Source organism: Microtetraspora sp. AC03309 (assembly GCF_020826795.1).
Lineage (GTDB): Bacteria > Actinomycetota > Actinomycetes > Streptosporangiales > Streptosporangiaceae > Microtetraspora > Microtetraspora glauca.
On the sequence record NZ_JADDIL010000021.1, the window covers coordinates 1 to 113,297 of the forward strand.

108 protein-coding genes, 3 tRNA genes and 1 other RNA gene are annotated in these 113,297 nt (G+C 69.5%); 54 read left to right on the forward strand and 58 right to left on the reverse strand.

Annotated elements, in window-relative coordinates; all coding sequences use genetic code 11:
• Together IMZ11_RS14580 and IMZ11_RS14585 are read left to right on the forward strand one after the other, a co-directional pair.
• A partial coding sequence (locus IMZ11_RS14580) for an alpha-lytic protease prodomain-containing protein (protein WP_228641654.1) occupies positions 1–1,238 on the forward strand: 1,238 nt, incomplete at its 5' end.
• Between the two features lie 95 nt (positions 1,239–1,333).
• Entirely contained in the window at positions 1,334–1,678 is a 345-nt protein-coding gene (locus tag IMZ11_RS14585) for a hypothetical protein (protein WP_228641656.1), read from the forward strand.
• On the opposite strand, the gene IMZ11_RS14590 is transcribed toward IMZ11_RS14585, so the two are convergent.
• Together IMZ11_RS14590 and IMZ11_RS14595 are read right to left on the reverse strand one after the other, a co-directional pair.
• Positions 1,650–1,901, reverse strand: coding sequence for a DUF6343 family protein (locus IMZ11_RS14590; RefSeq protein ID WP_228641658.1), 252 nt, complete (start codon positions 1,899–1,901; stop codon positions 1,650–1,652). The genes IMZ11_RS14585 and IMZ11_RS14590 overlap by 29 nt on opposite strands.
• Positions 1,902–1,905: 4 nt before the next feature.
• Entirely contained in the window at positions 1,906–2,262 is a 357-nt protein-coding gene (locus IMZ11_RS14595; RefSeq protein ID WP_228641660.1) for a DUF3140 domain-containing protein, read from the reverse strand.
• A 356-nt stretch (positions 2,263–2,618) separates the two neighbouring features.
• On the opposite strand from IMZ11_RS14595, the gene IMZ11_RS14600 reads away from it, so the two are divergent.
• Entirely contained in the window at positions 2,619–3,311 is a 693-nt protein-coding gene (locus tag IMZ11_RS14600) for a rhodanese-like domain-containing protein (RefSeq protein WP_061256043.1), read from the forward strand.
• Positions 3,312–3,318: 7 nt separating this feature from the next.
• On the opposite strand, the gene IMZ11_RS14605 is transcribed toward IMZ11_RS14600, so the two are convergent.
• The 3 genes from IMZ11_RS14605 to IMZ11_RS14615 form a co-directional block, all read right to left on the reverse strand.
• Positions 3,319–4,425, reverse strand: coding sequence for a serine hydrolase domain-containing protein (locus tag IMZ11_RS14605; RefSeq protein WP_228641662.1), 1,107 nt, complete (start codon positions 4,423–4,425; stop codon positions 3,319–3,321).
• Between the two features lie 67 nt (positions 4,426–4,492).
• The gene (locus IMZ11_RS14610; protein WP_228641664.1) at positions 4,493–5,467 is read right to left on the reverse strand and encodes an RNA polymerase subunit sigma-70; all 975 of its coding nucleotides are present in this window, start codon (positions 5,465–5,467) and stop codon (positions 4,493–4,495) included.
• 158 nt (positions 5,468–5,625) lie between these two features.
• Positions 5,626–6,063, reverse strand: coding sequence for a VOC family protein (locus IMZ11_RS14615; RefSeq protein ID WP_228641666.1), 438 nt, complete (start codon positions 6,061–6,063; stop codon positions 5,626–5,628).
• A gap of 156 nt (positions 6,064–6,219) precedes the next feature.
• Here IMZ11_RS14615 and IMZ11_RS14620 point away from each other — a divergent pair, with 156 nt between their 5' ends.
• Positions 6,220–7,179: a YafY family protein gene (locus tag IMZ11_RS14620; protein ID WP_228641668.1), complete on the forward strand. Its 960-nt coding sequence runs from the start codon at positions 6,220–6,222 to the stop codon at positions 7,177–7,179.
• A gap of 129 nt (positions 7,180–7,308) precedes the next feature.
• On the opposite strand, the gene IMZ11_RS14625 is transcribed toward IMZ11_RS14620, so the two are convergent.
• Positions 7,309–8,034: an alpha/beta fold hydrolase gene (locus IMZ11_RS14625; protein WP_228641670.1), complete on the reverse strand. Its 726-nt coding sequence runs from the start codon at positions 8,032–8,034 to the stop codon at positions 7,309–7,311.
• Between the two features lie 160 nt (positions 8,035–8,194).
• Here IMZ11_RS14625 and IMZ11_RS14630 point away from each other — a divergent pair, with 160 nt between their 5' ends.
• Positions 8,195–9,064: a helix-turn-helix domain-containing protein gene (locus tag IMZ11_RS14630; RefSeq protein ID WP_228641672.1), complete on the forward strand. Its 870-nt coding sequence runs from the start codon at positions 8,195–8,197 to the stop codon at positions 9,062–9,064.
• Positions 9,065–9,096: 32 nt separating this feature from the next.
• On the opposite strand, the gene IMZ11_RS14635 is transcribed toward IMZ11_RS14630, so the two are convergent.
• The 9 genes from IMZ11_RS14635 to dnaA all read right to left on the reverse strand — a co-directional run bounded on the left by IMZ11_RS14635 (position 9,097) and on the right by dnaA (position 20,980).
• Positions 9,097–9,173, reverse strand: a tRNA-Ile gene (locus tag IMZ11_RS14635).
• 142 nt (positions 9,174–9,315) lie between these two features.
• Positions 9,316–10,239 carry a DUF3566 domain-containing protein gene (locus IMZ11_RS46705; protein WP_255706461.1) on the reverse strand — a complete coding sequence of 308 codons (924 nt, stop codon included), beginning with the start codon at positions 10,237–10,239 and terminating at the stop codon, positions 9,316–9,318.
• Positions 10,236–12,737 (reverse strand): DNA gyrase subunit A, encoded by a 2,502-nt coding sequence (gene gyrA / locus IMZ11_RS14645; protein WP_228641674.1) that lies wholly within the window; start codon positions 12,735–12,737, stop codon positions 10,236–10,238. The genes IMZ11_RS46705 and gyrA overlap by 4 nt, the downstream gene beginning before the upstream one ends.
• A 13-nt stretch (positions 12,738–12,750) precedes the next feature.
• Positions 12,751–14,694, reverse strand: a complete 1,944-nt coding sequence (gene gyrB / locus IMZ11_RS14650; RefSeq protein ID WP_228641676.1) for a DNA topoisomerase (ATP-hydrolyzing) subunit B — start codon at positions 14,692–14,694, stop codon at positions 12,751–12,753.
• A 289-nt stretch (positions 14,695–14,983) separates the two neighbouring features.
• Positions 14,984–15,502 carry a DUF721 domain-containing protein gene (locus IMZ11_RS14655; protein ID WP_061256068.1) on the reverse strand — a complete coding sequence of 173 codons (519 nt, stop codon included), beginning with the start codon at positions 15,500–15,502 and terminating at the stop codon, positions 14,984–14,986.
• Positions 15,492–16,673 carry a DNA replication/repair protein RecF gene (gene recF, locus IMZ11_RS14660; RefSeq protein ID WP_228641678.1) on the reverse strand — a complete coding sequence of 394 codons (1,182 nt, stop codon included), beginning with the start codon at positions 16,671–16,673 and terminating at the stop codon, positions 15,492–15,494. Before recF ends, IMZ11_RS14655 begins: the two co-directional genes overlap by 11 nt.
• A 94-nt stretch (positions 16,674–16,767) precedes the next feature.
• The gene (gnd, locus tag IMZ11_RS14665; protein ID WP_228641680.1) at positions 16,768–17,712 is read right to left on the reverse strand and encodes a phosphogluconate dehydrogenase (NAD(+)-dependent, decarboxylating); all 945 of its coding nucleotides are present in this window, start codon (positions 17,710–17,712) and stop codon (positions 16,768–16,770) included.
• Between the two features lie 87 nt (positions 17,713–17,799).
• A complete protein-coding gene (dnaN, locus tag IMZ11_RS14670) occupies positions 17,800–18,939 on the reverse strand; it encodes a DNA polymerase III subunit beta (protein ID WP_228641683.1) in 1,140 nt (379 codons plus the stop codon).
• A gap of 517 nt (positions 18,940–19,456) precedes the next feature.
• On the reverse strand, positions 19,457–20,980 hold the full coding sequence (gene dnaA / locus IMZ11_RS14675; RefSeq protein ID WP_228641685.1) for a chromosomal replication initiator protein DnaA: 1,524 nt from the start codon (positions 20,978–20,980) through the stop codon (positions 19,457–19,459).
• 498 nt (positions 20,981–21,478) lie between these two features.
• Here dnaA and rpmH point away from each other — a divergent pair, with 498 nt between their 5' ends.
• The 8 genes from rpmH to IMZ11_RS14715 all read left to right on the forward strand — a co-directional run bounded on the left by rpmH (position 21,479) and on the right by IMZ11_RS14715 (position 26,835).
• Positions 21,479–21,616 carry a 50S ribosomal protein L34 gene (gene rpmH, locus IMZ11_RS14680; RefSeq protein ID WP_015772801.1) on the forward strand — a complete coding sequence of 46 codons (138 nt, stop codon included), beginning with the start codon at positions 21,479–21,481 and terminating at the stop codon, positions 21,614–21,616.
• 68 nt (positions 21,617–21,684) lie between these two features.
• The gene (gene rnpA, locus IMZ11_RS14685) at positions 21,685–22,062 is read left to right on the forward strand and encodes a ribonuclease P protein component (protein WP_228641687.1); all 378 of its coding nucleotides are present in this window, start codon (positions 21,685–21,687) and stop codon (positions 22,060–22,062) included.
• Positions 22,059–22,367, forward strand: a complete 309-nt coding sequence (yidD, locus tag IMZ11_RS14690; RefSeq protein ID WP_228641689.1) for a membrane protein insertion efficiency factor YidD — start codon at positions 22,059–22,061, stop codon at positions 22,365–22,367. The genes rnpA and yidD overlap by 4 nt, the downstream gene beginning before the upstream one ends.
• A gap of 4 nt (positions 22,368–22,371) precedes the next feature.
• Positions 22,372–23,328: a membrane protein insertase YidC gene (gene yidC / locus IMZ11_RS14695; protein ID WP_228641691.1), complete on the forward strand. Its 957-nt coding sequence runs from the start codon at positions 22,372–22,374 to the stop codon at positions 23,326–23,328.
• A gap of 18 nt (positions 23,329–23,346) precedes the next feature.
• The gene (locus IMZ11_RS14700; protein WP_061256080.1) at positions 23,347–23,841 is read left to right on the forward strand and encodes a R3H domain-containing nucleic acid-binding protein; all 495 of its coding nucleotides are present in this window, start codon (positions 23,347–23,349) and stop codon (positions 23,839–23,841) included.
• Between the two features lie 162 nt (positions 23,842–24,003).
• Positions 24,004–24,693 (forward strand): 16S rRNA (guanine(527)-N(7))-methyltransferase RsmG, encoded by a 690-nt coding sequence (gene rsmG, locus IMZ11_RS14705; protein WP_228641693.1) that lies wholly within the window; start codon positions 24,004–24,006, stop codon positions 24,691–24,693.
• Positions 24,694–24,998: 305 nt separating this feature from the next.
• Complete coding sequence (locus IMZ11_RS14710; protein ID WP_061256084.1) at positions 24,999–25,772, forward strand: ParA family protein; 774 nt, start codon at positions 24,999–25,001, stop codon at positions 25,770–25,772.
• A gap of 109 nt (positions 25,773–25,881) precedes the next feature.
• A complete protein-coding gene (locus tag IMZ11_RS14715) occupies positions 25,882–26,835 on the forward strand; it encodes a ParB/RepB/Spo0J family partition protein (protein ID WP_228641694.1) in 954 nt (317 codons plus the stop codon).
• A 1,234-nt stretch (positions 26,836–28,069) separates the two neighbouring features.
• Here the strand turns inward: IMZ11_RS14715 and IMZ11_RS14720 are convergent.
• On the reverse strand, positions 28,070–29,020 hold the full coding sequence (locus IMZ11_RS14720) for a D-alanine--D-alanine ligase (protein ID WP_228641696.1): 951 nt from the start codon (positions 29,018–29,020) through the stop codon (positions 28,070–28,072).
• 69 nt (positions 29,021–29,089) lie between these two features.
• Positions 29,090–30,322: a PLP-dependent aminotransferase family protein gene (locus IMZ11_RS14725; RefSeq protein WP_228641842.1), complete on the reverse strand. Its 1,233-nt coding sequence runs from the start codon at positions 30,320–30,322 to the stop codon at positions 29,090–29,092.
• Between the two features lie 363 nt (positions 30,323–30,685).
• Here IMZ11_RS14725 and IMZ11_RS14730 point away from each other — a divergent pair, with 363 nt between their 5' ends.
• Positions 30,686–31,303 (forward strand): GNAT family N-acetyltransferase, encoded by a 618-nt coding sequence (locus IMZ11_RS14730; RefSeq protein WP_308066792.1) that lies wholly within the window; start codon positions 30,686–30,688, stop codon positions 31,301–31,303.
• Positions 31,304–31,521: 218 nt separating this feature from the next.
• Here the strand turns inward: IMZ11_RS14730 and trxA are convergent, their stop codons facing one another.
• The 8 genes from trxA to IMZ11_RS14770 all read right to left on the reverse strand — a co-directional run bounded on the left by trxA (position 31,522) and on the right by IMZ11_RS14770 (position 40,733).
• The gene (trxA, locus tag IMZ11_RS14735) at positions 31,522–31,845 is read right to left on the reverse strand and encodes a thioredoxin (protein ID WP_061256094.1); all 324 of its coding nucleotides are present in this window, start codon (positions 31,843–31,845) and stop codon (positions 31,522–31,524) included.
• A 63-nt stretch (positions 31,846–31,908) separates the two neighbouring features.
• Positions 31,909–32,841, reverse strand: coding sequence for a thioredoxin-disulfide reductase (gene trxB, locus IMZ11_RS14740; RefSeq protein WP_061256096.1), 933 nt, complete (start codon positions 32,839–32,841; stop codon positions 31,909–31,911).
• A 177-nt stretch (positions 32,842–33,018) separates the two neighbouring features.
• Positions 33,019–33,906 (reverse strand): anti-sigma factor, encoded by an 888-nt coding sequence (locus IMZ11_RS14745; RefSeq protein ID WP_228641700.1) that lies wholly within the window; start codon positions 33,904–33,906, stop codon positions 33,019–33,021.
• Positions 33,896–34,540 carry an RNA polymerase sigma factor SigM gene (gene sigM / locus IMZ11_RS14750; protein ID WP_082776921.1) on the reverse strand — a complete coding sequence of 215 codons (645 nt, stop codon included), beginning with the start codon at positions 34,538–34,540 and terminating at the stop codon, positions 33,896–33,898. Before sigM ends, IMZ11_RS14745 begins: the two co-directional genes overlap by 11 nt.
• 8 nt (positions 34,541–34,548) lie before the next feature.
• The gene (locus IMZ11_RS14755) at positions 34,549–36,036 is read right to left on the reverse strand and encodes a protein kinase family protein (RefSeq protein ID WP_228641702.1); all 1,488 of its coding nucleotides are present in this window, start codon (positions 36,034–36,036) and stop codon (positions 34,549–34,551) included.
• 169 nt (positions 36,037–36,205) lie between these two features.
• A complete protein-coding gene (murJ, locus tag IMZ11_RS14760) occupies positions 36,206–37,810 on the reverse strand; it encodes a murein biosynthesis integral membrane protein MurJ (RefSeq protein WP_228641704.1) in 1,605 nt (534 codons plus the stop codon).
• A gap of 147 nt (positions 37,811–37,957) precedes the next feature.
• Positions 37,958–40,150: a DUF6049 family protein gene (locus tag IMZ11_RS14765; RefSeq protein WP_228641706.1), complete on the reverse strand. Its 2,193-nt coding sequence runs from the start codon at positions 40,148–40,150 to the stop codon at positions 37,958–37,960.
• A 46-nt stretch (positions 40,151–40,196) separates the two neighbouring features.
• Positions 40,197–40,733: an aminoacyl-tRNA deacylase gene (locus tag IMZ11_RS14770; protein ID WP_228641709.1), complete on the reverse strand. Its 537-nt coding sequence runs from the start codon at positions 40,731–40,733 to the stop codon at positions 40,197–40,199.
• 103 nt (positions 40,734–40,836) lie between these two features.
• Between IMZ11_RS14770 and IMZ11_RS14775 the strand changes: the two genes are divergently transcribed.
• Positions 40,837–42,273, forward strand: a complete 1,437-nt coding sequence (locus IMZ11_RS14775; RefSeq protein ID WP_228641711.1) for a CCA tRNA nucleotidyltransferase — start codon at positions 40,837–40,839, stop codon at positions 42,271–42,273.
• A gap of 12 nt (positions 42,274–42,285) precedes the next feature.
• Here IMZ11_RS14775 and IMZ11_RS14780 read toward each other — a convergent pair whose 3' ends face one another.
• Positions 42,286–42,447 carry a hypothetical protein gene (locus tag IMZ11_RS14780; protein ID WP_228641713.1) on the reverse strand — a complete coding sequence of 54 codons (162 nt, stop codon included), beginning with the start codon at positions 42,445–42,447 and terminating at the stop codon, positions 42,286–42,288.
• 19 nt (positions 42,448–42,466) lie between these two features.
• On the reverse strand, positions 42,467–43,768 hold the full coding sequence (locus IMZ11_RS14785; protein WP_228641715.1) for an MFS transporter: 1,302 nt from the start codon (positions 43,766–43,768) through the stop codon (positions 42,467–42,469).
• A gap of 116 nt (positions 43,769–43,884) precedes the next feature.
• Here IMZ11_RS14785 and idi point away from each other — a divergent pair, with 116 nt between their 5' ends.
• Positions 43,885–44,466, forward strand: coding sequence for an isopentenyl-diphosphate Delta-isomerase (idi, locus tag IMZ11_RS14790; protein ID WP_374462273.1), 582 nt, complete (start codon positions 43,885–43,887; stop codon positions 44,464–44,466).
• 118 nt (positions 44,467–44,584) lie between these two features.
• Here the strand turns inward: idi and IMZ11_RS14795 are convergent, their stop codons facing one another.
• Together IMZ11_RS14795 and IMZ11_RS14800 are read right to left on the reverse strand one after the other, a co-directional pair.
• Positions 44,585–45,664 carry an inositol-3-phosphate synthase gene (locus IMZ11_RS14795; RefSeq protein WP_228641719.1) on the reverse strand — a complete coding sequence of 360 codons (1,080 nt, stop codon included), beginning with the start codon at positions 45,662–45,664 and terminating at the stop codon, positions 44,585–44,587.
• Positions 45,665–45,677: 13 nt separating this feature from the next.
• The gene (locus tag IMZ11_RS14800) at positions 45,678–46,316 is read right to left on the reverse strand and encodes a PadR family transcriptional regulator (RefSeq protein ID WP_228641721.1); all 639 of its coding nucleotides are present in this window, start codon (positions 46,314–46,316) and stop codon (positions 45,678–45,680) included.
• A 536-nt stretch (positions 46,317–46,852) separates the two neighbouring features.
• On the opposite strand from IMZ11_RS14800, the gene IMZ11_RS14805 reads away from it, so the two are divergent.
• The 3 genes from IMZ11_RS14805 (at position 46,853) to IMZ11_RS14815 (ending at position 52,636) form a co-directional block, all read left to right on the forward strand.
• Positions 46,853–49,759 carry a transglycosylase domain-containing protein gene (locus IMZ11_RS14805; RefSeq protein WP_228641723.1) on the forward strand — a complete coding sequence of 969 codons (2,907 nt, stop codon included), beginning with the start codon at positions 46,853–46,855 and terminating at the stop codon, positions 49,757–49,759.
• Between the two features lie 245 nt (positions 49,760–50,004).
• Positions 50,005–51,333, forward strand: coding sequence for a glycosyltransferase family 87 protein (locus tag IMZ11_RS14810; protein ID WP_228641846.1), 1,329 nt, complete (start codon positions 50,005–50,007; stop codon positions 51,331–51,333).
• 4 nt (positions 51,334–51,337) lie between these two features.
• A complete protein-coding gene (locus IMZ11_RS14815; protein WP_228641725.1) occupies positions 51,338–52,636 on the forward strand; it encodes a glycosyltransferase family 87 protein in 1,299 nt (432 codons plus the stop codon).
• Positions 52,637–52,694: 58 nt separating this feature from the next.
• On the opposite strand, the gene IMZ11_RS14820 is transcribed toward IMZ11_RS14815, so the two are convergent.
• Positions 52,695–53,489, reverse strand: coding sequence for a deoxyribonuclease IV (locus IMZ11_RS14820; RefSeq protein ID WP_228641727.1), 795 nt, complete (start codon positions 53,487–53,489; stop codon positions 52,695–52,697).
• 265 nt (positions 53,490–53,754) lie between these two features.
• Between IMZ11_RS14820 and IMZ11_RS14825 the strand changes: the two genes are divergently transcribed.
• Positions 53,755–53,931, forward strand: a complete 177-nt coding sequence (locus IMZ11_RS14825; protein WP_228641729.1) for a hypothetical protein — start codon at positions 53,755–53,757, stop codon at positions 53,929–53,931.
• Positions 53,932–54,062: 131 nt separating this feature from the next.
• Here IMZ11_RS14825 and IMZ11_RS14830 read toward each other — a convergent pair whose 3' ends face one another.
• Positions 54,063–54,380, reverse strand: a complete 318-nt coding sequence (locus tag IMZ11_RS14830) for a hypothetical protein (RefSeq protein WP_061256295.1) — start codon at positions 54,378–54,380, stop codon at positions 54,063–54,065.
• Positions 54,381–54,562: 182 nt separating this feature from the next.
• On the opposite strand from IMZ11_RS14830, the gene rpsF reads away from it, so the two are divergent.
• From rpsF to IMZ11_RS14865, 7 genes are all read left to right on the forward strand, one after another.
• Entirely contained in the window at positions 54,563–54,853 is a 291-nt protein-coding gene (gene rpsF, locus IMZ11_RS14835; RefSeq protein ID WP_061256127.1) for a 30S ribosomal protein S6, read from the forward strand.
• A 95-nt stretch (positions 54,854–54,948) separates the two neighbouring features.
• Entirely contained in the window at positions 54,949–55,479 is a 531-nt protein-coding gene (locus tag IMZ11_RS14840; protein ID WP_228641731.1) for a single-stranded DNA-binding protein, read from the forward strand.
• An 85-nt stretch (positions 55,480–55,564) separates the two neighbouring features.
• Positions 55,565–55,801, forward strand: a complete 237-nt coding sequence (gene rpsR / locus IMZ11_RS14845; RefSeq protein WP_061256131.1) for a 30S ribosomal protein S18 — start codon at positions 55,565–55,567, stop codon at positions 55,799–55,801.
• 18 nt (positions 55,802–55,819) lie between these two features.
• Positions 55,820–56,266, forward strand: coding sequence for a 50S ribosomal protein L9 (rplI, locus tag IMZ11_RS14850; RefSeq protein ID WP_228641733.1), 447 nt, complete (start codon positions 55,820–55,822; stop codon positions 56,264–56,266).
• Positions 56,267–56,423: 157 nt separating this feature from the next.
• On the forward strand, positions 56,424–57,302 hold the full coding sequence (locus IMZ11_RS14855; protein ID WP_228641735.1) for an ABC transporter substrate-binding protein: 879 nt from the start codon (positions 56,424–56,426) through the stop codon (positions 57,300–57,302).
• Positions 57,299–58,171, forward strand: a complete 873-nt coding sequence (locus IMZ11_RS14860) for an amino acid ABC transporter permease (RefSeq protein ID WP_228641737.1) — start codon at positions 57,299–57,301, stop codon at positions 58,169–58,171. The genes IMZ11_RS14855 and IMZ11_RS14860 overlap by 4 nt, the downstream gene beginning before the upstream one ends.
• On the forward strand, positions 58,171–58,914 hold the full coding sequence (locus IMZ11_RS14865) for an amino acid ABC transporter ATP-binding protein (protein ID WP_228641739.1): 744 nt from the start codon (positions 58,171–58,173) through the stop codon (positions 58,912–58,914). Before IMZ11_RS14860 ends, IMZ11_RS14865 begins: the two co-directional genes overlap by 1 nt.
• Before the next feature lie 27 nt (positions 58,915–58,941).
• On the opposite strand, the gene IMZ11_RS14870 is transcribed toward IMZ11_RS14865, so the two are convergent.
• The gene (locus tag IMZ11_RS14870; RefSeq protein ID WP_228641741.1) at positions 58,942–60,462 is read right to left on the reverse strand and encodes an amino acid permease; all 1,521 of its coding nucleotides are present in this window, start codon (positions 60,460–60,462) and stop codon (positions 58,942–58,944) included.
• A gap of 110 nt (positions 60,463–60,572) precedes the next feature.
• On the reverse strand, positions 60,573–61,895 hold the full coding sequence (locus IMZ11_RS14875; protein ID WP_228641743.1) for an MATE family efflux transporter: 1,323 nt from the start codon (positions 61,893–61,895) through the stop codon (positions 60,573–60,575).
• Positions 61,896–62,220: 325 nt separating this feature from the next.
• On the opposite strand from IMZ11_RS14875, the gene dnaB reads away from it, so the two are divergent.
• Positions 62,221–64,833, forward strand: coding sequence for a replicative DNA helicase (gene dnaB / locus IMZ11_RS14880; RefSeq protein ID WP_228641745.1), 2,613 nt, complete (start codon positions 62,221–62,223; stop codon positions 64,831–64,833).
• A gap of 55 nt (positions 64,834–64,888) precedes the next feature.
• Here the strand turns inward: dnaB and IMZ11_RS14885 are convergent, their stop codons facing one another.
• The 4 genes from IMZ11_RS14885 to IMZ11_RS14900 form a co-directional block, all read right to left on the reverse strand.
• Entirely contained in the window at positions 64,889–65,464 is a 576-nt protein-coding gene (locus IMZ11_RS14885) for an MFS transporter (protein ID WP_255706482.1), read from the reverse strand.
• Positions 65,465–65,536: 72 nt separating this feature from the next.
• Complete coding sequence (locus IMZ11_RS14890) at positions 65,537–69,061, reverse strand: WD40 repeat domain-containing serine/threonine protein kinase (RefSeq protein ID WP_228641750.1); 3,525 nt, start codon at positions 69,059–69,061, stop codon at positions 65,537–65,539.
• A 71-nt stretch (positions 69,062–69,132) separates the two neighbouring features.
• Positions 69,133–69,759, reverse strand: coding sequence for an HNH endonuclease family protein (locus tag IMZ11_RS14895; protein ID WP_228641752.1), 627 nt, complete (start codon positions 69,757–69,759; stop codon positions 69,133–69,135).
• 207 nt (positions 69,760–69,966) lie between these two features.
• Complete coding sequence (locus tag IMZ11_RS14900; RefSeq protein WP_228641754.1) at positions 69,967–70,491, reverse strand: PadR family transcriptional regulator; 525 nt, start codon at positions 70,489–70,491, stop codon at positions 69,967–69,969.
• Positions 70,492–70,579: 88 nt separating this feature from the next.
• Between IMZ11_RS14900 and IMZ11_RS14905 the strand changes: the two genes are divergently transcribed.
• Together IMZ11_RS14905 and IMZ11_RS14910 are read left to right on the forward strand one after the other, a co-directional pair.
• Positions 70,580–71,137 (forward strand): hypothetical protein, encoded by a 558-nt coding sequence (locus tag IMZ11_RS14905; RefSeq protein ID WP_228641756.1) that lies wholly within the window; start codon positions 70,580–70,582, stop codon positions 71,135–71,137.
• A 99-nt stretch (positions 71,138–71,236) separates the two neighbouring features.
• Positions 71,237–72,529, forward strand: a complete 1,293-nt coding sequence (locus tag IMZ11_RS14910) for a carotenoid oxygenase family protein (RefSeq protein WP_228641758.1) — start codon at positions 71,237–71,239, stop codon at positions 72,527–72,529.
• A gap of 7 nt (positions 72,530–72,536) precedes the next feature.
• On the opposite strand, the gene IMZ11_RS14915 is transcribed toward IMZ11_RS14910, so the two are convergent.
• The 5 genes from IMZ11_RS14915 to IMZ11_RS14935 all read right to left on the reverse strand — a co-directional run bounded on the left by IMZ11_RS14915 (position 72,537) and on the right by IMZ11_RS14935 (position 76,760).
• Entirely contained in the window at positions 72,537–73,286 is a 750-nt protein-coding gene (locus IMZ11_RS14915) for a metallophosphoesterase (protein WP_228641760.1), read from the reverse strand.
• Between the two features lie 52 nt (positions 73,287–73,338).
• A complete protein-coding gene (locus IMZ11_RS14920; RefSeq protein ID WP_228641762.1) occupies positions 73,339–73,785 on the reverse strand; it encodes an SRPBCC family protein in 447 nt (148 codons plus the stop codon).
• Positions 73,786–73,975: 190 nt separating this feature from the next.
• A complete protein-coding gene (locus IMZ11_RS14925; RefSeq protein ID WP_228641764.1) occupies positions 73,976–74,761 on the reverse strand; it encodes a helix-turn-helix domain-containing protein in 786 nt (261 codons plus the stop codon).
• A 219-nt stretch (positions 74,762–74,980) separates the two neighbouring features.
• Positions 74,981–75,727 (reverse strand): ABC transporter permease, encoded by a 747-nt coding sequence (locus tag IMZ11_RS14930; protein WP_228641766.1) that lies wholly within the window; start codon positions 75,725–75,727, stop codon positions 74,981–74,983.
• A 160-nt stretch (positions 75,728–75,887) separates the two neighbouring features.
• Complete coding sequence (locus IMZ11_RS14935) at positions 75,888–76,760, reverse strand: ABC transporter ATP-binding protein (RefSeq protein WP_228641768.1); 873 nt, start codon at positions 76,758–76,760, stop codon at positions 75,888–75,890.
• Positions 76,761–76,916: 156 nt separating this feature from the next.
• Here IMZ11_RS14935 and IMZ11_RS14940 point away from each other — a divergent pair, with 156 nt between their 5' ends.
• A complete protein-coding gene (locus IMZ11_RS14940) occupies positions 76,917–78,416 on the forward strand; it encodes a histidine kinase (protein ID WP_228641770.1) in 1,500 nt (499 codons plus the stop codon).
• The gene (locus IMZ11_RS14945; protein WP_228641772.1) at positions 78,401–79,057 is read left to right on the forward strand and encodes a response regulator transcription factor; all 657 of its coding nucleotides are present in this window, start codon (positions 78,401–78,403) and stop codon (positions 79,055–79,057) included. Before IMZ11_RS14940 ends, IMZ11_RS14945 begins: the two co-directional genes overlap by 16 nt.
• 23 nt (positions 79,058–79,080) lie before the next feature.
• Here the strand turns inward: IMZ11_RS14945 and IMZ11_RS14950 are convergent, their stop codons facing one another.
• Positions 79,081–80,541: a S9 family peptidase gene (locus IMZ11_RS14950; RefSeq protein ID WP_228641774.1), complete on the reverse strand. Its 1,461-nt coding sequence runs from the start codon at positions 80,539–80,541 to the stop codon at positions 79,081–79,083.
• A gap of 383 nt (positions 80,542–80,924) precedes the next feature.
• Here IMZ11_RS14950 and IMZ11_RS14955 point away from each other — a divergent pair, with 383 nt between their 5' ends.
• The 3 genes from IMZ11_RS14955 (at position 80,925) to dnaN (IMZ11_RS14965) (ending at position 84,621) form a co-directional block, all read left to right on the forward strand.
• Positions 80,925–82,346, forward strand: a complete 1,422-nt coding sequence (locus tag IMZ11_RS14955) for a histidine kinase (RefSeq protein WP_228641777.1) — start codon at positions 80,925–80,927, stop codon at positions 82,344–82,346.
• Between the two features lie 279 nt (positions 82,347–82,625).
• Positions 82,626–83,285: a response regulator transcription factor gene (locus tag IMZ11_RS14960; protein ID WP_228641779.1), complete on the forward strand. Its 660-nt coding sequence runs from the start codon at positions 82,626–82,628 to the stop codon at positions 83,283–83,285.
• A 223-nt stretch (positions 83,286–83,508) separates the two neighbouring features.
• Entirely contained in the window at positions 83,509–84,621 is a 1,113-nt protein-coding gene (dnaN, locus tag IMZ11_RS14965) for a DNA polymerase III subunit beta (RefSeq protein ID WP_228641781.1), read from the forward strand.
• Positions 84,622–84,658: 37 nt separating this feature from the next.
• Here the strand turns inward: dnaN (IMZ11_RS14965) and IMZ11_RS14970 are convergent, their stop codons facing one another.
• The 6 genes from IMZ11_RS14970 to upp all read right to left on the reverse strand — a co-directional run bounded on the left by IMZ11_RS14970 (position 84,659) and on the right by upp (position 88,642).
• Complete coding sequence (locus IMZ11_RS14970; RefSeq protein ID WP_061256176.1) at positions 84,659–85,348, reverse strand: FadR/GntR family transcriptional regulator; 690 nt, start codon at positions 85,346–85,348, stop codon at positions 84,659–84,661.
• A gap of 96 nt (positions 85,349–85,444) precedes the next feature.
• A complete protein-coding gene (locus IMZ11_RS14975; RefSeq protein ID WP_228641783.1) occupies positions 85,445–86,773 on the reverse strand; it encodes a helix-turn-helix transcriptional regulator in 1,329 nt (442 codons plus the stop codon).
• Positions 86,774–86,894: 121 nt separating this feature from the next.
• Positions 86,895–87,425, reverse strand: a complete 531-nt coding sequence (locus IMZ11_RS14980; protein ID WP_228641785.1) for a PH domain-containing protein — start codon at positions 87,423–87,425, stop codon at positions 86,895–86,897.
• Complete coding sequence (locus IMZ11_RS14985) at positions 87,422–87,598, reverse strand: hypothetical protein (protein ID WP_228641787.1); 177 nt, start codon at positions 87,596–87,598, stop codon at positions 87,422–87,424. The genes IMZ11_RS14980 and IMZ11_RS14985 overlap by 4 nt, the downstream gene beginning before the upstream one ends.
• Before the next feature lie 73 nt (positions 87,599–87,671).
• On the reverse strand, positions 87,672–87,890 hold the full coding sequence (locus tag IMZ11_RS14990) for a hypothetical protein (protein ID WP_061256182.1): 219 nt from the start codon (positions 87,888–87,890) through the stop codon (positions 87,672–87,674).
• Between the two features lie 113 nt (positions 87,891–88,003).
• A complete protein-coding gene (upp, locus tag IMZ11_RS14995; protein WP_061256184.1) occupies positions 88,004–88,642 on the reverse strand; it encodes a uracil phosphoribosyltransferase in 639 nt (212 codons plus the stop codon).
• Between the two features lie 139 nt (positions 88,643–88,781).
• Between upp and IMZ11_RS15000 the strand changes: the two genes are divergently transcribed.
• From IMZ11_RS15000 to IMZ11_RS15025, 6 genes are all read left to right on the forward strand, one after another.
• Complete coding sequence (locus tag IMZ11_RS15000; RefSeq protein ID WP_374462274.1) at positions 88,782–89,270, forward strand: tRNA adenosine deaminase-associated protein; 489 nt, start codon at positions 88,782–88,784, stop codon at positions 89,268–89,270.
• 15 nt (positions 89,271–89,285) lie between these two features.
• Positions 89,286–89,765, forward strand: coding sequence for a tRNA adenosine deaminase-associated protein (locus IMZ11_RS15005; RefSeq protein ID WP_228641789.1), 480 nt, complete (start codon positions 89,286–89,288; stop codon positions 89,763–89,765).
• A 29-nt stretch (positions 89,766–89,794) separates the two neighbouring features.
• On the forward strand, positions 89,795–90,229 hold the full coding sequence (gene tadA / locus IMZ11_RS15010) for a tRNA adenosine(34) deaminase TadA (RefSeq protein WP_228641848.1): 435 nt from the start codon (positions 89,795–89,797) through the stop codon (positions 90,227–90,229).
• Between the two features lie 44 nt (positions 90,230–90,273).
• A tRNA-Ser gene (locus IMZ11_RS15015) sits at positions 90,274–90,361 on the forward strand.
• A gap of 98 nt (positions 90,362–90,459) precedes the next feature.
• Positions 90,460–90,648, forward strand: a complete 189-nt coding sequence (locus IMZ11_RS15020) for a hypothetical protein (protein WP_228641791.1) — start codon at positions 90,460–90,462, stop codon at positions 90,646–90,648.
• A gap of 208 nt (positions 90,649–90,856) precedes the next feature.
• The gene (locus IMZ11_RS15025) at positions 90,857–91,153 is read left to right on the forward strand and encodes a hypothetical protein (protein WP_228641793.1); all 297 of its coding nucleotides are present in this window, start codon (positions 90,857–90,859) and stop codon (positions 91,151–91,153) included.
• Positions 91,154–91,609: 456 nt separating this feature from the next.
• Here IMZ11_RS15025 and IMZ11_RS15030 read toward each other — a convergent pair whose 3' ends face one another.
• The 3 genes from IMZ11_RS15030 to IMZ11_RS15040 all read right to left on the reverse strand — a co-directional run bounded on the left by IMZ11_RS15030 (position 91,610) and on the right by IMZ11_RS15040 (position 93,300).
• Positions 91,610–91,906 carry a type II toxin-antitoxin system VapB family antitoxin gene (locus IMZ11_RS15030; protein ID WP_061256192.1) on the reverse strand — a complete coding sequence of 99 codons (297 nt, stop codon included), beginning with the start codon at positions 91,904–91,906 and terminating at the stop codon, positions 91,610–91,612.
• A gap of 48 nt (positions 91,907–91,954) precedes the next feature.
• The gene (locus tag IMZ11_RS15035; protein ID WP_228641795.1) at positions 91,955–92,812 is read right to left on the reverse strand and encodes a neutral zinc metallopeptidase; all 858 of its coding nucleotides are present in this window, start codon (positions 92,810–92,812) and stop codon (positions 91,955–91,957) included.
• A gap of 402 nt (positions 92,813–93,214) precedes the next feature.
• A tRNA-Ser gene (locus tag IMZ11_RS15040) sits at positions 93,215–93,300 on the reverse strand.
• 84 nt (positions 93,301–93,384) lie between these two features.
• On the opposite strand from IMZ11_RS15040, the gene ffs reads away from it, so the two are divergent.
• From ffs to IMZ11_RS15080, 8 genes are all read left to right on the forward strand, one after another.
• An RNA gene (ffs, locus tag IMZ11_RS15045) (signal recognition particle sRNA small type) lies at positions 93,385–93,480 on the forward strand.
• Positions 93,481–93,522: 42 nt separating this feature from the next.
• Entirely contained in the window at positions 93,523–95,829 is a 2,307-nt protein-coding gene (locus tag IMZ11_RS15050; protein WP_228641797.1) for a DNA polymerase III subunit gamma and tau, read from the forward strand.
• Positions 95,830–95,956: 127 nt separating this feature from the next.
• Entirely contained in the window at positions 95,957–96,304 is a 348-nt protein-coding gene (locus IMZ11_RS15055) for a YbaB/EbfC family nucleoid-associated protein (protein WP_228641799.1), read from the forward strand.
• Positions 96,305–96,310: 6 nt separating this feature from the next.
• On the forward strand, positions 96,311–96,910 hold the full coding sequence (gene recR, locus IMZ11_RS15060) for a recombination mediator RecR (RefSeq protein ID WP_228641801.1): 600 nt from the start codon (positions 96,311–96,313) through the stop codon (positions 96,908–96,910).
• Complete coding sequence (locus tag IMZ11_RS15065; protein ID WP_061256198.1) at positions 96,903–97,433, forward strand: DUF5063 domain-containing protein; 531 nt, start codon at positions 96,903–96,905, stop codon at positions 97,431–97,433. The genes recR and IMZ11_RS15065 overlap by 8 nt, the downstream gene beginning before the upstream one ends.
• Before the next feature lie 136 nt (positions 97,434–97,569).
• On the forward strand, positions 97,570–98,844 hold the full coding sequence (locus IMZ11_RS15070) for an aspartate kinase (protein WP_228641804.1): 1,275 nt from the start codon (positions 97,570–97,572) through the stop codon (positions 98,842–98,844).
• Positions 98,841–99,911 (forward strand): aspartate-semialdehyde dehydrogenase, encoded by a 1,071-nt coding sequence (locus tag IMZ11_RS15075; RefSeq protein WP_228641806.1) that lies wholly within the window; start codon positions 98,841–98,843, stop codon positions 99,909–99,911. The genes IMZ11_RS15070 and IMZ11_RS15075 overlap by 4 nt, the downstream gene beginning before the upstream one ends.
• A gap of 257 nt (positions 99,912–100,168) precedes the next feature.
• Complete coding sequence (locus IMZ11_RS15080; RefSeq protein ID WP_228641808.1) at positions 100,169–101,596, forward strand: amidase; 1,428 nt, start codon at positions 100,169–100,171, stop codon at positions 101,594–101,596.
• Here IMZ11_RS15080 and IMZ11_RS15085 read toward each other — a convergent pair.
• Positions 101,593–102,270 carry a hypothetical protein gene (locus IMZ11_RS15085; RefSeq protein ID WP_228641810.1) on the reverse strand — a complete coding sequence of 226 codons (678 nt, stop codon included), beginning with the start codon at positions 102,268–102,270 and terminating at the stop codon, positions 101,593–101,595. The two genes, IMZ11_RS15080 and IMZ11_RS15085, sit on opposite strands and share 4 nt — an antisense overlap.
• 171 nt (positions 102,271–102,441) lie before the next feature.
• On the opposite strand from IMZ11_RS15085, the gene IMZ11_RS46205 reads away from it, so the two are divergent.
• From IMZ11_RS46205 to IMZ11_RS15100, 3 genes are all read left to right on the forward strand, one after another.
• The gene (locus tag IMZ11_RS46205; RefSeq protein ID WP_228641812.1) at positions 102,442–103,089 is read left to right on the forward strand and encodes a TetR family transcriptional regulator; all 648 of its coding nucleotides are present in this window, start codon (positions 102,442–102,444) and stop codon (positions 103,087–103,089) included.
• A gap of 86 nt (positions 103,090–103,175) precedes the next feature.
• The gene (locus tag IMZ11_RS15095) at positions 103,176–104,117 is read left to right on the forward strand and encodes an LLM class F420-dependent oxidoreductase (RefSeq protein WP_228641814.1); all 942 of its coding nucleotides are present in this window, start codon (positions 103,176–103,178) and stop codon (positions 104,115–104,117) included.
• Positions 104,118–104,196: 79 nt separating this feature from the next.
• The gene (locus IMZ11_RS15100; RefSeq protein WP_228641816.1) at positions 104,197–104,547 is read left to right on the forward strand and encodes a YkvA family protein; all 351 of its coding nucleotides are present in this window, start codon (positions 104,197–104,199) and stop codon (positions 104,545–104,547) included.
• Here IMZ11_RS15100 and IMZ11_RS15105 read toward each other — a convergent pair.
• From IMZ11_RS15105 to IMZ11_RS15115, 3 genes are all read right to left on the reverse strand, one after another.
• The gene (locus IMZ11_RS15105; protein ID WP_061256211.1) at positions 104,515–105,711 is read right to left on the reverse strand and encodes an amidohydrolase family protein; all 1,197 of its coding nucleotides are present in this window, start codon (positions 105,709–105,711) and stop codon (positions 104,515–104,517) included. The genes IMZ11_RS15100 and IMZ11_RS15105 overlap by 33 nt on opposite strands.
• An 81-nt stretch (positions 105,712–105,792) precedes the next feature.
• Complete coding sequence (locus IMZ11_RS15110) at positions 105,793–106,617, reverse strand: SURF1 family protein (protein WP_228641818.1); 825 nt, start codon at positions 106,615–106,617, stop codon at positions 105,793–105,795.
• A gap of 67 nt (positions 106,618–106,684) precedes the next feature.
• Positions 106,685–107,140 (reverse strand): helix-turn-helix domain-containing protein, encoded by a 456-nt coding sequence (locus IMZ11_RS15115; RefSeq protein WP_228641820.1) that lies wholly within the window; start codon positions 107,138–107,140, stop codon positions 106,685–106,687.
• A gap of 158 nt (positions 107,141–107,298) precedes the next feature.
• Between IMZ11_RS15115 and IMZ11_RS15120 the strand changes: the two genes are divergently transcribed.
• Positions 107,299–107,889 carry a TetR/AcrR family transcriptional regulator gene (locus tag IMZ11_RS15120; protein ID WP_228641822.1) on the forward strand — a complete coding sequence of 197 codons (591 nt, stop codon included), beginning with the start codon at positions 107,299–107,301 and terminating at the stop codon, positions 107,887–107,889.
• Here IMZ11_RS15120 and IMZ11_RS15125 read toward each other — a convergent pair.
• Positions 107,876–108,193 (reverse strand): hypothetical protein, encoded by a 318-nt coding sequence (locus IMZ11_RS15125; RefSeq protein ID WP_061256217.1) that lies wholly within the window; start codon positions 108,191–108,193, stop codon positions 107,876–107,878. The genes IMZ11_RS15120 and IMZ11_RS15125 overlap by 14 nt on opposite strands.
• A 95-nt stretch (positions 108,194–108,288) precedes the next feature.
• On the opposite strand from IMZ11_RS15125, the gene IMZ11_RS15130 reads away from it, so the two are divergent.
• On the forward strand, positions 108,289–109,770 hold the full coding sequence (locus IMZ11_RS15130; RefSeq protein ID WP_061256219.1) for a methyltransferase: 1,482 nt from the start codon (positions 108,289–108,291) through the stop codon (positions 109,768–109,770).
• A 265-nt stretch (positions 109,771–110,035) separates the two neighbouring features.
• Here IMZ11_RS15130 and IMZ11_RS15135 read toward each other — a convergent pair whose 3' ends face one another.
• Complete coding sequence (locus IMZ11_RS15135) at positions 110,036–113,071, reverse strand: AfsR/SARP family transcriptional regulator (RefSeq protein WP_228641824.1); 3,036 nt, start codon at positions 113,069–113,071, stop codon at positions 110,036–110,038.
• Positions 113,072–113,297: the final 226 nt, after the last annotated feature.

The following is a 113,297-nucleotide window of genomic DNA, read 5'->3' on the forward strand; positions in this document are numbered from 1 at the left end:
CCGCCCCGCAGTCCGCCCCGCAGCCGCCCCCCGGCGTGGCCGAGGCGATGCAGCGCGACCTCGGACTCAGCGCGGAACAGGCCAGAACCCGCCTGGCCAACGAGCAGCAGGCCGGCCGTACCGAGGCGGCGCTGCGCGCGGGCCTCGCCGACCACTTCGCCGGCTCCTGGCTGAACGGCCCCACCGCCACGCTCGTGGTCGCCACCACCGACGCCGCCGCGGTGCCCTCCATCGTCGCCGCAGGCGCCGAGGCCACGGTCGTCGAGCACACGCTGGCCTCGCTCACCGCCGCCAAGGAGGCCCTCGACCGGGCCGCCGCCAAGGCGCCCGGCACGACACCCGTCTGGTACGTGGACGTACGGAGCAACAGCGTCGTCGTGCTGTCCTCCCAGCCGGCCGGGGCCGAGGCGTTCGTCGCCGCCGGCGGCGCGGACCGCGCCCTGGTCCGGATCGAGAAGTCGGCCGAGCGGCCCCGCCCCTTCTACGACCTGCGCGGCGGCGACGCCTACTACATCGGCAGCGGCACCCGCTGCTCGATCGGCTTCCCGGTGACCCGCGGCACCACGAACGGGTTCGTCACCGCCGGTCACTGCGCCGTGGCGAGCTCCACCAGCGGCTCCAACCGGGTCGCCCAGGGCACCTTCCAGGGCTCGTCCTTCCCGGGCAACGACTACGCGTGGGTAGCGGCCAACAGCAACTGGACCTCCCGCCCGTGGGTGTACAGCAACGGGAGCAACCTGCCCGTACGCGGCTCCACCGTGGCGATCGAGGGCGCCTCCGTCTGCCGATCCGGATCGACCACCGGCTGGCACTGCGGCACCGTCCAGCAGCGCAACAGCAGCGTCACGTACCAGGAGGGCACCGTCTACGAGGTGACCCGCACCAACGTCTGCGCCGAGCCCGGCGACTCCGGCGGCTCCTTCATCTCGGGCGACCAGGCCCAGGGCGTCACCTCCGGCGGAACCGGAAACTGCGGCAGCGGCGGCATCACCTACTTCCAGCCGGTCGGCGAGATCCTCTCGGCCTACGGGCTCACCCTGACGGTCGAGGGCGGCGGCAACCCCAGCCCCAGCCCGAGCCCCACCGGAGGCTCCACCTCCTGGCAGGCCGGCACGGCGTACGCGGCGGGCGCCCAGGTGACCTACGCCGGCGTCCCCTACCGGTGCCTCCAGGGACACACGGCGCAGACGGGCTGGGAGCCGCCGAACGTTCCCGCCCTCTGGCAGCGGCTCGGCTGACCCCGCGCGAGCGGCGCGCACCGGCCGTCGCGGCCCCCGTGGCGGCCGGTGCCACCCACCTTGTTCCACCAACGGTTCGAACAGCGAGGACCAACATGTGCATCGACGCCATCGGCCACCTGGAGAAGCTCGGCTCGGAACTGGAACGGCGGCGCTTCGCCGTACGCGTGCGGGCCCGTGAGGGCCATGCCACGCTGAACGTGACCAACGTCGCGGCTCCCGCACTGGCGGAGAGCGTGTTCACCGCCCCCGACGAGGAGGGCGACCTCTGGTTCTGGTTTCCCTGGCAGACCCCCATCGGCCCAGTGGCCGACATCACGGCCGCGGCCGACCGCATCGAGCGGGTCCTGGCCGAGGTCGGGCGTCCGCGTCCCCTGACCGCGGCGTCGGGCGGCCAACCGGTCGGCGAGGTCACGGATGCGGCCGTCGAGCACGCCTGATCCGGTACCAGACGACGAGCAGGTCGATCGCCGCGACAAGGGCGATGAAGGCGGCGATGCCGGCCTCCACGGCCCAGACCGTCAGCCCTGTCGCGGCGGCGGCGTACGCGAAGAAGATCGTGGCCGCGAGCGCGATGGGCAGCGCCACACTGGACAGCACCGCCCGGATGCGGAGCGCGCTGCGCGCCTCCGTCGGTTCGGTCCCTCGCCGGTTTCCCCACATGGGCTCAGCCTTCGGTCGGGGCGGGCCCGAGTGGATCGTGCCCCACGGACTTCAGGGAGTGCCGCCAGCGTTCGTTCCTGGCCGCCGTCGCGGGAGCGCCGGCCATCTTCCCTCGCACGAAGTCGACGACGTGGCGCATCACCTCGAGATCCTCGCCCGTCAGATCGCCCTTGCGCTTCCCGAGCACGTGCAGGACGCCACGCCCCAGTTCCTGGACGCCCAGGTCGGGATCGGCGGGGAAAGCGCTCTCACCGGACGCGGAGGTGAGCAGCCATGAGCGCAGCTCCGCCGACGTCATGTTGACCACCTCGTGGAACTCCTCCCAGAGGAGATCCACCTCGGGGTCGGAACTCTCGGTCATGTGTCCCCCCTTCGACGAGGATCGCCTACCCGCGAGCGCCGCCCCGATGCGGGCGACGGCCCGCGTCCGGAGGAGGTCGGACAAGACGAGACCCCGCCAGGATCGCTCCTGACGGGGTCTCGACGTGTGTGTAACCGGTGCCGGGTCGCCTCTCGGCGAAAGGCACAACGCGGCTCCAGCCGAACGGTAGTCCGCGAAGGCTAAATTAGGTGAGGCCCGGGGACACCTGCACACCGGCCACGTGTCATGTAACCACCGGTCGCCGGGCATTGTTCCCGCCCCGAGAACGTCTTTTTCCGAACCGCCCGACGTCCCCTCAGGAGTGCCGTTTCCCGGCCGGAGGGTAGGGCTGACTCATGGCGCACACGATCGACCGCGACACCGTACAGGACCTACTGGCGAACCACCGGGCCCAGCTCGTCGAGGTGCTGCCCCTGGAGGAGTACGAGTGGGCGCACCTCCCGGGCGCGGCGCACCTGCCGCTGAAGGGACTCGACGAGGAGTCGGCCACGTGGCTGGACGCATCGCGACCGGTGATCGTCTACTGCCACGACCGGATGTGCGACATGAGCCCGCGCGCCGCCCGCCGCCTCGAACGGATCGGCTTCGACCGGGTCCTCGACTACGCCGAGGGCAAGATGGACTGGATCTCCGCCGGGCTGCCCTTCGAGGGGCACGCCGTCCTGGTCGCGCAGGCCGTTCGCCGCGACCCGGTGATCGCCTACCTCGACGACCGGGCCGACGAGGTCGCCGAACGGATCATCGACGACCCGGCCGGGCTCGCCGTGGTGGTCGACCGGGACCGCGTCGTCCAGGGCGTCATCGGCCCCGACGAGCTGAAGGGCGTGCCCCCTGGCGCGACCGCGGAGCACGCCATGCGCTTCGGCGTCACCACGGTACGGCTCAGCGAGGACATGGAGCCCCTGGTCAGGCGGATGGACAGGGCCAAGATCCATCAGATGGTCGTGACCCTGCCCGACGGCAGGCTGGTCGGCCTGTTCGTCCTGGACGCCGTGAGATCCCCCGAATCCGAACCCGACCAGGGATAGCCAGTGATCAGCTCGCCTGGAGCACCATCCGGGCGATCCGTTCGACGGTGGTGAAGTCACCCGCCGAGACGCGGTTCTTCATCACGCCGACGCTGGTCCCTGTGGCGGTGTCCGCGAAGGCCGCGGTCCCGCCGCTGCCGGCCATCCCGAACAGAGTGGGCGCGTCGAACGCCTCGGTCAGCCCGATCGAGAACCCCAGCCCCCAGGTGGCCGGGGCACCGGTGACCTCGTCCATGCCCGTCACCGCCGCCGAGGACAGCTCGCGCAGCCGGTCAGGGGAGACCAGCGTCCCGCCCAGCAACGCGTCGTACATGCGGGCCACCGCGCGGGCCGTCATCGTCGCGCCCGCCGGGATGTCGGAGCTCAGCACGTCGGCGCGGTTACTGAACGCGGCATCGGGAAGCGCCGCCATCGGAGCCGCCGTGTACCCGTCGACCACCCGGAAGAACGGGATCTCGGCCAGCATCTCGGCGGGAAGCTCCATGGCGGGCCCGGCGTCCTCGATCCTGGCCAACCGGCCGAGCTCGTCCCGCGGCACACCGAAGAACAGCTCACCGGCCACGCCGAGCGGGCCCGCCACGTCCTCGCGGAGCACCTGCGAGATCGTCCTGCCGGTCACCCGGCGTACGACCTCGCCGAGGACGTAGCCGTACGTCTGGGGGTGGTACCCGAACCGGGTGCCCGGCTCCCACCACGGCACGGCGGCGGCGATCGCGGCGCACATCGCGTCCCAGTCGCACAGGTCCTCCGGAGTGGTGCCGACCGGCACTCCCGGCACGCCGGTCGCGTGCGTCAGCGCGTGCCGTACGGTCGCCTTCTCCTTGCCGTGGGCGCCGAACTCCGGCCACACGTCCGCGATGGGCGTGTCGTAGTCGAGGACCCCACGCTCGGCGAGCACGTGGACGACGGTCGCGGTCACCCCCTTCCCCGTCGAGGTGGCGTAGACCGGGGTGCCGGATGTGAAGGCGCGGCCCGTCTCCGGGTCGGCGACGCCCGCCACGGCGTCGACCAGGAGCAGGCCGCGCCGGTAGACGGCGACCTGCACCCCACGCTCGACGCCTGACTCGACGAGCTCGTCGATGACGGCCTGCACGTCCCGCTGAAGATCGGTCATGGTGGTTTCCTCTCTCGATGACTCCCTCATGAGACGAGGGGAGCGCGAAAAAGGAATCGGTCGCGCCTCAGAGCGAGGCCGGAAGGCCGAACCGTGCGGCCATCTCACCCCCGTACGTCGTGATCTGGGTCACCAGACCGCCCTCGACCCGCAGGACACCCAGCCAGGAAGGCGAAAAGACGGATTCGCCGGGCTTGCGGAGATACGCGGCGGCGGCGGGCTGCCGGTTCGCCCAGGCAGGGAGAAGCCGCCAGTCGCCCCACGCCTCCGGGCCCACCATCGCGGGCGTCCACGACGCCAGGAACGCCTCCCGTCCCAGGATCCAGATCGGCGCGGGCGGCATCGTCTGCCACACGTCGGCCCGGAGCACCGTCGCGAGCACGGACGGATCGGCCTGCTCGACCGCCTCGATGTAACGCTGCAGGACCGCGCGCTCCTCGCTGGTGGGCTCGGTGGAGGCGCCCCACTCCAGCCGCCGCTCCGGCAGGTGCTCCTTGACCGTCGGCCTGGCCCGCTGCAGCGCGCTCTTCACCGCCGCGACGGTCAGGTCCAGCGACTCGGCGGTCTCCTGCGCCGACCAGCCGAGCACATCGCGCAGGATCAGTACGGCGCGCTGCCGGGGCGGCAGATGCTGGATCGCGACCAGGAAGGCGAGCTCGATCGTCTCGCGGTCGATCACCACGTCGGCCGTGTCCAGCAGCACATCAGGGTACGGCTGGAGCCACGGCACCGCGTCCGAGGCCGGCACGTCGAGCCCGGGATCGGACACGACCGGCGCCGAACGCGGCTGCGGCTGCCGGGGATGCGCCCTGAGGTGGTCCAGGCAGGTGTTGGTGGCGATCCGGTACAGCCAGGCGCGCAGGCCGGATTCGTCCCGCAGGGTGTCCCGTCCGCGCCAGGCCCGCAGGAACGTCTCCTGCACCAGATCCTCGGCCTCGTCGAAGGAGCCGAGCATCCGATAGCAGTGCACGTGCAGCGCACGCCGATGCTCGTCGATCCGCGTGCCGAACCCGTCCACGGCCATCCCTCGATCCGTTCCCACCCGCACAACGATCCCCCGAGTCAACCAGGTTCGTACGGTTCGCGCGGGATGCGGCGGAGATCGGGCGGTGGCGGAGATCGGGCGGTGGCGGGCGGCGCGCGGCGGGCCTCCGGCACGATCATCGGGGCCGGCGGCTCGCCGGCCCACCGCGCTGCTGATCAGTCGAGGCAGAACTCGTTGCCCTCGGGGTCGGCCATGATGATGTGACCGGCGCCGAGTGGGGGAGCGGGCTCGTAGCGCCGGAGCCGGGTGGCGCCGTGGGAGACGAGCCGCTCGGCCTCCGCCTCCATGGCCGCCATCCGCGCGTCGCCCACGAGGCCGGGGGCGGCCCGCACATCGAGGTGCACGCGGTTCTTGGCCTGCTTGCCCTCCGGCACCCGCTGGAAGAACAGCCGCGGCCCGAAGCCCTCGGGGTCGACCACCGCCGAGGCGTCGTTGCGGCTCTCGGGCGGCACGCCCATCGCCTCCAGGGCCTGCTCCCACGACTCGAACCCCTCGGGCGGGTCCTGCAGCCGGTAGCCGAGGGCCTCGGCCCAGAACGCCGCCAACCCGGCCGGGTCGGCGCAGTCAAAGGTGATCTGCACGTCGCGGGCCATCTCAGCTCGCCTCCCGCCGGGTCTGCGGGTGGGTGTGCGGGTGGGTGTGCGGGTGGAGGTCGCGGAGCACGGGGCTCCAGGTCTGGTCGGTCATGGTGTCCACCCTGCCGCATATAGCGGACAGGATCGTTCCGCGATCTGTGGAACGATGAGCGCGTGACAGTCGAGGCGACGACCGAGCGGGTGCTGCGGTTACTGGCGCTGCTGCAGCACCGGCCGTCCTGGACCGCCGCCGAACTCGCCGCCGAACTGGGGGTCACCGACCGCTCGGTGCGCCGCGACGTGGAGCGGCTGCGCGCGCTCGGCTACCCCGTGCACGCGACGGCGGGCGTCGGCGGCGGCTACCAGCTCGGCGCGGGCACCCGGCTGCCGCCGCTGCTCCTCGACGACGAGGAGGCGATCGCGACGGCGGTGTCCCTGCGGCTGGCGTCGGGGGGCACGGTCGCCGGGGCGGGCGAGGCGGCATTGCGGGCGCTCGCGAAGCTCGACCAGGTGATGCCGCCCCGGCTGCGCGCCGAGGTGCGGGCGGTGTACGGCGCCACCGAGACCCTGCTCGGCCCCGGAGTCGAGATCGACGCGGAGCTGCTGGTGACACTCGCGCGGGCCTGTCGCGACGCCGTACGGGTGCGGTTCCGGTACGCCGGCCGCGACGGCGGGGAGCGCGAGCGCACGGTCGAGCCGGTACGGATGGTCGCCACCGGCCGCCGCTGGTACCTGATGGCCTGGGACGTCGACCGCGACGACTGGCGCACCTTCCGGCTGGACCGGATGCGCGAGGTGGCGGCGACGACCTGGCGCTTCCGGGCGAGGGAGCATCCGGACCCGGTCGCCTACGTGCAGCGGTCCGTGACCGAGGCGCCGTACCGGTATCTCGCCCGGGTGCGGGTGCACGCCCGGCCCGATCGGGTGCGGGAGCTGGTGCCGCCCCAGGTGGGGCGCGTCGAGGATGATCGCGACGGGTGGTGTGTGCTCGTCGTCGGCGGGGAGGACCTGGACCGGATCGCCGTGCACGTGGCCCGGCTGGGCTTTGAGGCTGAGGTGCTGGAGCCTCCGGAGTTGCGGGAGGCCGCCGCCCTGCTCGCCCGCCGCCTCGCGGCGATGGCCGGGACCGGCTGACGGACCCGGTCAGTCCGTGCTCGACACCGTGCCGGCGGGTCGAGCGTCCGCTGCGGGTACGGCGGTAGCGGGGCAGGTGCTCCAGGACCGGGGCTGCCGGAAGCGGCCCACGCGGCTCGAGTGGGCGGGTCAGCCGAGCTTGAGCAGCAGTTCGGTGAGCTCGGCCGGCATGGTGATCATGCAGTCGTGGCCCGTCTCCAGTTCCCACACCTGTGCCGGGCTGCCGTTGGGCTGTATCGCTGGGACGGGCCGCCGCTCGATGCCCTCCGGTACGCCGACGACGCAGTGAATGTGCGTCCGCGGAATCATGCGCACGGCCGGGTTGTCCAGCCGGACCGGTTGCCGGAGGCAGAGCACCGGCTGATCCGACAACATCGTCCGCAGCCACGCCACGTCCGCCGGGTCGGTGACCCCGAACAGGCCCAGGGGCGGCGGCGACTCGGGCATCGGCGGGATCCGCCAGCCGACCTCGGACTCCGCGGCGCGGTCGATGAGGGCCTGGGTCACGGGATGCACATCGACCGCGCTCTCGCCGTCCTCCGGGACCATCGCGTCGAGATAGACCAGATGGGCGATCCGATCCGGGATCCGGTTGGCGGCGGACGAGATGACCAGCCCGGCGTAGCTGTGGCCCACCAGGATCACGTCGGTGAGGTCCTCCTCGTCGATCAGCCTGACGATGTCGTCGACGTGCGTGTCCAGCCCTACCTCGGGGCCGAGCAGATGCGCCTTGTCGCCGGAGCCGGTCAGCGACGGCGCGACCACCCGATGCCCGGCCGATGCCAGCAACGGGACCACCCGCTCCCAGCATTGCCCGCTGTGCCAGGCCCCGTGTACGAGCAAAAATGTTGACATGGTGTCGCTCCTTGTTCGCGGAAGGGACCACCAGCCGATTTCGCCGGCGTTCGTCCCGGAAGTGAGGTTTCCGCTCACCCGCTGACAGAGCCAGAGCCCCCGCGATCCTGGGTGTGACAGGACCAGGCACGCACGAAAGTGCGCGAATTACAGTGGGGACATGAGGGACGAATCCAACCTTCTGGGCGATTACGTACGCGCCCGCCGGGAGCTCGTCACTCCTGAACAGGCCGGCATCCCCTCCGTGGGCGTACGGCGCGTGCCGGGCCTGCGCCGGGAGGAGGTCGCGATGCTCGCCGGCATCAGCGCCGACTACTACCTGCGCCTGGAACAGGGCCGCGACCGCAACCCCTCCGCGCAGGTCCTCGAGTCCCTCGCCCGCGTGCTGCTGCTCGACGACGACGCGACGGCCTACCTGCTACGCCTCGGGGCGGGAAAACCCCGGCGGCGACGGCGACCCCGGAAGGAAACCGTCCCTCCTGGCGTCGCCAAGCTCGTCGTCGCGCTCCCGCTCCCCGCGTACGTGGAGGGCCGCTATTTCGATGTCCTCGCCGCCAATGCGCTGGCGACCGCTCTGTCGCCGCGACTCGTGGCGGGGGGCAACCGCCTGCGGGACGTGTTCCTCGACCCCGCCGAGCAGGCCCTCTACCCGGACTGGGAGGACGCCGCGCAGGGCATGGTCGCCGGTTTCCGTGAGTCCGTCGGCACCGACACGGACGACCCCCGATTCATCGAACTCGTCGGCGAACTCTCCCTCGCCAGCCCTCGCTTCAGCAGGCTCTGGGCCCGCCACGACGTGAACACATGCGAAGGCACACCCAAGCACATCGACCACCCCCAGGTCGGTGGCCTCTGGCTGAACCGGGAGAGATTGGGCGTCAGCGGCGCGACAGGTCAGACGCTCGTCGTCCTCCACCCGGACCCCGGCACCGACAGTGCCGACAAGCTGGCGCTCCTCGATCTCTGTCACCTGGGCGGGGCCGGCCCGCTGACGAATGGCCAACAAACGACCAAAAGGCCAGGTCCCTGATCGTGGGAACTGGCCTCTGAACTGATGCTTCGTGGTGGGGCTACCAGGACTTGAACCTGGGACCTCTTCCTTATCAGGGAAGCGCTCTAACCGACTGAGCTATAGCCCCTTGCACGCGCCACGAACGTTACCGCATCCGCTGGGCGGAGGCGAATTCCGTTGCTCGAACGAGGAAAAGCTTACCGTGTTTCGAAGGCTGCTCGCGCCTCCGGTCAGTACGGCCACCGCCGGGGCGGCGGCCGTACCGCGGGCTATTCGGCCTCGCTGAAGGTGACCTCGATGCCACCGACCAGCGAAGACGACAGGTTGTAGATGACGGCGCCCAGGGTGGACAGCGCGGTGATGAGGACGACGTTGACCGCACCGAGCAGGGCCGTGTAGCCGAGGATGCGGACGGGGTCGAACCAGGCGTCGATGCTCTGGGCGAGATCACTCGTCGCCTTACCGCCGTCACCGGACGTCAACTGGGTGACGGCGTCGGTGATGGTGTCGAAGACGCCGAGCGCCGAGAGCACGCCGTACAGCACGGCCACGGCGACGAACAGCACCACGAAGCAGACCAGCGACAGGACGAAGCTGAACTTCATCGCCGACCACGGCTCCACCCGGCGCAGCACCAGGTGGGCCTTGCGCGGGGCGCGGATGCCGGGCTTGTCCGGAGCCGGGTCGGTCCGCACGACCGGCTCGGAGCCGCCGGCCGCGGTGGCCGCACCGGCTCCCGGCTTCGGCGGGGCGCCCATGGAAGGCCGGGGGTAGGCGGCGGTCGGCCCGGGGCCGGCCACCTGCCTACCTGAGGAGGAGTTACCGGGGCCGTTGACGCCGGGGCCGCCCGGTCCCGGATTGCCACCGGGACGCTGCGGGCCGCCGGCAGGGGTGCCGCCGGGCTTACCGACGGGGTTACCGCCGCCGGGATTGCCGCCGGGACGCGGAGCGCCGTCACCGGACGGCTTCCACGACGCGTCCGGCCCAGCGGGCCGGACGCGGACGGTGTCCCCGGATTTGTTGTCCTTGCCGGGAGGTGTCACATCATCAGCATCGCGCGCCACCCCAGCGACGCTACCGCTTTCGCCGACCCGCTCGGTCACCTGATCCCGCATCGGAGAAGATGCGGGACGGGCGCCTCCCGGCTTCTTCTTGGGCGCGCCGGCCGCGTTCCCGCCGCTGGAGTTGCTCATGCCTCGTCTCCTGCCCCGTTTTCCTCGGTCTCCAACGACTCGGCATTCCGAGCAAGGGCCACGACGCTGTCGCCTTCGGCGAGGTTCATCAGGCGCACACCCATGGTCTGCCGGCCGGACTGCTTGATCTCACCGGCACTGGTCCGGATCACCCCACCGGCAGAGGTGATCGCGAAAACCTCATCCTCAGGACGAACCATGACGGCTCCGACCAGCTTGCCACGAGCGCTGACGATTTTCGCCGTAAGCACGCCCTTGCCGCCACGGCCCTGAACCGGATATTGACTCGCTGGCGTGCGCTTTGCATAGCCGCCCTCGGTCGCGACCAGCACGTCGTCGCCGTCGCCGATGACGTTCATCGCGAGGAGTTCGTCACCGTCGAGGAACCGCATGCCGATCACACCGCTGGTGGCGCGGCCCATCGGGCGGAGCGCCTCGTCGGAGGCGGTGAACCGGATCGACTGCGCGTCCTTGGAGACGAGGAGCAGGTCGTCGTCCTCGGAGACGAGCCGGGCCGCGATCACCTCGTCGTCGTCGCGCAGGTTGATCGCGATGAGACCACCGGAGCGCGGCGAGTCGTACTCGGAGAGCCGGGTCTTCTTCACCAGACCGCTGCGCGTGGCCAGCACCAGGTACGGCGCCACGTCGTAGTCACGGAGGTCGAGGATCTCCATGACGTGCTCGTCGGGCTGCATGGCGAGCAGGTTCGCCAGGTGCTGCCCGCGCGCGTCCCGGCCCGAGTCCGGCAGCTCGTACGCCTTGACCCGGTAGACCCGCCCCTTGTTGGTGAAGGCGAGCAGCCAGTGGTGCGTGGTGGTCACGAAGAAGTGCTCGACGATGTCGTCCTGGCGCAGCTGCGCGCCCCTGACGCCCTTGCCGCCGCGCTTCTGCGCGCGGTAGAGGTCCATGTTGGTGCGCTTCGCGTACCCGCCACGGGTGATCGTGACGACCATGTCCTCTTCGGCGATCAGGTCCTCGATCGACATGTCGCCCTCGTAGGCGATGATCTCGGTCTTCCGCTCGTCGCCGAACTTGGCCACGATCTCACCGAGCTCCTCGGAGACGATGGACCGCTGCCGCTCGGGCGAGGCGAGGATGCTCTGGTAGTCGGCGATCTGCGCCATCAGGCCGTCGTACTCGTCCTGGATCTGCTGCCGTTCGAGAGCGGCCAGCTTGCGCAGCTGCATGTCGAGGATGGCCTGCGCCTGGACCTGGTCGATCTCCAGCAGCGTCATCAGGCCGCCCTGGGCCTCGGCCGCCGACGGGGACCGCCGGATGAGGGCGATGACCTCGTCCATCCGGTCGAGCGCCCGGAGCAGACCGCGCAGGATGTGCGCCCGCTCCTCGGCCTTGCGCAGCAGGAACCTGGTCCGCCGGACGACGACCTCGATCTGGTGCTCGACGTAGTACTTGACGAACTGGTCGAGCCGCAGCGTGCGCGGCACCCCGTCCACCAGGGCGATCATGTTCGCCCCGAACGTGGTCTGCAGCTGGGTGTGCTTGTACAGGTTGTTCAGCACGACCTTGGCCACGGCGTCGCGCTTGAGCACGATCACCAGCCGCTGGCCGGTACGCGAGGAGGTCTCGTCGCGTACGTCGGCGATGCCGGTGATCCGGCCGTCCTTGACCAGCTCCGCGATGGTGAGGGCGAGGTTGTCGGGGTTCACCTGGTACGGCAGGGCCGTCACGACCAGGCACTGCCGGCCCTTGGCGTCCTCCTCGACCTCCACGATCGCCCGCATGGTGATCGAGCCGCGACCCGTGCGGTAGGCGTCGTCGATGCCCCTGCGGCCGACGATCAGCGCGCCGGTCGGGAAGTCGGGCCCCTTCACCCGGGCGATGAGCGCCTCGAGCAGCTCCTCCTCGCTCGCCTCGGGGTTCTCCAGGCACCACTTCACCCCTGCGGCGACCTCACGGAGGTTGTGCATCGGGATGTTCGTCGCCATGCCGACCGCGATGCCGGCGGCACCGTTGACCAGCAGGTTCGGGAACCGCGACGGCAGGACGACCGGCTCCTGCGAGCGCCCGTCGTAGTTGGGCTGGAAGTCGACGGTGTCCTTGTCGATGTCCCGGAGCATCTCCATGGCGATCGGCGCGAGGCGGCACTCGGTGTACCGCATCGCGGCGGCCGGGTCGTTGCCCGGCGAGCCGAAGTTGCCCTGGCCGTCGACCAGCGGGTAACGCAGCGACCAGGGCTGCGCCAGCCGCACGACGGTGTCGTAGATCGACGTGTCGCCGTGCGGGTGGTAGGAGCCCATGACGTCACCGACGACGCGGGAGCACTTGAAATATCCGCGGTCGGGCCGGTAGCCGCCGTCGAACATGGCGTACAGGACACGGCGGTGCACCGGCTTCAGTCCGTCACGCACATCGGGCAGGGCACGCGACACGATGACCGACATCGCGTAGTCCATGTAGCTGCGCTGCATCTCGGACTGGATGTCGACCGGTTCGATGCGGTCGGCGGGCGGTCCAGGCGGAGTGTTCACTTCCGTCACGAAAAGTCAGTCCTTACACGTCGAGGAAGCGGACGTCACGGGCGTTGCGGATGATGAAGTTCCTGCGGGCTTCCACGTCCTCGCCCATCAGTACGGTGAACAGCTCGTCCGCCTGCGCGGCGTCGTCGAGCGTCACCTGGAGGAGGATCCGGGAGTGCGGGTTCATGGTGGTGTCCCACAGCTGCGCGGCGTTCATCTCGCCGAGACCCTTGAAGCGCTGGACGCCGTCGTGCATACGCGGGTCGCGCTTGCCGCGCGCGATGCCGTCCTCGATGATCGCGTCGCGCTCCCGGTCGGAGAACGCGTACGACGCGTCCTCGCCCTTGCGGTCCCACTTGATCTTGTAGAGCGGAGGCTGGGAGAGATAGACGTGCCCTGCCTCGATCAGCGGCCGCATGAAGCGGAACAGCAACGTCAGCAGCAGGGTGGTGATGTGCTGGCCGTCGACGTCGGCGTCGGCCATCAGGATGAGCTTGTGGTAGCGGAGCTTGGTGATGTCGAACTCGTCGTGCACACCGGTGCCGAGCGCGGTGATCATCGCCTGGACCTCGTTGTTCTTGAGGACCCTGTCGATGCGTGCCTTCTCGACGTTGAGGATCTTGCCGCGGAGGGGCAGGATCGCCTGGAACTTCGGATCCCGTCCGCCCTTGGCGGAGCCGCCGGCCGAGTCACCCTCGACGATGTAGAGCTCGCACTTCTCCGGCTCGGACCACTGGCAGTCGGCCAGCTTGCCCGGCAGGCCGCTCCCGCTCTCCAGCAGCGACTTGCGCCGCGTGAGGTCACGGGCCTGGCGCGCGGCGATGCGCGCGCGTGAGGCCTGGAGCGACTTGCCGATGATGTCCTTGGCCTCGCCGGGGTTGCGCTCGAACCAGTCGCGCAGGTGGTCGTTGCATGCCTTCTGCACGAACGACTTGGCCTCGGTGTTGCCGAGCTTGGTCTTGGTCTGGCCCTCGAACTGCGGGTCGGCGAGCTTCACCGAGATGATCGCGGTGAGTCCCTCACGGATGTCGTCACCGGTGAGGTTGTCGTCCTTGCCCTCCTTGAGGAACTTCTGCTCGCGCGCGTAGCGGTTGACGATGCTGGTCAGCGCCGCGCGAAAGCCCTCCTCGTGGGTGCCGCCCTCGGCCGTATTGATCGTGTTGGCGAAGGTGTAGACCGACTCGGAATAGGACGCGTTCCACTGCATGGCGATCTCGACCGAGATGCCGTCGCCGTGCTCCTCGAAGTCGATGACGGAGCCGTGGATGGGCTCCTTCTTCTTGTTGAGGTGGCCGACGAAGTCGGACAGCCCGCCCTCGTAGTGGTAGGTCGCGACGACCGGCTCGCCGTCGATGTGGTCCGGCCGCTCGTCCCTGATGGTGATCGTCAGGCCCTTGTTGAGGAAGGCCATCTCCTGGAACCGGCGCGAGAGCGTCTCGAAGTTCCAGGTGGTCGTCTCGAAGATCTCGTCGTCGGCCCAGAACGTGATCGTGGTTCCGGTGCTGTCGGTCGGCTCGCCCTTGTGCAGCGGGGCGGTCGGCTTGGACTGCTCGTATGTCTGGGTCCAGTAGTAGCCGTCCGTGCGGATCTCCACGTCGAGCCGCGTGGACAGCGCGTTCACCACGGACACGCCGACGCCGTGCAGACCGCCGGAGACGGCGTACGACTGGCTGTCGAACTTGCCACCGGCGTGCAGCGTGGTGAGGACGAGCTCGACCGCGGGCCGCTTTTCCACAGGGTGTTCACCGACGGGGATGCCACGGCCGTTGTCGACGACCCTGACCCCGTTGTCCGCGAGGAGCGTCACCTCAATGGTGTCGCAGTACCCCGCCAGGGCCTCGTCGACCGAGTTGTCCACAACCTCGTAGACCAGGTGGTGGAGACCGCGCTCGCCCGTCGAGCCGATGTACATGCCGGGGCGCTTGCGGACCGCTTCCAGACCTTCGAGAACGGTGATAGAGCTAGCGTCGTAGGACAAGTGCGAAATCCTCCTGCCGAGGACACGTGGCGAGCGAGACCCCTGCTGGCTGCCCCTGCCGTGCCCGTCACCGTCGTGAGTAAGCCCCGTGCGATCACCCAGAGGAAACCGGCCTCGAACCGGGGTGACGCGCAAGCGGACCGTGTCCTTGAGTCCGCGTCCATTCTACTGCTCTCGGAGCACTTATGTGGCAATGACGGCCGCTGTGACGCCTCCTGGCGCGACGATCATGTTTTCAGGCACCCCCCCTTTGGGAAGGGGGTCAACCGCTCAGGCGCAATTATGGAGCCTAGCCGTAGGTGTCGCCGGGCCCTTGGCCGCCGCGGACGCGCAACCCGCCCTGCCGGGGGCCCGCACCCGGGCCGCGCACCCTGACCCGCTTGACCGTGCCGTCGCCGAGCTCCTCGTTCAGCCGCCTGACCAGCGTAGCCGCGAGCAGGCGCACCTGCGTGGCCCACGCGGTGGAGTCCGCCGCCACGAACACCTCGCCGTCCTCGAAGGACTCGGGCTTCGTGTGCGCGGCCAGATCCGGCCCCACGATCTCGCGCCAGCGCCCGAACACCCCGCCGACCGCGACCGGCTGCTCCCATCCCCGGTCGGCGAGGAGATCCCTGATGGCCTTTCCGAAAAGTTGTGGATCGCCGGCGTCCCGCCGCTGCCCGGAGGACCTGCGCCGCGGCTCGGTCCGCGGCAGCTGCCCCCGCCTGGCCGCGTCCGCCTTCGCCTGGGCCAGCTTCTCTCTGGCGAGAGCGGCCCCCTTGGCCGCCGCGCCCTGGGGAGACTGACCGCCCACGGGCTCATCGGACACGGGACACGCTCCCTTCCGTGACGTCGAACCGCGCGCCGGCCAGCTCGGCGGGAACGTCGCCCGGCACCGCCGCCGTGATCAGGACCTGCTCGGCCGAGCCGACGACCTCGGCCAGCCGGGTCCGCCGGTGGGTGTCCAGTTCGGCGAAGACGTCGTCGAGGATCAGCACGGGATCGCCGCCGTCCGCGCGGAGCAGGTCGTAGGCGGCCAGTCGCAGCGCCAGCGCGAACGACCACGACTCGCCGTGGCTCGCGTATCCGCGCGCGGGCAGCTCGCCCAGTGCCAGCTGCAGGTCGTCGCGGTGCGGCCCGACCAAGGTGACGCCGCGTTCGAGCTCCCCCTGCCGTGCCTCGGCGAGGCTCGCGCGCAGTGCCTCTTCCAGAACATCACGAGATGTTCCACAGCCTGTGGACAACGTCGCGCTCGTCCGGTACTCCAGGTCCGCCGGGGCCGAGGTCGGCGCGAGCGTCGCGTACGCCTTGGCGGCCAGCGGCCGAAGCGCCTCGACCAGGTCCAGGCGGGCGGCCAGCAACTCGGCGCCGTGCCGTACGAGATGGGTGTCCCAGACGTCGAGCGTGCTCAGGACGTCGCCCGCCCCCGCCGAGGCGAACCCCGACTCGTCGTCCTGCCTGCGCGCGCTGCGCCGCCGTCCCGGCTTGGTCGCGGCCGCCGTACGCAACAGGGTGTTGCGCTGTTTGAGCACGCGGTCGTAGTCGGCGCGGACCCCGGCGAAACGGGGGGCGCGGGCGACCAGCAGATCGTCGAGGAACCGGCGCCGCTCGGAGGGATCGCCCTTCACCAGAGCGAGATCCTCCGGCGCGAACAGGACGGTGCGCAACAGGCCGAGGGCGTCACGCGGCCGCGAGACCGGCGAACGGTTCACCCGCGCCCGGTTGGACCGGCCCGGGTTGATCTCCAGCTCGACCAGTGCGCGCCGGTCGTCCCTGGCGACCATCGCGCGGACGATCGCCCGGTCGGCGCCGTGCCGTACCAGCGGAGCGTCGGTGGCGACCCGGTGACTCGACTGCGTCGCGACGTACCCGATGGCCTCGACCAGGTTGGTCTTGCCGTGCCCGTTGGGACCGACGAACGCCGTCACTCCCGGGTCGAGGGCGAGCTCGGCCGACGGATAGGACCGGAAGTCGGTCAGGGACAGGTGGCACACACGCACCCCGAAAGGCTAGTCCCTGCCGGCACCCGTCCGGGGGGCGAAGAACCGCGCCCCCTTCAGGCCCGGACCGCGCCGGTTGTCCACAGGCTGTGGATCAGCGCTGGGTCTCCACGGGCGGGCTCACGTCGGCGCCGGGAGCGTCCGCGCCCTTGCCGGTCTGCCCCTCCTGGGCGGTGACCGCGTGCCCGCCGAACTGGTTGCGCAGCGCCGCGACCATCTTCATCGCGGGGGAGTCGGACTGCCTGGACGCGAACCGGGCGTACAGCGCGGCCGTGATGACCGGCAGCGGAACGGCGTGATCCACCGCGGCCTGGACGGTCCACCGGCCCTCTCCCGAGTCCTGGGCGTACCCCTTGAGGTCCGACAGGCCCGGGTCCTCGTCGAGCGCGCGGACCAGCAGGTCGAGCAGCCAGGAGCGGATGACGGTGCCCTGCCGCCAGCTCTTGAACGACCCGTGGACGTCCGTGACGATGTCGGCCGCCTCGAGCAGCTCCCAGCCCTCGGCGAAGGCCTGCATCATGCCGTACTCGATGCCGTTGTGGACCATCTTCGCGAAGTGCCCCGCGCCGACCTCGCCGGCGTGGACGAAGCCGTCCTCACCCTCGGGCTTGAGCGTCTCGAAGATCGGCATGAGCCGCGCGACGTCGTCGGACGTGCCGCCGACCATCAGGGCGTAGCCGTTCTCCAGCCCCCAGACGCCGCCGCTCACACCGACGTCGACGAAGCCGACCCCCTTGGCCGCGAGGTCGGCGCCGTGCTTCTGGTCGTCCACATAGTGTGAGTTGCCGCCGTCGATCACGATGTCGCCGGGGGAGAGCATCTCGCCCAGCAGCCGGACGGTGCTGTGGGTGGGCTCCCCGGCGGGCACCATGACCCAGACGGCACGGGGGGCGTCCAGCCGGTCGACGAGCTCCTTGAGGCTGCCGACGTCGCTGATCTGCGGATCGCGGTCGTAACCGACCACCTCATGACCGCCACGGCGAAGCCGCTCGGCCATGTTGCCGCCCATCTTGCCGAGTCCGATCATGCCGATCTGCATAGAGCTACCCCCTCAGGGTCGAACATCCACAGGGACGCCGTACCCGGACATACGACCTCCACGCCCGGGAGATCGTACGCCCCCGGATCAGCTCGACAGACGGATTGGCATGATCAGGTAGCGGTAGTCCGGGGTGGTGCCTTCGTCCACAGGCTTGCCACCGGTGAGGATGGCGGGCTTCGTCGACGTGGTGAACTGAAGACGGGCGACGTCGGAGTCGATCGCGCCGAGGCCCTCCAGCAGGAACTGGTGGTTGAACGCGATGTTGATCTCGTCACCGTCGAACTCGACCGGCAGGACCTCGACCGCCTGCGCCTCATCGCCGCTGCCCGCCTCGAGGACGACCTCGTCGCCGCGGAAGGCCAGCCGTACCGGCGTGTTGCGTTCGGCGACCAGGGCGACGCGCTTGACCGCCTCGACGAACGAGGCTGTGGACAAGTCGGCCCGCGCCGAGAACTCGGTGGGCAGCAGCGAGCGGTACTTCGGGAACTCGGGGTCGAGCAGCCGCGTGGTGGTCCGCCTGCCGGCGCTGGAGAACCCGATCATGCCCTCGCCCGTGCCTCCGACCGAGCTGAGCGCGATCTCGACCTCGGCACCGGTGGCGCCCAGCGCCTTGGCGGTGTCCGCGAGGGTACGGCCGGGCACCATCGCGATCGCCCGGAAGTCCGGCTGCTCGGGGTGCCACTTCAGCTCGCGTACGGCGAGGCGGTAGCGGTCGGTGGCGGCGAGCGTCACCGTGTCGCCCTCGATCTCCATGCGGACGCCGGTGAGCATCGGGAGGGTGTCGTCCTTGCCCGCGGCCACGGCGACCTGGCCGACGGCTCCGGCGAACACGTCACTGCCGATCCGCCCGGCCGCCGGGGGCATGGCGGGCAGCGAGGGGTAGTCCTCGACGGGCATCGTCAACAGGGTGAACCGCGCGCTGCCGCACGTGACGACCGCCTTGGCTCCCTCGACCACGAAATCCACAGGCTGTGCGGGAAGCGCTCGGGTGATCTCGGCGAGGAGCTTGCCGGAGACGAGGACCACACCGGCCTCACCGGTCTGCGGCTCGAGCGTCACCTCCGCCGAGACTTCGTAGTCGAAGCCCGAGAGCTTCAATTGCTGGTCGTCGGTGACCTCTAGGCGCATGCCCGCCAGCACCGGCACGGACGGCCGCGCCGGAAGGCTGCGTGCCGTCCACGCGACGGCCTCGGCGAGTGCGTCGCGGTCGATCCGGAACATCACGTGGATCAGCCTCCTGGGTATCGCTGCTTGTGCATTGTCGCAAGTCTTCACTCTCCCGCACCTTGGGGCCTCGAGAACCCTCTATGGCTCTTGAGTTCTTAGTAGAGAGAGCTAAACGTCATCGTCATAGGGGCGGTGGATACTGTGGAAATCAGACCCCTCCGCAGGTCAGAGCCCATTATTCATCCACTGCCGGGTGTGGAGGACCGGTGGATGAACGGGGCCCGCCTGGGGATGACCGTCCTTTTCCCACAGGACGTCCCCAGGAGAGGGGGTCTCTGTCCACTGGTTATCCACGAGGTTTCCACCGGTTATCCACGGGGTAAATGACCTCCTCAGGTGGACATCTTTCCACTACGCACAGGGCGTCCCCAAGGTATCCACGGGTCATCCCCAGGTTGTCCACACACTTGTCCCCAGCATGTGGGCGCGATTTTCCCCCTGGCGACGGGGTTATTCGAAGGAGTGGACGGGCGTCAGAGCACGCCGATCCACAGAGATATCCACAGCCTGTGTATCAAGCGTTGCGTGCGCGCTGCTTGATCCGCGTGGTCAGCTCGTTGACCTGGTTGTACATCGACCGGCGCTCGGCCATGAGGGACCTGATCTTGCGTTCGGCGTGCATGACGGTCGTGTGGTCGCGGCCGCCGAACTGCTGGCCGATCTTGGGTAGCGACAGGTCGGTGAGCTCGCGGGCGAGGTACATGGCGATCTGCCGGGCCGTCACGAGGGCGCGCGAGCGCGAGCTGCCGCAGACGTCGTCAAGAGAGACGCCGAAGTACTCGGCGGTCGTCGACATGATGAGCGAGATGGTGATCTCGGGCGTGGAGTCCTCGCTGATCAGGTCCTTGAGGACGATCTCGGTCAGCTTGATGTCCACAGACTGGCGGTTGAGGCTGGCGAACGCGGTCACCCGGATGAGCGCGCCCTCCAGCTCACGGATGTTGGTCGCGATCCGGCTGGCGATGTACTCCAGCACGTCGGGCGGGGCGGCCAGACCTTCCTGGATCGCCTTCTTGCGAAGGATCGCGATCCTCGTCTCCAGTTCGGGCGGCTGGACGTCAGTGATCAGTCCCCACTCGAAGCGGTTGCGCAGCCGGTCTTCCAGGGTGACCAGCTGCTTGGGAGCGCGGTCACTGGAGATGACGATCTGTTTGCTGGCGTTGTGGAGCGTGTTGAAGGTGTGGAAGAACTCCTCCTGCGTCTGCTCCTTGCCCTCAAGGAACTGGATGTCGTCCACAAGCAGGATGTCGACCGCGCGGTAACGGGCACGGAACCCGTCCGCTTTGTGGTCGCGGATGGAGTTGATGAAGTCGTTGGTGAACTCCTCGGAGCTCACGTATCGGACTCGCGCGCCGTCGTACAGGCTCTGCGCGTAATGGCCGATCGCGTGCAGCAGGTGGGTCTTGCCCAGCCCGGAGTCGCCGTAGATGAACAGCGGGTTGTACGCCTTGGCCGGCGCCTCGGCGACCGCGACCGCGGCGGCGTGGGCGAAACGGTTGCTCGCGCCGATGACGAAGGTCTCGAAGGTGTACTTCGCGTTCAGCCGCGCGGGCTCGCCGGACGTACGGCTGCCGCGGGTCTCCCACCTGTTCTGCGCGGGCTCGGGAACGGCCTGGTCCATCGGCTCAGGAGGCAGGACGGCGTCGTGCTGCGGGTGCGCCTGTGGATAGTCACTGGGCGGCGGTGGTGCGGCGGCCGGGCGAACCTGCGGTCCCGGCCCGGCCTGGGGAAAGGACGGCCCTGGGGAGAAGGTGTCGTGTGTGCGCGTGTCCCCCGTGCTCTCGCGGGGATCGACCATCACCGCGATGCGAACGGGACGGCCGAACTCCTGGGAAAGAGCGTGCGCGATGAGGGGGCGAAGCCGTACTTCGATGACTTCCTTGGCGAAATCGTTCGGGGCGGCGAGGAGGATGGTGTCGTTGATGAGCCCGGACGGCTCGGTCATCTGGAGGAACGCCCGCTGTTGTCCTGAAACGCCCTCATCGAGAAGGGTCCCCAGAGCGCGAGCCCACACCTCGTTGAGGTCGTCGGCCTCCATGGTCCGGCACTCCTCCCTTGCGCGGCCCCCGCATATTCGCCGCGATCCGTTTTTCCACGCCGGTCCCGGCCGGGGGCTCCCCGGCGGTACCAGCCCCCGATACGTGATCCACAGAGGATCCACACGTTATGCACAACCCACGCACAGGTCCCGGGCGCATCCACGTTCGATGGAGGAGGGTCCGGAGGGTTGACAGTAGTGGTGTGCGCGACCTGGGTTCAAGACGTTGTCCACAGCCTACTGGTAGCCATGGGCGCCTCGCGTGGGCGATGTCCGCACCAGGAGAAAAACCCCTTTCATAGGGGAGGGTCATAGGAGTGGGAGCGGCCCCTGATCACGGTCTGGTTTGACCTGTGGCACCATTGCCGCCTAACGTGTGGAGGTCGGCTGGTCACGCGACGGCTATTTCGCATGTCCACGCATCTGGCGAGCCGTATCCTTGGAATGTTGCGCGTCCGCGGCCTCTCTGCGGGCGTATCTGAAGCCTGGAGTCCACTCGTGAGCAAGCGTACTTACCAGCCGAACAACCGTCGCCGCGCGAAGACCCACGGCTTCCGGCTGCGCATGCGCACGCGTGCCGGCCGCGCCATCCTGGCCGCCCGTCGCCGCAAGGGCCGCGCCGAGCTGACCGTCTGACGAGCGAAGCCGTCATCGCCCGCCGTCCACGTGTCGGCGGGCGATAGTCGTAGTTCGAGGAAGTTCCGGTGCTGCCGTCCGCGTCCCGCATGCGACGCGGTGACGAGTTCGCCGACGCGATCCGGCGTGGACAACGCGCCGGTCGCCCCACCCTGGTCGCCCATATGAACGTGGGCGAAGGTGAGGGGCCGCCGTCGGTGGGTTTCGTCGTGAGCAAGGCCATCGGTGACGCTGTGACCAGAAACCGGGTGAAGCGCAGGCTCAGACACCTGATGCGGACCCGACTCGACCGGCTTCCGCGAGGTAGCCTGCTTGTGGTACGCGCCAACCCAGCTGCCGCGTCCGCGCGAAGCGAGCACCTGGCCGCCGAACTCGACATCGCGCTCGATCGTTTACTCCGGCGGTGGGGGTCCGCCCCGCGGACCCTGACGGATGGACGGTCATGACAGTCGAGCAGTCGAGCCCCGAGAGGCCGGCCACCCCCGGTGCGCGGCCCACACTGGCCGCCCGTGTGTTGCTTGGCCCGATCAGGTTCTACCGGGCGTTCATTAGCCCGGCACTCGGGCCGCGATGCCGGTTCGAACCGTCCTGCAGCGCCTATGGACTGGAGGCCATCGCCGTACACGGAGCGGTGCGCGGTTCGTGGCTGACCATCAGGCGTATCGGGCGTTGCCACCCGTTCCACCCCGGAGGTTTCGACCCGGTGCCCCCACCCCGAGTCCGGTCTCACGACACAACGCAAGGGAGCTAGCTCGGTGGAGCTGTCATTCCTCAACTGGCTGTATACGGCAGTGGCGTGGGTCATCACCCACATCCACGCGGGCTACAGCACCTTTCTCTCCCCTGACAGCGGGCTGACCTGGGCGCTGACCATCATCACGTTGACCGTGCTGATGCGTCTGCTGATCTTCCCTCTCTTCCTCAAGCAGATGCGCTCGTCGAGGAAGATGCAGGAGCTCGCTCCCAAGGTGCAGGAGCTGCGCAAGCGCTACAAGAACGACAAGCAGCGCATGAACCAGGAGGTCATGCGCGTCTACCAGGAAGCGGGCGCCAACCCCCTCGGTGGCTGTCTGCCGATCGTGGCGCAGTTCCCGATCTTCATCTCCATGTTCACCGTGCTCCGGGCGATCGCCGAGGATCAGGCCAAGTTCGGCATGACCCAGGAGCTGGTGGACAGTGCGCGTCACGCGCACGTCATCATGGCGCCGCTTCCCGCCACGTTCTTCACCAGCAGCGCGGACATCCAGGCGCTGGGCGCCGACCCGGTCATCACGAAGATCGTCCTGGCCTGCTTCGTGGCCATCAGCTCGCTCACCACCTTCCTCACGGTCCGCCAGAGCGTGACCCGGTCGATGCAGCAGATGCCCGACAACCCGATGGCGCAGCAGCAGAAGATCCTGATGTACATCTCGCCGCTGTTCGCCGTCTTCAGCCTCAACTTCCAGCTCGGTCTGATCCTCTACTGGGTCACCACGAACATCTGGACGCTCAGCCAGCAGCACTGGTTCTACAGCCGGCACCCCATGCCGGTCGTCGACGAGAAAGGCAACGTGACGACGCCGCCGCCGTCCAACGGAGTCTTCGGGAAGCTGCTCGGCAAGCAGAAGGTCAACACCCCGGCGGAGCCTGCCGCTCCGCCGGAGCCTAAGATCGTCCGTCAGCAGCCGTCCCGGCAGTCACGTAGCAAGCGGACCGGCAGCAAGAAGTCGTAGCAGAAGGAGAGACCGGACGTGACCGAAGCCGAGGAGAGCGTCAAGCCTGCTCCCGACATCGCCGCCCTGGAACAGGAAGGCGAGATCGCGGCCGACTACGTCGAGGGCCTGTTGGACATCGCCGACATTGACGGTGATATCGACATGGACGTCGAAGGCGACCGTGCGGTGGTGTCGGTCGTCGGCATCAAGGGAAGCGATCTCGTCGGCCCCGGAGGCGAGGTGCTGGAGGCGCTCCAGGAGCTCACCCGGCTCGCGGTGCACCGCCAGACGGGGGAGCGGTCCCGGCTCATGCTCGACGTCGGCGGCTATCGGGAGCGCCGCAGGGCCGAGCTGACGAAGATCGGCTCTGCCGCCGCCGACGATGTGAAGCGGAGCGGAGAGCCCAAGGCGCTGCAAGCGATGACGCCGTTCGAGCGGAAGATTGTGCACGACGCCGTCGCCGCGGCCGGTCTGCGTAGCGAGTCCGAGGGCGAGGAGCCCCGGCGTTTCGTCGTCGTACTTCCCGCGTAGTCGCGCTTTCGCATCGAAGGCCGCCGATCCTCCGAGGGTCGGCGGCCTTTTCCGTACCCGCGGGCGAAGCGAGCCTCGCGGGAGCGCGCGGGAATGCGTCGCAGGCTCGGCCGGAGCGGGGCGGCTACCCTTACCCCGAGAGCATCCATAGATGAGTGAGTGATGACGGAAAGCAACGAGCTGCCCGAAGCGCCCGCGGTGGCGCGCGAGGTGTTCACCAGTGAGGCGTTGGGCAGGGCCGAGGCGTTCGCGGAACTGCTCGCGGGCCCCGGAGTGGTACGCGGACTGATCGGGCCACGCGAGGTTCCCCGGATCTGGGACCGCCATCTTCTCAACTGTGCGGTCGTCGAGGAGGCCATCCCAGAGGGCACCCGACTGGTGGACATCGGTTCCGGTGCCGGGCTGCCCGGTCTGGTCCTGGCGATCGTCCGCCCCGACATCACGGTGACTTTGCTCGAACCGCTGTTGCGCCGGACCACGTTCCTGGAGGAGTGCGTGATGGTGCTGGAGTTGGGCAACGTCGAGGTGCTGCGCGGCAGGGCTGAGGAACTGGCGCGCAAGCGGCTGTTCGACGTCGCGACCGCGCGTGCGGTGGCTCCACTTGACCGTCTACTCGCATGGTCCATGCCGCTGCTTGAAGAGGGTGGCGAGCTTCTCGCCATGAAGGGAGAGCGCGCGGCGGAGGAACTTGAGGCCGCCGGGCCGCAACTCAAGGCGTACGGAGCGCGTACCGCCGAGCTTGTTACGGTGGGGCACGGTAAGGTCGAGCCGCCCACCACTCTCGTTCGCGTCGTCGCGGGCCGGACTCCCCAGCAGAGTGGAAAGGGCGCGCGGCACCGACGAAAGAGGTGAAGGTCTTGCCGGGTGCGGAAGCGGGCCTGGGTTGGCCGGAGAATCACATCGCCGTACCCTTGGAGATCGCGTCGGTAGGTCGGCCGTCCGGGGTCGGCTGGCCTTTTATCTCTGTTTCGCAGAGCGAAAGGGCGACGACCGTGTCCCAGACCCCCCTTATTTCCGGCGATTCGCCGCTGGTACGAGAGGCACTGAGCTCTGTGGTTTCACGTGAAACAGCCACGGCCGCTCCTGCGGCTGCGCCTTCGATTGGATACTCGACACGGAACGAAGGGGAGTGGCCCCGCCCCCCGAAGTGCCGCGTTATGACAGTGGCGAACCAGAAGGGCGGCGTCGGAAAGACCACGACCACCGTCAATCTGGCCGCGGCACTGTCGATGCACGGGCAGCGCGTTCTTGTGGTGGACCTTGACCCGCAGGGCAACGCCTCGACGGCGTTGGCGACGGAGCACCGGTCGGGTGTTCCGTCTGTTTATCAGGTCCTGGTGGACGATCTCCCGTTGGCGTCCATCGTGAAACCGGTTCCGGAGATGCCGAACCTGTACTGCGCGCCCGCGACGCTGGATCTCGCCGGCGCGGAGATCGAGCTGGTGCCGATGGTCGGGCGGGAGACCCGGCTGAAGCGCGCCTTGAACGCCTTCGACTCCATGGAGCTGGACTACATCCTGATCGACTGCCCGCCCTCGCTCGGCCTCCTCACGGTCAACGCGATGGCGGCGGCGCAGGAAGTGCTGATCCCCATCCAGTGTGAGTACTACGCGCTGGAGGGACTCACCCAGCTGTTGCAGAACGTCGAGCTGGTGCGGGTTCACCTGAACCAGGATCTGAACGTCTCGACGATCCTGCTGACGATGTACGACGGCCGGACCCGGCTCGCGTCGCAGGTGGCGGAAGAGGTGCGGTCACACTTCGGTGACACGGTGCTGAACGCGGTCATTCCGCGAAGCGTCCGTGTCTCCGAGGCGCCCAGCTACAGCCAGTCGGTCATGACGTACGACCCCGGATCGAGTGGTGCCCTGGCGTACAAGGAAGCCGCCCGCGAGATGGCCTACCGAGGCGCGGCGGTTGCGGAGGCGTAGCGGGTTGCGGGCACTTAACGAGCCCGTACAGCGGTAACCTCTCGTGGTGGAGTGCCCGGCGACTCTGGATCGCTGGGCACTGTCTTTCGTGCGGTGTTAAGGAGCAGCGTTGTCTCAGCAGCGTCGGGGACTGGGCAAGGGCCTTGGGGCACTGATTCCCACCGGGCCGATCGTCGAGCCGACGATCGCGACCGGTCCATCGGCGGAGCCTGCGGATTCCGGGTTGCGGCCTGTCGAGGGCGCATACTTCCAGGAGATCCCCCTTGAGGCGATCGTGCCCAACCCGCGCCAGCCGCGTGACGTGTTCGACGAGGATCGCCTGGACGAGCTGGCCGACTCCATCAAGGAGGTGGGCCTGCTCCAGCCGATCGTCGTACGCGCTCTCGGCGAGGGACGTTTCGAGCTCGTGATGGGGGAGCGGCGGTGGCGGGCGTCGAAGCTCGCGGGCTTGGAGCAGATCCCCGCGATCGTGCGCAGCACTCAGGACGACGAGATGCTTCGCGAGGCACTGATCGAGAACCTTCAGCGTGAGCAGCTGAACGCGCTGGAGGAAGGCGCCGCTTACCGGCAGCTACTCGATGACTTCGGGGCCACGCACGAGGTTCTGGCGAAGAAGATCGGTCGATCTCGCTCGCACATCACGAACACGCTCCGACTGCTGAACCTGGCCCCGAACGTCCAGCTGCGCCTGGCGGCCGGGACGATCAGCGCCGGGCACGCTCGGGCATTGTTGCCGCTGGAGGATCCCGCGGCACAGGAGCGCCTGGCGAGCCGGATCGTCGCGGAGGGACTCTCGGTTCGTACGGTGGAAGAGATCGTCGCTTTGGGCGAGGCCACGGCCGGCCCCGCTCCTCGTAAGCCTCGGGCGAAGAAGCCGACCGCGCCCGCACTGACGGAATTGGCGGAACGGCTCTCCGACCATTTCGATACCAAGGTGAAAGTGGACCTGGGGAGTCGGAAGGGTCGGATCGTCGTCGAGTTTTCCACGATCGATGATCTGGAGCGGATCATCGGCACCATGGCGCCGGACGCTGTATCCGTCATGGGCGACGGCGAGGAATAGCTCCGATCTTGTGACCCGTCGTGTTTCACGTGAAACACCGCGTGAAGATCGGCGTGAGGTTCGGCGGGGTCGGCGGGGGAATCGGCGGGGAAGACCGGTTGGGAAGGTTAGCCGGACAATCAGCGGCGAAGTCGGTGGCGAAGTCGGCTGCGCCTGCGGTTGAGGACTCGACAGGGCGGTCGGTTGGGGCGGCTAGTTAGGTTGGGTGCAGCGCGGGGACTGGCGCCCGTGGGCGCTGCACTGTGGGGCGAGTCGCGGTGGTTGGTGTCCGTAGGCACGGCGACGGGGGCTTGCTCCGGCCGGCCGTGATAGCGGGCCTCTGGTGATGCCGCTCTCGCGGCCATCGCGGGCGCGGTGGTTGCTGGCACGGTCTTACGCCGGCCTCCACAAACCCCCGCCTCCGCGCCGAACTTTCCCGCCGCACCTCCGCGCCAGCCCGTAATGCGCATGCGCGCTACCTCCATCCACTCCCGGCTCAAGCCTTATGAAGCCGTCCTCCTTCAACCATGCGATTTCTCCCGCTGCACTCACGTGCCGCCTTCGTCGTGCCGCCTTCGTCGTGCCGCCTTCGTCGTGCCGCCTTCGTCGTGCCGCCTTCGTCGTGCCGCCTTCGTCGTGCCGCCTTCGTCGTGCCGCCTTCGTCGTGCCGCCTTCGTCGTGCCGCCCCTCGCTGCGCTCTTTGTCGGGTCCCGATGTCAGTGACGCCGGCTTTCCATGGCGCGCGCTTTCTTACCGTTGATCTGGACTTGACTTGCTGGCCTTCCCGCTGGCGCCTGAGTCCGATGCCAGCCGCTGTTCACCGCCCCTGTATGCCGTGAGCGGTAGGCGCTCCCACACCAACGCGGTCGGTGAGGTCGTGGGCGATGCCGCCGGGCGCATGCTGGCCGCCGGGGTGTTTTCGCGTGGCGAGTTAGAGCCGGACACTCGGCTATTGGGGAATGAGGTGAAGGGCGGCGGCGTGGGCTCGGCGACCTATCGGGCTGGTCGATGTAGGGGCGGTGCCGGAGGAACCCGGGGGCGTGATGGGGCTGGCTCGTAACCGGCGGGACACGTTGGACGGTGGGGGAGGAAGACAGATGGGGGGCTACGTGGTGGGCTCACCGAGGCAGCGATGGAGGGGCCGAGGCGACTGGATTCCAGGTGGCGGCGCGCGGATTGTGGGTCCGTTTCACGTGAAACACGTGAGGGACCGGCCGTGGTGGCCGATCCCTCATGGTGGCAACGTGTGCGGTGGTCAGCCGCGGCGGGCGGCCAGTTCGAGGAGTCCCTTGCAGAGGGCGCCGAGATCCCGGCCGGCAGCCTCGGCCGCCATCGGCAGTAGTGAGGTCTCGGTCATGCCGGGAGCGACGTTCACCTCAAGGAAGTAGGGGCGACCGCTCTCGTCGACGATGAGGTCGGTACGGGAGACGTCCCTGAGGCCGAGTGCGGCGTGGGCGGTCACCGCCATCGCGGCGCATGCTTCGGTGTCCTCCGGCGACAGGCGAGCGGGAGCGAAGAACTCGGTGTGCCCCGCCGTGTAGCGTGCGGCGTAGTCGTAGACGCCTCCGTCGGGGACGATTTCGACCGGCGGCAGGGCGACCGGCCCGTCGCCGAGGTCCACGACGGAGACGGCCACCTCCACTCCGGCGATGTACTTCTCGATCAGCACGGTGTCGCCGTAGGCGAAGCAGCCCACCATCGCGGCGGGCAGTTCCGCGGCCGAGCGAACGATGGAGGCGCCCAGAGCGGAACCTCCGCGTGAGGGCTTCACGAAGAGCGGCAGCCCGAGCCGGTCCACGATGCGCGCCAGAACTGCCGTCGCGCCCAGATCGTGGAAGGTCTCCTTGGGGAGGGAGACCGAGTCGGGCGTGTTCAGCCCCCAGGATCGGACGACGGCCTTGGCCGTCGGCTTGTCGTAGGCGACCCGACAGGCGTCGGGAGTGGCACCGACGTACGGCACGCCGAGCAGTTCCAGCACGGAACGGATCGCTCCGTCCTCACCGGCTCCGCCGTGCAGCGTCACGAAGACGGCGTCCGGCGGGTCGGCGAGCACTGCGGGGACCAGCGTGGAGTCGGTGTCGCGGGTCTCGACGACCACCCCGGCCGCGCGAAGCACCTCGCTGACCCGGCGGCCGGAGCGGATGGAGACTTCTCGCTCATAGGAAAGGCCCCCCGCCAACACCAGCACATGCGCCAAGTCACTCATAGGGAGAGGGCCTTTCTCACTTCAGGATTCCGGTACGGCCAGCCCGAACAGGCTAGCCGTACCGGAATCTCAGGCGAGGTCCGGACCCGGCGTGTCGACTCCGGGGTGCTCCGGGGCGGAGCCGGTGCCGAAGGTGTCGCGGAGCTGCAGCTCCTGCTCGATCACGCCGGCCAGCCGGCGCACGCCCTCACGGATGCGGTCGGGCTCGGGATAGCAGTAGGACAGCCGCATGTGCTGCTTGCCGCCGCCGTCGGCGTAGAAGCCGGTCCCGGGAACGAACGCGACCCGCTCGGCCACCGCGCGCGGAAGGATCGCCTTGGAGTTGAGCCCCTCGGGGAGCGTCATCCAGACGAAGAACCCGCCGGCGGGGCGGGTCCATGAGCAACCGGCGGGCATCAGCACCTCGAGCGCGCCGAGAAGGGCGTTGCGCCGCTCGCGGTACAGCTCGCGGAACGATTTGATCTGCTCGCGCCACGGCTGGGTGGCGAGGTACTGCCCCACGGCGAGCTGGGTGAAGGTCGAATGGGACAGCACCGCCGACTCCATGGCGAGCACCAGCTTCTCGCGGACCGCGTGCGGGGCGAGCGCCCATCCCACCCGGAAGCCCGGAGCGAGGGTCTTGGAGAACGAGCCGAGATAGACCACGCCATCGGGATCGTCGGCCCGCAGCGCGCGCAGCGGCTCGCCGTCGAACCCGAGCAGCCCGTACGGATTGTCCTCGACGACCAGGACACCAGCCCGCTGGCAGATCTCCAGGACCTGCCTGCGGCGGACCTCGTTGAGGGTCACACCCGCGGGGTTCTGGAAGGTCGGGATGGTGTAGAGGAACTTGACGCGCTTGCCGGCGGTGTGCAGCGCGTAGATGGTCTGCGCCAGCGACTCGGGGATGAGTCCCTGGTCGTCCATCGCGACGTGCACGACCTTGGCCTGGTAGGCGCTGAAGGTGCCGAGCGCCCCGACGTAGGAGGGCCCTTCGGCGAGCACCACGTCGCCGGGATCGATGAAGATCCGGGTGATCAGGTCGAGAGCCTGCTGGGAGCCGACGGTGACGACGACGTCGTCCGCCCCGGCCTCGATCCCCTCCATGCGCATGACCTCGCAGATCTGCTCGCGCAGATCGGGGTCGCCCTGGCCGGAGCCGTACTGGAGTGCGACCGGGCCGCGTCGGGCGACCAGATCGGCGACCAGTTCGCCGACCACGTCGAGGGGGAGAGCCGTGACGTACGGCATGCCGCCGGCGAGCGAGACCACCTCGGGCCTCGACGCGACGGCGAAGAGAGCTCGGACCTCGGAGGCGACCATCCCGGTAGCTCGTGCGGCGTACCGATCGACATAGGCGTCAATTCGCGACCCGTGGGGCGCGGTCGTCCGACCGTGATCGAGCTCGTGCGTCACGGTCCACCTCCGTTCACATAGCCGAGAAACCAGACTACGGCAGTGTGGCTGCTCGATCGTCGCCGGGCCGCTTCCCGGTGACGCGTAGCGATCCCGGACCTGGTGGCCGCCTTCGACGCGCGGACGTACCGCAAGGGGCCGACAGTACGGGGACCAGGCCGGGTCGCTGAGTTACGATGCCAGCGGGAGACGCGGTGGTCGTGTGGTTTTCCGCACATGCGACGGTGTCTTCGGGGGCTCATGTACTCCTCTCGGGGATTGGGGCAACACGTGTCGCGTCGGCTGGCCAACGTCACTCTGGACAACCTCGACGATTTGCCGCGGCGATGCAGGCGCTGTGTCTTCTGGGAACTCGACCCCATGAGCGGTGAGCGTGCCGTGCAGGCCGGTGATCCCGGGCTGGAGAAGGAAGCGTGGATCTCCGCGACCCTCCTGGAGTGGGGGAGCTGCGGGAAGATCGCGTATGTGGACGGTGTGGCCGCGGGCTTCGTGCTGTACGCGCCGCCGCTCTACGTGCCGCGCTCGGTCGCCTTCCCGACGTCGCCGGTCAGTTCGGACGCCGTGCTGCTGATGACGGCGCACATCATCCCCGAGTTCTCGGGTGGCGGGCTCGGCCGGATGCTGGTGCAGGGCGTCGCCAAGGACCTCACCCGGCGCGGGGTCCGGGCCATCGAGGCGTTCGGCGATCTGAAGTGGGAGCAGCCGGGCTGTCTGGTCCCCGCCGAGTATCTGCTGTCCGTCGGGTTCAAGACGGTGCGCCCGCACCTCCGATTCCCGAGGCTCCGGCTGGAGTTGAAGACCGCCGTCTCCTGGCGCGAGGACGTCGAGGTGGCCCTGGAGAGGTTGCTCGGGTCGATGAGTCCGGAGCGGGCGCTTCGACCGGTCTGAGGCCGTCTCAGCGCCTTCGGGCGCCACCGACCTCGTTCCGCGAGAGACGTGACGCCTTCTCAGCGCGATCGAGGTGTCGATGCCCTCCGGTCGCTCGTGGACCCGACGGATGCCGGACCATGTGGAAGCCCCCTGCGCCGCGGACGGCGAGGGGGCTTCGGTGTGGGTGGGTGCCGCCGGAAGGCGGTGGTACGGCTCGCGCCGCAGGGGGCAGATCGTCAGATGATGCCCTCGAGCTCGCGAAGCAGCATCGCCTTCGGCTTGGCGCCGATGATCTGCTTCACGACCTCTCCACCCTTGTAGACGTTCAGCGTCGGGATCTGGAGTACGCCGTAGTCCCGAGGAGTGACGGGATTCTCGTCGATGTTGAGCTTGACGATGGCGAGCCGGTCCGCGTTCTCGGTCGCGATCTCCTCAAGGATCGGCGCGACCTGGCGGCACGGACCGCACCACTCCGCCCAGAAGTCGACGAGGACGGGCTTGTCGCTCTTGAGGACGTCGGCTTCGAAGGTGGCGTCGGTCACGCTCTTGATGGCGCCCAATGTATCTCTCCCCTTGCTCGGTGTGGAGGGTTCAACCGCGGAGCCGGGCCCCGCATTCCCAGGTCAGCTGTTGTGGTGGGCGAGCCAGCGCTCCGCGTCGATGGAGGCGGCGCAGCCCGTGCCGGCGGCGGTGATCGCCTGGCGGTAGGTGTGGTCCACGACGTCGCCCGCGGCGAAGACGCCGTCGATGTTGGTGCGGGTGCTCGGCGCCTCGACCTGGATGTACCCGTCGGCGTCCAGGTTCACCTGGCCCTTGACCAGCTCGGTGCGCGGGTCGTGGCCGATCGCGACGAACAGGCCGCCGACGGCGAGTTCGGTCTCCTCGCCGGTCTTGCGGTTGCGGATCAGCACACCGGTGATCTTGTTCTCGCCGAGGACGTCCACGACCTCGCTGTCCCAGATGAAGCGGATCTTCTCGTTGGCGAACGCCCGATCCTGCATGATCTTGCTGGCGCGCAGCTCGTCGCGGCGGTGCACGACGGTCACCGACGAGGCGAACCGGGTGAGGAAGATGGCCTCCTCCATCGCGGTGTCTCCGCCGCCGACCACGACGATGTCCTGGCCGCGGAAGAAGAAGCCGTCACAGGTGGCGCACCAGGAGACGCCGTGGCCGGACAGGCGCTTCTCGTTCTCCAGGCCCAGCTCCCGGTAGCCCGATCCGGTCGCGAGGATGACGGACTTCGCGTAGAAGGTGCCGGTGTGGGTCTTGACGACCTTGGGGGTGGCGTTCAGGTCGACTTCGATCACGTCGTCGGCGACCAGCTCGGCCCCGAACCGCTCGGCCTGCTTGCGCATGTTGTCCATGAGATCGGGTCCCATGATGCCGTCGGGGAATCCGGGGAAGTTCTCCACGTCGGTGGTGTTCATGAGGGCGCCGCCCGCGGTCACCGACCCCTCGAACACCAGGGGGTTCAGTTCCGCGCGGGCCGAGTAGACGGCCGCCGTGTAGCCGGCGGGCCCCGACCCGATGATGATCACGTTACGGACGTCGCTCAACGGTCTGCCTTTCGATCCGGGTAATGCCAGTCGCGTCAACAGATCCTAGGCGTCCGGGATTCCCGCCACCCGCCACCGCCGCTCCGGTTTCACCCCATCCACCCGAGAACGGGAACAGCCCCCCGCGTGGAAGCGAGGGGCTGTCCGGAAGTTGTCAGCACGGCGGTGCCGTACGCGTCAGTTCCAGGAGGCCAGGCTCTCGGGGCGCAGGCTCTTGCAGGAGGAGTCGACGACCACCACGCGGACCGCGTTGATGTTCTTGTCCTCCCAGAAGGCCATGATCGTGGCCTCGTTGCCGTTGTAGAGCGCCTTGTCGACCCCGATGGGCTTGCGGTCGAGCTGGTTGGAGAACCGCCTGACGCATTTGTCGAGCGACTCGTCGTCGGCGGTACCCGACGCCGGGCCGGCGCCGAAGTAGCCGAGCAGTGAGCCACTCAGCTCGCGGTTGGTGTAGTTGTATCCGCTCGCGGACACGGTGTAGGCCGTCGCCTTCAGCTCGCTCGCCGTCGGGTCGCTGCTCGGATCCGCCTGGCTCGCCACGTACGGCGTCGACCCGCCGCTCTGGGCGGACAGGACGGTGGTGGCCACCCCGGTGCCTCCGATGACGACTGCTGCCGCGGCGGCGGCCACGGCCGGCATCGCCCAGAGACGCCGCCGCTTCTTGGTGACGACGGGCACGATCGTGCCGTCGTCCGCGACGACGCCGAGAGTGGCCGCGGCGGGTACCGCGGGCGCGGTCTCCTCCTGCGGAGCCGTCTCCCAAGGGGCGTCCCGCATGATCCGGCCCCAGTCGGGGGTCTCCACGACGCGGAGCCCGCCGTCGCCGAGATCACGGGACGATTCGGCGGCCAGCGCGCGATCGATGCGCATGGCGACGCCCAACGGCATCGCCGGCACCGGGACCGCTGCCAGCACCTCTCGAACCGCCGCCAGGTCGGCAAGGCTCTCCCCGCAGGGATCGCAGATCGCGAGATGCTCGCGGACCCGCCGGGCCGTGGCGTCGTCGAGGAGACCTTCGGCCAGTTCGGCCAGGATCTCCAGGTCGTAGTGCGTATCACCCGTCACGAAGTTCTGCTCCCTTCGCGGATGAGACGCGAGTTCTGTCCGATCGGTTCCGCAAATGCGAAAGAATGGGGGCAAGTTTGGCGCGTCCGCGTGCGCATCGACTCTTCACCGTCCCAGCGGGGACGCCGAGCACACCTGCCGCGTCCTCCACCGAATAGCCCATCATGTCGACCAGGACCAGGGCCGCCCGCTGGTCCGCGGGCAGCACCTTGAGCGCGGCGGAGACGTCCATCGAGACCTCGCGCTCGCCGGCCTGGTCGGGCATCGGCGTGTCACGCTCGGCGGCCTCGATCAGCTCGTCGTCGGCCACGGGCCGTACCGACTTGCGGCGCATCCTGTCGAGACAGGCGTTCACCACGATGCGGTGCAGCCAGGTCGTGACCGCGGCCTCGCCGCGGAAGCTCTCCGCCTTGCGATAGGCGGAGACGAACGCGTCCTGTACGGCGTCGGCCGCCTCGTCGGGGTCGCCGAGGGTCCGCAGGGCGACGGCCCACATGCGGTCTCGATGGCGCTTGACGATCTCGCTGAACGCGTGGGGATCGCCGCCGATATGGCGGCTCAGAAGGTCGGCATCGCTCACCGCCGACCGGGCGGCGTGCTCAGCCGGAGGGAAGTTCTCAGGTGGGGGATTCACAAGGCCTGCTATGCCGATCCAGGGGAATGCACTATTACGTCATAGATGGTGCCACGATACCTACCCTCATGTGGCGGAAGCCGGGTGAACCAGATCAAAACGTACTGACCGGTCACCGGCTTGCCGGGCGTGAGGGTCACCGTGCCGGAGGCGTCCTTGCTCTCGGCCACGGTCTTCAGCACGCTGAGATCGGCGGCGTTCCCGACCTTGAGCTGGACCGACGCGCCGGGGGTGTTGGCCAGCGAGACGACGACGTCGGAGATCTGGACCGGGCCGTTCATGTCGAGGATGAGCCCGACGCCCTCCTTCAACCGGCCGAACTCCGCGCTGTTGTAGTTCGTCGTGTGCCACTCGGTCGACGGCTTGTTGTCGATGGCGTACGGCGCGAACTGGGGGTTCTCCTCGAGATCGTCGCCGAGGGGGTCGAACCCCGCGGCGCTGACCGGCTTGATGGCCACCGGCTTGGGGATGGCCGTCGGCGACGGAGACGTCGTGGGAGTGGCGACCGGGTTGTTGCCCAGGCTCCTGCCCACCGTCCAGGCGCCGATCCCCACCGCGAGCATGATCATGAGCACCAGCACGGTGACCAGGGCCCGGCTGAGCGTTCCCGACGACGGGCGATGCGGCGGCGTGGGGTTCGGCAGCGTGGGCGGCAGGGGCGGCCGCGAAGCCATCGTGTCCGGACCCTCTGAGTGCAGCACCGCGGGAGGAACCGCGGACACCGGAACCGGGGAGGGCCGGGGCACCTCGGACAACGCGTCCGAGACCTCGGACGGGGTCGTCAGCGGCGTCAGCCCGCGCCTGCTCTCAGGCAGGAGCGTCCGGCAGGTGATGGTGTCCAGATAGCCCGGCACGCCCGCGGTGACCTGGCGCGGGGTGCACAGCCTGCCGTCGTCCGTGGGCGCGGAGGGAAGCCCGGTGTCCTCGTCACTCGGCCAGTGACCGGTCAGCGCGGCGTACAGCAAGCGGCCGAGGCCCTCGGCGTCGTCTTTCGCGGGGTCGTCGCTGGACAGGCCGACGATCGCGGCGTCCACTGCGCAGCCGAGCAGCTTGACCGTGCCGCTGGAGGTCCACACCAGGCGGGCGGGAGTGAGCTGCAGATGGGTCAGCCCGGCCTCGTGCGCGTGCGTCAGCGCCTCGGCGGCCTCGGCCACCAGGGCGGCGCCGCGCTCGGGCTCCAGCCCCCCGGTCGAGATCAGGTCGGCGAGCGAGTCGCCGCTCACCCACTCGCTGACGACGTACGCGGTGCCGTCCTCGTCGGCGGCGTCGAACACCTGGGTCAGACGGGGGTCGGTGAGACGGCTCGCCGCGCGGGCGGCGGTCACGACCTCCTCGACCCGGTCGAACTCGGGGGAGAAGGTGTGCACCGCGACCGGGCGGGCGAGGATCTCGTCGATGGCCTTCCAGAGCGTCACGCCATTGGACTCGCTGACCCGGTCCTCAAGGCGGAACCGGTCGGCCAGACGAGACCCCGGTTCTACCGTGGACATACTCATCAGGCCGCCTTACCCCGCAGCCGACCGGCACGCATCAGACGATGCCGGGTGGATCCGCCCACGCCTTCTCGCTTCCGCTCGCCGGTCGAACTCCTGGCGCACCATGCTAGTGCCGTGCCGGTCCTGCCCGCCTTCCCGTTGGGAGACGCCTCGAACGGGCAGGCGGACACTAGCGCCTTACCCGCCCCGCCACCAGTCCAATGATGGAGCTGACTTCCGGTATCCGCATCTTGTGCGCCGTGGCGAGGTAAAGCACCACGCCGAACCCGCCTCCGGCGGCCAGCATGATCGCCGAGGTGAGCGCGGTGATGTCGGCGAACTGCCGGGTGAGCCACAGCGCGAGCAACGCGATCAGCGCCGCCGGGATCGCCGCGGTGTACATCTGGGAGAGCCCCGAGAACACGTCCCGGCCGCCGAGCCCGCCGACCTTCCGGCTGGCCAGCGTCCAGGCGACACCGCTACCCAGAACATAGGCGATCATGAAGGAGAACGCCAGGCCGATCACGATGTAGCGCGGCGGGAGCATGAAGTACGCGACGAGGCTCAGGGCGGCGTTGATCAGGACGTTCACGCCGCCGAGGATCGTGGGGGTCCGGGTGTCCCCGAAGCTGTAGAACACCCGCAGCAGCAGCTGGAAGATCGAGAACGGCACCAGGGCCAGACCGAAGACCTGCAGCACGTTGCCGATGTAGAGGGCGTTGCCCCCCGTCATCCGGCCCCAGGAGAAGATCAGCGTCGTCACCGCCGGGCCCAGCACCATGAGCAGCATCCCGGCCGGCACGATCACCGACGAGATGAGCCGCACCGCCGAGCCGAACTCCTCCCGCGCCGAGCCGAACTCGCCGTCGGCCACGTACCGGCTCATCCGCGGCAGCATCGCCGTGATCACCGACACCGCGATGATCCCGTACGGGAGCTGGAAGAGCTGGAAGGCGTAGGCGTAGGCGCTGTTGCCCATGCCCGGCGCCTGCTCGCCGGCGCCGGTGGCGAGCTTGGTCGTCACCAGGAAGCCGAGCTGGGTGATGCCCACGTAGACGAACGTCCAGCTCGCCGTCTTCGCGGCCTCTCCGAGCCCGGTGTCACGAAGCCCGAAGCGCGGCCGGAACCGGAACCCGGCCCGGTGCAGGGCGATGATGAGGATGATCGCCTGGGCCACGATGCCCGCCGTGGTCCCGAGGCCGAGCAGGACCAGGTCACGGTCGGTCACCTCCTCGATGTTCGCCGAGGCGCCGCCGATGACGATGTACGCGATGCCGACCCCGATGACGACGATGTTGTTCAGCACCGGCGCCCACATCGGGGCGGCGAACCTGTCGCGGGTGTTGAGGATCGCGCCCGCCAGCGCGCCGATCCCGAAGAAGGCGATCTGCGGGAGGATCAGCATGGCCAGCGTGGTGGCGATCTCGACCTTCCGCGGCGTCCAGTTGTCCGCCGTGTACAGCTGCATGATCGGTCCGGCCAGCAGCACGCCGAGTACGGCGATCACGGAGAGAATGAGGATCGCCAGCGTCATCAGCCGCTGCTCGAACGCCTTGCCCGCGTCGGCGTCCCGCTTCTGCGCCCGCACGATCATGGGCACGATCACGCTGCTCAGCACGCCGCCGATGAGCAGGTCGAACAGGATGTACGGGATCTGGTAGGCCGCGTTGTAGGCGTCACCCAGCGCCCACGTGCCGATGGCCGCGGCGATCACCGCGGTCCGCAGGAAGCCGGTGAGCCGGGACGCCATCGTCCCGGCCATCATGACCGCGCTCGCGCGCAACATCCGACTCATGCCTGCCCCTCGCCTGACGGCTCGGGTCGGCATGCGCCGAAAGCACTGCGCTTATTGATTCGCTCGCTTCGCTCGCTCATGCCTGCCCCTCGCCTGACGGCTCGGGCCGGGATGTGCGGAAAGCTCTGTGATTGTTGGTTCGCTCGCTCATGCCTGCCCCTCGCCGTGTTCGGCGGGTACGGTGCTCTGCTCGCGGGCCGCCCCGGGCGTACCGGGAGGCGGTGACTTGCCGGACCGGCGCCGCAGGATGCGCATGACCACGGCGGCCAGCATGATCGCGAGCGCGGCGCCGACGATGACCAGCGCGATGCCCGTGTAGCCGGTGGCGCGGACGGTCACGTGGACCTCCTTGCCGTACGGCTTGCCGTCGGCGGTCAGGAGCTGCACGGCGATCGTGCTCTCTCCGCCGTTGCCGTGTACGGTCACGGGGACGTTCACCAACTGGCTGCGGTTCTTGAAGATGTCGAGCCGCTCGGTCTCGTAGACCCCTCCCGGCGCGTCGATCCCCAGCCGTGACCTGTCGTCGGACGTCACTCTGATCTTGATCGCGACGCTGTCGGGCAGCGAGTTGTCCACGCTGACCGGCACCTGGCCGTTGGTGCCCGCGAGCGCCCGGGGCGTGTCGATGACCGACACCAGGGCGACCCGCTGCTCGATGGACGCGCGCACCTGCTTGACGAAGCCGCCCGCCCGCTTCGCGTCGCCACGCCAGGAGGCGGAGGCGAGCCGGAGGATGGCGTCACCGAACAGCTTCTGCTGCTCGGCGGTCACCGTCTCGGCGATCTCCGCCTGGCGGCTGAGCTTCTTCACACCGCCCAGATAGGAGCGGGTCAGCTCGGCCGCGCGATCCTGGTCGCTGTACACCAGGTCGGAGCGCGGCACCTGCACCTTGCCGGGCCGTACCGAGTTCAGCGTGGTCAGCTGCAGCCAGGGAGCCGACGACGCCGCCTTGATCAACCCGGACACGAACTCGGGATCGGGGTTCCACAGGCGCGTGGACGGCGCGGCGATCACCGTCCTGGACTGCTGCTGCGGCTGGACGGCCTGCCCGGTCGCCCCCGCCTGCTGCGAGAGCCCGGCCTGTCCCGCCGGCTGCGGCTGCTCGAACGCGATCATCGCGGTCTCGGCGAGGAAACGCTGCCGCGCGAGCAGGGCGGCCCCGGGGACGGACGTGTCCGCGTCGAGGGCCGCGCTGAGCGTGGGGTCGGTGAGCAGCGCGGTGAGCGACCCGGAGACCGTGTCGACGGTCGTCGCCGCGTCCGGCGTCGTGGCGATCTGCGGATCCGGTGGCAGGGTCGCCCCGGACATCAGGACCGTGCGTACCCCCGCCGTCGCCAGCTCGTCGAGGCCGTCGCGATCCAGCGCGCCGCCGACCGGCCACGTCGTCGAGGTCGGGATCTCGCGGCCGAGGACGTCCCCGGCGACCTCCGCGCCCTTCTTGACCGCATCCTGGGTGGGCGCGTCCAGTCCGGCGTGCACCAGCGCCGTCACGTCCGGATCCGCGTACGGCGTGGCCACCACGGGCCTGCTCGTGAGCGCGGCGCGCAGGCCGTCGAGCCAGCGGCGGGCGGCGGGGTCGGCGGCCTTCTTCGCGCCGCCGCTCGCCGTCTTGACGGTGTACTCCCCGGTGGCCGTACGACGGGCGTCGTCGAGCAGCGCGGGATCGACGAACCAGGTGACGGTGCGCCCGCTCTTCTGCACCAGGTCGAGCAGGGAGGCGAGGCGGCCCGTGGAGACCGACGCGCGCAGGTCGTCGTCCATGAAGTCGTCGTCGCTCGCCCGGTGCGGACGGTCCACGATCGGCATCGCCATGGCGAGTTTCACCTTGGGCACCGGCTGCTCGGGCGGCACGTACGTCAGGAACGTGCGCTCGATCTCGATCGACTGCAGGCTGACGCCGTCCTGGACCTCGATGGCGAGGGGGTAGACGCCCTGGCGCGTCATGCCGATATCGCGCGGGGCCACGGTGAACTCGAAGCGCAGTTTCCCGGCCCCGTCGAGCGGCGTGGCCTGGACCTTCGTGCTGTAGGAGGGAGTGGGGTACTCCTGGCCGGTCGCGAAGCTCGCCATCTCCGCCCGCGACCGGAACGGTTGTCCCCAATGGATGCGGACCCGTACGGAGGCCGACGGTGTGCCCGTGACCACACCGGAGATCGTTATTGGGCTGGCCTGGTCCCGTAGCACTCCGGAGCTGATCTGCTCGATCACCAGCGGATCGACCGCCGTCGCCTTGGTCGTCACGGCACTCGTCGCCGCCGTGCCCGCGACAGCCGTACCGGCCATGCCCGTCGGAGCGAGCAGGGCGGTCAGCAGGATCAGCGGAGCGGCCTTACGGATCACGTGCGGGCCAGGTGTGAGGATCGGCGCACGCCCAGAATGGTATGGCCTAAGCCGTCCTCATTGGGCTTGCCAGGGTCGTCAAACCGCGTGGCCGGGGCACTGTCAGGTCCGCGGGCTTGCCCGCCACCAGCGAGAAGAGGCGCGCGGCACGGATTCGCAGTGCCGTGCGTCGTTCGCCCGTGGCGGTGTAGACGGACTCCTCAGGATGGGGGCCGTCGGCGAGTCGCTGGTCGACGAGGACCGCCAGGCCGTCGGGGAGCAGCAGCGGGCAGACGAGCCCGGCGGCGTAGTCGGTCACCGAATTCACCACGAAGGCCGACGCCGTGGAAACACGGTCGGCGCCGAGTATGGCCGCCACCGCGGACGGCGCGGGGACCGTCCCGGCCGCGCCGACCACGGCCACGGGCTCGGCCACGCCGCGCGTCACGGCCTCGAACACCGTGACGCAGACGCACCGGGAGGCCGGGGCGTCGAGGACCTCCGGCAACTCGTCGGCGCATGTCAAGGGACGCGGAAGACGTACGATCTCATGGTGGATCTGGTGGGCGAGGAGCCAGCGGTGAATGGCGAGAGCGTCCTTCATCTCAATGCTCCTTGCCTCGTCCCAGAGCCCCCGGCCCACCCGTAGAACGTGATCGCAGCGTGTCGGGGGAAACCTGTTCCGTGACCGAAGGACGTACCCAGCCTTGTCCGTTTCAAATCTGAGCGACTTTCAGAAACGCGCCGTGGACGACCTGTTCCGGCGGATCGCTCCGGTCGCCGACGAGGTCGGCGCGATGTTCGCCGCGCGCGGCCACGAGTTGGCCCTCGTCGGCGGATCGGTCCGCGACGTCTTCCTCAGCCGGATCGGGAACGACCTGGACCTGACCACGGACGCCAGGCCCGAGCAGGTGCTGGAGATCGTCAAGGACTGGGCGGACGCCATCTGGACGATCGGGATCGACTTCGGCACCGTGGGCGTGCGTAAGGGCGGCTGGTTGCTGGAGATCACCACCTACCGCGACGAGTCGTACGACCGCGCCTCCCGGAAACCCGACGTGGCGTACGGCGACACGCTGGACGGCGACCTCGCCCGCAGGGACTTCGCGGTCAACGCGATGGCGGTGCGCCTGCCGGGCCACGAGTTCGTCGATCCGCACGGCGGGCTCTCCGACCTGACGGCCAAGGTGCTGCGGACCCCGGGCACGCCGGAGCAGTCCTTCGACGACGACCCGCTGCGGATGCTGCGCGCGGCGCGGTTCGCCTCCCAGCTCGGGTTCACCGTCGATCCGAAGGCCGTCGAGGCGATGACGGCGATGGCCGGGCGCATCGAGATCGTCTCGGCCGAGCGGATCCGCGACGAGCTGGACAAGCTCGTCTGCGGCGCGCACCCCCGTGAGGGCCTGTCGCTGCTCGTGGAGACCGGGCTGGCCGCGCACGTTCTGCCCGAGCTGCCGAAGCTGCGCCTGGAGATCGACGAGCACCATCGGCACAAGGACGTCTACGAGCACACGCTGATCGTCCTTGAGCAGGCGATCGGGCTGGAGGATCCCGGGCCCGACCGCGTCCTGCGCTGGGCCGCGCTGCTGCACGACGTGGGCAAGCCCAAGACCCGCAGGAACGAGTCCGCGGGGCGGGTGTCCTTCCACCACCACGAGGTCGTCGGCGCCCAGATGGCCAAGAAGCGGCTGGCGGAGCTGAGGTTCCCCAAGGACGTCGTCGCCGACGTCTCCCGGCTGGTGGAGCTGCACCTGCGCTTCCACGGGTACGGCTCGGGCGAGTGGACCGACAGCGCCGTGCGGCGTTACGTGCGCGACGCCGGACATCTGCTCGACCGCCTGCACAAGCTCACCAGGGCCGACTGCACGACCCGCAACAAGCGCAAGGCCGCCGCGCTGTCACGGACGTACGACCAGCTCGAGGAGCGCATCGCCCGGCTCGCCGACGAGGAGGAGCTCGCCAAGATGCGTCCCGAGCTCGACGGGAACGAGATCCAGGAGATCCTCGGCGTCTCCCCGGGACCGGTCGTCGGCCTTGCGTACAAGCACATGCTGGAAGTGCGGATGGATCTGGGCGTGATCGGCAAGGACGCGGCCCGCGAGGAGCTGCTCACCTGGGCCAGGGCGCAGAACGTCCTGCCCTGACCCGGCGCGCGGTCACCCTCTGCGGTGCATGGCCTGGACGGCGACGAGATCCCGCGTCCGGACCGGGAGCACGCGTGGCAGCCCTACGCGGCGGTGCCGCCGCGCGTCCCGGTCCACGCGGTGCGCCGGACCGAGGGCGTACGCATGCACGCCGGAGGACATCGGCAGGATCACCGGAGCCATGGTCGCGGCCTCAGACGTTCTTTGACGCTCCGACCGTCGCGGCGCCGCCCGACGGGACGAGCAGGCGGTACCCCACCGCCCCCAGCGCGTACACACCCGCGATGACGCCGAGGGCGGTGTACGACTTGCCGTTCGGCGGGAGCATCGTCGCCGCGATCATCGCGCCGAGCACGGTCGTGCCGTTGAAGAGCATGTCGTAGATCGAGAACACCCGGCCGAGATAGATGTCGTCGATGTCCCGCTGCACGACCGTGTCGGCGCAGATCTTGACGCTCTGGCCGCCCACGCCGAGCACGAACCCGGCGACGAGGAAGCCCCACTGATGGAACGGCAGGCAGAGCACCAGCTCCAGAACTCCGCAGCCCGCCAGCATGGCCGGGATCCAGTTCTCGATGCCGAACCGCTCGGCGCCCCACGGCGTGATCAGCGCGGCGACGAAGAACCCCACGCCCGAAGTCGCCACCACCAGGGTGATGCCCTTGAGCGCCACCTCGGCGTCCGTCGTGAAGTAGTACCGGTACAGCATGACCACCAGCGCGATGGACATGCCGTACATCAGGCGGTGGGTGGCCATGGCGCCGAGCGCGGCCGCCGCCGAGCGGCGGGAGAGGATGTGGCGCGCGCCGTTCACGAGCCCGGCCAGGACGTCCCGGATCACCTCGCTCGCGCGCGGCCGGTCCGGGTCGTACGGCGGACCGAGCAGTTCGCGCGGCATCGTGCGCGCGATCAGCGCGCTGAACCCGAAGGCCAGACCCGAGACGACGAGCAGGGCGACGGTGCCGTCGGTGTGCGGGCCGAGCGCGAAGCGGAGCAGGAGCCCGACGCCCGCGCCGACGAACGTCAGCACGGTGCCCGAGGTCGGCGTCACCGAGTTGGCGATCATGAGCCGGTCGGACGGCACGACATGGGGGAGCGACGCTCCGAGCGCGGTGAGGAAGAAGCGGTTGACGCCGAGCACGGCGAGCGCCGCGGTGTAGAAGACGACCTCAGAGGCCCCGCCGGCCAGCAGGGCCGCGGTCAGGACCAGCAGCGTGCCCCGGACGACGGGCGCGACGACCAGGATCTGCCGGCGTGACCAGCGGTCGATGAACACCCCGACGAACGGCCCGAGCACGCTGTACGGCAGGAACAGTACGGCCATGCCGGCCGCGATCGCCGTCGCGGTGGCCTGCTTCTCCGGGCTGAAGAAGGCGAAGCCGGCGACGGCGGCCTGGAAGATTCCGTCGGAGAACTGCGACACCAGGCGGGTTCCGAAGAGCCGCCTGAAATCCCGCCCCCGCAGGACCACACGCAGATCTGAGACGTATGACACGTGCGACAGCCTACGCGGGGCCGTCGGACCGGCGTATCAGGAAGATCCCTGACCCGCCCCTGAAGATATTCATGGTTCGTGAGGATTCCCGGGACAAACCCCGTAACCTCGGTCGTGTGACCAATGACGAACATGTCGTGCTGGTCGACGGCGAGGGAAACCCCATCGGCACGGCCCCGAAGGCCGAGGTGCACGGCACCGACACGCCGTTGCATCTGGCGTTCTCCAGCTACGTCTTCGACCGCGAGGGGCGGCTGCTGCTCTCCCAGCGGGCCGGGCACAAGCTGACCTGGCCGGCGCAGTGGACGAACAGCTGCTGCGGGCATCCGCTGCCGGGTGAGGCCCTTCCCACGGCGGTGATCAGGCGGCTGCGGTACGAACTCGGGCTCGCCGTCGAGAGCGTGGATCTCCTGCTGCCCCGGTTCGCGTACCGGGCGGTCATGGACAACGGGACCGTCGAGAACGAGCTGTGCCCGGTCTACCGGGTGATCGTCTCGGAGGAGGCGGTGCCCAACCCCGAAGAGGTCGACGCGGTCCGCTGGATGCCGTGGAAGCAGTTCGCCGACATGGTGCTGAGCGGCGAGATGGACATCTCGCCCTGGGCGCGGGAGCAGGTGCCGCAGCTCGTGGCGCTCGGGCCCGACCCGCTCACCTGGCCCGTGGGCGATCCGGCGGAGCTGCCCGCCGCGGTCCGCTGACCGGAGGCCGACCGCGACAGGGCCAGAACACGACGAGCACATGATCTGACGACGACGCCCCGGCTCGAACACGAGCCGGGGCGTCCGTCGATTCCGGGCCCCTCGGAGGGGAGGGGCGTCAGCGCTCGAGCTGGCCGCGGATGAACTTCTCCACGGCCTCACGCGCGACGTCGTCGGAGTACTGCTCCGGCGGGGACTTCATGAAGTACGACGAGGGTGACAGCAGCGGGCCGCCGATGCCCCGGTCAAGCGCGATCTTGGCGGCGCGGACCGCGTCGATGATGATGCCCGCGGAGTTGGGGGAGTCCCAGACCTCCAGCTTGTACTCGAGGTTGAGCGGCGTGTCGCCGAACGACCTGCCCTCCAGGCGGACGTAGGCCCACTTGCGGTCGTCGAGCCACGGCACGTGGTCGGACGGGCCGATGTGGACGTCGGCCTTGGCCATCTCGTGCGGGATCTGTGAGGTGACCGACTGCGTCTTGGAGATCTTCTTGGACTGGAGCCGCTTGCGCTCCAGCATGTTCATGAAGTCCATGTTGCCGCCGAAGTTGAGCTGGTACGTGCGCAGCAGCTCGACACCGCGGTCCTCGAACAGCTTGGCCATCACCCGGTGCGTGATGGTGGCGCCCACCTGGGACTTGATGTCGTCGCCGACGATCGGCACGCCGGCCTCGGTGAACTTGGCCGCCCACTCGGGGTCGGACGCGATGAACACCGGCAGCGCGTTGACGAACGCCACCTTGGCGTCGATCGCGCACTGGGCGTAGAACCGGTCGGCCTCCTCGGACCCGACGGGCAGGTAGGACACCAGGACGTCGACCTCGGCGTCCTTGAGTGCCCGCACGACGTCGACCGGCTGCTCGTCGGACTCCTCGATGATCTCGCGGTAGTACTCACCGAGACCGTCGAAGGTGTGTCCACGCTGCACGGTGACGCCCAGGGGCGGCACGTCGCAGATCTTGATCGTGTTGTTCTCGGAGGCCACGATCGCCTCCGAAAGGTCGCGACCGACCTTCTTGGCGTCCACGTCGAAAGCGGCGACGAACTCGACGTCGCCGACGTGGTAGTCGCCGAACTTCACGTGCATCAGGCCCGGCACTCGGCTGGCCGGGTCGGCGTCCTTGTAGTAGTGGACGCCCTGCACCAGTGACGCGGCACAGTTCCCCACACCCACGATGGCTACGCGCACCGAACCCATCGCACTCGCTCCTTTACTCATCTGTCCCGGGCTCTTGGGCCCCGGTGGTCGTGTCCTGTACGGCAGACGGTCGTTCTGTGGTCGTGCTCGGGTCCTCGCGTGCCGCGGTGCCCCGCCGTTCTGAGTCGATCAGCTCGTTCAGCCACCGCACCTCGCGCTCGACCGATTCGAGCCCGTGGCGCTGCAGCTCCAGCGTGTAGCTGTCGAGCCGTTCCCTCGTCCGGGAGAGAGCCGTACGGACGCTGTCCAGACGCTCTTCCAGGCGGCTGCGGCGGCCTTCGAGGATGCGTAGGCGTACCTCCGCCTCCGTGTGACGGAAGAAGGCGAAGTGGATGCCGAAGCTCTCGTCCTCCCAGGCGGACGGTCCGGCCTGGGTGAGCAGCTCGTGCAGCCGTTCTTTGCCTTCGGCGGTCAGCTTGTACACGATCTTCGACCTGCGGCCGATGACGGTGTCCGCCGGCGGCTCCTCTTCGGTGATGAGACCGTCGTTGAGCAGCGCCCTGAGGCAGGGATACAGCGAGCCGTAGGAGAACGCGCGGAACATCCCGAGCAGGGTGTTGAGTCGTTTCCGCAGCTCGTACCCGTGCAGGGGGGTTTCGTGTAGCGAGCCAAGGACGGCGAGCTCCAGCATGCCACCACGTGGGCCGGTCACCGGAACACCCCCTTGTATCTCGCAGATGTATCGAAGCGATACATCCGCAGGATACGTCTGGCTGGCATACCGTGCAACGTGTCAAGCGCGGGGCACGATCCGGTAAAGAGCCGTAATCTGTGTCACATGCGGTCACACTGGACGGCCGGTTCCGCCGGTCGTACGGAACGGGCGGCGTTCTCGCCGATCCGTGGTGATCCTGTGCGCCCGCGCGCTACCCCGAACTGCGGGAGATATTCCGCTTTCCGGCGCCCCGGCCTCGATGTGACCAAGATCACGAACGTTCGGCGGGGGCGATCGGCGGCCAGGGTAAAAGCCACGTCAGACCTTCCTGAGGCCGCTCGGGAATGCGGAGAATCCAGCGTCTACGTGGTCGAGGTCTGCCATGGTTGGGGCTGGAACCACAGGCATGTCGCGTTCGTCATCGATACGGGCGACGACCCTCCGGTTCAGGGCGGTCCTCCCTTCGAGGAGATACGCTCACCTGCCCGTCGGCCGATGCCGGCGATTTTCCCTGATTGACTGGACGAGGACGCGTGACTTACAGCAACTATGGACCGGAGCCGACCGGCCGTCCCGAGGACTCCTCGGGCTCCGGTGGATCAGCCCGCCCTGGGCGCCGCCGTCGCGCGGACGAGGCGCCCGGTGACCAGTACGGCCGTGCTCCCCAGGGCCCTCCCGCTGGACGGCCCGGCGCCCCGCGCCGCAGCGAGGCCGCCTTCGAGGACACCCAGGGCATGCCGTCCGTGCAGCAGTCCCGGCCCGGACCGGATCCCCGCAGGAACGGTCCCGGTGGCCCGGGTGTGCCCGGGGGACAGGACCGGACCCAGAACCTGCCGCGGCCGAACGGCCCGGGTGGTCCCGGCGGCCCCGGTGGTCCGGGTGGTCCCGGTGGTCGTGGGCGACCTGACGGCCCCCCCGGTCAGGGAGGCCCCCAGCGCCCCGGCGGGCCCGGTGGCGACAGGACGCAGGCCATGGGCATGCCCTCCGGCGACCCGCGTCGCCGGATCAGCGGCGAGGAGACCCAGGCGATGCCCCCGGACGGCCGCCGTCGCAGGGGAGAACCGGGCTCCGGTGGCAGAGGTCCGGGTGGGCGGGGGCCCGACGGTCCCGGAGGTCGTGGCCCCGGAGGTCCGCGCGACTTCGATGACGACGACCGCAAGCCGCGCCGTACCGGCTGGAAGCGGTTCATCCCCAACTGGAAGATCGTCGTCGCCGCGTTCACCATCCTGGTGGCCGGCGTCTTCGGCATGATCGCCGTCGCGTACGCGAACACGCCGGTGCCGACCGGGAAGCAGGCGGAGGCCACGGCCCAGGGCAGCGTGATCTACTACCGCGACGGCAAGACCGCGATCGCCCGGGTGGGCCAGACGCGGGTGATCATCGACGACATCAAGAAGATCCCCCGGCATGTGCAGGACGCGGTGATCGCCGCGGAGAACCGCAGCTTCCGCGAAGACGCCGGCATCTCGTTCAGCGGTCTCATGCGGTCGGTCTGGATGACCGTCAGCGGTGAGCAGATCCAGGGCGCCTCCACGATCACCCAGCAGATGGCCAGGAACTACTACGACGGCCTGAGCAGGGACGTCAGCGCGCAGCGGAAGATCAAGGAGATCTTCGTCGCGATCAAGCTGAACAAGTCGATGTCCAAGGACGACATCCTCTTGCAGTACCTCAACACGGTCCCCTTCGGGCGCGGCGCCAACGGGATCGAGGCGGCGGCGCGGGCCTTCTTCAAGAAGCACGTCTGGGAGCTGAACGAGGGCCAGGCCGCCTACCTCGCCGGCCGTATCCAGAGCCCGAGCAGGTTCGACGTGGAGGAGCAGAAGAAGAACTTCGCCCCCACCTACGAGCGGTTCGCGTACGCCATCGACGGCATGGCCAAGCTGGACCCGGCGAAGTACGGCGGGCTCCCGGCCAAGTACGGCGTGCAGGACGCCAAGCTCGTCGACGTCAAGAAGTTCCCCAAGCTGGAGAAGGAGAGCGACAAGGACGTCTACAAGGGCATCAAGGGCTACATGATCACGCAGGTCCTGCAGGAGCTGAAGCTGCGCGGGCTGTCGCCGGACACGGTCAGGAGCGGCGGCTACAAGATCACATCGACGTTCGACAAGAAGCTGATGCTCGCGGCCAAGAAGGCCGTGAAGGACGTCACCAACGGTATGTCCAAGGAGTTCCACGCCGGGCTCGCCGCGGTCGATCCGCGCAACGGCCGGGTCGTCGCCTTCTACGGAGGTGACAACTACCTCAACGACGAGTGGAATGAGGCGTTCGACTCCAAGAAGCAGGCGGCATCGGCCTTCAAGCCCTACGTGCTGGCCGCGTGGCTGGACGCCGGTTACAGCCTCAACAGCTTCGTGCCCGGCAACGCGACCGTGCCGGAGAAGCTGCCCGGGACGACGAAGATCGGGAACAGTCACAGCGTCGGCGCGGCCATCGATCTGGTCAAGGCCACCGCCCAGTCGGTCAACACGGCCTTCGCCTCCATGGGATACGCGCTGGACGAGAAGAACGGCACGGTCGGCCAGCTCGCCGCGGTGAAGCAGATCGCCATCGACGCCGGGCTGGACAAGGGCCGGATGGATCAGGACGTCGAGGCCCACAAGTACCTGTTCACCATCGGCAGCGCCCTGGTGAGCCCCGTGGAGCAGGCGGCGGGCTACTCGATCTTCGCCAACGCCGGCAAGCACGTGGACTACCACGTCGTCAAGGAGGTCAAGCAGGGCGACATCGTCGCACTGCCCGAGATCAGCGCGGTCAAGCAGGTGATCAGCCCCGAGGCGGCGGCGGACGCCACCGTGGCGATGTCGGAGGTCCTCAAGTCCGGTACGGCCGCGGGCAAGGGCATCGGCCGCCCGGCCGCGGGCAAGACCGGCACGAACAACGACGAGAAGGAAGCCTGGTTCGTCGGCTATACCCCGCAACTCTCCACCGCGGTCGGCATGTACCGCGAGCAGTGCCGGACCAAGAGCGGGAAGATCGTCCAGCCGCAGCATGCCAACTGCCCGATCGGCGAGGCGCCCAAGTACGGACCCGACAACAAGTACACCGAGCCCAAGGAGATCTCGCTCCAGTTCGAAGGCGCCGGTCCGCCCACCAGCATCTGGCGCGCGTTCATGACGGCGGCGATGGAGGGCGAGAAGGTCGAGCAGTTCCCGGCCAGGGCGTCGTCCGGGGCGCCGGAGAACATCGTGCCGAGCCCGACGCCGACGCCGTCGCCCACGCCCGAGGACGACTTCCCCCCGGACGGCGGATTCCCGCCGGACGACACCAGCAACTGCGACCCCATGGATCTCGCCTGCAACGGCACCGAGGACGTGAATCCGGGCGGCGACGGTGAGGACCCGTTCGGTGGCGGTGACGGCTTCGGCCATAGCCCGATGATGGTCCCGGCACCCTCACCTTCCGGTAGCAGGAAGTCCACGGCCGCCACGGGTATGTAGTGATCGAGGCCCCCGCGCGCTCTGCGCCTGCGGGGGCTTCGCCATTTCCGGGCACTTCCGGGGGTACGGAGAATTCTCATGAAAGATTCAGCGAGGAATGCCGTGAATTCATCGCGTCGAACGCGTGGAAAGGCCGCTCCGCCGTTCTTGGCTTATTGTGCGTACCGTACCGATGCTGAAAAGCTGATCGTTCTTCAGCGCGGTTCCGCTGCACCGTCCCCCGTACAGTGATCGTTAGGCGCGTGATGACCCGGACCACGAACGCTCCTGGACCGCTCGGCGCGGTCACGCAGAGGGCGGTGCCGTATCTCCCGATCGGACTCCTCGCCGGTCTCGGCGCGGTGCTCGCCTTCCTGTGGAAATGGCCGTGCCGGTTCGGCGGCGCGTGGAACGGCGGCCTCGGGCAGTACACCAACTTCTGCTACACGGACATCTATCCGCTGTGGTGGGCCGAGCATCTGGTCGATGGGAAGATCCCCTACGTCGACTATCCGGTCGAATACCCCGTCGGCATCGGCGCGATCATGGAGTTCGCCCGGCGCCTCGCGGGCGGTGACGGCGTCGCGTTCTACGACATCACCGTGATCCTCATGGGCGCATCCCTGGTCGCGGGCGCGCTGCTGATGGCCGCCCTGGCCGGCCCCGCCCGCCGCTGGGACGCCCTCTGGTACGCCATCGGACCGGCGGTCATCCTCTGCGCGTACATCAACTGGGACCTGGCCGCGGGCGCGCTCGCCCTGGGCGGGCTGCTGGCGTGGTCGCGCGACCGGCACGTGCTCGCCGGGGTGTTGCTCTCGCTCTCGGTGGCGACGAAGTTCTATCCGCTGATGTTCTTCGGCGCGCTGTTCCTGCTCACGGTGCGTACCGGCAAGTGGATGCCGTTCGCCCGGATGGCGGTCGCGGCGGCGGGGACGTGGCTGGTCGCCAACGTGCCGGTCATGCTGATCAACTTCGAGGGATGGAAGCGGTTCTACTCCTTCAGCAGCGAGCGCGGCGCCGACTGGGGCGGCCTGTGGTTCTTCTTCCAGCGCAAGAACTGGGGGTTCCTCGCCGACGCCGACGCGCTGAACACGATGGCCATGGGCGCGCTGGCCGTGCTGCTGCTGGGGATCGCGGCGCTCGCCGTGATGGCCCCGCGCCGCCCGCGGCTGATGCAGCTCTGCTTCCTGGCGCTCGCGGCATTCATGATCACCAACAAGGTGTGGTCGCCGCAGTACGTGCTCTGGCTGGTGCCGTTCGCCGTCCTCGCCCGGCCGAAGTGGGGCGCGCTGGTGGCCTGGCAGATCGCCGAATGCTGGTACTTCTTCTCGATCTGGCTCTATCTCACCGCACAGTACCCCGACGGCGTGAACCTCGGCATCGGGGACACCGCGTACTTCCTGTCGGTGTGGGTGCGGGCGATCACGATCGTCGTCCTGATGGCCCTGGTCGTCCGGGACATCCTGCGGCCGGAGTCGGACGTCATCCGCCGGGACGGCGTGGACGACCCCTCCGGAGGGGTGTTCGACCGGGCCGAGGACCGGTTCGTGCTCCCGCCCCGGCCGAAGGCCGGCGTCGCGACCGTGGAAGCCTGAAAGGGTGCGACACCGCTTCCCTTGGCAGGTGCTGCCCGTCTGGGTGATCACTCGCCTGGTGCTCTTCCTCGCCGCGACGCAGATCATCCCGGTCGGGCACGAGGGATCGTTCGAGGGTGACGTCAGGCTCTACGGCAACTGGTCGCAGATCCTGCTCGGCGGAGAGTTTCCCGCCGGGGACGACAAATGGCAGTACCCGCCCTACGCGGCGCTGCCCATGCTGGCCCCGCACCTGCTGCCGTGGAGCTACCGGATCGACTTCTATGTGCTCGCGCTGGTGTGTGACCTGGCGATCCTGCTGCTGCTGTGCCGGTTCACCGCCAAGACCGGCGGGAGCCGTACCGGCGTGTGGGCGTGGACGGTGGGCGCGGCCCTGCTGGGGCCGCTGCTGATCTCCCGGTACGACCTGATGGTCACCCTGGTCGCGGTCCTGGCGCTCACCGCCTCGACGGACCCGGCGGTACGGGGAGCCTTGATCGGGTTCGGGCTCGCGATCAAGGTGTGGCCGGTCGCGCTGCTCGCCGGGCTGCGCCGCTGGCGCGAACTGCTGACGAGTACGGCCTCGGCCGTTGTCGTGGTGGCGCTCGGGTGCGGTGTGGCCATCCTGGTCCTGCCGCACGCGCTCGACTTTCTCACCGCCCAGCAGGATCGGGGTCTCCAGATCGAGTCGCTGGCGGCCACGCCGTTCGCGCTCGGCCGCGCGCTGGGCTGGTGGGACGGGTTCACCACGTACCAGCACGGCGCCATGGAGCTCGTCGGTCCCGGCGTGGAGACGGCCACCTTGGTCAGCGTCGCCGCCACGCCGGCCGCGCTCGTCCTGCTCGCGGTGTGGTGGTTCCGCGCCGCGCCGACAGATGACACGTACTACGACGCGGCGCTCACCACGATCCTCTTCCTGGTGGTGACCAGCAGGGTCCTGTCGCCGCAGTATCTGATCTGGCTGCTCGGCGCCGTGGCGGTGGTTCTCGTCGTACGGACCCGGCAGCGGCCCGCCGCCTGGCTCGTCCTGGTCGCCACCCTGCTGACGGGGATCATGTACCCGTGGGTGGAGGAGGACTACAGCTGGAGCGGCCGGCTGCCGGGCACGCTGGTCCTGGTCGCGCGCAACCTCGTGTTCCTCGCGGCGGCCGTCGTGTCGTTCGTCCAGCTCTGGCGGAGCACCCGCAGGCCCGCTCGGGTCACCCTCGACCCGCGCGGTTCGCATGATTCACGCGGGTCGGACGCCGATAACGCCGATGCCGGTGAGGGTCTCGACGATCTGGGGGACGGCGCGGGGCGCGGTCCCCGGATGCGCGTGACGTGAACCCTTACCCGTTCTGAGCCGGTCGTAATCCAGAGAAGTTATCCACAGCCTGTGGACGTCAGAGGTGCTTGCGGAGGAAGGCGATGTCGTCCGCCTGGCCCTCGAACGGCGTCTCCACGACGATCGGCGCCCCCGCCTGCCGGCAGACGGCGAGGATCCGCTCCGCGTCGATCTGCCCGGCGCCCAGGTTGGCGTGGCGGTCCGCCCCCGAGTCGAACGCGTCGCGCGAGTCGTTGCAGTGGACCAGGTCGATGCGGCCGGTGATCGCCTTCACCCGGTCGACGACGTCGGTGAGATCCTCTCCGCCCGCGTGCGCGTGGCACGTGTCCAGGCAGAAGCCGATCATCGAGGCGTCCCGCGCGCCGGAGGTCACGGCGTCCCACAGGCGGGCGATCCGGTCGAGTTTGCGCGCCATCGCGTTGCCGCCGCCCGCCGTGTTCTCGATCAGCACGGGGACGGGGCAGTCCATCCGCTCGAAGACCTTGCGCCAGTTGTCGAACCCGATCTGCGGGTCGTCGTCCTTGTTGACGTGGCCGCCGTGAACGATCAGGCCCTTGGCGCCGATGGACGCGGCCGCCTTCAGATGACCCTCCAGGAGTTTGCGGCTCGGGATGCGGATCCGGTTGTTCGCCGTCGCCACGTTGATCACGTACGGCGCGTGGACGTAGACGTCCACATCCGAGTCCCTGATCGCGTCCGCGCTCTCCGGCAGGACCGGTCCCTTCCAGCCCTGCGGGTCGCCGAGGAAGAACTGCACGACGTCGGCGTCGCGCGCCGCCGCGTGGGCGAGCGGGTCGTCCTGGTCGACGTGCGCGCCGATGCGCGGGAACCGTCCGTCCTGACCACTGCCCATCGTCGTCGTACCTCCGTTGGAGAAGTCGTGTGTGGAAGTCGTGTCTGGAAGTCGTGTGTGGGAAGCCGCGCGCCGGGGGCCGCCGTCGGCCGTGCCGTACCGGGCGGCACGCCGTACAGACACTAGACGCTCCGGGCGAAGGGCGTCTCGGCGGCGGACAGCGTGGAGAAGCACTCCATGCCACCGGTAAAGAGGGTTTTAAGCGGACTTGACCGGGAAGCGCTCTTTCGACGGCGCCGTGCGCGCCGACGCACGAGGAGGCGACATGACCCCCCGACTGTTGCGCGTCATCCTGGTGATCTACATCGTCGTCGGCGTCTATGTCGCCTGGGTGCACCACTATCTGAGCCCCGGCATCCTGCGGCAGATCGGCGAGGCGCTGCTGGCCGTCTTCCTCTGGGTCCTCGTCCTGCTGGGCGTGGACCTGCACCTGGCACGCTGAACGGCCGGCTGTCACGCTGGACGGCCGAGTCGGCAACCCGACCCGGCCGTCGCGTCCGCGAGGTCGTCGGCCGCCCAGTCGGCCGCCCGGTTGAACGCCCGGTTGAACGCCCGGTCGAGCGTCCGGCGTGGTCAGCCGGTCGGGAGGAACCCTCCGTGGGCGATTCCGAGCGCGGCTCCGACGAACGACCCGACGAGGCCGCAGATGATGAGGCTGCGCTGCGGCGTCGTCACGGAGACGTACTGCGCGTAGAGCCCGCCGCAGAAGCCGATGGCGCCCACCCATGAGGCGACCATGTGGAGGCTGACGACGAACCCGGTGACGATCGCCAGGAGACCGAGGACCAGCGTGCTGAGCGCCAGTGCGTTCTCCAGCGTGTGCGGCCTGCCATCCGTGTTCAAGGTGAGGCGGAAAGGCGGCCTTCTGACGCGGCCAAGAACGTTCGGCATGTGCGTCACCCCCTCTTGCTGCTCAGTTTCCCTCGCGGGACGGCGAACGGCCAGTGGCCTGGTAGCCTGAATCGGCTGTGTTCTGTACAGCGTGGGGTGGACTTCCCCCGCGCCGCCCACAGCGTCCTCCTGTCACGGCAAGGCGTCGTGACCGCAAGAGTCCAGAGGAGGTTGGATTCCGCATGCGTCGTTACGAGCTGATGGTCATCCTCGACCCGGCCCTCGATGAGCGCACGGTGCAGCCCTCGCTCGACCAGTTCCTGAGTGTCGTCCGCAACGACGGCGGCACCGTGGAGAAGGTCGACGTCTGGGGCCGTCGCCGGCTGTCCTACGACATCGCGAAGAAGCCCGAGGGCATCTACGCCGTGGTCGACCTGACCGCGGAGCCCGCCACGGTCAAGGAGCTGGACCGCCAGCTCAACCTGAACGAGGGCATTCTCCGTACCAAGGTCATCCGTCCCGAGCTCCACTGAGCGGGAACGGCCAAGCCCGGCTTTTTTGTCGGGCCATGGCCGTACTCTGAAGCCCTTACGGCTGAGCTGACGGGATAGGAAGGCGAAAGCGACCGATGGCAGCAGGCGACACCACGATCACCATCGTCGGCAACCTTGTCGACGACCCGGAGCTGCGCTTCACCCCGACGGGGCAGGCTGTGGCCCGATTCCGCATCGCATCCACTCCGCGGTTCCTGGACCGCCAGACCAATGAGTGGAAGGACGGCGAAGGCCTGTTCCTGACCTGCAACGTGTGGCGACAGGCGGCGGAGAACGTCGCCGAGAGCCTGCAGCGCGGCATGCGGGTCATCGTGCAGGGACGGCTGCGCCAACGGTCGTACGAGACCAAGGAAGGCGAGAAGCGCACGGTCTACGAGGTCGAGGTCGACGAGGTCGGCCCCTCGCTGCGCAACGCCACCGCCAAGGTGAACAAGACCGCCCGGCAGGGCGGCGGCGGTGGCTTCGGCGGCGGCCCGTCCAACGACCCCTGGGCTTCGGCCAGCCCCGCTCCTCAGGGTGGCGGTGGCGGCTACAACCAGGGTGGCGGCGGCGGCGGGGGCGGCGGCTTCGGCGGCGGCGACTTCAGCGACGAACCGCCTTTCTAGTCACCCCTCCGGGTGACAGCACCACACGAACACGTATCCGAGCGACCATTCCCGCATCATGCGGGGCTCTGAAAGGAGCACCACGATGGCGAAGCCGGCACTGCGCAAGCCGAAGAAGAAGGTTTGCCTGTTCTGCCATGACAAGATCTCCTACGTCGACTACAAGGACACGGCGCTGCTGCGGAAGTTCATCTCCGACCGCGGCAAGATCCGTGCCCGCCGGGTGACGGGCAACTGCACCCAGCACCAGCGCGACGTGGCCACCGCTATCAAGAACGCTCGTGAGATGGCCCTGCTGCCGTACACGAGCACCGCGCGCTAAGGAAAGGAGTCTCAGGACATGAAGCTCATTCTCACCACTGAGGTCTCCGGCCTCGGCGCTCCCGGTGACATCGTCGAGGTCAAGGACGGCTACGGCCGTAACTACCTCGTTCCGCGCGGCTTCGCGATCCGCTGGACCCGCGGCGCCGAGTCGCAGGTCGCCTCGATCAAGAAGGCGCGCGACGCCCGCGAGATCCGTGACCTGGGCACCGCCAAGGAGGTCGCCGGCCAGCTCGGCGCTCTGAAGGTGGTCCTGAAGACCCGCGCCGGCGAGGCCGGTCGTCTCTTCGGCTCGGTCACCACGGGCGACATCGCCGACGCCGTCACCGCCGCCGGTGGTCCCAAGCTGGACCGCCGCCGCATCGAGATCGGCAACGCGATCAAGAGCGTGGGCTCGCACCGGGTCAGCGTCAAGCTGCACTCCGAGGTGTCGGCCACCCTCGATGTCGAGGTCGTCGCCGGCTGATCCCGGCACGATAGCTGTTCGAAGGGCCCCTTCCCATGCCGGGAGGGGCCCTTTGACGTGCGCGTACGGTACCCGAACGGGGCTGAAATATATGGCCGATAGTATCTAGCCCGTCCCAACGCGGATTTCGCGGAAGATGTACCTCATGGAGGCTGAAATGCACCGTACCTCGCTGTTGCTGGCGCTTGGCGTCCTCACGACGGCGGCGGTCGCGTGCGCACCGGCCAACGACGCGGCGGACACGGCGGGGAGCACCGCCGCCGCCAGCCCGGCGGCCTCCGCGAGCTGCACGAAGGACCAGCTCAAGCTGATCACCCCGGGCAAGCTCACCATCGGCACGGACAAGCCGGCGTACGAGCCCTGGTTCAAGAACGACGACCCGACGACCGGCGAGGGCTTCGAGAGCGCCGTCGCCTACGCCGTGGCGCAGAAGCTGGGCTTCACCAAGGACGAGGTCGCCTGGGCCACCGTCCCCTTCGACAGCGCGTACGCTCCGGGCGACAAGAAGTTCGACTTCGACCTCAACCAGGTGTCCATCACGCCCGACCGGGCCAAGGTCGTCGACTTCAGCGACGGGTACTACACGGTCAAGCAGGGCGTCGTCACGCTGAACAACGGGAAGTACGCCTCGGCGGCCGGTCTGGCCGACCTCAAGGACGCCACGATCGGCGTGCAGGTCGGCACCACGGCGCTCGACGCGGTCAAGAGCGTGGTGCAGCCGGCCAAGGACCCGAAGGTCTACACCCAGCAGGTCGACGCCGTGAACGCCCTCAAGAACAAGCAGGTGGACGCCATCGTGGTGGACCTGCCCACGGCGTTCTACGTCACCGCGGCCCAGGTCGAGAACTCCAAGATCGTGGGACAGTTCGCCGCCACCGGTGGCACGCCGGAGGAGTTCGGCCTGGTCTTCCAGAAGGGCAACGCCCTGGTGTCCTGCGTCAACGAGGCCATCGGCGCGCTGAAGTCCTCCGGTGAGCTGGCCCAGATCGAGCAGCAGTGGCTCAGCGCGGCGGCCGGCGCGCCGGAGCTGAAGTGACAGATGACGTGACAGACGACGTGACGCGGCCCGCGAGGAGCGCGCGGCAGCTGGAGAGGGAGCGGATCCGCCGCAGGCAGGCGGTCCGCTCCAGTTCCATCGCCACGGCGTCCACCATCGTCTTCCTGACCCTGGTGGCCGTCCTGGTCACCAACTCGCCGGGATGGCCGCGGGTCCGGGAGACGTTCTTCGATCCCGAGTGGTTCGTCCGGTCGTTACCCGACGTGCTCCAGGGTTTCTGGACCAACGTCAAGATCTTCCTGATCGCGGAGCCGATCATCCTGGTCGTCGGGCTGCTGGTCGCGCTGGCCCGGGGCCTTCGTGCACCGGTCTTCTTCCCGCTGCGGGTGCTGGCCGTCGTCTACACCGACGTGTTCCGCGGGGTCCCGACGCTGCTCGTCATCATGCTCGTCGGCTTCGGCCTGCCCGCGCTCCAACTCACCGGCGTGCCATCCGACGAGATCACCCTGGGGGTGATCGCCCTCGTCCTCGCGTACAGCGCGTACGTCGCGGAGGTCTTCCGCGCGGGCATCGACACGGTGCATCCAAGCCAGATCGCGGCGGCGCGCTCGCTCGGGCTGTCCCACGGGCAGGCGATGCGTCACGTCGTGCTTCCGCAGGCGGTGCGCCGGGTGATCCCGCCGCTGCTGAACGACTTCGTCTCGCTGCAGAAGGACACCGCGCTGGTCTCCACGATCGGTGTGATCGAGGCGCTGCGGCAGGCGCAGATCTACGCGGCGAGCAAGTTCAACTACACCCCCTATCTCGTGGCGGCGATGCTGTTCATCCTGCTCACGATCCCGATGGCGCGGTTCACCGACTACCTGTCGGCGCGGGCCGCCCGCCGCCGCGGCCCCGGAGGTGCCTGATGACGCTGCTGCGCATCGAGGGCGTCTGGAAGAACTACCGCCACCAGAGCGTGCTGCGCGGCATCGACCTGGACGTGGCGCCGCACGAGGTGGTCTGCCTGATCGGCGCCTCCGGCTCCGGCAAGTCGACGCTGCTGCGCTGCGTGAACCTGCTGGAGACGATCGACGACGGCGCCATCCACCTGGACGGGGACGAGATCACGAACGTCCGCGCCGACGTGGACGAGGTCCGCAAGCGGATCGGCATGGTCTTCCAGTCCTACAACCTCTTCCCGCACATGACCGTGCTGGACAACATCACTCTGGCCCCGCGCAAGGTGCACAAGGTCGACCGGGCACGGGCCGAGGAGCAGGCCGGGGAACTGCTCGCCAGATTCGGGCTCGCGGACAAGGCGGGGGAGTACCCCGACCGGCTCTCCGGCGGCCAGCAGCAGCGGGTGGCCGTCATCCGGGCCATCGCCACGCAGCCCCGCCTGCTGCTGCTCGACGAGGTGACCTCCGCGCTCGACCCGATCCTGGTCACCGAGGTGCTGAGCATCATCCGCGAGCTCAAGGACACCGGGATGACCATGATCCTGGCCACCCACGAGATGAACTTCGCCAGGGACATCTCCGACACCGTCTGCTTCCTCGACGGCGGTGTCCTGCTCGAACGGGGCTCTCCCGAGCAGATCTTCTCCTCGCCCGAGCATCCGCGCACCCGGGAGTTCCTCCAGCGCGTACTGGACTCGGGGCGCCTGTGACCGTGTCGCCGGCCCGCTGAGCGCCGCTCAGCGGCGGTGGCGGCCGCGCCCGTGTGGCGCGTGCGGCGTGTTCGACGCGTTCGGTGCCAGGAGGCTGTGCCGTCTGCCGTACAGCAGGTAGACCAGCAGGCCGAAGGCCGTCCACAGGGTGAAGTACACCCAGGTGATCGCCTCCAGGTTCACCATCAGCCACAGGGTCGCGGCCATCGACAGCGCGGGCACCACCGGCGCGAACGGCACCCGGAACGGACGCGGCAGGTCGGGCAGCATGCGGCGCATCCGGAGCACGCCCGCCGCGACGGACATGAACGCGACCATCGTCCCGATGATGACCAGTTGCTCCAGCGTGAGGACGGGCAGGAACCCGGCGAGCAACACGGCGACCGCCCCGATGACCAGGGTCGCCGTCAGAGGGGTCGCGTGGGGCCCGCTCAGCCGGGACAGGCCGTGGGGCAGCAGGCCGTCGCGGGCCATCGAGAACACCACCCGGGTCTGCCCGACCAGCAGCACGAGGATGACGGTGGTGAGCCCCAGGACCGCGCCGATGTTGATGACGTGGACCATGAACCCCTCGCCGACGCGGTCGAACGCGTCCGCGAGCGGCGCCTTGGTCGAGATCGCGGTGTAGGCCACCATGCCCACCATCACGATGGCCACCGCCAGATAGATCAGCGTGGTGAGCGCCAGGCTGCGGATCATGCCGTCCGGGACCGTGCGCGGCGCGTCCTTGGTCTCCTCGGCGGCCGTGGCCACCACGTCGAACCCGATGTACGCGAAGGCGATGGCGGGGGCGGCGGCGATGATGCCGAACCAGCCGAAGCTGTGGGTCTCTCCGATCAGCAGGCCGACCAGCGTCGTGTGCAGGGCGTCCCCGCCTCCGGGCGACGGGGCCACGGGCGCGGGGATGCGGGCGAGGTTGGCCGCGTCGAAATGGACCGCGCCCACCACGATCACCGCCCCGATGGCGAGCAGCTTCGCGGCCACCATGACCCAGAGGACCCGCAGGCCGACCCGGGCGTTGAACGCCATGGCGCCGGTCAGCGCGACCAGGATGACCATGCTGAGCGGGTCGAAGCCTCCGGCGCCGGTGATCAGGCCCGGAAGTGACACGCCGAACTCGGTCAGTGTCTGCACGGCGTACAGCGACCAGGCGCGCGCGACCACGGCGGCGGCGAGTTCCATCTCCAGGATCAGCGCCCAGCCCACGATCCACGCCCACACCTCGCCGAAGACGACGTACGAGAACGTGTACGCGCTGCCCGACACCGGCATCGACGAGACCAGTTCGGCGTAGCAGAGCGCGGCGAGCAGGCTGGTGATGCCGGCGATCATGAAGGAGAGGAAGACGCCCGGCCCGGCCGTGGTGGCCGCCTGCCGCCCGGCGATGCTGAAGATGCCCGCGCCGATCATCACGCCGAGGCCGAGGACGACCAGGTCGCCGCGGCCGTAGATCTCGGTGAGGCCCATCGTGCGCAGGCCGAAGACCTCGTCCGGCGACATCCTGCGCAGGATCGAGGTGGAGCGTGGGACGCGGGGGGAGAAGGACACACCACGGCCAATCGTGAGAGGCGTGACCGGTGGCCACAGTGCCCTAAGTGGTCAGTGAGTGGCAAGGGGAGCGGTGGTCACGTGCTCGTCACTTCCCGGCCACCCGCCGATCACGCTCCCGTGACCAGCCAGGCCGTGCCGTACGCGCGGAGGGACAGGGTGATCATCCGGGCCAGCATCCAGACGCCGAAGGCCGCCCAGAGGGCGACGAGACTGCCCGCGATCACGGCGAACGGCAGGTAGGCGATGGTCGTGATCAGACCGGCCCAGGCGAGGTAGCGCTGGTCGCCCGCGCCGATCAGCACGCCGTCGAGCACGAACACGACTCCCGCGACCGGCTGGAACAGCGCCACGAGCCACAGCACCGCCTCCAGCCGTTCCGACACCGCGGCCGGGGCGTCGAACACCCCCGGGAGCATCGGCCGGAGTGCGAGCACGGCGAGGCCGAAGACGACGCCGCACGCGACGCCCCACACGACCATCCTGCGGGTGGCCGACCGGGTCGCCGCGGTGTTCCCCGCGCCCAGTGTCCGGCCGGTGATCGCCTGTCCCGCGATGGCGATGGCGTCCAGGGCGAAGGCGAGGAACGTCCAGATCCGGGTGGCGATGGTGTGCGCGGAGATCTGCGCGTCTCCCATCCGGGTCGCCAGCGCCGTGGCGGTCAGCAGCACGATCTGCAGGCACGCCGTACGGATGACCAGGGCCAGCCCGGCGGTGCCCGCGGCCCTGATGCCGGGGAGGTCGGGCCGGAGCGAGGTGCCGTGCCGCCGCGCGCCCCTGACGACCATGACGAGGTAGACGGCCGCGCCCAGTGCCTGGGCGATGACGGTGCCCCAGGCCGACCCCGCGATCCCCCAGCCGAGACCGAGGACGAACCAGGCGTTCAGCACACCGTTGAGCAGGAAAGAGGTCACCGAGACCGCGAGGGGCGTCACGGTGTCCTGGAGGCCGCGCAGGACCCCCGTCCCCGCGAGCACGAGGAGCAGCGCGGGCGTGCCGAGCAGGCTGATCCGCAGGTACGTGGTCGCCAGCTCCGCCAGCCGTTCCGAGGCGCCGAAAAGGTCGACGATCCCGGGGGCCAGCGGCCAGCAGACGGCGATGACGGCGACGCCCACCGCCGCCGCCAGCCACATCCCGTCGATGCCCTGCCGCATGGCTCTGCGCGGATCGCCCGCGCCGATCTGCCGGGCCACGGCCGCGGTCGTGCCGTACGCGAGGAAGACGCACAGGCCGACGATGGCGGACAGGGCGGCGCTCGCCACGCCGAGGGCGCCCAGTGCCGGATCGGGCAGCCGCCCGACGATGACGGAGTCGGTCAGCAGGAAGAGCGGCTCGGCGACCAGGGCTCCGAACGCGGGTACGGCGAGCCGGAGGATCTCCCTGTTCCCCGTACCAGGCCCGCTCTGCGGACCGGCGTCCGTTGACAGTGGCATAGAGGTATTTTGCCACTTACATCCGATTGCTCGGTGTCGTCTTTCCGCGCGGGCGACGGGCCATGCCCATCTGGTCTCAGGTATCTCCCTACTTTCCTTCCTCCACAGCCCTTGGATAATGTTTCCGCTGGTCAGATGGGCTTCCTGTGCGGTGATCACAGGGTTATCCCCAGGCTCGTCCCCAGGGTGTTCACATCTGAGCTGCGGAAGTGCACACGTTATCCACAGGCACGTCCACAGGTCGCGTTGCCGGTAGGGTGCGGCAGCCGCGAAACTGTCAGACCGGCGGGTTACAACTGGGGTTGCTGTGTTGGGGGGTGTGTAGGTGAGCGTGCTTGATTTCCCCGGCGGCCCTGGAGGCCCCGGCGGCTCCGACGCCACGTTCGAGCGGACTCCTCCGCACAACATCGAAGCCGAGCAGTCCGTCCTCGGCGGCATGATGCTGTCCAAGGACGCCATCGCCGACGTGGTGGAGGTCCTCCGCTCCGACGACTTCTACCGCCCCGCGCACCAGATCATCTACGAGGTCATCACCGACCTCTACGGCAGGGGCGAGCCCGCCGACTCGATCATGATCCTCGACGACCTGCAGAAGCGCGGCGAGCTCGGCCGGGTCGGTGGCGCCCCCTACCTCCACACGCTGACGGCGGTCGTCCCCACGGCGGCCAACGCGGGGTACTACGCGAAGATCGTGCGGGAGCAGGCCATCCTGCGACGGCTGATCGAGGCCGGCACCCGCATCGTCTCCTACGGGTACGGCGGGCAGAGCGAGGAGGTCGACGACCTCGTCGACCGCGCCCAGGCCGAGATCTACAAGGTGACCGAGCGGCGCACCTCCGAGGACTACCTCCCGCTGTCGGACATCATGCCGGGCGCGCTGGACGAGATCGAGGCCATCGGCAGCCGCGGCGGCCAGATGGTCGGCGTCCCCACCGGCTTCCAGGACCTCGACGCCCTGACCAACGGCCTGCACCCCGGCCAGATGATCGTCGTGGCCGCTCGCCCCGCCATCGGCAAGGCTCTGGCCCTGGACACACCTCTGCCCACTCCCACCGGCTGGACCACCATGGGAGAGGTGAAGGTCGGCGACTACCTGATCGGCGCGGATGGTAAGCCGACCCGCGTGGTGGCCGCCACCGAAGTGATGTGCGGCCGCCCGTGCTACGAGGTGGAGTTCAGCGATGGCGCGGTGATCGTGGCCGATGCTCAGCACCAGTGGCTCACCGACACGCGCGCCTCCCGCGAATCGGCTCAGGCGGCCGCGTCCGGTTACGACAGGTACCGGAATCAGAAGACATCCGCTGAGGTGCGCACGACGGAGGAGATCGCCGCGACGCTGTGGTGCGACACCGCGGAAAAGCGGCTCAATCACACGGTCGGCAACGCCCGGCCGCTGGACCTGCCCGACCGTGACCTGCTGATCCCTCCGTACGCGCTGGGCGTCTGGCTCGGAGACGGCCACTCCGGCAGCGCGCTGTTCACCACTGGAGATCCGGAGATCGCTGGGCACGTGGCCGCCGAAGGTCTTCGGGTGGAGCACCGAGGCGGACTGCTGTACGCGATGCTGCTGCCCGAGCCGGAGCCGATCGCCGAACAACCGTGCATCGTGTGCGGAAAGCCGTTCACGCCCGAAACAGCGCAGGTGGGCACCCGCGGCAGGGAATGCGGCTGCCGGCCAAGGAATTCCGAACACGGCTCCTCACGGCCGCCCATGTGCCCGGACTGCGGAGGTCCGTCCAGCGGGCTTCGCCAGTGCCAGAAGTGTCGCAACGACCACGGCACTGTGCACGCTCAACTGAGAAAGCTGGGCGTGCTGGGCGACAAGCACATCCCGGGCGTATACCTGCGCGCGTCTGAGGCGCAGCGCAGAGCGCTCCTGGCCGGGCTGTTGGACACCGACGGCTACATCAGCGCCGCCGGGACAGTCCAGTTCGCCGTCACGGACCGCCGCCTGGCAGAGGACGCCTGGGAACTGATCCTGAGTTTGGGATACACAGCGACCTGGACTTCCAAGGAGGTACCAGGACGCACTGAAGCCGGCTCAGCCAGCTATGTGATCACGTTCACGCCCTCCGACAAGGTCTTCCGGCTGAGCCACAAGAACGCCCGCGTGAACACCGACGCCCATCCCGGGGCGACGTACCGCACCATCACCGAGGCCCGCCCGGTGACGTCGGTGCCGGTGCGTTGCGTGGAGGTGGACAACGCCGACCACATGTATCTCGCGAGCAGGGCCTGTGTTCCCACGCACAACAGCACCCTCGGGCTGGATTTCGCGAGATCCGCCGCTATCAAGAACGGTCTGACGACTGTCATCTTCTCGCTGGAAATGTCGCGTAACGAGATCACGATGCGACTGCTGTCGGCGGAGGCGCGGGTCGCGCTGCACACCATGCGGTCGGGGTTGATGAACGACGACGACTGGACCCGGATGGCCCGCCGGATGGGCGAGGTGGCCGAGGCGCCGCTGTTCATCGACGACTCCCCGAACATGTCGATGATGGAGATCCGGGCCAAGTGCCGTCGTCTCAAGCAGCGCAACGACCTGCGGTTCGTCATCGTCGACTACCTCCAGCTGATGAGCTCGCCCAAGCGGACCGAGAGCCGCCAGCAGGAGGTCTCGGAACTGTCCCGATCCCTCAAGCTCCTGGCGAAGGAGCTCGAGGTGCCCGTCATCGCGATCTCGCAGCTGAACCGTGGTCCCGAGCAACGCACCGACAAGCGCCCCCAGGTGTCCGACTTGAGGGAGTCCGGGTCGATTGAGCAGGACGCGGACATGGTGATCCTGCTGCACCGGGAGGACGCGTACGAGCGGGAGTCGCCCCGGGCGGGCGAGGCCGACCTGATCGTGGCCAAGCACCGTAACGGACCCACGGCGACGGTCACCGTGGCCTTCCAGGGCCACTACAGCCGCTTCGTCGACATGGCCACACACTGATCGCGGCCTTGCCGGGTCCGGAAGACCAGGCCCGAACGAGCCACCAGCGTGAGTTTCAACCTGTTCGGCGGGGCTCGGCCGCGGGTACGTCGCCGTGTTCGGCCCGTCGGGGCGCGACCTCCTCGATCGTGCGGACGTGCCGGGCGGGGGAGAGCGCGACGGGCAGGGTCGAGAGCGCCATCAGCGCCGTTCCGGCGATCGCCGCGGTGACCGGACCGAGAATCGTGGCGAGGACGCCGCCGATCAGGGCGCCGATCGACAGCGCACCCCAGGAGGCGATCCGGTAGCCGGCGTTCACCCGGCCCCGGACCTCCTCGGTGACGGCGACCTGCCGGATGCCGGTCGATTGTGAGTTCGCGACTCCGCTGCCGATCCCCGAGAGCAGGAAGGCGGCGCTCAGGAACGGGAACGCCCCTGCGGGCACCAGCTCCGCACCGAGCACGCCGAGCAGCGGGGCGGTGTTGCCGAGTACGAGGCTGATCAGCAGGGAGCGGCCGTACCCGTAGCGCGCCGTCAACCGGGCACTGGACACGCTTCCGACGAAGGCGCCCACTCCGCCGCAGGTCACGATGAGACCGAGGACCATCGGCCCCGCCGCCGTGGCGTTGAGCACGTGAATCGCGAGGGCCAGGCCGCGTGTGTCAGGACGGACGTGCGCGCACGCGCGGAACCGACACCGGTCGCGCCGGTGTCGGGAAGCGCGTCAGGAGTCCTGCCGGGGCTCGCACGGGTCCGCGTACGGCAGGCCGGGGAAGTGACGGTGCCATTCGGTCTCGGTGAGGGTGCGTCCGGCGCGCGAGCAGACGGCGGAGGCCACCCTCTCGGGCGCGACCGGGATGTCACGCAGGTCGCCCGAGTCGCCGAACGTACGCAGCACGGAACCGTCGGCGGTGAACGCCGCGGCCAGATGGCGGCCCGTGCCGCCCGAGATCGGGTGCCCAAGCGCGCGGGTCGTGGTGACGTCCCAGAACTGCACGCTCTTGTCGAGGCCGATGGACGCCGCCACACCGCCCGTGGGCGAGAACACGATCTCGGCGATCGAGTCGGAGTGCGCCTGGACGATCGGACCACGCCTGGCGCCCGTGCGCACGTCCCAGAAGGCGACCCGCCCGCCGACGTCGCCCGTGACCAGCGTCCCGCCGTCGGGGCTGAACGCGAGCGCGTCGAGCCGCCCGCGGTCACCGCCGACGACCCCCAGCGAAGGGCCGGACGGCTTTCCCGTGGCCGGATCGATCAGGTGGCGGGACTTCCCGCCGACCGGGACGATCAACGAGCTTCCGGGGCGGAAGGCGATGTCGTCCGTGTACTGCAGCGAGATGGTCGTCGTGGACCACCGAGCCTTCGTGACGTCCCACAGGAGGACCTGGCTTCGCTCGCCGTCGGACGAGTCGAGGTTGACGGCGATGAGCGTGCCGTTCGTGTTCACGGCGAGGGACCTCGGGAAGTTGTCGCCGGGGACGATGATCTCGGCCGTCTGGGCGCGGGTCGAGGTGTCCCATACGCGGACGACGGCGCCGCCGTCGGCGCTGTCGAAGGTCGCCAGGAGCCGTCCGTCGCCGCTGAAGACCGGACGCGTGCCGCCCTCCTTCTCCGTGAGGGGCAGCGGTGAGCCGCTGCGTGCGCGTCGCCGTACGTCCCACAGGGTCAGCACTCCTGCGCGGGTCGCGAGCAGCGCGCCGTCCGGGCTGAACCGCGCGGCCTCCGCGCCGCTCTCCGGCAGGCGTACGGGATCGGCGAGGTCGGCGAAGTCGACGGCCACGACGGTGTCGTCCACGAGATAGCGCAGGAGGGTTCCGTCGAAGGCCACCGCGTCGTTGAAGGGAGCCGGGACGGTCAGCAGGCTCGTGCCGTCGCTCACCCGCATGATCTGGAGCCGGGTGGCGCCCGCCGCGAGGAACCGGCCGTCGGAGCTGAACCGGAGCCGCCCTCCCTCCCAGTCCCATCCGTTGAGAAGCGAGCGGACGCGCCGGGTCCGCAGGTCGATGAGGGTGACGGTGGAACGGTTCCCGCATGCCAGAGTGCGCCCGTCCGGGCTGAAGGCCACCGCCTGGGCCATGCCGGTGCAGGTCCCGGGGTCGTGCCACCCCGCCAGTGGTGTGCCGTCGGGCAGTCGGAGCAGTCGGAAGTGAGCTGCCACGTCGGCGAGGGCGACCAGATCACCCTTCGGCGAGAAGGCCACGTCCATGCTCTGATCCGGGGCGATCGTGCGCCCGGTTCCGGTGTCCCACACCGTGTTGGTGTCGCCTTCGCGAATAGTGACGTACCGGTCGCCCGCCCCGAACTCGATCCCATTGAAAAGTGGTGTAGACAGGGCGTATCGCTCTTTGGTCGGCGTACCGGTGCGTACGTCCCAGACGCGGACGTCATGTCCCGCCGCGACCGCGAGGTAGCGACCGCTCGGGCTGAGACTCGCCCCGAGGAGGCCGCCGTCGCCGACGTCCGGGTCGTTCCAGCCGCCGGTCCTCTTCCCGCTGCGCAGGTCGAAGATCCGCACGCCCTCGGGGGACACGCTCACCAGGCTCCGCCCGTCCTGGGGAAGCAGCCGCACGATCTCTCCGCCGCCGCTCGGATCGGTGAACGAGGCGCGCTCGCGCTGCGCCCACGAACTGGCGAGCGCCGCCCGGGTGGCGGTGTCCGGAGAGAGCCGCCAGGCGGCGACGCTGAGCAGCGTCGCCAGCGTCGGGTCGGAGGTGCGCAGCGTGTCGGCCTCGGCCGCCACCTGCCCCGCCAGCGCCTCGTCACGCTGGTCCGCGACCACCGCGGTCTGCCGTACGGCTGTCGCGCCGCCGCCGACGGCGACGACGAGCAGGGCGGCGAGCACGCCCGTCAGCAGCCGGCGGCGCCGGACGCGGCGGCGCGTGGCGGCGTTGCACGCGTCCAGGAAGTCGCGCTCCAACCTGTTGAGCGTGAGATGACGGCGGCCGGTGGCGGCCCAGCGCAGCGCGGTCTCCAGCCGGCTGCCCTGGAAGACGTCGTGGTCGCGACGCCCCTGGGTGTCCCACTGCCGGGCGGCGGAGTGGATCAGGGAGTGAACCGGCAGCCCGTCCCACTCGTCGTCCAGCCACGACTTCAGGCGTGGCCAGGCGCGCACCAGGGCGAGCCGGGCCGGCCTGACCTCGTGGTCGTCGACGACGAGCAGGTAGGAGAAGACGTCGAGGACGCGGTGGAGGGCGGCGCCCTCTTCAGGCGTCCTCCCGTCGAACAACTCGCCGCGTGCCACCGGCCGGACGGTGATGTCGCCGGACTCGCCGGCGTTCACCATCCTGAGGAAGAGGTCGGGGACGAGGTTGCGCTCGAAGGGACTGAGGAATCCGTAGGCGTCCTCGGCCAGCGTCCCGAGCGCGGGATCACCCGGTGTCCCGCGTCCGAGGAGCCCGGCCTCGGCGCTGCCGATGGTGAGCAGGTCGGTGTCGCCGCCCGCCGGGCCGCTGACCAGACCGAGAAGGAGCTGCCGCGCGGTGGGCCTGGCCAGCGGATCCTTGCGCAGGGCCGCCGCGACGAGGGGCCGCAGCGACTCCGGCATGACGCTGAGGTCGGGATCGGTCGACAGCACACGGTGCATGACCGCGCCGAGGGTCTCCGCCCTGAAGGGGTCGTCCCCGCAGGCGGCGTAGACGACGATCGCGCCCCAGGCGAACACGTCGGCCGGTGCCCCGGCACGCTGGCCGGTGAACACCTCGGGGGCCATGTAGGTCGGAGTGCCCGTGACCAGGCCGGACGCGGTGAGCGACATCTCCAGCGTTCGGGCGACACCGAAATCGATCACACGGGGACCGTCCGGCCCGAGCAGCACGTTGTCCGGTTTGAGATCGCGGTGGACGACCCCGGCGTCGTGGATGGCGGTCAGCGCGGTCGCGACGGCCGTGGCCAGGCGGTGCAGGTCGTCCCCGGTGAAGCGGCGCCCTTCGGCGATCGCGCGGCGCAGGCTCGGGCCCTCGACGTACTCGCTGACGATGTACGGCTTGGGCGCGTCCAGTTCGGCCGCCAGCACCCGGGCGGTGCAGAAGGAGGCGACCCGTCGCGCGGCCGTCGCCTCCTTGCCGAAACGCGCCCGCAGGTCGGGGTCGCTCGCCGCGTCGCCGTGCAGCACCTTGACCGCGACCCGGGTGCCCTCGGCGTCGTACGCCTCGTAGACCACGCCCTGCCCGCCCGCGCCCAGCCGGCCGGCGAGCCAGAAGTCTCCGAGCCGGGTCGGGTCGCCGGGAAGCAGCGCTGTGGCCAGGCTCATTCGATCGCACCCCGTCGTCTTAGATGGACTCAGCCGTTAGATGCTGTCGTCAGCGACGAAGTTGCGGGATTTCAGCGGCATTTGGCGAGCATCGTGGCCTTGTCGGCTCTGGTGACCGGGAGGTTGTACTTGAGCGCGACCTGGGTGAACCGTACGGCGTAGGCGCAGCGGATCTTCCGTGCCGGGGGCAGCCAGGACCCCGGCCCCCAGCCGCGCTTCGCCTGGTTGACCGGGCCGTAGACCGGGAGCAGGTTGAGCGGATCGTTGGCGATGCGCAGCCGTTTCGCCTTCGGCCATCGTGCGGCACCCATCCGCCACGAGTACGACATCGGCACCACGTGATCGACTTGGACGAGGCCCGCGTGCTTCTTACGCCATCGGATGGTTCTGCCGGTGTACGGGTCGCGCAGGGTCATCTTGATCACGACACAGTCGGACCCCTTGCGGTATCTGACGTTCTGGCCGTCACGGGCGAGCAGGTCGTTGCGGGTGTCGCAGCCGTTCCCCGCGTACGGCACGCCGCGCGCGGTGTCCGCCCAGTTGGGGCCGAACCGGGTCCGGGAGTATCCGGCCTTGGAACCCATGCGCCTGACTCGGAGCTTCCTGATCAGCCTGGTCGCGGCGGCCCGGCCGGCCGCGGAGGTGATCGGCGCGAGCCCCGGTCGGGTCCCCCGAGGGTTCTTCAGGGGGATGACCACCGCCTTGCGGCCGGTCCCGGTTCCGGCCGCGCTCTGGGCGCGGGTCTCGTTCCGAAGTCGGTCGTGTGCGTCGTTCCGAGTAGTGAGAGATGCGAGCGCTATGCCCGCCACAACGACAGTGATCACTTCGCGCGCGCCCAGAGCCGCCTCCCCGATGAGACTCGGTTAAAGGAATCCCCAAAATCGGGAGGCTGACACCAACGGGAGTTATGTCCCCGGTTGCCGATCGATCTCGCCGACGGCCCATTCCGCCCATTCGCGCTGCATGGAGGTGAAGCGGAGCCCCCATTCGAGCGCGATCCTGCCGTATGTCTCCAGCGGGTCGCTTCCGGCGACGACGTCGCGGAGCCCGAGCAGGCTCTGGTGGCTTCGCGCGGCCACGACCGCCTGGCGTTCCAGGTATTCCCGGGCCTGGCCGTGATCGACGCTGTCGAGGAAGAAGACGCGGAGCAGCATGTCGCTGCGGCCCACCCGGTTGGGCTCGACGTCGGTCAGCCAGTGGCGCAGCTCGGCCACTCCGTCATCGGTGATCGCGTACTCCTTGCGGCCGCGCGGCCCCTCGGCGGCGACCTTCACCAGGTCCGCGTCGGCGAGGCGGCCCAGTTCCGCGTACACCTGGCTCTGCGTGGCCGGCCAGACGTTGGCCAGCGAGATCTCGAACAGTTTCAGCAGGTCGTAGCCGCTGGCGGGGCCGCGGGCCAGCAGGCCGAGCATGGCGTGACGGAGACTCATGCCGCACAGCCTACATTCCACTGTTGACATGTCGATACAGGAGGTTCTAGGTTCGACCTGTCGATGTTGGAATGTCAGGGAGCCTTTTGTGATCAGCTATCTCCGCACTTTCCTTCCGTGGATCGCCTTCGCGGTGCTCAGCACCAACGGCGAGGCCCGGATCGGCGCGCTCGCCGGATTCGCCCTTGCCGTCGTGCTGCTGCTGATGGACCGGAGGAAGGGACGTGCCTGGGACGCGCTGGTGATCGAGGCCAGTTCCGCGGTGTTCTTCGCCGGGCTCGCGCTGGCCGCGTTCGTGATCGCTCCTGCGCCCTTCGGCGAGTACGGCCCGGCGGTGTCGGTGGGCTGGCTCGCCGTCACGGCGTGGGGCTCCCTCGCCATCCGCCGGCCGTTCACCCTGGGCATCGCCCGGGGGATGACCCCTCCCGAGGTCCAGGCGAGCCCGATGTTCTACCGGGTCAACGCGACGATCACCGCGGTCTGGGCGGTCGCGTTCACGCTCAACGCCGTCGGCCTCGCGGTGCTGTTCGCCCTCGCCCCGCACGCGACGGTCGCGATCATCGCGGTCAAGATCTGCGGGTTCGCCCTGCCCGCCCTGTTCACCGTCCGCTACCCCGAGATCGTCCGCGCCCGGTACGCCGCCTGACCCGCCGCACCATCCGACCCGCCGCACCATCCGACTCGCCGCAACCGGCTGACCTGCCACAACCGGCTGACCTGCCGCACCGTCTGATTGGAGCCCGCGATGACCGCCACCTATCTCCAGGGCCATCTCGCCCCCGTCCCCGACGAGATCGACGCCCTCGACCTGCCCGTCGAGGGAACGCTGCCGCCCGAGCTGACCGGCCGCTACTTCCGCAACGGCCCCAACCCGCCGCCCGGCCAGGACCCCGGTCACTGGTTCACCGGCGACGGCATGATCCATGGCGTACGGCTGCGCGACGGCCGCGCCGAGTGGTACCGCAACCGCTGGGTGCGCACCCGCAAGCTGGCGGGAGCGCAGTTCGTCGGCCCGGCCGGAATCGACCTGTCCGCGGTCATCGCCAACACCCACGTCATCCACCACGCCGACAAGATCCTCGCGCTGGTCGAGAACGGCCTGCCGTACGAGGTGACCGGCGAGCTGGAGACCGTCGGGCCGTGCGACTTCGGCGGCCGGCTCACCACCGCGATGACCGCCCACCCCAAGGAGGACCCGCTCACCGGGGAACTGCACTTCTTCGGGTACGGCTTCGCCGCGCCGTACCTCACCTATCACCGGCTGGACGCGGCCGGCGAGCTGGTGGAGAGCAGGGAGATCCCGGTGCCCGGGCCGACGATGATGCACGACTTCGCGATCACGCGGAACCACGTCGTGTGGCTCGACCTGCCCGTGGTCTTCGATCTGGGGCTGATCGGGCACGGCATGCCGTACCGATGGGACGACTCCTACGGGGCGCGGCTCGGGGTGATGCCGCGCGCGGGCGGCGAGGTGCGCTGGTTCGACATCGATCCCTGTTATGTCTTCCACGTCGGCAACGCCCGCGAGGACACGCTCGGCCGTGTCGTGATCGACGCGGCGAGGTACGCGCCGGGCGCTTTCACGCGGCTCTGGGGACACATCGGCGGCGCCGCGGACCCGGCGGCGCAGGCCGAAGGGGCGGTCCTGCACCGCTGGGTGCTCGACCCGGCCTCCGGCACGGCCAAGGAGGAGCCGCTCGACGATCTCGGCGTCGAGTTCCCGACGATCAACGAGCGGCACACCGGCCTGGCCAACGACTATCTCTACGCGGTGACCGACGGAGAGATCGTGAAGTACGACGTCAGGACCGGTGCGAGCCGTACGCACCGCACGGACGGTCCTCCCGGCGAGGCGGTCTTCGTGCCCCGCGCGTCCGGATCGGGCGCCGAGGACGACGGGTGGCTGCTCTCCATCGTCGGCTCGTGCGCCGAGCTGCTCGTCCTGGACGCGGCCGACCTGACCCGGGTCGCCTCGGTACGGCTGCCGCGCCGCGTCCCCGCCGGATTCCACGGTTCCTGGATCGGGGACGAGGCGTGACGCAGCTTCACCCGACCGGGCGATAGTGCGTGGTGATCCGCCCCTCGTCGAAGACATGGAAGGCGACGGCCGGAGGGAGATCGCGGTCGACCGGCGGATGGGCCGCGATCTCGAACGGCAGCAGTGCGGTGTTCACGACACCCGGCGCCACCAGCAGAGGAAGGCCCGCGAAGGTCGTCGCCGCACCCGTGTGGGCGTGCCCGGCGAGGACGGCCACCACCTGCGGGTGGCGGGCGAGCACCCCGGCCAGGCGCTCGGGCTCGCCCAGCCTGATCTCGTCGACGTACGGGATGCCCAGCGGGACGGCGGGGTGGTGCATGCCGACGAAGGCGGGCACGTCCGGGGCGGCGGCGAGGACGCCGTCGAGCCAGTCGAGGGTCTCGTCGCTCAGGAGCCCGTCCGGCCGCCCAGGGATGCTGGAGTCGCACAGCGCGATCGTCGCGCCCGGCAGGCGGAGGGCCTGGTTGACCGGACCGCCGCTTTCCACGCCGTCCCCGTTCAGGTCGCCGAGCAGGACCTTGCGGAGGTTCTCGCGGATGTCGTGGTTGCCGGGGCAGAGCACGAGCGGTGCGCGGGTCTCGATGAGCCCGCGGGTGATCTCGTACTCTTCGACGGCTCCGTGGTCGGCGATGTCGCCGGTGAGAAGGATCGCGTCGACGGACAGCCGTCCGACGTGATCGAGGACTCTGGTCGCGCGTGCGGTGTTCCGATCGCTTCCATCGATGTGGATGTCGCTCACGTGGGCCAGCACGAGCATGGTCGTCGCCTCCGGGTCGGGGATCTCAGGCTCTCACGGGCCGGTCCGGGGGTCAGCCGACCGGCGCGGTGAGGCGCTCGGCGAGGATGCGGGCCCGGGCGAGCTGGACCTTGCGCGCCTCGCGCGCCGCGTACCCCACGAGGAACCAGGGGGCGGTGATCTCCAGCCGGTCGTCCACCCGGGTGCCGGGCCCGTCGGGCGCCAGGTCGAACCGGTAGACCAGGCGGACGTTGCCGGGGCTCTTCACGTCACCGCGTACGGAGAGTCCTTCGGTGAGGAGGGTGACCTTGATCGGATTGTCGTGCGTGAACACGCCGAGGAACGTGAACCGTTCGATCGAGGTGTAGCGGACGACGCCCGGTTCGGAACGATCCACGTCCTCGACCGCCACGACGAGCGGTGACAGCCCGATGTAGCTCTCGGGCGTCGTCAGATGCTCGAACACCGCCTCGGGGGTGGCTTCGACGTGGAATGTATTGGTCAGTACCCTCTGCGGCACGACGCCTCCGGCCATGGTTCGTGATCTATGCCGGGAATTGTGACAAAGTCCGCGCCCTGGGAGAAGCCTGTACCGCCGAATTTCGGTCGGGATCGAGACGGCGTCTGCTCCCTGCTCCCGAGCGCGGAGGCGGGTGCCGGTCACACGTGTGCCCGATAAGGGCCGGACCGGTTCACCACAGGCCGACTGGTCAGGCGCCGCGGAGGAATCGGGAGGTCTCCTCGTCGGCGGGGAAGAACGACTCGATCATCAGCTCGGCGACGGTGATGTCCAGCGGCGTTCCGAACGTGGCCATGACGCTGAAGAACGACAACTCGCGGTCCGCCTGTCGCAACCGGAGTGGCACGAGGATGTCGCCCGGCCCCGGCACCTCCACCTCGGGCTCCGGCTGATCGCAGGGATAGCCTCGTAGTTCCGCGTACAGCTCGGCCAGCCCGGAGTCTCCGGTGAGGCCGATCTGCCGCTTGAGCCGCCCGAGAAGGTGCGCCCGCCACTCGCCCAGGTTGGCGATCCTGGGTGCGAGCCCGTCGGGGTGCAGGCTGGCGCGCAGCACGTTGGCCAGCAGGTCGGGGGAGATCCCCTCCGCGAGCAGGGCGATGCCGGCGTTGGCGTCCACCAGGTTCCACCCCCGGTCCACCACCACCGCGGGGTACGGCTCGTGCCCGGCGAGCAGCTTCCCGATCGCCTCGCGTACGGCGACCATCTGTGGCGACCCCAGGGTCGACTCCGAATAGACCGGGGCGTATCCGGCCGCGAGCAGCAGGTGGTTGCGTTCACGGAGCGGGATGTCGAGATGCTCGGAGAGGTGAAGGATCATGTCGCGGCTGGGCTTGGACCGTCCCGTCTCCAGGAAGCTCACATGCCGGGTGGAGATCTCGGCCTGGATCGAGAGGTCGAGCTGGCTCAGCCGGCGGTGCTCGCGCCACTGGCGGAGCAGTTCGCCGACCGGTCGCCGGTAGATCGGGGCTGTGGTCACGCTGCGACAGTATGCCCGCCGGTGACCGGCCGCGATTCCCTCGGAGGTAATGGAGAGCGTGCGACGGTGACGGCGAGCGCGGGACCGGGTCGTGGCCGGAAGTCCGGACCGGGTCGTGGCCGACGGCGAAGCCGGCCTCGGTTGAGGCCGGCCGATCAGGAACGCGGAACGATCGGTCCGGTCAGCGGGATGCGATCGGTCCGGTAGGTAGGACGGCCGTCATGCCCAGCGGAACATGCGGGTGGCGGCGAACCCCGCGACCAACGTCCAGCCGAGGAGGATCGCGAGGTGCGACAGCGCGGGCGCGTGCCCCGCCATCGTGTCCCGCAGCGCCTGGCCGAACGCCCCCGTCGGCGTGATGTCGCTGACCACGCGCAGCGCGGACGGCATGAGCTCGCGCGGAAGCCACATGCCCCCGAGGAACAGCAGGGGGAACATCACCGCGGCCCCCGCCCCCTGGACGACCCGCGAGTTCGGCGCCACGGCGGCCAGCCACAGCCCGATGGCGAACATGGCGACAGAACCGAGCAGGAACACACCGGTGAACGCGGCGAGCTGCCGGGGGATCGGCACGCCGAGCACGATGTGGCCGAGCAGCAGCGTCAGGGCCGTGCTCAGCACGGCGACGACCGCGTTGATCATGATCTGCGCGACCAGCAGGGCGCTGGGCCGGACCGGCGTGGTGGACATCCGCCGCAGCACGCCCTTCTCCCGGTAGGCGACCAGCGCCGAGGGAAGCGTGCTCAGCGCCAGCGTCACGACGGAGAGCAGGACCATCATCCCGGGAAGCTGCGTGTCGATGACCCGCTCGCCTCCCATCGACGGATCGGCGTCGCGGAAGCCGGGGATGGAACCGCCCAGCACCAGCAGCAGTGTGGCGGGAAGGACGGTCGCGAAGAACACCGCGGCCGGTTCGCGGAGGAACAGCTTCGACTCGGTGAGGATCAGTTGCTTCTGGACCAGCATCGGGGTTCTCCAGTAGTCACGGTGAGGGCGTGAGGGAAGCCGGGTACGGCGGTGGCGGTCGCCGGCGTGGGGAGCCGGGTACGGCGGTGATGGTCGCCGGCGTGGGGAGCCGGCTCCGGAGCGGCTCCGGTGTACAGAACCGGGTGGCGGGACGAGCTCCTCACCCGGGGGTGTGGCCGGTGAGCGCGAGGAACGCGTCGTCGAACGTGATCCGCTCGGTGCGCAGACCGGCGAGCTGGTCCGGGGGGAGCGCGCCGACCACGGCGGCGAGCAGATCGCCCGTTCCGGTGACGACGACCTCGTCACCGTCCCGGTGGGCGCCGGTGACCTGGGGCAACGCCGTGAGCGCCGTGACCTGGGCCGTCGACGTCAAGACGATCCGCTGCTCGCCGCCCGCTCGCGCGATCAACCCGTCAGGGGTGTCCACCGCCAGGACGCGCCCCGAGGAGATCACCGCGACGCGGTCGCACAGCCGCTCGACCTCCTCCATGAAGTGCGTGACCAGCAGCACGGTCACGCCCATCTCGCGGACGCGGGAGATCAGCTCCCAGGTGTCCCTGCGAGCCTGGGGGTCCAGGCCGGTGGTGAGCTCGTCGAGAATCGCGACCCGCGGGTTGCCGACCAGGGCGAGCGCGATGGACAGCCGCTGGCGCTGGCCGCCCGATAGTTTGGCGAAGGCCGCACCCGGATCGAGACCGACCTCGGCGAGCAGTGCCCGCCAGTCAGCGGGCCGGGAGTAGAACGAGGCGTACAGCGCCAGCGCCTCCCCGACCTTCAGCTTGTCCGGCAGTGAGCAGTCCTGGAGCTGGACGCCGATCTGCTCCTTGAGATCGCGGATGGCGGTGCCGTACTCGATCGTCCCGCCCGAGGGGGTGCGCAGTCCGGCGACGCATTCCACGGTGGTCGTCTTGCCCGCGCCGTTCCGGCCGACGATCCCGAAGATCTCGCCTTCCTCGACCGAGAACGACACGTCGTCGACCGCGACCTTCTCGCCGTACGTCTTGCGGAGGTTGTGGACGGAGATGATTGCCATGCACGACAAGCTAAAACTTCCGTGATCTGCGAGGAATGCGGCCATGTGCCCGACTCGGATGGACTTTCCCGCCGGAGCAGGGTGTACCTAGGCCCACCCCGACGAGGCGTCTCGGACCACTCCCGGCATCCGTGTCCTCCGTACACACTGAGGTGCATGAACCGACGCACTTTGACGGCGCTGGCCCGCGGAGCGGGGCTCCTGGGCCTGGCGGTCCTCGGACAGCTCGTGGGTCTTGTGATGCTGGTGGCCATCGCGCTCAGCTTCCTGATCGGCTTGGTGTTCGTGTTCTCCCCGGCGGTGCGGCTGACGCGAGCGACGACGCGCCTGCAGCGTCGGCTCGCCGCCGAGTGGTCGGGCGTGACGATCGACGAGCCCTACCGGCCGGCGCCGCCGCCCCCGCAGCGGCAGCGGGACGGCTGGTACCGCGAAGGTCGCAACCTGTACAAGACCCCCCGCGTGCCGGCGTTCAACCGGCGGCTCAGCTGGCTCGTGAACGATCCCGCGACCTGGCGCGACTTCGCCTACCTCATGGTGAGTCCGTGGAGCTCCGGCCTGATCGTGGGCATCCCCTTGCTGCTGGCCGTGATCGGGGTCCCCCAGTTGGTGGACGGCAACCTGGCCGGTCTCCTTCCTCTCGTCGTCGCGCTGGCCACCGCCCCCGCGGTCGCTCCCTGGAGCGTGCACGTCCACGGGCAGATCGCGCACGGCCTGCTCGCGCCGACCGAGAAGGCCAGGCTCGCCCAGCGGGTCAGCCACCTCGCCAGGACACGGATCGACGCGGTCGACTCGCAGGCGGCCGAGCTGCGCAGGATCGAGCGCGACCTCCACGACGGCGCACAGGCGCGGCTGGTCGCGATCGGCATGACGATCGGCGCAGCCGAACAGCTCGTCGACTCCGATCCCGCCGCCGCCAAGGCGCTGCTCGCCAAGGCGAGTGAGGCGTCGGCCACCGCGTTGCGTGAGCTTCGCCAGGTCGTGCGGGGCATCCACCCTCCCGTTCTCGCCGAGCGTGGGCTGGGCGACGCCGTACGCGCGCTCGCCCTGGACACTCCGCTCACGTCGCATGTGACCGCCGATCTGCCCACCCGTCCGGATGCTCCGGTGGAGTCCGCCGCGTACTTCGCGGTCAGTGAGCTGCTCACCAACGCCGTACGGCACGGCGACGCGACCGAGGTGTGGATCGACATCAGCCACCAGGGAACGGCCCTGCGCGTCACCGTGACGGACGACGGCAGGGGCGGGGCCGACCCCGAGCGGGGAACCGGGCTGCGGGGGATCGAGCGCAGACTCGCGGCGTTCGACGGCGTGCTGGCGGTGAACAGCCCGGTCGGCGGCCCGACCACGGCGGCCTTCGAGCTGACCCGCGCGCTGGAGGAGACGATCCCGCCGCTTCCGAGGTGGAAGCGGACGATCCTCGGGCTGTGCTGGGGGTTGTGCTGGCTCCCGCTGTTCCCGCAAGGACTCGTCGCGATGGTCATGAAGCTGGTCGGCAGCCCGGAAAGGTCCTGGTTCCTCGCGCTCTACCTGCCCGAGCCGCTCCAGTGGCCGACGATCATCGGGATGATCTGCCTGGGCGGCGTCATGCTGGCGACCGGGGTGACTCTCGCAAACCAGGCCAAGCGTGCCAAGGTGGACGCGTGCGCGTCGTCATAGCCGAAGACCTCCATCTCCTCAGGGAAGGGCTGGTCGCCCTGCTCCAGGCCCACGGGTTCGAGGTGGTCGCCGCCGTCGAGTCCGGCCCGGAGCTGCTGACCGCCATGTTGCGGGAGCGCCCCGATGTGGCCGTCGTGGACGTGCGGCTCCCGCCGACCTTCACCGACGAGGGGTTGCAGGCCGCGCTGGCCGCGCGCCGCGAGATCCCCGGCCTGCCCGTGCTCGTCCTCTCCCAGCACGTCGAGCAGCTGTACGCCAGAGAGCTGCTGGCCGACGGCTCCGGCGGCGTCGGCTATCTCCTCAAGGACCGGGTCTTCAACGCGGGCCAGTTCATCGACGCGGTGCGCCGGGTGGCCGACGGGGGCACGGCCATGGACCCCGAGGTGATCGCCAAGCTGCTGGCCAGCAACGCGCGGAGCGAGCCCGTCGGCCGGCTCACCCCCCGCGAGCGCGAGGTCCTGGAACTGATGGCCGAAGGCCGGTCCAACGCCGCCATCGGGCAGCGGTTGTTCCTCAGCGACAGCGCGGTGGGCAAGCACACCGCGAACATCTTCATCAAGCTGGAACTGGCGCCCTCCGACGACGACAACCGCCGCGTGCTCGCCGTACTCACCTTCCTGAACGGCAAACAGACCCCCTGAGGAGCCTGTTCGTTAGAGATGGGTCAGGGGAGCAGCAGGCCCCAGTAGAGCGCCCAGGGGACGAACAGGACGCCCCCGGCGATCAGTACCCGCTCGCGGAGCCGCGCCGTACGCCACTGCGTGGCCGCGACGGCGGTCGTGACGAGGGTCGTGAAGGCCAGGAACTGCACGACCAGCCACAGGATCGGCCGACCGGCGAGCAGCGGGCCGAGGTCGATGCCGTGGCCGTTGGCGGAACCGAACATCGACACGACCGCGTAGATGAAGAGGGGTACGCCGACGAGACCGGACGCCGCGAGGATCCGGGCGGGCCAGGAACCGCCGGCGCCACCCCGGCGGCGACGGACCAGAGCGGCCACCGGATAGGTCATGAACGCCGCGACCAGCAGCACCAGCACGAGGAGCTGGGCCTGCCAGCCCTCCCACCACGCCGACTCCGGGAGCGGCACGCTCCTGACCGGCTGCGCGGGCAGCGGGTCGGCGCTCGACGCCGGGAGGTGTCCGCCGGTGACGTCGCGGACCCAGGACCCCACGGTCTCGGCGTAGCCGGGCACCAGTTCGTCGGCCCTCTCACGCCCCCCGGCCCACAGCGCGTGCGGGGCGCCGGGGAAGAACCTGATCGTCACACTTCCCGGAATCGTCGCGCGAAAGATCTCCGCACTCTCCGCCGGGGGGACCTGGTTGTCCTCGGCTCCCCACAGGGCGAGCACCGGCTGTCGGATCTTCTTCAGCGTCGGTACGGGGTCGTAGTGAGCCTCGGGGAACAGCCCGGCATCCGCACCGAAGCGGTAGAAGTTCCTGTTGAGCAGGTCCTGGACCGAGCCCCGGATGCCGGCCCTGTCCACCTTGTTGGTCATGTTCCACGCCTGAGTGCGCAGCGGCTCCAAGCCGGGCCCGCCCACCGTGATCATGAACTTGATGTCCGAGGTACGGGTGACGGCGAGCGGCGCCACCCAACCGCCTTCGCTGAGGCCCCAGATGCCGGCCTTCGCCGGGTCCACCTCGGGACGGTCCCGTAGGACGGCGAAGGCCCTCAGCGCGTCGTCGGCGAGCTGGGAGTAGTCCCGCTTCATCTTGGAGTAGCCGACGCTCCGCTTGTCCGGCGCCAGCACCACCATGCCCTGCTTGGCGAACTCCTCGGCCTCCTTCTGGAGCTCGCTCCACCGGTTGCCCTGGCCCGACCCGTGGACGAGCAGCAGGCCGGGCAGCCTGCCGGTGGCGTTCGCGGGTTCGAAGATCCGCCCGCCGAGCGTCTGCCCGTCGCCCGTGCGGAAGCTCACGTCGGCGGTCTTGAGCCCGGCCGCGCCTGTCGTCGTGGCCGCCGTGGTCGTCGTGGCCGTCGTGGTGGCGCCGGCGGTCTTTGTGGCGGCCGTGTTCGAGATCTTCGCGGCGGCGGCCTGCGCGGTGGTGGTCGGGACCATCACGGAGGGCGCAGCGGCGGCGAGGGCCAGCGTGAGGTACGCGGCGCCGAATGTGATCTTCAAGGGGTGCTCCGAGGGGTGCGAGACATCGGGAAAGGCGATGTGAGCGACGTGAAGTGACAGCGGACGACAGCGGACGACAGCGGACGACATCGGGTGGCTTAGGTAGGGCAAGGTGAAGCGACTTCGTGCCATGTGAAGCGACTTCAGGCCACGTGAGGCGACTTCGGGTGATGGAGAGCGATGTGGGGGCGTCGTTCATCGCGCTGTCCGTTGTGCCGTGGAACGCGACGTCCTCATGGTTTCCCGGCGAGGCACTCCGTGAGATCGCCGGTGCGAGCGGTCTTCCCGCTCCGTAACGCGACGGATGCCTCCCAGAAGGAGATCCCTCGCGCGAGGGAGGGATCCGCGTGGCACGCCCGCAATACTTGGGCGCTATGTCACTTATGGCGCGACTTCGGGCGCTTCCTCCACTCGGGGTCGACGCCGTACTGACGGCTGTGGTGCTCGCCGCCCAGTCGGTCCCGTTCTTCTACACGAGGCGGATGGCCGGCCCGGAGCCGTGGACGGTCCTGGAGTACCTCCCGGTCGTCGGCACCGCGCTGCCGCTGATCGTGCGCCGTAGATACCCCTTCGCCGTGCTCCTGGCGATCCTCATGGCGACCGCCGCGTACTCGCTCAACGATCCGGACATCCCCTCGCAGCCTCTCTGGTACGGCCAGCTCGTCGCCACGTACACGGTCGCCCAACTCGCGCCGCGCTGGCAGCGCCTGCTGATCATCCTGGTCATGGTGCCGGGTGTGGCCGTCACGGTCGGCTCGGTCCCCACCCTGGTCCGCGGCCTGCTGACATGGGCCGCCGCCTACGCCCTCGGCCGGGCGGTAGCCGTGCACCAGACGTACACGAAAGTCTTGGAGGAGCGGGCCGCACAGCTGGAACGCGAGCGCGAGATCGAGGCGGAGCGCGCCGCCGAACGTGAGCGGGCCAGGATCGCCCGGGACATGCACGACATCCTCGCCCACGCGGTCAGCATCATGGTGGTACAGGCGGAGGCCGGCCCGGTCGCCGTACGGACCAATCCGGACCGGGCGGAGGCCGCCTTCGACGCGATCGGCGCGGCGGGCAGGGAGGCGATGGCGCAGCTCCGCCGGATGCTCGGCCTGCTGAAGGAAACCGAGGGCCCCAGGGACCCCCAGCCGACCCTCGACCGGATTCCCGAGCTGGTCGGCAGAGTCGGCGAGACAGGGCCACGGGTGTCGCTGACGACCGTGGGGGAGCCGCTCGCCCTGTCGCCGGACGCGGAGATCGCCGCCTATCGGATCGTCCAGGAATGCCTCACCAACATGGTCAAGCACGCCGCCGCCACCGAGGCGGAGGTCAGGCTCGACTGGTCGGAGGATGCCCTGGTCATCACCGTCGCCGACGACGGTAGAGGCGCCGCTCCGAGCACCCACGACCGTGGCCACGGCGGGCCGGGCAGCCCCGAGTCGCGCGGCGCCGACTTCCTCCGCCGCACCCGTCTGCGCGGCACCGACCCGCGCCGCCCCGATCTACGCGACACCGACCTCTCGGGCGGGTTCGACGTTAAGCGGGGCACGGATCTACGCGGCACCGACCTCTCGCGCAGGTCCGACGCTCAGCGGAGCACAGATCTGCGCGGCACGGATCTGCGCGACACCGACCTCTCGCGCAGGTCCGGCGTTCAGCGGAGCACAGATCTGCGCGGGCCGGGATTCTCCGGTGGTAACGGGCTGATCGGGATCAGGGAGCGGGCTACGGCCTGCGGCGGCACCGCCACTTTCGGTACCCCACCCGGCCGCGAACGCGGCTTCCAGGTGTCCGTACGGCTTCCCCTCACAAGTGCGTAAGAACTCCCGCGTAAGAACTCGAGTAGGCGCCACGCAGGAGCCCGCAGCCCTGGAACCAGCCTGGGGAAGTGCCCACGAAAGCGGCGGCAGGCGGGCGGAGCAAACGGTCACGGAAGAGGCGGCCGGGCAGACGGGCGGAGGAAACGGGCGGCCGGGCAGACGGGCGAAGGGAGCAGATCGTAGGAGGGAGCAGATCGTAGGAGGGAGCGGGCAAGAGGGAGCCCGTCAGGGTAGTTCCCGTGTTGCCCGGTTTAGGTGGGATTCTGGCAAGGTGACCACGTGACCATCAACCTTGTGGTGGCCGACGACCAGGAACTGGTCCGCAGCGGCTTCGCCATGATCCTCGACTCCCAACCAGACATGTCAGTGGTCGCGGAGGCGGGTGACGGAGTCGAGGCGATCGAGGCGGTCCGCCGTCACCGGCCCGATGTACTGCTGCTCGACATCCGCATGCCCCGCATGGACGGCATCGAGGCCGCCCGCGTGGTCTGCGGCGAGACCGGCACGAAGGTCCTCATGCTGACCACCTTCGACCAGGACGACTACGTCTACGACGCCCTGCACGCAGGGGCGAGCGGCTTCCTCCTCAAGGACGTTCGCAGAGACGACCTCGTGCACGCGGTACGCGTGGTGGCGGCGGGCGATTCCCTCCTGGCCCCGGCGGTGACCCGCAGGCTGATCGACGACATGGTGCGCAGCAGGAGACGTCCCGCGGTGTCACCGGTGGGACTCGACGTTCTCACCGAGCGTGAGCGGGAGACGCTGCTCCTCCTCGGGCGCGGTCTCTCCAACGCCGAGATCGCCGCCGAACTGGTGGTCAGCGAGCACACGGTCAAGACACACGTCAGCAACGTGCTCACGAAACTGGGTCTGCGCGACCGGGTCCAGGCCGTCGTCGTCGCGTACGAGTCCGGCCTTCTGCAGCCGGGAAACCGCTAGGGACGTATCGCCCGGCCTGCCACGGGTTTCTGCGGCAGCTTCGCGCCGAGCGTGCGGAAGAGGTTGAGGAGATCGGCCCGGCTTACCACGGTCGCCCAGCCGGTGCCGACGCCGCGGCGGAGATCCGCAGGATCCGCCCTTGCCGGAAAGCATCAGTGGGAGGCGTTCTGTCGGTGCCGCCCGGTACCTTTACCAGGCAGGTACGGCGTGCACAGGAGGTCCCGTGAAGTTTCAGGTGAACCGTGATGTCCTCGCCGACGCGGTGGCGTGGGCGGCCCGTGTCCTGCCCGGGCGCCCGGCCGTGCCGGTGCTCTCGGGTCTGCTGCTGGAGGCGGGGGACGGCCTGCGGATCTCCGCGTTCGACTATGAGGTCTCGGCCCAAGCAGTGATCGAGGCCGACGTGGCCGAGCCCGGCCGAGCGCTGATCCCGGGCAAGGTGCTCGCGGAGATCACCAGGAGCCTGCCCAACGAGCCCGTGCAGATCGCCCTCGACGGCGCCGAGGCCCTGCTGACCTGTGGCAGCGCCGAGTTCGGCCTGATCACCATGCCTGCCGAGGATTTCCCGTCCCTGCCCGTGATGCCGCCGAAGATCGGGGCGGTCGGCGGGGGCGTGTTCGCCACCGCGATCGGCCAGGTCGCCGCCGCGTCGAGCCGCGACGAGACGCTCCCCATGCTCACCGGCATCCGCATCGACGTCGACGGTGTCACGGTGTCCATGGCCGCCACCGACCGCTATCGCATCGCGGGGCGCGACTTCCTCTGGCATCCCGCCCGGGACGGAGAACAACACGCCGCAGTGGTGCCCGCCAGGGTGCTGGTCGACGTCGCCCGCTCGCTGCGGGGCGGCGAGGTGTCCATCGGTCTGGGCGACAGCGTCGCGGGGTTCGAGAGCCAGGGGCGCACGACCACGGTCCGGCTGCTCGACGAGCAGTTCATCGACTACCGCTCCCGGCTCACCAGCGACTGGACAATGCACGCGGAGGTGCGGGTCGCGCCCTTCATCGAGGCGATCAAGCGGGTGGCCCTGGTGGCCGAGCGGAACACGGCGATCCGGCTCTCCTTCTCCGCAGGCGAGGGAGGTTCGGCCGACGGCAGGTGCCTCATCCAGGCGGGTGGGGGTGACATCGGCCGTGGCGCGGAGGTCGTGGACGCCCAGTTCGCGGGAGACGACATCCAGATCGCGTTCCAGCCGCACTTCCTGCTCGACGGCCTGGCCGGGGTGGAGACGGAGCACGCCCGCATCAGCATGGACTCGCCCACCCGGCCGGCGCTCATCTCCAACGAGGGCGACGATCCCGACTTCCGCTACCTGGTGATGTCGCTGCGTCAGGGCTGATGCCCCCGGCCCGGGGGCATCCCGCGAGGTCCGGGCGTCAGCCCGCGAGGTCCTGTGAGTCGGTGAGCGCGATCAGGATGTGCTCGATACAGGCGTGACCCGCCCGCTCGGCCGCCGCGGCGTCTCCGGCCGCGATCGCGCGGACGATGGCGTCGTGAGGGATGTAGTTCTGCTTGAGCGAGCCGCCCGCCGCCGCGATGCTGGCGCGCAGGGCCGCCGCGAAGTCGCCGTACAGGTCCATCAGCACCTGGTTGTGCGTCGCCTGGACGACCGCGATGTGGAAGGCCAGGTCGGCCTCCACGAACGCGTCGACGTGCCCGCCGGCCCAGGTCTCCTCACGCTTGGCGAGGGCCTTCTCGATCGCCTCGATGTCCGCGGCCGTGCGCCTGGTCGCCGCGAGGCGGGCGGCCTCCACCTCGAACGCCCGCCGCACTTCCAGGATCTCCAGCTGTTCGGCGGCACGCAGCCGCCGAGCCATGGCGCCGGACAACTCGCTCGTGGCCCGGACGTAGGTGCCGTCGCCCTGACGGCACTCGAGCAGCCCGGCATGGGTAAGGGCTCTGACCGCCTCGCGCACCGTGTTCCGGCCGACGCCGAGGTGCTCCGCCAGTACGGTCTCGGTGGGGATCTTGGCGTTCATCTGCCAGGCCCCAGAGGTGATCTGCTCCTTGAGCTGATCGATCACCTGGTCGACCAGTGATGCCCGTTGCGCAGTACGCAGGCTCACATCCGCCTCCTCGGGGGACAGTCATCCCATGAGTCAATGACCGGTCGACCCTAATTATTCCAGAGCCCCCGAACGAGTCGCGAGCTCAGGGGAGACTTATCGAACGAGTGCCGCCGATGCGGTTGACCCGGGCATGTTGGCGCGGACTCCGACGGCTTCAAGGGCTCTACGATACGCCCTGGCCTGCTCGTCGCCAGAACCGGCCTGGCCCCAGAGGTCGCCCAGCTGGCGCCACGCGCGAGCGGTCTCCCTGTCGATGCCGGCACTCACGGACTCCAGCAACTCCTGAGCCTGCCGGAGGGCAGGAAGGGCGTCCTGGGAGCGTGCCAAAGCGATCTCGGCCAGCACCAGATGGGCCGTGGCCGGCACCGTCCCCCGTACCCCGCTCAGGAGGTTGAGCGCGCGGGCCGCGAAATCCGACGCCGTCTGCGTGTCACCCGAGCGGAAGCGCACATGGGACAACACGATCAGGCTGCGTGCGTGCTCCAGCACCCGGCCGGGGAAACCGGCGAAGATCGTCGTCGCGGACGTGGCGAACTCGTTGGCTCGGTCCAAATCGGCGTCCACTGGGCCCGCCGTGGTGGCCCTCGCCCAGTTCATCGCGATACGGGCGAAGCGGAGCGCCAGCCGTCCGGACCTTCCGGTCGCGATCGCGTCCTCCGCGAGCTGTACGGCGAGGGCCGAGTCCTCACCCTCGGAGGCGGTGACGCTGGCCTGCCAGAGAGCCATCACCTCGTCGCTGCGGTCGGCGCACCCGTGGGTCTCGTGCGCGGCCAGGACACGCTCGACATAGGGCAGGCCGGTCTCCGTCTCGGCGAGCGCGTCGGCGAGCTCCATCGCCAGATCGCCCTGGTCGATGCCGAGTGGTTCCACCTGCGACAGCGCCAGCGCGCCCAGATCCTGAGCGCGCAGCATGTCGCCCGCCCTCTGGTAGCAGCGGCACAGCGCCACGGTGATGGGGAGATCGGCGAGGCGCTCGGGGTGCGCGGTCGCCTCCCGGCGCAGCCGCTCGTATGCCTCCACCGCGGATCCGGTGAGGCCCTGGGCCTCCAGCGCGCGCGCCAGACCGAGCTGGGCGTGCGCGGCGAGCATGGCGTTCTCCTCGCCGGCTGCCTTGACAATGTCGCCGAAACGGTCGGCCGCAATTGCCGGATCGCCGTGGAAGAGCTCGAGCTGGGCGTGGCGGAGCCCCAGCTCGGTGTCGATGCGTTGCCGTGGTTCGATCCCGTGCAGGAGGAACTCGGTGGTGCACCCGAGCCGTTCGGCGAGCAGCCGCGCCACGACTGGCGTCGGCGTCCGCTTTCCGGACTCGATGAGCGAGACATAACTGTCGGAAAGGTCGGGTCCGGCCAGCTGGGCCTGAGACATGCGCCTGCTCAACCGCAGTCCGCGGACGCGGTCACCGATGGTTCCCTGACTCGGCATCTGATCTCTCAGGGCGGGAAAATGGTCAATGGTCACGTCATAATGGCATGAAGCTAGCGAATCGTGTAACCCTCGGTCAGGAATCGCCGCGGTGAAGGTTCGATCACAGCTTCACGACTCATCAGTCGTCCCCGTCGTCCTTGCTCGGGAAGATCATCTGACAGACCTCGAGATACAAGGTCTCCGGGTAGGGGATGTAGGGAACCGACCGGAGGGCCTGATCCTGGCCGGCCGACTCCATGACGAATTCTCCGTAACCGAGCATCCGGCCCAGCAGTGAGCGCTGGAAGCTCATGTCGGTGACTTTCGCCAGTGGCATCATCGCGACCTTGCGAGTGATCAGGCCCGTGGTGAGGAGCATGCGCTGGGACGTGACCACGAAGTAGTCGACCGACCACTCCGCGACCTTCCAGACGAAGCGGATGAGGAGCAACAGCCAGGCCCACCACACGATGACGAGCGCCTCGCTGCCTCCTGCGTCGCTCAGCCATTTGCTGAGCAGACCCGCCAGGATGAGGCCGCCGAAGATCTCGGCGACCGGCCTGAGGAGCACGGCGGGGTGGCGCCGCACCATGATGACCTGGTGTTCGTGGGGGAGGAGGTAACGGTTGACCGACGACGGGGCGGAGTCCCCGTGGGTCACTAGTCTCATGTCAGCCGAGCGAAGAACTGTGCCATCGAGTCTGCCGCCTTCACGACGCCGTTCACAGCTCCCTGTACGGTTTGCGCTGCGTCAGTCGGCCTCGACAACAGGTAGAAGGCCACCAGCCCGATCGCGCTCCACTTGAGAATCTTCTTGCCCTGCACCGCCGTCACCACTCCCATGACCAATAGATTACCCAGGCGCCTACTTCGGTAAAGCGGTAAAACCGGAAGAACCGGCTTCTGTGTCGACGGTCTATCCGCGCCCTTCGGCGGCCACGGCGAGAACCTGAAGGTGCTTGCGCGCGATCCGCTCCACCAGTGCGGGATATGCGTGGCCGGTGACCTCGACGGCCCCGTGATGGGCGACCTCGATGCACCGCGTCACGGTGGCGGCCGGGTGAACCCCCGCGAACTCGTCCCTGAGCGCGGCCTCGACCAGCTCGTAGCGTCCGCCATGCGGAAGCTGACTCATGACTCCCCCTGATGAGCGGTCCCGGCGAACGGGAACGCAAAGACACGTCGTCATTACTCTACGTACCCAACCGGGTACATGACGTAACTAGACGCGGGAAAGTCTGCGAAAAATCAGACGACGCCGTAGAGGCGGTCTCCGGCGTCGCCGAGACCCGGGACGATGTACCCGTTCTCGTTGAGACGCTCGTCCATGCCCGCCGTCACCACGCGGATCGGCTTGCCCGAGCCCTGGAACATCTCGTCCAGGTACGCCACCCCTTCGGGGGCCGCGAGCAGGCAGAGCGCGGTGACGTCCTCGGCGCCGCGGTCGAAGAGGAACTGGATCGCCGCGCCGAGCGTGCCGCCCGTGGCCAGCATCGGGTCGAGCACGTAGCACTGACGGCCGGAGAGGTCCTCGGGCAGGCGGGTGGCGTAGGTCTGCGCCTGGAGCGTGGACTCGTCGCGGATCATGCCGAGGAAGCCGACCTCGGCCGTGGGGAGCAGGCGCATCATGCCGTCGAGCATGCCCAGGCCGGCCCGCAGGATCGGCACGACGAGGGGAGCCGGGCGCGCCAGCCGCACGCCGTGGGCGGGGGCGAGGGGGGTCTGCACGGTCACGTCCGTGATGCGGACGTCGCGGGTCGCCTCGTACGCGAGGAGTGTCACCAGTTCGTCGGCCAGACGGCGGAACGTCGGCGAGTCCGTACGGACGTCACGCAGCGTGGTCAGCTTGTGGGCGACGAGGGGATGGTCAACGACGAGGCTTTCCATGCCACAGAAGGTACCGTCCTTCGCAATAGGGACGAACGTCACCGCCGGTTTTGATCACAATTTGGCGCGGAAGCCGTACGGTGGGGACCGGATTCTGGGACGATTGCCTGACGTTGGGACCGCATCGGTGGGGATGACGATGACAGACGAGGACGCGCTGGACTTCGCCATCGTGGTCTATCGCGAGGATGACCGCTGGGAAGCCGAGATGCTGCCGGTGGGACTGACCTCTGATCTGCACGGGCTGATCCATGCGCTTCGCCAGACGCCGAGCATGGGCACCACGATTGGCCTTGTCGCCGTGGGGGATGACTTCTTCGTGGCGCTACGTGTCTTTGGTGAGCGTGTGAGCGTTTTCCTGTCAGATATCACTGCTTCCTGGGACTGGCCGCTCGCGCAGCAGGTCCTTGAATACCTCGATGTCCCCGTCCCAGAAGAGGAAGAGCTGGACAGCGTGCTACCCGCCGGCGATCTGTCGATCTTCGCCGACCTGGGGCTCGACGAGATGGAGCTCGGCGCGCTCTCCGGAGACCTCGACCTGCTTCCCGATGAGGTGCTGTCCAGCATCGCCGCGCGGCTGGGCTTCTCCCAGCCGTTTGAACGTGCCGTCGACGCCGCCATCGGCTGACCTCGGAGCCCGGCCATGCCCTCGAGATCCAACCTCTTCTCCGCCGCCTTCGTGAAGGTCGACGGCGGCTGGACCGGTGCCGAGGTCGATCTCGGCAACGCCGAGATCGCCGACGACCTGGGCGACGCCGTGCAGGAGGCGCTCGCCCTCGAAGGCGACGAACTCGTTCTGCTCTGTGTCGAGGTCGAGGACGAGTGGTTCGCCATCGTCCGCTATGAGAACGACCTGGACCTGCGAGTGTTCCTCTCCGACGCGCAGGCCGGACTGACCGATCCGCTCGGCGAGATCTTCACCGAGCTCGCCGGTGTCGCGGTCGACAAGGAGGCATCCGATCTCGGTGTGCGGCCCGCCGGCGACTTCGAGCTGCTCGCGGACCTCGGGGTGGGCTCCGACGAGCTTCTCGAGCTGAGCATGGAAGAGGGCCTGCCCGCCGACGTCCTCTCCGTGATCGCCGAGCGGCTGTTCTTCGCCGACGAGCTCGACCGCTTGCGGTGACCGGACCGTCCTCGGAGTTCGAGGCGGCCATGCGGCTCGCGCTCGCGCAGGCCGTACGCGCGGGGGAACGGGGCGATGTCCCCGTCGGCGCCGTCGTGCTGGACGCCGACGGCGCGATCCTGGCCGAGGCGGGCAACGACCGGGAGGCCGCCGGGGATCCCACCGCCCACGCGGAGATTTTGGCGCTGCGCTCCGCCGCCGCGGCACGCGGCGAGTGGCGGCTCAGCGGGTGCACGCTGGTCGTCACCCTCGAACCCTGCACGATGTGCGCGGGCGCCGCCGTGCTGTCCCGTGTCGATCGCATCGTGTACGGCGCGGACGACGACAAGGCGGGGGCCGTGGGTTCGCTCTGGGACGTCGTGCGGGATCGCCGGCTCAACCACCGGCCCGAGGTCGTGCGCGGGATCCTGGCCGCGGAGTGTGCCGCTGTGCTGACGGACTTCTTCGCCGAGCGCCGGCTCTGAAACCGATGCGCGGGCATGGGTGTTTGTCCGGTAAGCTGATCCGCGGTGGCGTCGCCTAGTGGCCGAGGGCGCACGCCTCGAAAGCGTGTGTAGGGCAACCTACCGTGGGTTCAAATCCCACCGCCACCGCCAGCAAGAAAGAGCCGCTGACCTGCGTGTACAGGTCAGCGGCTCTTTTGCTTTACCGCCATGGGCACAGCGGTGACATCCCCTCCGCCGAAGGGACTCCGATGGCATCCATCGAGGAACGGATCGGCAAGGCGGGCGTCGATAGCTGGCGCGTCGCCTGGCGCGAAGGCGGCACCCGCGCTGGGGCCCGCGACGGCGAAACCTGCTACGACCGGCGTACGGCCAGGATCTTCAAGGGCCTCGTCGAGGCACACGGCGACCGACGACCCGAGGGCTACCCGAAGGGCTGACACGGGCGACCGCGTCGCCCAGGAGGCCGAGACGCCCGACCCGGCTCCGGGACGACGGGGACGAATACGACGCACAGCGGTGGGCAGAGGAAATCGCGCTCGGCGAGTAGCCAGATACGACGAAGACCCTCCCCATGGAACGCCATGGAACGCCAGGAACGCCATGGAACGCCCCTTTTGCGAGACACCTCAAAAAAGGGGACAGCACATGTCACTCAGAAGAGTCATGATCGGGGTGGTCCTGGCCATCGTGGCACTGGCCGGTGCCACCGCCCCGGCCTCGGCCGCCGTCCAGTCCATCGCCGGCGTTCAGGAGACCCAGGAGTTCGAGGGGAACGGGGCCGGCCTCAAGCCGCCCCCAGCGATCACGATGGCCCGGGCCGACGCCTACGCGCAGGCCGCCGCCGCAGGGTTCACCAGCATCCAATGCCAGGGGGTCGGCTCGACCCTCGACTTCGACGGGAACGTCTACGTGGCCACGATCACCATCTCGTGTAGCCGCTGAGCACAACGCGAAGGCACCCCCGCCCGAAGGCGGGGGTGCTCTTGCCAGGACCGGTAGATCCCGAGCCCACGCTACGCGCGGGCGCGGGTCAGGGGCTTCGTGCGGCCTACTGCCGCTTGTTGTCCCCCACACTGCACGCGGGCGCGCGTCAGGGCATCTGAAGAGATACGCAGGGGTACGCGTCAGTGCGTACCGTCCACACCCCTGAGGCGTGCGGTTGCTGCCGGGTACGCGCTTCCAAGAACGATGGAACCGCCCCTGCTCACCTGTGAAGGGTGAGCAGGGGCGGCTCCTCGAGGGCGCGACCTACTGGACGCGTCGGATCCCGGCACTCCTCGCCGCGGTGTAGGTCGGCTGGGACTTCCAACCCAGCAGCAGGTCGGCGGCTTCTCTGTTTCGCGCTGTTTCGGGTTGGTTCGTGTTCGGTTTCGCGGGTGCCGGTTCGGCGGCCGCCAGTCAGTGTGCGAGTTCGAGCACCCGGGCGTGCAGCACGGAACGCTGGTGGAGCGCGGCGCGCAGTGCCCGGTGCAGGCCGTCCTCAAGGTAGAGGTCGCCGTTCCACTGGACCACGTGGGGGAACAGGTCGCCGTAGAACGTGGAGTCCTTGGCGAGGAGCGAGTGCAGATCCAGAACCGCCTTCGTGGTGATCAGCGTGTCCAGCCTGACCTGACGCGGAGGGATCTGGGCCCATTCGCGATTCGACAGGCCGTGCTCGGGGTAAGGGCGTCCGTCGCCGACCAACTTAAAGATCACGGTACGTAGTCTAGGAGAGAAAGCCGCGCCTCGACCTCCGGGATCTCGTCAGACGGCTCCGGAGAAGGTGTCGCAGCGGCGCGGATCGCCGGTGCTGTAGCCCTTCTTGAACCATTTCATTCGTTGGGCGGACGTGCCGTGCGTGAAGTTCTCCGGGCTGACTCGACCCCGCGCCTTCTCCTGGATGCGGTCGTCCCCGACGGCGGCGGCGGCGTCGAGCGCCTGCCGGATGTCGGTGTCGTCGAAGGGCTTGGCGTAGAAGCCGGTGCTCACGGCGTTCTTCGCCCAGACGCCGGCGTAGCAGTCGGCCTGGAGCTCAAGCCGTACGGACCCGCTCGATGCTCCCTGGCCGGTGCCTTTCGCGATGTCGCCGAGAAGGTTCTGCACATGGTGGCCGTACTCGTGGGCGATCACGTACGCCTGGGCGAACGGGCCGCCCTCGGCGCCGAACTGGCTGTGCAACTCGTCGAAGAAGCCGAGGTCGAGGTAGATCCGCCGGTCGGCGGAGCAGTAGAAGGGTCCGACCGAGGAGTCGGCGGCGCCGCAGCCGGTCCGGATGGCGCCGGTGAACAACGTCGTCTTGGCCTGCTGGTAACCGTCGACCTGGCCCTTCCAGTACTTCTGGAGGCTGTTGACGACTCCGACGACCCGGCACTTCTCGGACTGGTCGGCATCCGCGCCGGTCTTGCACTGGGCGGAGAGATCGCCGGACCGCCCGGTCTGCGCGGGTGGGCTGTCGTCGCTCAGGAGCTTTGACGGGTCGACGCCGAAGACCAGGGCGAGGACGAGCACGACGATGCCGACCGCTCCGCCGCCGATCGCGAGACCGCCACCGCGTGACATGCCGCTCGAGCCGACATCGTCCACCTGTGACGCGTCGAGTTCGGCCCGGTCATCGAAATCCATTCCGCGACGCTCCCCAGTGTGCGCGTGGTCCTCGTGCGCATGCCGATGTTAGCCACAGCCGTGATGCCCCGCATGTACGAGATCATTACTACTTGTCGGTTGTCCTCGGCGGACTGGCGATCATCGCGGAATTCGCCGGCGGGTGGGCTTCCCGGGCCTCGCGGTCATCACCCGCAGGCTGCTTGGGGTGCGGTACGAGCAACTCCCGATCCGAGACGCGTCACGTGAGCCGCCAGGCGTCGCGGGGAGCGAAGGTCACGGCGATCGAAGATCGTGGCGAGTGAAGGTCGTGGCGAGTGAAGGTCGTGGCGAGCGAAGCGAGACCCGAAACTGGTCCGGAACAGCACGAAGGGCCCGGTTGGATGGACCGGGCCCTTCGTGTTCTTGCTGCTCAACCAAGCGCGGAGGATACGAGATTCGAACTCGTGAGGGGTTGCCCCCAACACGCTTTCCAAGCGTGCGCCCTAGGCCAACTAGGCGAATCCTCCGCCGAAAAGCTTAGCGGACTTTCCGACATGTGGTGACCACAGTTTTCCGGGCGTCGGCATCCCCTGGGAGTGGTTAGACTGTCTGCGGACCCCTCGCGCGGCGTCATCCTGTGAACCTCCCCAGGGCCGGAAGGCAGCAAGGATAAGCGGGCTCTGGCGGGTGTGCGGGGGGTCTCTGAGTTTGGGAAACCGCCGGCCGGGTCGACCCCCCGAGGAGACGGCATGAGTCTTGCGCTGTACCGCAAGTACAGGCCCGGGACGTTCGCCGAGGTCAAGGGGCAGGAGCACGTCACTGAGCCGCTGCGCCAGGCGTTGCGGAGCGGGCGGATCAACCACGCCTACCTTTTCAGCGGTCCCCGCGGTTGTGGCAAGACCTCCAGCGCCCGCATCCTCGCCCGCTCCCTGAACTGCGAGAAGGGCCCGACGCCCGACCCCTGCGGTGAGTGCGAGTCCTGCGTGGCCCTGGCTCCGACGGGTCCCGGCCACCTCGACGTCATCGAGATCGACGCCGCGTCCCACGGTGGGGTGGACGACGCCCGTGACCTGAGGGAGCGAGCCTTCTTCGCCCCGGTCTCGGCGCGCTACAAGATCTACATCATCGACGAGGCGCACATGGTGACCCGCGAGGGGTTCAACGCGCTGCTCAAGCTCGTCGAGGAGCCGCCGCCGCACCTCAAGTTCGTCTTCGCCACGACCGAGCCGGAGAAGGTCATCGGGACGATCAAGTCCCGGACCCACCACTATCCCTTCCGGCTGATGCCGCCGGCGACGCTGCGCCAGCTCATGGAGGAGATCCTCGGCTCCGAGTCCGTGCCGTACGAACCGGCGGCGCTGCCGCTCGTGGTGCGGGCGGGCGCGGGGTCGGCCCGTGACTCGCTGTCGATCCTCGACCAGCTCCTGGCCGGCGCCGACGACGCCGGCATCACCTACCAGCGCGCGGTGTCCCTGCTCGGCTACACCGACGGCGACCTGCTCGACGAGGTGATCGAGGCGTTCGCCAAGCGGGACGGCGCGGCGGTGTTCCAGACCGTCAATCGGGTCGTCGAGGGCGGCCACGATCCCCGGCGGTTCGCGATGGACCTGCTGGAGCGCTTCCGTGACCTCGTGATCCTCGCCAACGTGCCGGAGGCGGCCGGCAACGGCCTGCTCGACCGGCCCGCCGACGAGCTGGAGCGCCTGCAGGTGCAGGCGTCCTCCATGGGCCCCGCCGAACTGACCCGCGCCGCCGAGGTCTTCAACACGGGGCTGACCGAGATGCGCGGCGCGACCTCGCCGCGGTTGCTCCTCGAGCTGATGTGCGCCCGGGTGCTGCTGCCCGCCGCGGCGCAGGGCGAGGCCGCCCTGCTCGCGCGGCTCGAGCGCCTCGAACGCGGCGGTGTGTTCCAGCAGGCCGCTCCGGTGCCGGGAGCAACGGCCCCGGCGTACGCACCGCCCGCAGCCGTTCCCGCGGCTCCGGTGGCCGCCGCTCCGGTCGCTCCCGCGGCTCCGGCCCCTGTGGCGTCCGGCACTCCCGCCGGTACGGCTTCCGCGCCCGAGCCCCAGGACGACTGGCCGGCCGCGGCACGGCCAGGCGCGCCGAGCGCGCCCTCGCAGGAGGAGGCGCCCTCCGCCGCTTCGGCGGCGGTGGGCGGCCCGGTCCAGCAGTCCTGGCCCAGGGTGCTCGACGCGATCAAGAACAGGCAGCGGGTCGCCTGGATGATCCTCAACGCGCAGGGCCGCCTTCTCGGCGTCGACGGCAACCTCGTGACCGTGGGATTCGAGAAGCCCGGTGACGTGCAGGGATTCCTCAAGGGCAAACGCGACGAGGTGGTCGCCGCCGCGCTCGGCGACGTTATGGGCGGCACCTGGCGGGTCGACGTGGTCGTCGGCGGTTCCGGCCCGGCCGGTGGTGCGGCCCCGCGTGGCTCCGGCGGCCCCTCGGGTGCGCCGGGCCCCGCCGACACCGGCTCGCGGGCTCCATCCCGGCCCTCCGGTTCCGGTCCGGCCGACACCCCGGCGCGTACGCCTTCGGCGGGTCCGGGAGAGGGCGCGTGGAACGCGGCGGGCACCAGCGACGCGGGCACCACCGGTACCGCCGGCAACCCCGGCAGTGCGGCCAGTGCGGCCAGTGCGGCCGGTCCAGCGGGTGCGGCCAGAACCGGCGACGCGGGCGACGCGGCCGCCGCGGGCAACGCCGGAGGCGCGGCTGCGACCACGGACGAGTCGTGGCCGGACGCACCCTCGGACGACTTCGACGGCCCGACGAGTGGACCGGGCGGACCAGGTGGATCGGGTGGATCGGGGGCTCCCCGGGCCACGGCCACCGGCTCGGGCCTGGCGGCGGCGCGGTCGGCCGCCAGGGCGGCCGCTCAGGCGGGCCCGCGCCAGGCGTGGCCCGAGTCGGTTCCCGGCCGGGCGAAGCCGGGCCAGGAGTCGGACGACGTCGATCCGCTCAACGACGCGGACGCCGACGGTGACGAGCTCAGAGGCATGGCGCTCATCCAGCGCGAGCTCGGTGGCCGTGTCATTGAGGAAATCGACCACTCCTGAGAGGCGCACGCCGCCTTGCTGGCGGTGCGTTTACCCGGAACACGCACATGCTCCGGTATCAGATCCGCGGCAAACGCCGTAGGCTCGTCGCGACGACAAGTCGCTGGATGCCGAGGAGCGCACGAACGTGAACCCTGGAGATGTCAACCTGCAGCAGTTGCTGGAGCAGGCCCAGCTGATGCAGCAGCAGCTCGTCACGGCCCAGCAGGAGCTCAGCGACGCCGAGGTCGAGGGGACCGCGGGTGGCGGGCTCGTGGTCGCGACGGTCAACGGCAGCGGTGAGCTGCTCGAACTGAAGATCAGTCCCAAGGCCGTCGACGCGGGCGACCCGGAGGAGACGGTGGAGACGATCGCCGACCTGGTCCTGGCCGCCGTACGCGACGCGGTCCGGGCCGCGGCCGAGCTGCAGCAGGAGAAGCTCGGCCCGCTGGCACAGGGACTCGGAGGCGGGCTCGGCCAGCTGCCCGGGTTCTAGAAGATCATGTACGAAGGGGTCGTCCAGAATCTGATCGACGAGCTGGGGCTGCTGCCCGGTGTCGGTCCCAAGAGCGCGCAGCGCATCGCCTTCCACCTGCTGGCGGCGGATCCGGCGGACGTGAAGCGGCTGGCGCACGCGCTGCTGGAGGTCAAGGAGCGGGTCCGGTTCTGCCGTGTCTGCGGCAACGTCGCGGCCGAGGAGGAGTGCCGGATCTGCCGGGACCAGCGCCGCGACCCGCATGTGATCTGCGTCGTCGAAGAGTCGAAGGACGTCGTCGCGATCGAGAAGACCCGCGAGTTCCGCGGTCGTTACCACGTGCTCGGCGGTGCCATCAGCCCGATCGACGGCGTCGGTCCCGACGACCTGCGGATCCGCGAGTTGATGGCTCGCCTGGCCGACGGCCAGGTCATCGAGCTGATCCTGGCGACCGACCCGAACCTCGAGGGCGAGGCCACGGCCACCTACCTGGCCAGGCTCGTCAAGCCCATGGGGCTGAAAGTGACACGACTGGCCAGCGGTCTGCCGGTGGGCGGTGATCTCGAGTACGCCGACGAGGTCACCTTGGGCCGCGCTTTCGAAGGACGGAGGCTGCTGGATGTCTGATGAGTGGGGCGCCCTGGCGGAACGGATCGCGGGGCACGCGCAGAACTACCTCGACGGCCTGACCCGGCTGGCGAGCGGTGAGGGCGGCGACGCCATCCTCCCGCTGCTGCTCGTCGAGGTGGCGCAGGTCAGCCTGGCCGGCACCCAGCTCGGCGCGATGCAGGACGTGATCCTGCAGGGCAACTTCGAGCCGGCGTTGAGCGAGGACCCCGACGTCGATCCTCTTCGTACGGCTCTCGCCGCCCGGCTCGGCCCGGTGGACGACTACGCCGAGGTGTTCGACCCGTACAAGGACACGGTGGTCACGCCGTACCGGCTGTCGGACGACCTGGCCGCGGTGGCGGCCGACCTGGTGCACGGGCTGCGGCACTACCGCGCCGGGCGCCCGCTCGAGGCGCTGTGGTGGTGGCAGTACTCCTACTTCAACACGTGGGGCAACCACGCGGGCGCTGCGCTTCGCGCGCTGCACGCGCTGGTCGCGCACACCCGGCTCGACGTGGTCGAGGAGAGCACCGTCGTCTGAACGTCGCAGCGTTCACAGAGCGACCCGCACAGCGGTCCACAGGATGATCATCCACATGGTGAGCACGTTCCATCGGGCTGGTGAGACCCGCCAGTAGACTGTGAGCTCCACGTCCTGATTCGTTCGGAGAGTTCCAGTGGCGCTCGTTGTCCAAAAGTACGGTGGTTCGTCCGTCGCCGACGCGTCCTGCATCAAGCGGGTCGCCCAGCGGATCGTCGCGACGAAAAAAGCCGGCAACGACGTCGTCGTGATCGTTTCCGCTATGGGTGACACCACCGACGAGCTGCTGGACCTGGCCAAGCAGGTGTCGCCGCTGCCTCCGGCCCGCGAGCTGGACATGCTGCTGACCTCAGGCGAGCGCATCTCGATGGCACTGCTGGCGATGGCGATCGCCAACCTGGGTCACGAGGCGCGGAGCTTCACCGGCTCCCAGGCCGGGGTGATCACCGACTCCACGCACGGCAGGGCGCGCATCATCGACGTGACGCCCGGCCGTATTCGGGAGGCGCTCGACCTCGGCCGGATCGCGATCGTGGCCGGGTTCCAGGGGGTCTCGCAGGACACCAAGGACATAACGACGCTCGGCCGCGGTGGTTCCGACACCACGGCGGTCGCCCTCGCCGCCGCGCTCGAGGCCGACGTCTGTGAGATCTACACAGACGTGGACGGCATCTTCACGGCGGACCCGCGCATCGTCCGTACGGCCCGGCAGATCCCGCGGCTCTCCTACGAGGAGACGCTGGAGATGGCTGCCTGCGGCGCCAAGATCCTGCACCTGCGCTGCGTGGAGTACGCGCGCAGGTTCAACGTCCCGATCCATGTCAGAAGCTCGTTCAGCGCCAAGGAAGGCACGTGGGTCTACTCAGGCCCCAAGACCGAAGGAACCGAGATGGAGCAGCCGATCATCTCCGGCGTCGCGCACGACCGGAGCGAGGCCAAGATCACCGTTGTCGGGGTGCCCGACAAGATCGGAGAGGCTGCCGCCATCTTCAAAACGCTGGCCGACGCCGAGGTCAACATCGACATGATCGTGCAGAACGTGTCGGCCGCCGCGACGGGGCGTACGGACATCTCCTTCACGCTTCCGACGAACGACGCGCAGACCGCGCTCACCGCGCTCAAGAAGATCCAGAGCCAGGTGGTGTTCGAGTCGCTGCTGTTCGACGACCAGATCGGCAAGGTCTCGCTGATCGGCGCGGGGATGCGGTCGCACCCCGGCGTCACGGCGAAGTTCTTCAGCGCCCTGGCCGACGCCGGGGTCAACATCGAGATGATCTCGACGTCCGAGATCCGGATCTCGGTGATCGTGGGGCAGAACGAGGTGGACGCGGCCGTCAACGCCGCGCACTCGGCGTTCGATCTGGACGCCGACGAGGTCGAGGCAGTTGTTTACGGAGGTACCGGTCGATGAGTCGTAAGCCCACCCTCGCGCTCGTGGGCGCGACCGGTGCCGTGGGCACCGTGATGCGGGACATCATCTCTGGCCGCGAGGACATCTACGGCGAGATCCGTCTCGTCGCGTCCGCCCGGTCGGCCGGCAAGATCCTGCCGGTTCGCGGGGAGGACATCGTCGTCCAGGCCCTGACCCCCGAGGTGTTCAACGGCGTCGACATCGCCATCTTCGACGTGCCCGACGAGGTGTCGGCCGAGTGGGTGCCGGTGGCGGCCGAGCGCGGCGCGATCGCGATCGACAAGTCGGGTACGTTCCGGATGAACCCCGAGGTGCCGCTGGTGGTGCCTGAGGTCAACCCCGCCGACGCGCGGAACCGGCCGCTCGGGATCGTCTCCACCCCGAACTGCACGACCCTGTCGATGATGGCCGCCATGGGCGCCCTGCACAGCGAGTACGGCCTGCGCGAGCTGGTCGTGGCGTCCTACCAGGCGGTCTCCGGAGCCGGTGTGGCCGGACCTGCCCGCCTGTACGACGAGGTCGAGGCGCTGGCGGGTGACCGCACCGCCGGGCAGACCGCCGGTGACGTGCGTAAGACCCTGCAGAACAAGCTGGGCGACGCGGAGTCCCCGTTCCCCGCGCCCATCGCGTTCAACGTCGTGCCGTGGGCCGGGTCGCTGAAGGACGGCGGCTGGGCGTCGGAGGAGATCAAGCTCCGCAACGAGTCCCGCAAGATCCTCGGCATCCCGGACCTCAAGGTGTCGGCCACCTGCGTCCGCGTCCCCGTGGTCACCACGCACTCGCTGGCCGTGCACGCGACCTTCGAGCGCGAGATCACCGTGGCTGACGCGCACCGCGTCCTGGCCGCCGCGCCGACGGTCGTCCTGATGGACGACCCGGAGAACGGCGTCTGGCCCACCCCGGTGGACGTCGTCGGCACCGACCCGACCTATGTCGGCCGGATCCGGCAGGCGCTTGACTTCCCCAACACGCTGGATCTGTTCGTCTGCGGCGACAACCTGCGCAAGGGGGCGGCGCTGAACGCCGCCGAGATCGCCGAACTGATCGCGGCCGAGTTCACCGGCTGAGTCCGCGAGAAGGGCTCGCGAGAACCGAACTCATGAGAACCGAGTTCGCGAGAGCCGAACTCACCGGCTGATCCGGCCAACGCGCCGGTCGGTCGTTCCCGGCCCGGCACAGGAGCTCCTGTGCCGGGCCGGGTGATATCCGGGGCTTTCCCGCTCACCGGGACGCCCTCCCCCCGTCCGCGCCGCCCGGAGGCAGGGTTTCCCCTACGGCCGCGCCTGCCGGGACGGCCGGGTTCATCCCCTCGGAAAGGGCGCCAGTGGACGAGTTGCTGACGTTGGACGCGGTCGGGCAGGCGGAAGCCGTACGGAACGGGCAGGTCTCGCCCCGCGAGCCGGCCGAGGCGGCGATCGCCCGGATCGAGGCCGTGGACGGCGAACTCAACGCGGTGGTCCACCGGCGGTTCGAGAGGGCGCTCGAGGAGATCGACGCGATCCCGGCGGACGCCCCGTTCCGGGGGGTGCCGATCCTGCTCAAGGACATCGGCTGGGCCTCGGGCGGCGACCCGTACGGCGCGGGCTCCAAGGTGCTCGACGGCGTGGTGGCCAGAGACGACTCCTACAGTGTCGCGAAGCTGCGCCGGGCCGGGTTCGTGATCCTCGGTCGGACCAGCACGCCGGAGCTCGCCACGACGATCACGACGGAGCCCGCGGCCTTCGGGCCGACCCGCAACCCCTACGATCCGGCGTACTCCACCGGAGGGTCCAGCGGCGGCTCCGCCGCGGCCGTGGCGGCGGGCATGGTCCCGGTGGCCACCGCGAGCGACGGTGGCGGCTCGATCCGGATCCCCGCGAGCATGTGCGGCCTGGTCGGCCTCAAGCCCGCCCGAGGCCGCAGCAGCCACGGCCCCGACCTCGCGGAGTCGTGGGGCGGCCTCTCGGTGCAGGGAATGCTCACCAGGAGCGTGCGGGACAGCGCCGCCCTGCTCGACCTGATCGCCGGGATGATGCCCGGCGACCGGTACGACGCCCCCGCGCTGGCGCGCCCATTGGCCGAGGAGGTCGGCGCGGACCCCGGGCGGCTGCGCGTCGGTTTCGTCACCGTCCACCCCCGGGGCGACGTCCCCGAGGATCCCGAGCTGACCGCCGCCGTGACGGCGACCGCGGCCCTGCTGGAGGCGCTCGGCCACGAGGTCGTCCAGGATCACCCCGAGGCCCTGGGTGAGCACGACTTCGGCATGAACTTCGGCGCGCTCATCGGCACGAACGTGGCCGCGGAGCTCGACGTCCTCGGCGCGTGGCGGGGCAGGCCCGTGGACGTCGAGGAGCTCGAACCCCGCAACCGGCTCATGGTGACCGCCGCCCGGGGCATCAGCGCGACCGACTATCTGGCCGCGCTGCGGTGGCTCGACGGGTACCGCCGGCGGATGGCCGCGTGGTGGATCTCGGGCTTCGACCTGCTGGTGACGCCCACGATGGGCGTCACGCCGTTCCCGATCGGCTGGATCTCGGACGACGACCTGCACACGGCCCTGGACCGGTCCGGGCAGGGCGCGGCCTTCACCTCGCCGTTCAACGCGACCGGCCAGCCGGCACTCTCGCTTCCCTTGCACCGTACGGCGGAGGGGTTGCCGGTCGGCGTCCAGTTCGTCGCCGCGGCGGGACGCGAGGACCTGCTGGTCCGGATCGCCGCCCAGATCGAGGCCGTCCGGCCCTTCGAGCACTCCGCGATCCAGGACCGCCGCTAGCGGAAGAGGATGTCCCAGTGGTTGTCCTCGTCCGCGTAGACGGCCGCGCCTGCGACGGCGTCCCCGGGGGCGGCCTCAGCGGTGTTTCCCGCGGCGTTTCCCGTGGTGTCTCCCGCGGCGTTCTCGGTGGCCTTCGGGCGGTACATCCGCGCTCCGTCTCCTCTGGTCGTCCAGTAGCCGAACGTCCGGGTCACGTACGCGTCGATGCACGGGTTGTGGGCGATGTCGAGCTTGAAGCCGTTCCCGTGGCTGAAGCGGCCCTTGCTGTGGCCGACCTCGGTACCGCCGGTGATGACGATCCTGCAGTCGCTGGCCCGTTTCAGTTCGATCGCCTGGACGAGCGTGCCGTACCGGAGGCCCTCCAGGGACGTGCAGGTCGGCTGGGTGCGGTCGGTGCAGCCGCCGGAGGACCGCCAGCGCAGTCCGGCCCCTCGGAACTGCCGCATGGCCCCCACGTGTGCGAGCCGGGCGGTCGCGCTCATCGCCGACATCGCTTTCCCGCTGGGCGCGGACGTGAGCGTGCGAGCCGGCGGGAGCTGTACGGGCTGGACGGCGGCGTACGAGATCCGCTGCGCGCTCGCGACGGCCGTCGGCTTCATTGCGGTCGCTGGCTGGGACAGCAGGACGATCATGATCGTTCCCGCGAGTCCCCACCACGAGGGACGTAAGGCCATGGATCTCCCCGATGCTCAGTCCTCGATTGGAGTGGCGGGGGAGCGCGCCAGGATGATCAATGCCCACGTCGGGTGATCGCCCATTCGCGGACGGCTGGGAATTTGCCGCCTCCTATGGATCATCTGGCGCGTATATGACCCAGCGGGTGCCAGGGTCGTACAGTGACCACCGTGGCCGAGAAGACACGGGAGCGCATCGTCGCGACCGCCCTTCGGTTGTTCAAGGAACGGGGGTTCGAGGCGACGACGATGCGGGCGATCGCCGCGGAGGCCGGTGTCTCGGTGGGGAACGCCTACTACTACTTCTCGTCCAAGGAACAACTGATCCAGGCGTACTACGACCGGGCCCAGGACGAGCACGAGGCCGCGTGCCGGGAGCTGCTGGCGGTCGAGAGGTCCTTCGCGGGCAGGCTGGGCGGCGCGCTGCGGGCCTGGGTCCGGGTGTCCGAGCCGTACCACGAGTTCGCGGCCAAGTTCTTCAAGCACGCGGCGGAGCCGAGCAACCCGCTCAGCCCCTTCAGCGCGGAGTCCGCGCCCGCGCGCGAGTCGTCGATCGCCATCTACCGCGAGGTGGTCGAGGGCTCCGCCGACCGGATGGACTCCGATCTGCGCGCCGAGCTGCCCGAGCTGCTCTGGCTGCTGTCGATGGGAGTGGTGCTGTTCTGGGTGCACGACACCTCGCCGGGCTGTGAGCGGACCTACCGGCTGATCGACCGGATCGTCCCGCTGATCGACCGGCTGGTCGCCCTGTCGAACCTGCCGGGCCTGCGCGGTGTGGCGCGGGACTTCATCGACGTCGTACGGGAACTGCGCGGCTGAGAAAGCGGGACATACCGTCCGGTTGGTTGGTAACGTCTCTCCAGAATGAAGTTCTGTCGAGAGGGGTGCCCGTGGACCGCTGGGGCATGACGATCCCGTTCCATGACCGGACGCTCGCCGCGTCCAGAGAACTCGTCGCGAAACTCCCGTCGCTGGGATACACCGACGCCTGGTCCGCCGAGGTCAACGGCGCCGACGGCTTCACGCCGCTGGCCCTGGCCGCCGAATGGGCGCCGTCCCTGCGCCTCGGCAGCGCCATCGTGCCGGCCTCCACCCGCGGTCCTGGCCTGCTCGCCATGTCGGCCGCGACGCTGGCGGACCTGGCGCCGGGACGGTTCGTGCTCGGCATCGGCTCCTCGTCGCCCGTCATCGTCGAGCGCTGGAACGCGGGGGTGTTCGCCAAGCCGTACGCGCGGACCCGGGACACCCTCCGGTTCCTGCGCCGGGCGCTCGCGGGCGAGAAAGTCACCGAGCGGTACGAGACCTTCGAGATCAAGGGGTTCCGGCTGGAGCACGCTCCGAAGACCCCGCCGAAGATCGTGCTGGCCGCGCTCCGTCCGCGGATGCTCCACCTGGCCCGAGACGAGGCCGACGGCGCGATCACCAACTGGTTGTCGCCTCAGGACGTGCGCAGCGTACGCGCGGAGCTCGCCCCCGAGACCGAGCTCATCGCCCGGCTCTTCGTCGTCGTCACCGAGGACGCGGCCAGGGCCAGGGAGCTCGGCAGGCGGATGCTGGCGGCCTATCTGACCGTGCCTGTCTACGCGGCCTTCCACGAGTGGCTGGGGCGCGGTGAGGTGCTGCGGCCCATGCAGGAGGCATGGGCCGCGGGAGATCGTACGGGGGCGGTGAAGGCCATCCCCGACGAGGTGGTGGACGACCTGATCGTCCACGGTGACGCCGCGACCTGCCGGGCGCGGATCCGCGAGTACGTCGCGAACGGGCTCACCACGCCCGTCCTGTCCCCGCTGCCCGGGGGTGACGTGCCCATCGCCCAGGCCGTACGGGAGCTGGCTCCGCACACCTAGCGGGCGCTGGAACCGCCGGAGGGCCGCCGAACGTTAATGAGATGACAAAAAGGGCACAATGCCCGCTGGAGGTGGCCTCATGGCGAAGGCAGGACGTGCGGCGGCGACCTGGCGAGCCTACCGGGAGGTGTCCAAGCCGGGTTCGCCCGGCCTGTTCACCCGGCTCAAGGCGATGCCGAGAATGCTCCGCGGAGCGGTCAAGGGCAACTATCCGCACCTCGGCAAGGGCCAGCTCGCGATGTTCGCGGCCGGCCTCGCCTACATCATCTCGCCCGTCGACGCCATCCCCGACTTCCTGCTCGGGATCGGCATCGTCGACGACTTCGGCGTCTTCATCTGGCTGATGTCCTCGCTGCTCGGCGCGAGCGGCCGGTACGTCGAGTGGGAGCGTGAGGACCTAGAGCTCCTCCATCAGAAGCCACGCTCGTGACGGCAGCGGGTGCCCGAACAGCCGCGCGGCGTTGCCGTACGCGACCCGGGCGATGTCGGCCGGAGGCAGGGTGCCGAGGTTGCGCGTGACCGCCCGCTGGGTGTCGGGCCAGGAGGACTCGGCCCGCGGGTAACCGCTCTCCAGCAGGACGTGCTCCATGCCGACCGCGAGCCGGACCCCGCCGAGCGCGCTGTCGTCGAGTGTGCCGAAGAAGAAGTTGCGCCGCAGCACCTCGCTCGGCTTGAGCCCGCCCTCCCAGCTCGCCTCACCGGCGACCGGGTGGTCCAGCGCGTAGTCGGCACGCTCGGCGAGCATCGGCAGCCAGCCGACGCCGCCCTCGACGATCAGGATCCGCAGCGAGGGGAAACGCAGCGGGACGCCCGACCACAGCCAGTCGGCGCACGCGAACATCGCGCTCGCCGGGATCAGCGTGGTGATCGCCTCGATGGGGGTGTCCGGCGAGGGGACCGGGGCCCAGGAGGACGCGCCGGTGTGCAGGCAGACGACGGTGCCGGTCTCCTCGCAGGCGGCGAAGAACGGGTCCCAGTGGCCGCTGTGGATCGACGGCAGCCGCAGCCGGGTGGGGAACTCGGGGAACACCACGGCCTTGAAGCCTCGGGCGGCGTTGGCCCTGATCTCCTTGGCGGCCACGTCCGGGTCGAGCAGCCAGGGGAGCTGTAGCGCGATCATCCGCTCGGGGTAGGTGCCGGCCCACACGTCGACGTGCCAGTCGTTCCACGCCTTGACCAGCGCCAGGCCGAGCTCCTGGTCGCGCGTCTTGGCGAAGAGCATGCCGGACTGGCTGGCCAGCATGCCGGGGAAGCAGAGGGCGGCCCAGATCCCGGCTCGGTCCATGTCCTCGATGCGGGCCTCGATGTCGTGGCAGCCGGGCCGCATGTCCTCGAAGCGGACCGGGTCGAGCGTCCACTGCTCCTTCGGCAGGCCGGCGCCCACGTCGAGCCCCGCGCAGGGGTAGGTCGCCCCGCCGTACCGCCAGACCTGGTGGCCCGCGTCCGTCTCCACGATCTTGGGCGCCAGGTCCTTGTACTTTTCGGGGAGGCGATCCTCGAAGAGATCCGGCGGCTCGATCAGATGATCGTCGGCGGAGATGATCACATAGTCCCGCCGCCTCGGCTCTGGGTCGGGATGCAGCGGCGTAGTCACAGGAGTAAACCGTAGAGCCAAGGAATAACACCTAACAAGCTGCGAGGTCTCCGGTTGGTATCCGTTCGTTCACCAGGCGCTTCACGACTGGGCGCGAACCTCTTCCTGATCCTTCCCGGCCCCGTCGCCCTCCGCGTCCGCGGCCGACAGATCGCGGGCCTCGCGGCGGATGAGCAGGAACCAGCCGCCGACCGCCACGCCGATGAACAACCACCATTGCACGGAGTACGCCAGGTTGAGCCCTCCGCCGCCGCCCAGGTCGGGCGCGGGTACCGGTTCGGGCGCGCGGTCGGCGGTCGGCCGCTGCCCGGTCAGCTCCACGAATCCCCCGTACAGCCGGTACGGCAGGGTGGCGCCGATGTCGGTCGTGTTGACGAGCAGGACCTGGCCGGTGGGAAGTCCGGCGGACCGGTTCCTGATGCCGGTCGTGTCCTCGGTCTCGGAGGGCTTGAGCCGTCCGGTGACGGTCACCTCGCCCGACGGTGGCGGGGGCACCTCCGGCCGGGTCTCCGCCGTGGCGCCCGCGGGCACCCAGCCCCGGTTGACCAGGACCGCGCCCTGGGGCGTGACCAGCGGGGTGACCACGTAGAAGCCGACCCGGCTGTTCTGCGGGCGCCGCCGTACGAGCAGCTCGTGGGACGCGTCGTACTTCCCGGTCACGGTCACCGGCCGGAACTTCACGTCGGATGACACGGTTCCGCCGACGGTGTCCAGCCGGTCGAGAGGCACGGGCGCGCTGTTCAGGTTGGCGGTGGTGCGCTCGCTGGACGCCGACCGCTCCTCGAACCGCCCGAACTGCCACTTCCCCAGGAAGAAGAACGCGGGGATGAGGAGCAGCACCAGCAGGTGGAAGGCCAGCCAGCGGCGGGTCAGCAGGAACCGGTACACGCCATCCAGCGTAGGCACGGCACCGAGTGGTCCCGCTACCGGTCCCCACCGGTCCCCACCGGTCCGTGCCGTTCTGCCGGGCCGTTCAGACGACCGTGCGGGGGCCGGGGATCGGGGTGACGGAACGCGGGTCGGGGACCTCGTGGTCGTCGTCACAGCGCAGGCGCAGCGTCACGGGGGCGCCGCAGTCGCGGTGGGTCAGCAGGACGGGCGGCCCGCCCGCGTCGGCGAGGTACCGGTCGCCCCAGTGCATCAGCGCTACCAGGATCGGATAGAGGTCCATCCCCTTCGCCGTCAGCCGGTACTCGTCGCGCTGGCGCTGCCCCGGCTCCTGGTAGGGCGCCTTGCGCAGCATGCCCTCCTCGACCAGGCGGGTCAGCCGCGCGCTGAGGACCTGCCTGGGCGCGCCGGTCGCGGCCTGGAGGTCGCCGAACCGGCGGACCCCCATGAACGCTTCACGGAGCACGAGGAAGGTCCATTTCTCGCCGACCACGGCGAGGGTCCGCTCGATGGAGCAGTTGTCCACCCGGGAGGCCCGCATGTCACGCATCGTAGGTCATTCCCCTCGCATCCCATCTCAGTCTAGATGGCATACTCAGCCGGTGGCCGAGGCCCCGAGGCGTGCAAGATCCGGATCGATCGAGGTGGGAACGGATCCCGCATTTGCAGAACAAGGTTCTGTTAGTCCACCATTGAGGGGTGAGAACCGGAAAGAACGGGCGTGACGGCAGAAGCCGGATCATCGAAGGCGCCCTACGCCGCTTCAGTCAGGACGGTGTCTCCGCCACGACGCTCGCCAGCCTCCGCGAGGAGAGCGGCGTCAGCGTGGGTAGTTTCTATCACCACTTCTCCAGCAAGGAACACGTTTTCGGCGTCCTGTACGCCGAGACGCTGCAGATGTACCAGGACGCGTTCGTCGCCGAGCTCGTCCGCCACGAGGAGGCCCGTGGAGGCATCGAGGCCATCGTGGCTCTGCACATGGCGTGGTGCGGGGAGCATCCGGAGCGGGCGCGGCTGCTGATCAGTGAGCGCCCGCCGCGGCGTGAGGAGCCGGGCGGCCCGGAGGTCTCCGAGGCCAGGCGCGCGTTCTTCCGGCAGGTCTCCGACTGGTGGAAGCCGCACATGAAGGCCCGGCTGCTGCAGCCGGTGCCCGCGACCATGTGCTACGTGCTCTGGCTCGGCCCCGCCCAGGAGATGTGCCGCCTGTGGTTCGCCGGCGCGCACCAGCCCACCGACGAGGAGATCAAGGGCCTGTGCGAGGCCGCGTGGAACAGCCTCAGACAGGGGTGACGGTTCTCATGGACAGGACGCGGGTGGGGACCCGCCACACCCGCTTGTCCAGCGAGATGTCGAGTCTCAGGTCGTGCCTGCGGCGGCTCATCCCGGGCACCCGGATCCGGTCCATGACGTCGTAGCGGCCCCGGCGGCGATATCCGAAGCCGAGCTCTCCGGGCAGCACTCTGATCTCGTCCGTGTTCCCGCAACGCGGGCAGGTCCACGCGACCAGATCCCTGCCCCGGTTGTAGTCGTGGCAGGCTCCGAAGTAGTCGTCGGGGACGAAACGCGACTCGCAGGCCAGGCAGGGAAGCATCATCGTAGGGTTCCTCGTGGACGGCGGACTGCCCTAACAGATACGCGTGGCTGCTTGAAGGCCACTTGCATTGGACTTACAGGGATAGATTTCCTCTCGTGCACGTGCCATCCGATCTGGTCCACCGGCTTCGCGACCGCTTCGCCGAGTCCGGCTACACCATCGACGGCGTTCGAGAGCGGCTGGGCGGCGTGGCCGCCGCCGCGCTGGCGCGCGAGGAGCTCGTTCCCGCGCTCCGGGCGACCCGCGACAACGATCCGCTCGGCACGCTGATCCGCCTGTGGTGGCTCGGCGTGCCGGTGAGCACGGCCGCCGCCGACCTGCCGCTCGCCGACCTGATCGAGGCCGGGCTGGCCGTCAGGGTGGGGGACGCCGTCCAGGCGACCGTCCACCTCCAGCCCTGGGACATCGGCGGCGAGACCCCCGCCTGGGTGGTCTCCGACCGGAAGGTACGGCCCGGCGACCCCGCGCTCCGCAGGGACCACGTCGTCGGCGCGGGCGGGGCGTCGGCGAATCTCGCCCAGCTCGCCTGGACCCCGCCCGTGGAGAGCGCGCTCGACCTCGGCACCGGCTGCGGCGTCCAGGTCCTGCACCTGGCCGGCCGGGCCGCGCGGATCGTCGCCACGGACGTGAACCCGAGGGCGATCGAGCTGGCCGACCTGAGCTGGCGGCTGTCCGGCGTCCGGGACGTCGACGCGCGTACGGGCTCCATGTTCGAGCCGGTCGAGGGCGAGCGGTTCGACCTGGTCGTCTCCAACCCGCCGTTCGTGATCTCTCCGGAGGGCCGGTTCACCTACCGCGAGTCGGGGTTCCCCGCCGACGGTTTCTGCCGCGAGATGTTGCGTCGCGCGCCGCGCCACCTCAACCCCGACGGCCACGGCCGGTTCCTGGCCAACTGGCTGCACGTCAAGGGCGAGGACTGGCAGGACCGGGTGGGCGGCTGGCTCACCGGCACCGGCTGCGACGGCTGGGCCGTACAACGTGATGTGCAGGACCCCGCGGAGTACGTCGAGCTGTGGCTGCGCGACGCGGCCGAGCAGGGGACGACGGCCTACCGGCAGCACTACGACGAGTGGCTGGCGTGGTTCGAGTCGCTCGGCGTCGTCGGCGTCGGGTTCGGCTGGATCTCGCTCCACAACTCGGGCGCGATGGACCCGGTCGTCCGGGTGGAGGAGCTGTCCCAGCGGGTCGAGCTCCCGGTCGGCGCGTACGTCCCGGACGTGCTGGACGCCGTCACGACCGCGCACCGGATCGGTGACGAGGAGTTGCTGAACGCCTGCCTGGCGGTCGCGGACGGCGTCGTCGAGGAACGGGTCGGCCCTCCGGGCGCCGACGACCCGTCCCGGATCGTCCTGCGCCAGACGGGCGGCCTGTGCCGTGCCGCGAGCGTGGGCACCGTGGAGGCGGCGCTCGCCGGGGTGTGCGACGGCGAGCTGCCGCTCCGCCCGCTGCTCGCCGCCATCGCCGAGCTCACCGGGGACGACGAGCGGGAACTGCTGGACCGTGCTCCGGCGGCACTGCGCCCGCTGGTCGCCGAGGGCTTCTTCAGGATCGCGCGGGCGGCTGCAAACACGCGTTGATCGGACGTTGAACCGGGGTCGCCACCCTTGGCAGGTCGGCACGGATCTGGGGGGTTCGAGATCCGGGTCACACCCGGCCGGCCGTCGTCACGAGGCGGCGAGCCGCCACCAGGTGCTCCGGAATACACCGGGCCCCCTATGCACAGGGTGGCGGTCGGACGGCCGGCCGGGTCACATGTCCTCCGCGCGGGTCCGGTGATGGAAGTGATCGAGTGTGATTAATCACGTCCGCATGACGCGTCTGGACGACGACCTGCGCGTCGACCTACACGTCGATCCGGTCGGGTTCCAGGAGGAGGGCGCGGACGTCGTCGGCCTCGGGAGAGCCGAGCCGGGTGAAGAGCCCGAGGGCCTTCTCTAGTGCCTCCCGGCCTCGCGGACCCTCGCCCATGCCGCGCAACGCCTTGCCGAGCGCGGTCAGGGACTGGGCCTCGCCGTACGGATGGGTGATCTCGCGGCTCACGGTCAGCGCCTGCTCGGCGTGGCGGGACGCCTCGGCGAAACGCCCGGCGGCGATGAACGTCGCGGCGAGCCGGTAGCAGACCCGCTGCTCCCACACCCGCTGGTTGCTGGCCCGGAAGAAGTTCAGGCACTCGGCGTGGTGGACGACGGCCTCGTTGAGCCTGCCGACGTAGGACAGGACGATGCCGAGGTGGTAGCGCGCCCTGGCCACACCGGCGCCACTGCCGATCTCGGTGAAGATGGCCAGGCCGTGCTCGGACGCGGCGATGGCCTCGTCGACCCGCCCGAGGCCGAGATGGTCGCGGGCGGAGTAGCTCAGTACGAGGGCCTCGCCGGCGGGGTTGCCGACCTCGCGGTAGACGTCGGTCGCGTGGCCGAACCATTCGAGCGCCTCGGTGTGCCGGCGCAGGCGGCCGGCCACGACGGCGAGCGCGTTGTACGTCTCGCCGAGCACAATGGTGTCGCCGGTCTCCAGGGAGAGCTCCCGCGCCCGCCGGAACTGCCCCTCCGCCGCGTCCAGCCGGTTCATCCCGAACAGGACGCGGCCGAGCACGTAGCGGCAGCGCGTCTCGCTGTGCCGGTCTCCGGCCCGCTGGGCGGCCGCGAGGACGGCCCCGGTCCGCTGCTCGAACTCCCGGCCGCTGGTGCCGGACTCCAGCAGCGGCTCCATCGCGAGCAGCAGGTCGGCCGCGGGCAGCAGCAGGCTCGCGGTGCCGGCGGCCTGCCCGATGGAGGCGAACAGGTCCTCGGCCTCCACAGAGAGCCAGGCGACCGACTCGTCGGCCGAGGAGAAGGTGTGGCCGGGCGTGCCGATGTCCGTGAGCGCGTCGGCGATCGCGCTGCCCTCGTAGGCCAGCCGGTGGGCGGACCTGGCCGAGGCGAGGTAGAAGCCGAGAAGGCGGCGCAGGGCGGCCATCCGCTCCGCGGGTTCCTCGGTGTCCTCGGCCTGCCTGCGGGCGAAGAGCTTGAGCAGGTCGTGGAAGCGGTACCGTCCCGGCGCGGGGGCTTCGAGCAGGCTCGCGTCGACCAGCGACTCCAGCAGGTCCTCCGCGGGACCCGGGCGCATGTCCAGTACGGCGGCCGCCGCGAGGGTCGAGATGTCCGACCCCGTGGGCAGCGAGAGCAACCGGAACGCCCGCGCCTGCTCGGGATCGAGCTGGCCGTACCCCAGGGCGAAGGTCGCGGAGACGGCGAGGTTGCCGATCTTCAGCTCGTCGAGGCGGCGGCGCTCGTCGGCCAACCGGGGGACGAGCGAGGCGACCGTCCAGGAGGGCCGGGCGGCGAGCCTGGCCGCCACGATGCGTACGGCCAGCGGGAGGAAGCCGCAGGCGGCGACCACGTCCATGGCCGCGGCCCGCTCCGCCCGCACCCGGTCGCGGCCGGCGACCGCGGAGAACAGCGACAGCGCCTCGTCGGGCTCCATCACGTCGAGGTCGACGAGCCGGGCCGACGGCAGGTCGGCGAGCTTCCCGCGGCTGGTGATGATCGCCGCGCATCCGGCCGAACCCGGCAGCAGATGCTCGACCTGCTCGGCGTCGCGCGCGTTGTCCAGCAGCACCAGCATGCGCCGGTCGGCCAGCAGCGAGCGGAACAGCGCGGACCGCTCGGCCAGGCCGTCAGGGATGACGTCGACGGGGATGCCGAGCGCACGCAGGAACGCGACCAGCGCCGTCTCCGGAGGTGTCGGCTCCGTGCCGTAGCCGCGCAGGTCGGCGTAGAGCTGCCCGTCGGGGAACAGGTCGTGGGCGAGATGGGCGACGTGGACGGCGAGCGCGGTCTTGCCCACGCCGCCGATGCCGGACATGGCGGCGACCGGCACGCCCTCGCTCTCGGCGAGCAGCGCGAGCAGGCGGTTGACCAGCGTCCCCCGCCCGGTGAAGTCGGTCACCGCGGCGGGGAGCTGGGCGGGCCTCGGCATGTCGACGGCGGGTCCGGGGTCCGTCATCGCTGTTCCCGGCGCCGTCCCCGCTGTCGTCCCGGTCACTCCCGTCGTCCCGGTCGTACCGGTGGTTCCTGTGGTTCCGGTCGTCCCCGCGCCCGTGTCACCGGTGAGGGACAGCGTGGGGTCGGCCGCGAGGATGCGCCGGTGCAGGGCGGCGAGGTCGGCGCCGGGTTCGATGCCGAGTTCGTCGATCAGCGCCTGCCTGGTCTCGGTGAACACCGACAGGGCGTCGGCCTGCCGGCCGCAGCGGTAGTACGCCAGCATGAGCTGGGCGCGCAGTCGTTCGCGCAGGGGATGGTCGGCGGTGAGCGCGACCAGTTCGGAGACGGCGTCGGCGTGCCGTCCGAGCGCCAGGTCCAGGTCCATGAGGGTCTCGACCGCGCCCATCCGCCGCTCGGCCAGCCGGTCCCGCTGTCGCTCCGCGTACGGGCCGACCGCGCCGGCCAGCGGCTCTCCCGACCAGAGGGCGAGCGCCTCGCGCAGCGTTTCGGCCGCGTTCCGCGTATGGCCCGCCTGGCGGGCGGCCTCGGCGGACGCGCAGCCGCGCTCGAAGTCGGCGAGGTCCAGGCCGCTCGTGCCGATGACCAGCGCGTAGCCGCGGCCCACCGAGGTGAGCAGCTCGGGGCGGGTCCGCGGTGAGCGGTCCGGCTCCAGCACCGTGCGCAGCCGCGACACGTAGGTGCGCAGCGCGCCGAGCGCCCGGGGCGGGGCGTCCTCGCCCCAGATGCCGTCGATCATCTCGTCCGGCGTGACCGGGCGGCCCTCTCTGAGCAGCAGCATGGCGAGGATGGAACGTTGCAGAGGGGTGCCGAGGTCGAGCTCGATCCCGTCACGCCAGGCGAGGACAGGTCCGAGTACCGCGAAGCGCAGCCCGTCCGCGGTGGCGCGACCTGCCATGTGCGTCTCCGATACGCATATTCAGTGACTCCTCCGCTCTCTGAAGAGAGCGGCTTCTCGCTTCCCTCGGATGAGGTGGGCGACGGCCAAGCCCTGACCGGTTCGAACCAAGGAACCATAACAGGGAGGTGATCTCTCCGCCGAAAAACGCCCGCACTCCTCGCCCGACATGTCGGGAAGTTTCCCGATCAAATGATAGATGCGGCACGACCTGGTCAATAGGGAG

What these genes read in the sequence shown, in the direction of transcription:
- IMZ11_RS14585 (WP_228641656.1), top strand. Translation starts at nt 1,334, where the DNA reads ATGTGCATCGACGCCATCGGCCACCTGGAGAAGCTCGGCTCGGAACTG.
- IMZ11_RS14590 (WP_228641658.1), bottom strand. Translation starts at nt 1,901, where the DNA reads ATGTGGGGAAACCGGCGAGGGACCGAACCGACGGAGGCGCGCAGCGCG.
- IMZ11_RS14595 (WP_228641660.1), bottom strand. Translation starts at nt 2,262, where the DNA reads ATGACCGAGAGTTCCGACCCCGAGGTGGATCTCCTCTGGGAGGAGTTC.
- IMZ11_RS14600 (WP_061256043.1), top strand. Translation starts at nt 2,619, where the DNA reads ATGGCGCACACGATCGACCGCGACACCGTACAGGACCTACTGGCGAAC.
- IMZ11_RS14605 (WP_228641662.1), bottom strand. Translation starts at nt 4,425, where the DNA reads ATGACCGATCTTCAGCGGGACGTGCAGGCCGTCATCGACGAGCTCGTC.
- IMZ11_RS14615 (WP_228641666.1), bottom strand. Translation starts at nt 6,063, where the DNA reads ATGGCCCGCGACGTGCAGATCACCTTTGACTGCGCCGACCCGGCCGGG.
- IMZ11_RS14625 (WP_228641670.1), bottom strand. Translation starts at nt 8,034, where the DNA reads ATGTCAACATTTTTGCTCGTACACGGGGCCTGGCACAGCGGGCAATGC.
- IMZ11_RS14630 (WP_228641672.1), top strand. Translation starts at nt 8,195, where the DNA reads ATGAGGGACGAATCCAACCTTCTGGGCGATTACGTACGCGCCCGCCGG.
- IMZ11_RS46705 (WP_255706461.1), bottom strand. Translation starts at nt 10,239, where the DNA reads ATGAGCAACTCCAGCGGCGGGAACGCGGCCGGCGCGCCCAAGAAGAAG.
- gnd (WP_228641680.1), bottom strand. Translation starts at nt 17,712, where the DNA reads ATGCAGATCGGCATGATCGGACTCGGCAAGATGGGCGGCAACATGGCC.
- dnaA (WP_228641685.1), bottom strand. Translation starts at nt 20,980, where the DNA reads ATGGAGGCCGACGACCTCAACGAGGTGTGGGCTCGCGCTCTGGGGACC.
- yidD (WP_228641689.1), top strand. Translation starts at nt 22,059, where the DNA reads ATGACAGTCGAGCAGTCGAGCCCCGAGAGGCCGGCCACCCCCGGTGCG.
- rsmG (WP_228641693.1), top strand. Translation starts at nt 24,004, where the DNA reads ATGACGGAAAGCAACGAGCTGCCCGAAGCGCCCGCGGTGGCGCGCGAG.
- IMZ11_RS14710 (WP_061256084.1), top strand. Translation starts at nt 24,999, where the DNA reads ATGACAGTGGCGAACCAGAAGGGCGGCGTCGGAAAGACCACGACCACC.
- IMZ11_RS14720 (WP_228641696.1), bottom strand. Translation starts at nt 29,020, where the DNA reads ATGAGTGACTTGGCGCATGTGCTGGTGTTGGCGGGGGGCCTTTCCTAT.
- IMZ11_RS14725 (WP_228641842.1), bottom strand. Translation starts at nt 30,322, where the DNA reads ATGGTCGCCTCCGAGGTCCGAGCTCTCTTCGCCGTCGCGTCGAGGCCC.
- IMZ11_RS14755 (WP_228641702.1), bottom strand. Translation starts at nt 36,036, where the DNA reads ATGAGTATGTCCACGGTAGAACCGGGGTCTCGTCTGGCCGACCGGTTC.
- murJ (WP_228641704.1), bottom strand. Translation starts at nt 37,810, where the DNA reads ATGAGTCGGATGTTGCGCGCGAGCGCGGTCATGATGGCCGGGACGATG.
- IMZ11_RS14770 (WP_228641709.1), bottom strand. Translation starts at nt 40,733, where the DNA reads ATGAAGGACGCTCTCGCCATTCACCGCTGGCTCCTCGCCCACCAGATC.
- IMZ11_RS14795 (WP_228641719.1), bottom strand. Translation starts at nt 45,664, where the DNA reads ATGGGTTCGGTGCGCGTAGCCATCGTGGGTGTGGGGAACTGTGCCGCG.
- IMZ11_RS14810 (WP_228641846.1), top strand. Translation starts at nt 50,005, where the DNA reads ATGACCCGGACCACGAACGCTCCTGGACCGCTCGGCGCGGTCACGCAG.
- IMZ11_RS14820 (WP_228641727.1), bottom strand. Translation starts at nt 53,489, where the DNA reads ATGGGCAGTGGTCAGGACGGACGGTTCCCGCGCATCGGCGCGCACGTC.
- IMZ11_RS14825 (WP_228641729.1), top strand. Translation starts at nt 53,755, where the DNA reads ATGACCCCCCGACTGTTGCGCGTCATCCTGGTGATCTACATCGTCGTC.
- IMZ11_RS14830 (WP_061256295.1), bottom strand. Translation starts at nt 54,380, where the DNA reads ATGCCGAACGTTCTTGGCCGCGTCAGAAGGCCGCCTTTCCGCCTCACC.
- rpsF (WP_061256127.1), top strand. Translation starts at nt 54,563, where the DNA reads ATGCGTCGTTACGAGCTGATGGTCATCCTCGACCCGGCCCTCGATGAG.
- IMZ11_RS14840 (WP_228641731.1), top strand. Translation starts at nt 54,949, where the DNA reads ATGGCAGCAGGCGACACCACGATCACCATCGTCGGCAACCTTGTCGAC.
- rpsR (WP_061256131.1), top strand. Translation starts at nt 55,565, where the DNA reads ATGGCGAAGCCGGCACTGCGCAAGCCGAAGAAGAAGGTTTGCCTGTTC.
- rplI (WP_228641733.1), top strand. Translation starts at nt 55,820, where the DNA reads ATGAAGCTCATTCTCACCACTGAGGTCTCCGGCCTCGGCGCTCCCGGT.
- IMZ11_RS14855 (WP_228641735.1), top strand. Translation starts at nt 56,424, where the DNA reads ATGCACCGTACCTCGCTGTTGCTGGCGCTTGGCGTCCTCACGACGGCG.
- IMZ11_RS14865 (WP_228641739.1), top strand. Translation starts at nt 58,171, where the DNA reads ATGACGCTGCTGCGCATCGAGGGCGTCTGGAAGAACTACCGCCACCAG.
- IMZ11_RS14875 (WP_228641743.1), bottom strand. Translation starts at nt 61,895, where the DNA reads ATGCCACTGTCAACGGACGCCGGTCCGCAGAGCGGGCCTGGTACGGGG.
- IMZ11_RS14890 (WP_228641750.1), bottom strand. Translation starts at nt 69,061, where the DNA reads ATGAGCCTGGCCACAGCGCTGCTTCCCGGCGACCCGACCCGGCTCGGA.
- IMZ11_RS14900 (WP_228641754.1), bottom strand. Translation starts at nt 70,491, where the DNA reads ATGAGTCTCCGTCACGCCATGCTCGGCCTGCTGGCCCGCGGCCCCGCC.
- IMZ11_RS14910 (WP_228641758.1), top strand. Translation starts at nt 71,237, where the DNA reads ATGACCGCCACCTATCTCCAGGGCCATCTCGCCCCCGTCCCCGACGAG.
- IMZ11_RS14915 (WP_228641760.1), bottom strand. Translation starts at nt 73,286, where the DNA reads ATGCTCGTGCTGGCCCACGTGAGCGACATCCACATCGATGGAAGCGAT.
- IMZ11_RS14930 (WP_228641766.1), bottom strand. Translation starts at nt 75,727, where the DNA reads ATGCTGGTCCAGAAGCAACTGATCCTCACCGAGTCGAAGCTGTTCCTC.
- IMZ11_RS14935 (WP_228641768.1), bottom strand. Translation starts at nt 76,760, where the DNA reads ATGGCAATCATCTCCGTCCACAACCTCCGCAAGACGTACGGCGAGAAG.
- IMZ11_RS14940 (WP_228641770.1), top strand. Translation starts at nt 76,917, where the DNA reads ATGAACCGACGCACTTTGACGGCGCTGGCCCGCGGAGCGGGGCTCCTG.
- IMZ11_RS14955 (WP_228641777.1), top strand. Translation starts at nt 80,925, where the DNA reads ATGGCGCGACTTCGGGCGCTTCCTCCACTCGGGGTCGACGCCGTACTG.
- IMZ11_RS14975 (WP_228641783.1), bottom strand. Translation starts at nt 86,773, where the DNA reads ATGCCGAGTCAGGGAACCATCGGTGACCGCGTCCGCGGACTGCGGTTG.
- IMZ11_RS14980 (WP_228641785.1), bottom strand. Translation starts at nt 87,425, where the DNA reads ATGAGACTAGTGACCCACGGGGACTCCGCCCCGTCGTCGGTCAACCGT.
- IMZ11_RS14985 (WP_228641787.1), bottom strand. Translation starts at nt 87,598, where the DNA reads ATGGGAGTGGTGACGGCGGTGCAGGGCAAGAAGATTCTCAAGTGGAGC.
- IMZ11_RS14990 (WP_061256182.1), bottom strand. Translation starts at nt 87,890, where the DNA reads ATGAGTCAGCTTCCGCATGGCGGACGCTACGAGCTGGTCGAGGCCGCG.
- upp (WP_061256184.1), bottom strand. Translation starts at nt 88,642, where the DNA reads ATGGAAAGCCTCGTCGTTGACCATCCCCTCGTCGCCCACAAGCTGACC.
- IMZ11_RS15000 (WP_374462274.1), top strand. Translation starts at nt 88,782, where the DNA reads ATGACAGACGAGGACGCGCTGGACTTCGCCATCGTGGTCTATCGCGAG.
- IMZ11_RS15005 (WP_228641789.1), top strand. Translation starts at nt 89,286, where the DNA reads ATGCCCTCGAGATCCAACCTCTTCTCCGCCGCCTTCGTGAAGGTCGAC.
- tadA (WP_228641848.1), top strand. Translation starts at nt 89,795, where the DNA reads ATGCGGCTCGCGCTCGCGCAGGCCGTACGCGCGGGGGAACGGGGCGAT.
- IMZ11_RS15020 (WP_228641791.1), top strand. Translation starts at nt 90,460, where the DNA reads ATGGCATCCATCGAGGAACGGATCGGCAAGGCGGGCGTCGATAGCTGG.
- IMZ11_RS15025 (WP_228641793.1), top strand. Translation starts at nt 90,857, where the DNA reads ATGTCACTCAGAAGAGTCATGATCGGGGTGGTCCTGGCCATCGTGGCA.
- IMZ11_RS15035 (WP_228641795.1), bottom strand. Translation starts at nt 92,812, where the DNA reads ATGGATTTCGATGACCGGGCCGAACTCGACGCGTCACAGGTGGACGAT.
- IMZ11_RS15050 (WP_228641797.1), top strand. Translation starts at nt 93,523, where the DNA reads ATGAGTCTTGCGCTGTACCGCAAGTACAGGCCCGGGACGTTCGCCGAG.
- recR (WP_228641801.1), top strand. Translation starts at nt 96,311, where the DNA reads ATGTACGAAGGGGTCGTCCAGAATCTGATCGACGAGCTGGGGCTGCTG.
- IMZ11_RS15065 (WP_061256198.1), top strand. Translation starts at nt 96,903, where the DNA reads ATGTCTGATGAGTGGGGCGCCCTGGCGGAACGGATCGCGGGGCACGCG.
- IMZ11_RS15075 (WP_228641806.1), top strand. Translation starts at nt 98,841, where the DNA reads ATGAGTCGTAAGCCCACCCTCGCGCTCGTGGGCGCGACCGGTGCCGTG.
- IMZ11_RS15085 (WP_228641810.1), bottom strand. Translation starts at nt 102,270, where the DNA reads ATGGCCTTACGTCCCTCGTGGTGGGGACTCGCGGGAACGATCATGATC.
- IMZ11_RS15095 (WP_228641814.1), top strand. Translation starts at nt 103,176, where the DNA reads ATGACGATCCCGTTCCATGACCGGACGCTCGCCGCGTCCAGAGAACTC.
- IMZ11_RS15100 (WP_228641816.1), top strand. Translation starts at nt 104,197, where the DNA reads ATGGCGAAGGCAGGACGTGCGGCGGCGACCTGGCGAGCCTACCGGGAG.
- IMZ11_RS15115 (WP_228641820.1), bottom strand. Translation starts at nt 107,140, where the DNA reads ATGCGGGCCTCCCGGGTGGACAACTGCTCCATCGAGCGGACCCTCGCC.
- IMZ11_RS15125 (WP_061256217.1), bottom strand. Translation starts at nt 108,193, where the DNA reads ATGATGCTTCCCTGCCTGGCCTGCGAGTCGCGTTTCGTCCCCGACGAC.
- IMZ11_RS15135 (WP_228641824.1), bottom strand. Translation starts at nt 113,071, where the DNA reads ATGGCAGGTCGCGCCACCGCGGACGGGCTGCGCTTCGCGGTACTCGGA.